Annotated in this window: 95 protein-coding genes, 16 tRNA genes, 12 rRNA genes, 1 other RNA gene and 2 other annotated features (1 of these 126 running past the window's edge); of the genes, 117 read left to right on the forward strand and 7 right to left on the reverse strand. The window is 46.8% G+C overall.

Going from position 1 to position 115,343, the window contains the following annotated elements; all coding sequences use genetic code 11:
- The 12 genes from dnaA to rrf (NYE62_RS00060) all read left to right on the forward strand — a co-directional run bounded on the left by dnaA (position 1) and on the right by rrf (NYE62_RS00060) (position 14,344).
- Entirely contained in the window at positions 1-1,341 is a 1,341-nt protein-coding gene (gene dnaA / locus NYE62_RS00005; RefSeq protein ID WP_007409908.1) for a chromosomal replication initiator protein DnaA, read from the forward strand.
- Between the two features lie 184 nt (positions 1,342-1,525).
- Entirely contained in the window at positions 1,526-2,662 is a 1,137-nt protein-coding gene (gene dnaN / locus NYE62_RS00010; protein ID WP_007409909.1) for a DNA polymerase III subunit beta, read from the forward strand.
- 134 nt (positions 2,663-2,796) lie between these two features.
- Positions 2,797-3,012 (forward strand): ribosome maturation protein RlbA, encoded by a 216-nt coding sequence (gene rlbA, locus NYE62_RS00015; RefSeq protein WP_004392910.1) that lies wholly within the window; start codon positions 2,797-2,799, stop codon positions 3,010-3,012.
- Between the two features lie 15 nt (positions 3,013-3,027).
- Positions 3,028-4,140, forward strand: a complete 1,113-nt coding sequence (gene recF / locus NYE62_RS00020) for a DNA replication/repair protein RecF (protein ID WP_007409910.1) — start codon at positions 3,028-3,030, stop codon at positions 4,138-4,140.
- A 17-nt stretch (positions 4,141-4,157) separates the two neighbouring features.
- The gene (locus tag NYE62_RS00025; protein ID WP_004392908.1) at positions 4,158-4,403 is read left to right on the forward strand and encodes an extracellular matrix/biofilm biosynthesis regulator RemA family protein; all 246 of its coding nucleotides are present in this window, start codon (positions 4,158-4,160) and stop codon (positions 4,401-4,403) included.
- 56 nt (positions 4,404-4,459) lie between these two features.
- Entirely contained in the window at positions 4,460-6,376 is a 1,917-nt protein-coding gene (gyrB, locus tag NYE62_RS00030; RefSeq protein WP_014720600.1) for a DNA topoisomerase (ATP-hydrolyzing) subunit B, read from the forward strand.
- Positions 6,377-6,591: 215 nt separating this feature from the next.
- A complete protein-coding gene (gyrA, locus tag NYE62_RS00035; RefSeq protein ID WP_015239009.1) occupies positions 6,592-9,051 on the forward strand; it encodes a DNA gyrase subunit A in 2,460 nt (819 codons plus the stop codon).
- A gap of 298 nt (positions 9,052-9,349) precedes the next feature.
- Positions 9,350-10,899, forward strand: a 16S ribosomal RNA gene (locus tag NYE62_RS00040).
- A 100-nt stretch (positions 10,900-10,999) separates the two neighbouring features.
- Positions 11,000-11,076 (forward strand) — tRNA-Ile (locus NYE62_RS00045).
- A 14-nt stretch (positions 11,077-11,090) separates the two neighbouring features.
- Positions 11,091-11,166, forward strand: a tRNA-Ala gene (locus NYE62_RS00050).
- Between the two features lie 82 nt (positions 11,167-11,248).
- Positions 11,249-14,178 (forward strand): 23S ribosomal RNA (locus NYE62_RS00055).
- Between the two features lie 50 nt (positions 14,179-14,228).
- Positions 14,229-14,344: ribosomal RNA gene (gene rrf / locus NYE62_RS00060) — 5S ribosomal RNA — on the forward strand.
- Together the 16S, 23S and 5S rRNA genes with 2 tRNA genes alongside form the textbook arrangement of a ribosomal RNA operon.
- Before the next feature lie 43 nt (positions 14,345-14,387).
- On the opposite strand, the gene NYE62_RS00065 is transcribed toward rrf (NYE62_RS00060), so the two are convergent.
- The gene (locus tag NYE62_RS00065; protein WP_342497476.1) at positions 14,388-15,338 is read right to left on the reverse strand and encodes a YaaC family protein; all 951 of its coding nucleotides are present in this window, start codon (positions 15,336-15,338) and stop codon (positions 14,388-14,390) included.
- Positions 15,339-15,458: 120 nt separating this feature from the next.
- Between NYE62_RS00065 and guaB the strand changes: the two genes are divergently transcribed.
- The 5 genes from guaB (at position 15,459) to serS (ending at position 21,700) form a co-directional block, all read left to right on the forward strand.
- Complete coding sequence (guaB, locus tag NYE62_RS00070) at positions 15,459-16,925, forward strand: IMP dehydrogenase (protein ID WP_003150717.1); 1,467 nt, start codon at positions 15,459-15,461, stop codon at positions 16,923-16,925.
- Between the two features lie 152 nt (positions 16,926-17,077).
- Positions 17,078-18,409 (forward strand): D-alanyl-D-alanine carboxypeptidase, encoded by a 1,332-nt coding sequence (gene dacA, locus NYE62_RS00075; RefSeq protein WP_040238653.1) that lies wholly within the window; start codon positions 17,078-17,080, stop codon positions 18,407-18,409.
- Between the two features lie 197 nt (positions 18,410-18,606).
- A complete protein-coding gene (gene pdxS / locus NYE62_RS00080; protein ID WP_003150714.1) occupies positions 18,607-19,491 on the forward strand; it encodes a pyridoxal 5'-phosphate synthase lyase subunit PdxS in 885 nt (294 codons plus the stop codon).
- 21 nt (positions 19,492-19,512) lie between these two features.
- The gene (gene pdxT, locus NYE62_RS00085; RefSeq protein ID WP_007615126.1) at positions 19,513-20,103 is read left to right on the forward strand and encodes a pyridoxal 5'-phosphate synthase glutaminase subunit PdxT; all 591 of its coding nucleotides are present in this window, start codon (positions 19,513-19,515) and stop codon (positions 20,101-20,103) included.
- A gap of 52 nt (positions 20,104-20,155) precedes the next feature.
- Positions 20,156-20,368 (forward strand) — a binding site (T-box leader).
- A gap of 54 nt (positions 20,369-20,422) precedes the next feature.
- Positions 20,423-21,700 (forward strand): serine--tRNA ligase, encoded by a 1,278-nt coding sequence (serS, locus tag NYE62_RS00090; protein WP_007408744.1) that lies wholly within the window; start codon positions 20,423-20,425, stop codon positions 21,698-21,700.
- Between the two features lie 10 nt (positions 21,701-21,710).
- Here serS and NYE62_RS00095 read toward each other — a convergent pair whose 3' ends face one another.
- Positions 21,711-22,856: a glycerate kinase gene (locus tag NYE62_RS00095; RefSeq protein WP_144665079.1), complete on the reverse strand. Its 1,146-nt coding sequence runs from the start codon at positions 22,854-22,856 to the stop codon at positions 21,711-21,713.
- A 215-nt stretch (positions 22,857-23,071) separates the two neighbouring features.
- Here NYE62_RS00095 and NYE62_RS00100 point away from each other — a divergent pair.
- A tRNA-Ser gene (locus NYE62_RS00100) sits at positions 23,072-23,164 on the forward strand.
- A gap of 130 nt (positions 23,165-23,294) precedes the next feature.
- On the opposite strand, the gene dck is transcribed toward NYE62_RS00100, so the two are convergent.
- The 4 genes from dck to NYE62_RS00120 form a co-directional block, all read right to left on the reverse strand.
- Positions 23,295-23,948, reverse strand: coding sequence for a deoxyadenosine/deoxycytidine kinase (dck, locus tag NYE62_RS00105; protein WP_007615132.1), 654 nt, complete (start codon positions 23,946-23,948; stop codon positions 23,295-23,297).
- Positions 23,945-24,568 carry a deoxyguanosine kinase gene (dgk, locus tag NYE62_RS00110; protein WP_040238647.1) on the reverse strand — a complete coding sequence of 208 codons (624 nt, stop codon included), beginning with the start codon at positions 24,566-24,568 and terminating at the stop codon, positions 23,945-23,947. The genes dck and dgk overlap by 4 nt, the downstream gene beginning before the upstream one ends.
- Before the next feature lie 95 nt (positions 24,569-24,663).
- Entirely contained in the window at positions 24,664-25,947 is a 1,284-nt protein-coding gene (locus NYE62_RS00115) for a glycoside hydrolase family 18 protein (RefSeq protein WP_040238645.1), read from the reverse strand.
- A gap of 71 nt (positions 25,948-26,018) precedes the next feature.
- Complete coding sequence (locus NYE62_RS00120) at positions 26,019-26,570, reverse strand: isochorismatase family cysteine hydrolase (RefSeq protein ID WP_076982851.1); 552 nt, start codon at positions 26,568-26,570, stop codon at positions 26,019-26,021.
- 82 nt (positions 26,571-26,652) lie between these two features.
- Between NYE62_RS00120 and tadA the strand changes: the two genes are divergently transcribed.
- The 25 genes from tadA to rsmI all read left to right on the forward strand — a co-directional run bounded on the left by tadA (position 26,653) and on the right by rsmI (position 45,495).
- The gene (gene tadA, locus NYE62_RS00125; protein WP_064115756.1) at positions 26,653-27,135 is read left to right on the forward strand and encodes a tRNA adenosine(34) deaminase TadA; all 483 of its coding nucleotides are present in this window, start codon (positions 26,653-26,655) and stop codon (positions 27,133-27,135) included.
- A gap of 84 nt (positions 27,136-27,219) precedes the next feature.
- Positions 27,220-27,484, forward strand: an RNA gene (gene ffs / locus NYE62_RS00130) — signal recognition particle sRNA large type.
- A gap of 133 nt (positions 27,485-27,617) precedes the next feature.
- A complete protein-coding gene (gene dnaX / locus NYE62_RS00135; RefSeq protein WP_032868302.1) occupies positions 27,618-29,309 on the forward strand; it encodes a DNA polymerase III subunit gamma/tau in 1,692 nt (563 codons plus the stop codon).
- A gap of 24 nt (positions 29,310-29,333) precedes the next feature.
- Positions 29,334-29,657 carry a YbaB/EbfC family nucleoid-associated protein gene (locus NYE62_RS00140; RefSeq protein ID WP_003150700.1) on the forward strand — a complete coding sequence of 108 codons (324 nt, stop codon included), beginning with the start codon at positions 29,334-29,336 and terminating at the stop codon, positions 29,655-29,657.
- 14 nt (positions 29,658-29,671) lie between these two features.
- Positions 29,672-30,268, forward strand: a complete 597-nt coding sequence (recR, locus tag NYE62_RS00145) for a recombination protein RecR (RefSeq protein WP_007615147.1) — start codon at positions 29,672-29,674, stop codon at positions 30,266-30,268.
- Positions 30,269-30,286: 18 nt separating this feature from the next.
- Entirely contained in the window at positions 30,287-30,511 is a 225-nt protein-coding gene (locus NYE62_RS00150; RefSeq protein WP_007408755.1) for a YaaL family protein, read from the forward strand.
- Between the two features lie 60 nt (positions 30,512-30,571).
- Positions 30,572-30,835, forward strand: coding sequence for a pro-sigmaK processing inhibitor BofA family protein (locus NYE62_RS00155; RefSeq protein WP_003150686.1), 264 nt, complete (start codon positions 30,572-30,574; stop codon positions 30,833-30,835).
- A 248-nt stretch (positions 30,836-31,083) separates the two neighbouring features.
- A 16S ribosomal RNA gene (locus NYE62_RS00160) occupies positions 31,084-32,633 on the forward strand.
- A 100-nt stretch (positions 32,634-32,733) separates the two neighbouring features.
- Positions 32,734-32,810: transfer RNA gene (locus NYE62_RS00165), tRNA-Ile, on the forward strand.
- Between the two features lie 14 nt (positions 32,811-32,824).
- Positions 32,825-32,900: transfer RNA gene (locus tag NYE62_RS00170), tRNA-Ala, on the forward strand.
- Between the two features lie 82 nt (positions 32,901-32,982).
- A 23S ribosomal RNA gene (locus tag NYE62_RS00175) occupies positions 32,983-35,912 on the forward strand.
- Positions 35,913-35,962: 50 nt separating this feature from the next.
- A 5S ribosomal RNA gene (gene rrf, locus NYE62_RS00180) occupies positions 35,963-36,078 on the forward strand.
- A gap of 174 nt (positions 36,079-36,252) precedes the next feature.
- Positions 36,253-36,447: a sigma factor G inhibitor Gin gene (locus NYE62_RS00185; RefSeq protein ID WP_007409914.1), complete on the forward strand. Its 195-nt coding sequence runs from the start codon at positions 36,253-36,255 to the stop codon at positions 36,445-36,447.
- A gap of 149 nt (positions 36,448-36,596) precedes the next feature.
- Positions 36,597-37,211 (forward strand): 5-bromo-4-chloroindolyl phosphate hydrolysis family protein, encoded by a 615-nt coding sequence (locus tag NYE62_RS00190; RefSeq protein ID WP_060675324.1) that lies wholly within the window; start codon positions 36,597-36,599, stop codon positions 37,209-37,211.
- A gap of 15 nt (positions 37,212-37,226) precedes the next feature.
- Positions 37,227-38,345, forward strand: a complete 1,119-nt coding sequence (locus NYE62_RS00195) for a toxic anion resistance protein (RefSeq protein ID WP_342497177.1) — start codon at positions 37,227-37,229, stop codon at positions 38,343-38,345.
- A 77-nt stretch (positions 38,346-38,422) separates the two neighbouring features.
- Entirely contained in the window at positions 38,423-39,856 is a 1,434-nt protein-coding gene (locus tag NYE62_RS00200; RefSeq protein ID WP_144665026.1) for an aminotransferase class I/II-fold pyridoxal phosphate-dependent enzyme, read from the forward strand.
- Positions 39,853-40,491, forward strand: a complete 639-nt coding sequence (gene tmk, locus NYE62_RS00205) for a dTMP kinase (RefSeq protein WP_007409918.1) — start codon at positions 39,853-39,855, stop codon at positions 40,489-40,491. Before NYE62_RS00200 ends, tmk begins: the two co-directional genes overlap by 4 nt.
- A 70-nt stretch (positions 40,492-40,561) precedes the next feature.
- The gene (darA, locus tag NYE62_RS00210; RefSeq protein ID WP_004264734.1) at positions 40,562-40,891 is read left to right on the forward strand and encodes a cyclic di-AMP receptor DarA; all 330 of its coding nucleotides are present in this window, start codon (positions 40,562-40,564) and stop codon (positions 40,889-40,891) included.
- 12 nt (positions 40,892-40,903) lie between these two features.
- Entirely contained in the window at positions 40,904-41,344 is a 441-nt protein-coding gene (locus NYE62_RS00215; protein ID WP_004264730.1) for a DUF327 family protein, read from the forward strand.
- Positions 41,345-41,355: 11 nt separating this feature from the next.
- Positions 41,356-42,345, forward strand: a complete 990-nt coding sequence (gene holB / locus NYE62_RS00220; protein WP_033575250.1) for a DNA polymerase III subunit delta' — start codon at positions 41,356-41,358, stop codon at positions 42,343-42,345.
- 2 nt (positions 42,346-42,347) lie between these two features.
- Entirely contained in the window at positions 42,348-43,175 is an 828-nt protein-coding gene (gene ricT / locus NYE62_RS00225; RefSeq protein ID WP_004264723.1) for a competence/sporulation regulator complex protein RicT, read from the forward strand.
- Positions 43,176-43,189: 14 nt separating this feature from the next.
- On the forward strand, positions 43,190-43,549 hold the full coding sequence (gene yabA / locus NYE62_RS00230) for a replication initiation-control protein YabA (RefSeq protein ID WP_004264720.1): 360 nt from the start codon (positions 43,190-43,192) through the stop codon (positions 43,547-43,549).
- A gap of 60 nt (positions 43,550-43,609) precedes the next feature.
- The gene (locus tag NYE62_RS00235) at positions 43,610-44,353 is read left to right on the forward strand and encodes a tRNA1(Val) (adenine(37)-N6)-methyltransferase (RefSeq protein ID WP_004264717.1); all 744 of its coding nucleotides are present in this window, start codon (positions 43,610-43,612) and stop codon (positions 44,351-44,353) included.
- Complete coding sequence (locus NYE62_RS00240; RefSeq protein ID WP_007409921.1) at positions 44,340-44,639, forward strand: GIY-YIG nuclease family protein; 300 nt, start codon at positions 44,340-44,342, stop codon at positions 44,637-44,639. Before NYE62_RS00235 ends, NYE62_RS00240 begins: the two co-directional genes overlap by 14 nt.
- Positions 44,614-45,495, forward strand: a complete 882-nt coding sequence (rsmI, locus tag NYE62_RS00245; RefSeq protein WP_039253039.1) for a 16S rRNA (cytidine(1402)-2'-O)-methyltransferase — start codon at positions 44,614-44,616, stop codon at positions 45,493-45,495. Before NYE62_RS00240 ends, rsmI begins: the two co-directional genes overlap by 26 nt.
- Before the next feature lie 49 nt (positions 45,496-45,544).
- Here rsmI and abrB read toward each other — a convergent pair whose 3' ends face one another.
- Positions 45,545-45,835 (reverse strand): transition state genes transcriptional regulator AbrB, encoded by a 291-nt coding sequence (gene abrB / locus NYE62_RS00250; RefSeq protein ID WP_169510469.1) that lies wholly within the window; start codon positions 45,833-45,835, stop codon positions 45,545-45,547.
- Positions 45,836-46,317: 482 nt separating this feature from the next.
- Here abrB and metG point away from each other — a divergent pair, with 482 nt between their 5' ends.
- From metG to cysS, 74 genes are all read left to right on the forward strand, one after another.
- Positions 46,318-48,309 carry a methionine--tRNA ligase gene (gene metG, locus NYE62_RS00255; RefSeq protein ID WP_011996169.1) on the forward strand — a complete coding sequence of 664 codons (1,992 nt, stop codon included), beginning with the start codon at positions 46,318-46,320 and terminating at the stop codon, positions 48,307-48,309.
- Positions 48,310-48,385: 76 nt separating this feature from the next.
- Positions 48,386-49,153, forward strand: a complete 768-nt coding sequence (locus NYE62_RS00260; RefSeq protein ID WP_029326250.1) for a TatD family hydrolase — start codon at positions 48,386-48,388, stop codon at positions 49,151-49,153.
- 134 nt (positions 49,154-49,287) lie between these two features.
- Complete coding sequence (locus NYE62_RS00265) at positions 49,288-50,613, forward strand: G5 and 3D domain-containing protein (RefSeq protein ID WP_099686894.1); 1,326 nt, start codon at positions 49,288-49,290, stop codon at positions 50,611-50,613.
- 134 nt (positions 50,614-50,747) lie between these two features.
- Positions 50,748-51,311 (forward strand): ribonuclease M5, encoded by a 564-nt coding sequence (gene rnmV / locus NYE62_RS00270; protein ID WP_004264696.1) that lies wholly within the window; start codon positions 50,748-50,750, stop codon positions 51,309-51,311.
- A complete protein-coding gene (gene rsmA, locus NYE62_RS00275; RefSeq protein WP_004264694.1) occupies positions 51,301-52,182 on the forward strand; it encodes a 16S rRNA (adenine(1518)-N(6)/adenine(1519)-N(6))-dimethyltransferase RsmA in 882 nt (293 codons plus the stop codon). The genes rnmV and rsmA overlap by 11 nt, the downstream gene beginning before the upstream one ends.
- Positions 52,183-52,354: 172 nt before the next feature.
- Positions 52,355-53,230: a sporulation peptidase YabG gene (gene yabG, locus NYE62_RS00280; RefSeq protein ID WP_015416657.1), complete on the forward strand. Its 876-nt coding sequence runs from the start codon at positions 52,355-52,357 to the stop codon at positions 53,228-53,230.
- 211 nt (positions 53,231-53,441) lie between these two features.
- The gene (locus NYE62_RS00285) at positions 53,442-53,702 is read left to right on the forward strand and encodes a Veg family protein (RefSeq protein WP_003218330.1); all 261 of its coding nucleotides are present in this window, start codon (positions 53,442-53,444) and stop codon (positions 53,700-53,702) included.
- A gap of 162 nt (positions 53,703-53,864) precedes the next feature.
- Entirely contained in the window at positions 53,865-54,053 is a 189-nt protein-coding gene (locus NYE62_RS00290; RefSeq protein ID WP_011996172.1) for a small, acid-soluble spore protein, alpha/beta type, read from the forward strand.
- Positions 54,054-54,196: 143 nt separating this feature from the next.
- Positions 54,197-55,066 (forward strand): 4-(cytidine 5'-diphospho)-2-C-methyl-D-erythritol kinase, encoded by an 870-nt coding sequence (ispE, locus tag NYE62_RS00295; RefSeq protein ID WP_007409927.1) that lies wholly within the window; start codon positions 54,197-54,199, stop codon positions 55,064-55,066.
- 55 nt (positions 55,067-55,121) lie between these two features.
- Positions 55,122-55,979: a pur operon repressor gene (purR, locus tag NYE62_RS00300; protein WP_004264666.1), complete on the forward strand. Its 858-nt coding sequence runs from the start codon at positions 55,122-55,124 to the stop codon at positions 55,977-55,979.
- Positions 55,976-56,356: a 2-iminobutanoate/2-iminopropanoate deaminase gene (ridA, locus tag NYE62_RS00305; protein ID WP_004264663.1), complete on the forward strand. Its 381-nt coding sequence runs from the start codon at positions 55,976-55,978 to the stop codon at positions 56,354-56,356. Before purR ends, ridA begins: the two co-directional genes overlap by 4 nt.
- A gap of 194 nt (positions 56,357-56,550) precedes the next feature.
- Positions 56,551-56,844, forward strand: a complete 294-nt coding sequence (spoVG, locus tag NYE62_RS00310; RefSeq protein WP_004264660.1) for a septation regulator SpoVG — start codon at positions 56,551-56,553, stop codon at positions 56,842-56,844.
- A 191-nt stretch (positions 56,845-57,035) separates the two neighbouring features.
- A complete protein-coding gene (glmU, locus tag NYE62_RS00315; protein ID WP_004264658.1) occupies positions 57,036-58,406 on the forward strand; it encodes a bifunctional UDP-N-acetylglucosamine diphosphorylase/glucosamine-1-phosphate N-acetyltransferase GlmU in 1,371 nt (456 codons plus the stop codon).
- Positions 58,407-58,427: 21 nt separating this feature from the next.
- The gene (locus tag NYE62_RS00320) at positions 58,428-59,381 is read left to right on the forward strand and encodes a ribose-phosphate diphosphokinase (protein ID WP_007409928.1); all 954 of its coding nucleotides are present in this window, start codon (positions 58,428-58,430) and stop codon (positions 59,379-59,381) included.
- A gap of 84 nt (positions 59,382-59,465) precedes the next feature.
- Positions 59,466-60,074 carry a 50S ribosomal protein L25/general stress protein Ctc gene (locus NYE62_RS00325; RefSeq protein WP_029326252.1) on the forward strand — a complete coding sequence of 203 codons (609 nt, stop codon included), beginning with the start codon at positions 59,466-59,468 and terminating at the stop codon, positions 60,072-60,074.
- Between the two features lie 84 nt (positions 60,075-60,158).
- Complete coding sequence (gene pth, locus NYE62_RS00330; RefSeq protein ID WP_015239025.1) at positions 60,159-60,725, forward strand: aminoacyl-tRNA hydrolase; 567 nt, start codon at positions 60,159-60,161, stop codon at positions 60,723-60,725.
- 61 nt (positions 60,726-60,786) lie between these two features.
- Positions 60,787-61,017, forward strand: a complete 231-nt coding sequence (locus NYE62_RS00335) for an anti-sigma-F factor Fin family protein (protein WP_004264650.1) — start codon at positions 60,787-60,789, stop codon at positions 61,015-61,017.
- A 69-nt stretch (positions 61,018-61,086) separates the two neighbouring features.
- Positions 61,087-64,620: a transcription-repair coupling factor gene (mfd, locus tag NYE62_RS00340; protein WP_025650339.1), complete on the forward strand. Its 3,534-nt coding sequence runs from the start codon at positions 61,087-61,089 to the stop codon at positions 64,618-64,620.
- 136 nt (positions 64,621-64,756) lie between these two features.
- Positions 64,757-65,293 carry a stage V sporulation protein T gene (gene spoVT / locus NYE62_RS00345; RefSeq protein WP_004264646.1) on the forward strand — a complete coding sequence of 179 codons (537 nt, stop codon included), beginning with the start codon at positions 64,757-64,759 and terminating at the stop codon, positions 65,291-65,293.
- Positions 65,294-65,461: 168 nt separating this feature from the next.
- Positions 65,462-67,042, forward strand: a complete 1,581-nt coding sequence (locus tag NYE62_RS00350) for a polysaccharide biosynthesis protein (RefSeq protein ID WP_040238636.1) — start codon at positions 65,462-65,464, stop codon at positions 67,040-67,042.
- Positions 67,032-68,507 carry a nucleoside triphosphate pyrophosphohydrolase gene (mazG, locus tag NYE62_RS00355; RefSeq protein ID WP_033575245.1) on the forward strand — a complete coding sequence of 492 codons (1,476 nt, stop codon included), beginning with the start codon at positions 67,032-67,034 and terminating at the stop codon, positions 68,505-68,507. The genes NYE62_RS00350 and mazG overlap by 11 nt, the downstream gene beginning before the upstream one ends.
- A 1-nt stretch (position 68,508) precedes the next feature.
- Complete coding sequence (locus tag NYE62_RS00360) at positions 68,509-68,769, forward strand: RNA-binding S4 domain-containing protein (RefSeq protein WP_007409934.1); 261 nt, start codon at positions 68,509-68,511, stop codon at positions 68,767-68,769.
- 78 nt (positions 68,770-68,847) lie between these two features.
- Entirely contained in the window at positions 68,848-69,150 is a 303-nt protein-coding gene (yabP, locus tag NYE62_RS00365; RefSeq protein ID WP_004264638.1) for a sporulation protein YabP, read from the forward strand.
- Positions 69,147-69,782, forward strand: coding sequence for a spore cortex biosynthesis protein YabQ (gene yabQ / locus NYE62_RS00370; RefSeq protein WP_144665028.1), 636 nt, complete (start codon positions 69,147-69,149; stop codon positions 69,780-69,782). Before yabP ends, yabQ begins: the two co-directional genes overlap by 4 nt.
- Before the next feature lie 17 nt (positions 69,783-69,799).
- A complete protein-coding gene (gene divIC / locus NYE62_RS00375) occupies positions 69,800-70,177 on the forward strand; it encodes a cell division protein DivIC (RefSeq protein ID WP_004264632.1) in 378 nt (125 codons plus the stop codon).
- An 80-nt stretch (positions 70,178-70,257) separates the two neighbouring features.
- A complete protein-coding gene (locus NYE62_RS00380) occupies positions 70,258-70,644 on the forward strand; it encodes a S1 domain-containing RNA-binding protein (RefSeq protein WP_004264630.1) in 387 nt (128 codons plus the stop codon).
- Between the two features lie 158 nt (positions 70,645-70,802).
- Positions 70,803-70,879, forward strand: a tRNA-Met gene (locus tag NYE62_RS00385).
- Positions 70,880-70,888: 9 nt separating this feature from the next.
- Positions 70,889-70,960: transfer RNA gene (locus NYE62_RS00390), tRNA-Glu, on the forward strand.
- A 209-nt stretch (positions 70,961-71,169) separates the two neighbouring features.
- The gene (gene spoIIE / locus NYE62_RS00395) at positions 71,170-73,659 is read left to right on the forward strand and encodes a stage II sporulation protein E (protein ID WP_007409936.1); all 2,490 of its coding nucleotides are present in this window, start codon (positions 71,170-71,172) and stop codon (positions 73,657-73,659) included.
- Between the two features lie 67 nt (positions 73,660-73,726).
- A complete protein-coding gene (locus NYE62_RS00400; RefSeq protein WP_004264624.1) occupies positions 73,727-74,464 on the forward strand; it encodes a VWA domain-containing protein in 738 nt (245 codons plus the stop codon).
- Positions 74,430-75,431: a serine/threonine-protein kinase gene (locus NYE62_RS00405; protein ID WP_007615197.1), complete on the forward strand. Its 1,002-nt coding sequence runs from the start codon at positions 74,430-74,432 to the stop codon at positions 75,429-75,431. Before NYE62_RS00400 ends, NYE62_RS00405 begins: the two co-directional genes overlap by 35 nt.
- A gap of 104 nt (positions 75,432-75,535) precedes the next feature.
- On the forward strand, positions 75,536-76,954 hold the full coding sequence (tilS, locus tag NYE62_RS00410; RefSeq protein ID WP_251257820.1) for a tRNA lysidine(34) synthetase TilS: 1,419 nt from the start codon (positions 75,536-75,538) through the stop codon (positions 76,952-76,954).
- On the forward strand, positions 76,951-77,490 hold the full coding sequence (gene hpt / locus NYE62_RS00415; RefSeq protein WP_004264611.1) for a hypoxanthine phosphoribosyltransferase: 540 nt from the start codon (positions 76,951-76,953) through the stop codon (positions 77,488-77,490). The genes tilS and hpt overlap by 4 nt, the downstream gene beginning before the upstream one ends.
- 97 nt (positions 77,491-77,587) lie before the next feature.
- Positions 77,588-79,507: an ATP-dependent zinc metalloprotease FtsH gene (gene ftsH / locus NYE62_RS00420; RefSeq protein ID WP_004264608.1), complete on the forward strand. Its 1,920-nt coding sequence runs from the start codon at positions 77,588-77,590 to the stop codon at positions 79,505-79,507.
- A gap of 148 nt (positions 79,508-79,655) precedes the next feature.
- The gene (locus NYE62_RS00425) at positions 79,656-80,432 is read left to right on the forward strand and encodes a type III pantothenate kinase (protein ID WP_007409940.1); all 777 of its coding nucleotides are present in this window, start codon (positions 79,656-79,658) and stop codon (positions 80,430-80,432) included.
- 10 nt (positions 80,433-80,442) lie between these two features.
- On the forward strand, positions 80,443-81,318 hold the full coding sequence (hslO, locus tag NYE62_RS00430) for an Hsp33 family molecular chaperone HslO (RefSeq protein WP_004264606.1): 876 nt from the start codon (positions 80,443-80,445) through the stop codon (positions 81,316-81,318).
- A 45-nt stretch (positions 81,319-81,363) separates the two neighbouring features.
- Positions 81,364-82,254, forward strand: coding sequence for a peptidyl-prolyl cis-trans isomerase (locus NYE62_RS00435; RefSeq protein WP_033575241.1), 891 nt, complete (start codon positions 81,364-81,366; stop codon positions 82,252-82,254).
- A 75-nt stretch (positions 82,255-82,329) separates the two neighbouring features.
- On the forward strand, positions 82,330-83,256 hold the full coding sequence (cysK, locus tag NYE62_RS00440; RefSeq protein ID WP_007615206.1) for a cysteine synthase A: 927 nt from the start codon (positions 82,330-82,332) through the stop codon (positions 83,254-83,256).
- Between the two features lie 168 nt (positions 83,257-83,424).
- Complete coding sequence (gene pabB / locus NYE62_RS00445) at positions 83,425-84,846, forward strand: aminodeoxychorismate synthase, component I (protein WP_144665031.1); 1,422 nt, start codon at positions 83,425-83,427, stop codon at positions 84,844-84,846.
- Between the two features lie 6 nt (positions 84,847-84,852).
- On the forward strand, positions 84,853-85,440 hold the full coding sequence (gene pabA / locus NYE62_RS00450; protein ID WP_007409944.1) for an aminodeoxychorismate/anthranilate synthase component II: 588 nt from the start codon (positions 84,853-84,855) through the stop codon (positions 85,438-85,440).
- The gene (gene pabC / locus NYE62_RS00455) at positions 85,437-86,321 is read left to right on the forward strand and encodes an aminodeoxychorismate lyase (RefSeq protein WP_095352459.1); all 885 of its coding nucleotides are present in this window, start codon (positions 85,437-85,439) and stop codon (positions 86,319-86,321) included. The genes pabA and pabC overlap by 4 nt, the downstream gene beginning before the upstream one ends.
- Positions 86,302-87,159, forward strand: a complete 858-nt coding sequence (gene folP / locus NYE62_RS00460; protein WP_007409946.1) for a dihydropteroate synthase — start codon at positions 86,302-86,304, stop codon at positions 87,157-87,159. Before pabC ends, folP begins: the two co-directional genes overlap by 20 nt.
- Positions 87,152-87,514: a dihydroneopterin aldolase gene (folB, locus tag NYE62_RS00465; RefSeq protein ID WP_342497178.1), complete on the forward strand. Its 363-nt coding sequence runs from the start codon at positions 87,152-87,154 to the stop codon at positions 87,512-87,514. Before folP ends, folB begins: the two co-directional genes overlap by 8 nt.
- On the forward strand, positions 87,511-88,014 hold the full coding sequence (folK, locus tag NYE62_RS00470; protein ID WP_007409947.1) for a 2-amino-4-hydroxy-6-hydroxymethyldihydropteridine diphosphokinase: 504 nt from the start codon (positions 87,511-87,513) through the stop codon (positions 88,012-88,014). Before folB ends, folK begins: the two co-directional genes overlap by 4 nt.
- Positions 87,966-88,175, forward strand: coding sequence for a helix-turn-helix transcriptional regulator (locus tag NYE62_RS00475; RefSeq protein ID WP_003150668.1), 210 nt, complete (start codon positions 87,966-87,968; stop codon positions 88,173-88,175). The genes folK and NYE62_RS00475 overlap by 49 nt, the downstream gene beginning before the upstream one ends.
- A 21-nt stretch (positions 88,176-88,196) precedes the next feature.
- Positions 88,197-89,198: a tRNA dihydrouridine synthase DusB gene (gene dusB, locus NYE62_RS00480; protein ID WP_007409948.1), complete on the forward strand. Its 1,002-nt coding sequence runs from the start codon at positions 88,197-88,199 to the stop codon at positions 89,196-89,198.
- An 89-nt stretch (positions 89,199-89,287) separates the two neighbouring features.
- Positions 89,288-90,787: a lysine--tRNA ligase gene (lysS, locus tag NYE62_RS00485; RefSeq protein WP_039062453.1), complete on the forward strand. Its 1,500-nt coding sequence runs from the start codon at positions 89,288-89,290 to the stop codon at positions 90,785-90,787.
- Positions 90,788-91,115: 328 nt separating this feature from the next.
- Positions 91,116-92,665, forward strand: a 16S ribosomal RNA gene (locus NYE62_RS00490).
- Between the two features lie 175 nt (positions 92,666-92,840).
- Positions 92,841-95,770: ribosomal RNA gene (locus NYE62_RS00495) — 23S ribosomal RNA — on the forward strand.
- A gap of 50 nt (positions 95,771-95,820) precedes the next feature.
- A 5S ribosomal RNA gene (gene rrf, locus NYE62_RS00500) occupies positions 95,821-95,936 on the forward strand.
- Between the two features lie 23 nt (positions 95,937-95,959).
- Positions 95,960-96,035, forward strand: a tRNA-Val gene (locus tag NYE62_RS00505).
- A gap of 5 nt (positions 96,036-96,040) precedes the next feature.
- A tRNA-Thr gene (locus NYE62_RS00510) sits at positions 96,041-96,116 on the forward strand.
- 36 nt (positions 96,117-96,152) lie between these two features.
- Positions 96,153-96,228, forward strand: a tRNA-Lys gene (locus NYE62_RS00515).
- A gap of 6 nt (positions 96,229-96,234) precedes the next feature.
- Positions 96,235-96,316, forward strand: a tRNA-Leu gene (locus NYE62_RS00520).
- A 24-nt stretch (positions 96,317-96,340) separates the two neighbouring features.
- Positions 96,341-96,415: transfer RNA gene (locus NYE62_RS00525), tRNA-Gly, on the forward strand.
- 14 nt (positions 96,416-96,429) lie between these two features.
- Positions 96,430-96,515: transfer RNA gene (locus NYE62_RS00530), tRNA-Leu, on the forward strand.
- A gap of 11 nt (positions 96,516-96,526) precedes the next feature.
- A tRNA-Arg gene (locus NYE62_RS00535) sits at positions 96,527-96,603 on the forward strand.
- Positions 96,604-96,619: 16 nt separating this feature from the next.
- Positions 96,620-96,696 (forward strand) — tRNA-Pro (locus NYE62_RS00540).
- 4 nt (positions 96,697-96,700) lie between these two features.
- Positions 96,701-96,776, forward strand: a tRNA-Ala gene (locus tag NYE62_RS00545).
- A 164-nt stretch (positions 96,777-96,940) separates the two neighbouring features.
- Positions 96,941-98,490 (forward strand): 16S ribosomal RNA (locus NYE62_RS00550).
- 175 nt (positions 98,491-98,665) lie between these two features.
- A 23S ribosomal RNA gene (locus tag NYE62_RS00555) occupies positions 98,666-101,595 on the forward strand.
- A 50-nt stretch (positions 101,596-101,645) separates the two neighbouring features.
- A 5S ribosomal RNA gene (rrf, locus tag NYE62_RS00560) occupies positions 101,646-101,761 on the forward strand.
- A gap of 227 nt (positions 101,762-101,988) precedes the next feature.
- A complete protein-coding gene (gene ctsR / locus NYE62_RS00565) occupies positions 101,989-102,453 on the forward strand; it encodes a transcriptional regulator CtsR (protein ID WP_003156396.1) in 465 nt (154 codons plus the stop codon).
- 13 nt (positions 102,454-102,466) lie between these two features.
- Positions 102,467-103,024, forward strand: coding sequence for a UvrB/UvrC motif-containing protein (locus NYE62_RS00570; RefSeq protein ID WP_007410387.1), 558 nt, complete (start codon positions 102,467-102,469; stop codon positions 103,022-103,024).
- Positions 103,024-104,115 (forward strand): protein arginine kinase, encoded by a 1,092-nt coding sequence (locus NYE62_RS00575; protein WP_003156398.1) that lies wholly within the window; start codon positions 103,024-103,026, stop codon positions 104,113-104,115. Before NYE62_RS00570 ends, NYE62_RS00575 begins: the two co-directional genes overlap by 1 nt.
- Positions 104,112-106,544: an ATP-dependent protease ATP-binding subunit ClpC gene (gene clpC / locus NYE62_RS00580; RefSeq protein ID WP_007410388.1), complete on the forward strand. Its 2,433-nt coding sequence runs from the start codon at positions 104,112-104,114 to the stop codon at positions 106,542-106,544. The genes NYE62_RS00575 and clpC overlap by 4 nt, the downstream gene beginning before the upstream one ends.
- 93 nt (positions 106,545-106,637) lie before the next feature.
- Positions 106,638-108,017 carry a DNA repair protein RadA gene (gene radA, locus NYE62_RS00585; protein WP_095352457.1) on the forward strand — a complete coding sequence of 460 codons (1,380 nt, stop codon included), beginning with the start codon at positions 106,638-106,640 and terminating at the stop codon, positions 108,015-108,017.
- Between the two features lie 3 nt (positions 108,018-108,020).
- On the forward strand, positions 108,021-109,103 hold the full coding sequence (gene disA, locus NYE62_RS00590; protein ID WP_007410390.1) for a DNA integrity scanning diadenylate cyclase DisA: 1,083 nt from the start codon (positions 108,021-108,023) through the stop codon (positions 109,101-109,103).
- Positions 109,104-109,216: 113 nt separating this feature from the next.
- Positions 109,217-110,317, forward strand: a complete 1,101-nt coding sequence (locus NYE62_RS00595) for a PIN/TRAM domain-containing protein (RefSeq protein ID WP_003156403.1) — start codon at positions 109,217-109,219, stop codon at positions 110,315-110,317.
- 12 nt (positions 110,318-110,329) lie between these two features.
- Positions 110,330-111,028, forward strand: a complete 699-nt coding sequence (gene ispD / locus NYE62_RS00600) for a 2-C-methyl-D-erythritol 4-phosphate cytidylyltransferase (RefSeq protein WP_342497179.1) — start codon at positions 110,330-110,332, stop codon at positions 111,026-111,028.
- Positions 111,021-111,497 carry a 2-C-methyl-D-erythritol 2,4-cyclodiphosphate synthase gene (gene ispF / locus NYE62_RS00605; protein ID WP_003156407.1) on the forward strand — a complete coding sequence of 159 codons (477 nt, stop codon included), beginning with the start codon at positions 111,021-111,023 and terminating at the stop codon, positions 111,495-111,497. The genes ispD and ispF overlap by 8 nt, the downstream gene beginning before the upstream one ends.
- A gap of 91 nt (positions 111,498-111,588) precedes the next feature.
- The gene (gene gltX / locus NYE62_RS00610; RefSeq protein WP_064115709.1) at positions 111,589-113,040 is read left to right on the forward strand and encodes a glutamate--tRNA ligase; all 1,452 of its coding nucleotides are present in this window, start codon (positions 111,589-111,591) and stop codon (positions 113,038-113,040) included.
- A gap of 2 nt (positions 113,041-113,042) precedes the next feature.
- Positions 113,043-113,276 (forward strand) — a binding site (T-box leader).
- 74 nt (positions 113,277-113,350) lie between these two features.
- Positions 113,351-114,004 (forward strand): serine O-acetyltransferase, encoded by a 654-nt coding sequence (gene cysE / locus NYE62_RS00615; RefSeq protein ID WP_007410393.1) that lies wholly within the window; start codon positions 113,351-113,353, stop codon positions 114,002-114,004.
- Positions 114,001-115,343: the 5' portion of a cysteine--tRNA ligase gene (gene cysS / locus NYE62_RS00620; protein WP_064107494.1), read on the forward strand. 58 nt of this gene lie beyond the right edge of the window; 1,343 of the gene's 1,401 nt are visible here — the first part of the coding sequence; it begins with the start codon at positions 114,001-114,003; its stop codon lies off the right edge, out of view. The genes cysE and cysS overlap by 4 nt, the downstream gene beginning before the upstream one ends.

Raw genomic sequence — 115,343 nt, forward strand, 5'->3', positions numbered from 1 at the left:
ATGGAGAATATATTGGATCTTTGGAATCAAGCTCTAGCTCAAATTGAGAAAAAGCTAAGCAAACCGAGTTTCGAAACTTGGATGAAGTCGACGAAAGCCCATTCGCTGCAAGGGGATACCTTAACCATCACCGCTCCCAATGAATTTGCCAGAGACTGGCTGGAGTCCAGGTACTTACATCTCATTGCAGATACCATATACGAATTAACCGGGGAAGAATTGAGCGTCAAATTTGTCATTCCTCAAAATCAGGACGAAGAAAACTTTTTACCGAAACCGCAAGTGAAAAAAGCGGCAAAAGAGGAACCGTCTGATTTTCCCCAAAGCATGCTCAACCCGAAATATACATTCGACACATTCGTCATCGGATCGGGAAACCGATTCGCCCATGCAGCATCACTGGCTGTGGCGGAAGCACCCGCTAAAGCGTACAACCCTTTATTTATATACGGGGGAGTCGGCTTAGGAAAAACTCACTTAATGCACGCCATCGGCCATTATGTCATTGATCATAATCCTTCAGCCAAAGTGGTGTACCTGTCTTCTGAAAAATTCACAAATGAATTCATCAACTCAATCCGCGATAATAAAGCCGTTGATTTCCGCAACCGCTATCGGAACGTTGATGTACTTTTGATAGATGATATTCAATTTTTAGCCGGAAAAGAACAAACACAGGAAGAGTTTTTCCATACATTCAACACGCTTCATGAAGAAAGCAAACAAATCGTGATTTCCAGCGACAGACCGCCGAAAGAGATCCCGACCCTTGAAGACCGCCTGCGTTCGCGGTTCGAATGGGGATTGATTACGGATATCACACCGCCGGATCTGGAAACGCGGATTGCCATCCTGAGAAAGAAAGCGAAGGCGGAAGGCCTTGATATTCCGAACGAGGTCATGCTTTACATCGCGAATCAGATTGACAGCAACATCCGCGAACTGGAAGGGGCATTAATCCGGGTTGTCGCCTATTCATCCTTAATCAATAAAGACATTAACGCAGACCTGGCTGCAGAAGCATTGAAAGATATCATTCCGTCTTCTAAGCCGAAGGTCATTACGATAAAAGAGATTCAGCGGATTGTCGGACAGCAGTTCAACATTAAGCTTGAAGATTTCAAAGCGAAAAAGCGCACGAAATCCGTGGCGTTCCCAAGACAAATTGCGATGTATCTTTCAAGAGAAATGACGGATTCTTCTTTGCCTAAAATCGGGGAAGAATTTGGCGGCAGAGACCATACAACCGTCATTCACGCCCATGAAAAGATTTCAAAACTGCTGATTGATGACGAGCAGCTTCAGCAGCAGGTGAAAGAAATAAAAGAACTGCTTAAATAATAGTGCCCTCGGATGAATCGGGGAAAGTGTGAATAACTTTTTCATAGCCATACACAGTCTGTCCACATGTGGATAGGCTGTGTTTCCTGTCTTTTTCACAACTTATCCACAAATCCACAGGCCCTACTATTACTACTGCTATTTTTAAAATATATTAATTATATTATCCGTTAGGAGGATAAACATGAAATTTACGATTCAAAAAGATCGTTTAGTCGAAAGTGTACAAGACGTTCTAAAAGCCGTTTCATCCAGAACCACAATTCCCATTCTCACCGGTATTAAGATCGTCGCCTCAGATGAAGGAGTATCTTTCACAGGAAGTGACTCTGATATTTCAATCGAGTCATTCATTCCGAAAGAAGATGATGATAAAGAAATCGTGACGATCGATCAGCCGGGAAGTATCGTGCTGCAAGCGCGTTTCTTCAGCGAAATCGTTAAAAAACTGCCGATGGCGACTGTTGAAATCGAAGTTCAAAATCAATATTTAACGATTATCCGTTCCGGAAAAGCCGAATTTAATTTAAACGGCCTAGATGCAGATGAATATCCGCATCTACCGCAAATCGAAGAGCATCACGCCATTCAGATTCCGACGGATCTTTTGAAAAACCTCATCCGCCAAACCGTGTTCGCTGTGTCCGCCTCAGAAACACGCCCTATCTTGACAGGTGTAAACTGGAAAGTCGAAAACGGTGAATTATTATGCACTGCCACGGATAGCCACCGGCTCGCTTTAAGAAAGGCGAAGCTTGATATTCCGGAAGACAGCTCTTATAACGTGGTCATTCCCGGGAAAAGCTTAACCGAGCTGAGCAAAATTCTTGATGACAACCAAGAACTGGTTGATATCGTGATTACAGAAACCCAGGTTCTGTTCAAAGCGAAAAACGTATTGTTCTTCTCAAGATTGCTTGACGGAAACTATCCGGACACGACCAGCTTAATTCCGCAGGAAAGCAAAACGGAAATCGTCGTGAACACGAAGGAATTTTTACAGGCGATAGACCGTGCTTCTTTATTGGCGAGAGAAGGCCGCAACAACGTTGTAAAGCTTTCTGCCAAACCGGCGGATTCGCTGGAAATTTCATCAAATTCTCCGGAAATCGGGAAAGTGGTCGAAGCTGTGCTGGCTGACCAGATTGACGGCGAGGAATTAAATATTTCATTCAGTCCAAAATATATGATGGACGCACTGAAAGTACTTGAAGGAGCGGACATCCGTATCAGCTTTACGGGAGCGATGAGACCGTTTCTTATCCGTACGCCGAATGATGAAACCATCGTTCAGCTCATCCTTCCGGTCAGAACGTATTAATCAAACAGAATGTGCTGCCGGCTTAGTTCGGCAGCTTTTCTATTCATCAGCCGCTCCCTCAAGTTTTCCCTTTCCTTATTTCAGGATTTTTTAGTACAATTAGATATTAGTGATATTTGAAAGAGGTCGATAATATGGCAAATCCGATTTCGATTGATACAGAAATGATTACGCTTGGCCAGTTTTTAAAATTAGCCGATGTGATTCAGTCCGGCGGCATGGCGAAGTGGTTTCTGAGCGAGCATGAGGTGACTGTCAACAATGAACCTGACAATCGCCGCGGCAGAAAGCTTTACGTTGGAGACGTGGTCGCGATTGAAGGATTTGGTTCATTTCAAGTCGTCAATTAAAGCGGGTGACAGCGGTTGTATATCCAAAATTTAGAATTAACATCCTACCGTAATTATGAGCGCGCTGAGCTTCAATTCGAAAACAAGGTGAATGTGATCATCGGGGAAAATGCCCAAGGCAAAACCAATCTGATGGAAGCCATCTATGTCCTTTCGATGGCAAAATCACACCGCACCTCAAATGACAAAGAACTTATACGGTGGGACGAAGACTATGCTAAAATAGAAGGAAGAGTGATGAAGCGAAACGGGGACATCCCGATGCAGCTTGTCATCTCCAAAAAAGGTAAAAAGGGCAAGGTCAATCATATAGAGCAGCAAAAACTCAGTCAGTATGTCGGAGCGCTGAACACCATTATGTTTGCCCCTGAGGATTTAAATCTCGTCAAAGGAAGCCCTCAGGTGAGGAGGAGATTTCTCGATATGGAGATCGGGCAGGTTTCTGCCGTTTATCTGTATGATTTATCTCTTTATCAAAAAATCCTTTCACAGCGGAATCATTTTCTGAAACAGCTGCAAAGCCGGAAACAGACTGACCGGACCATGCTTGACGTTCTCACTGATCAGCTGATTGAAGCAGCCGCAAAAGTTGTCGCCAAACGTCTGCAGTTTACGGCGCAGCTTGAAAAATGGGCGCAGCCGATCCATTCCGGCATTTCCCGGGGACTTGAAGAACTGACGCTTAAGTACCACACGGCGCTTGATGTATCAGATCCCAAAGATTTGTCGAAAATAGGTAACAGCTACCAGGAGTCTTTTTCGAAATTAAAAGAAAAAGAAATAGAACGAGGCGTCACATTATTCGGACCGCATCGGGATGATGTCCTTTTTTATGTGAACGGACGCGATGTGCAGACGTACGGTTCGCAGGGACAGCAGCGTACGACGGCTTTGTCTTTGAAGCTGGCCGAAATAGATTTGATTCATGAAGAAATCGGAGAATACCCCATTTTACTTTTGGATGATGTACTAAGCGAGCTGGATGATTACCGACAGTCCCATTTGCTTCATACGATCCAAGGCCGTGTGCAGACATTTGTCACCACGACAAGCGTGGATGGCATTGACCACGATACCTTACATCAAGCAGGAATGTTCCGTGTGGAAAACGGTACGTTAGTGAAGTGAAGAAAAGAGGTGAGCGATTGTATATTCATTTAGGTGACGACTTTGTCGTTTCAACACGCGATATCGTCGGCATTTTTGACTGCAAGGTCAATGTATCGCCGATCGTTGAAGAATTTCTGGACAGACAGAAAGAAAAAGTAGTGCCGTCCGTAAACGGCACGCCAAAGTCTATCGTAGTCACGACTGAGAATATATATTACTCTCCCTTATCTTCTGGCACACTGAAGAAACGTGCGCAATTTATGTTAGAAATAGATTCTTAGCGGATCTTTACAATGAATATATCGTTTAAGAAAAGTGTAGGTGAATGTGCATGGCTATGGAACAGCAGCAAAATAGTTATGATGAGAATCAGATACAGGTATTAGAAGGTTTGGAAGCTGTTCGAAAGAGACCGGGGATGTACATCGGATCAACTAACAGCAAAGGCCTTCACCACTTGGTGTGGGAAATCGTCGACAACAGTATTGACGAAGCCCTGGCCGGTTATTGTACAGATATTAACATCGAGATTGAAAAAGATAACAGCATTACCGTTAAGGACAACGGGCGCGGAATTCCGGTCGGTATCCAGGAGAAGATGGGCCGCCCTGCGGTTGAAGTCATCATGACCGTTCTCCACGCCGGCGGTAAATTTGACGGAAGCGGATATAAAGTATCCGGCGGTCTTCACGGTGTAGGGGCATCTGTCGTAAACGCCTTGTCGACTACTCTTGACGTTACGGTTCATCGTGACGGAAAAATCCACTATCAGGCGTACGAGCGCGGTGTACCTGTGGCCGATCTTGAAGTGATCGGTGATACTGATAAGACCGGAACGATTACGCACTTCGTTCCGGATCCGGAAATCTTCAAAGAAACAACCGTATACGACTATGATCTGCTTTCAAACCGTGTCCGGGAATTGGCCTTCCTGACAAAAGGCGTAAACATCACGATTGAAGACAAACGTGAAGGACAAGAACGGAAAAACGAGTACCACTACGAAGGCGGAATCAAAAGCTATGTTGAGTACTTAAACCGTTCCAAAGAAGTCGTTCATGAAGAGCCGATTTATATCGAAGGCGAGAAAGACGGCATAACGGTTGAAGTTGCATTGCAATACAACGACAGCTATACAAGCAATATTTATTCTTTCACGAATAATATCAACACATACGAAGGCGGCACGCACGAGGCCGGATTTAAAACCGGTCTGACCCGTGTCATAAACGACTATGCAAGAAGAAAAGGGATTTTCAAAGAAAATGATCCGAATTTAAGCGGGGATGATGTGAGAGAAGGGCTGACTGCCATTATTTCAATTAAGCACCCTGATCCGCAATTCGAAGGGCAGACGAAAACGAAGCTCGGCAACTCCGAAGCGAGAACGATCACTGATACGCTGTTTTCTTCTGCGCTGGAAACATTCCTTCTTGAAAATCCGGACTCAGCCCGCAAAATCGTTGAAAAAGGTTTAATGGCCGCAAGAGCGCGGATGGCAGCGAAAAAAGCACGGGAATTGACCCGGCGCAAAAGTGCGCTTGAGATTTCCAATCTGCCGGGCAAACTGGCGGACTGTTCTTCTAAAGATCCGAGCATTTCCGAGCTGTATATCGTAGAGGGTGACTCTGCGGGCGGATCAGCGAAACAGGGACGGGACCGTCATTTCCAAGCTATTCTGCCGCTGCGCGGTAAGATTCTGAACGTTGAGAAAGCCAGACTTGATAAGATCCTCTCAAACAATGAGGTCAGATCAATGATCACGGCTCTCGGAACAGGAATCGGAGAAGATTTTAATCTTGAAAAAGCGCGTTATCATAAAGTGGTCATCATGACGGATGCCGATGTTGACGGCGCCCACATCAGAACGCTTTTATTAACGTTCTTCTACAGATACATGCGGGAAATCATCGAAAACGGCTATGTCTACATTGCCCAGCCGCCGCTTTATAAAGTGCAGCAGGGAAAACGGGTGGAATACGCTTATAACGATAAGCAGCTTGATGAGCTGTTAAAAGAGCTTCCGCAATCACCTAAGCCCGGCCTCCAGCGTTATAAAGGTCTTGGAGAAATGAACGCGACTCAGCTTTGGGAAACGACAATGGACCCTGCGACCAGAACGCTTCTGCAAGTCAATCTTGAAGATGCAATGGACGCTGACGAGACTTTTGAAATGCTGATGGGTGACAAAGTAGAACCGCGGAGAAACTTCATAGAAGCAAACGCCAGATACGTGAAAAATCTTGATATTTAACCAAGGAAGCCTTATTTTCGTTAAGAAATAAGGCTTTTTTCTCAAAGCGGCTTCTAAAGCCTCTGAAAAACCGCAAAACCCGTATATTCTACTAAATTAATGTGTATAAACACAAGTTTATTGATATAATGGAGAATAGTGAAATCGTATTGAAGATCATAATGGACAATCTACTCCCACATTATTTCATGTGATACTTCAGGGAGGTTTTTTTAATGAGTGAACAAAACACACCACAAGTACGTGAAGTCAATATCAGTCAGGAAATGCGGACATCCTTCCTGGACTATGCAATGAGCGTTATCGTATCCCGGGCGCTTCCGGATGTGCGTGACGGTCTGAAGCCGGTTCACAGACGGATTTTGTACGCGATGAATGATTTAGGCATGACCAGTGACAAACCATATAAAAAATCTGCCCGTATCGTCGGTGAAGTTATCGGTAAGTACCACCCGCACGGTGACTCAGCGGTTTACGAATCAATGGTCAGAATGGCGCAGGATTTTAACTACCGCTACATGCTTGTTGACGGACACGGCAACTTCGGTTCGGTTGACGGCGACTCAGCGGCCGCGATGCGTTACACAGAAGCGAGAATGTCAAAAATCGCAATGGAAATCCTCCGGGACATTACGAAAGATACGATTGATTATCAAGATAACTATGACGGCGCAGAAAGAGAACCTGTCGTCATGCCTTCGAGATTTCCGAATCTGCTCGTCAACGGAGCTGCCGGTATCGCGGTCGGAATGGCGACAAATATTCCTCCGCATCAGCTTGGGGAAGTCATTGAAGGCGTGCTTGCCGTAAGTGAGAATCCTGAGATTACAAACCAGGAGCTGATGGAATACATCCCGGGCCCGGATTTTCCGACTGCAGGTCAGATTTTAGGCCGGAGCGGCATCCGCAAGGCATATGAATCCGGACGGGGATCCATTACGATCCGGGCTAAGGCTGAAATCGAAGAGACATCATCGGGAAAAGAAAGAATTATTGTCACGGAACTTCCTTATCAGGTGAACAAAGCGAGATTAATTGAAAAAATCGCAGATCTTGTCCGAGACAAAAAAATCGAAGGAATTACGGATCTGCGTGACGAATCCGACCGTAACGGAATGAGAATCGTCATTGAGATCCGCCGTGACGCCAATGCTCACGTCATTTTGAATAACCTGTACAAACAAACGGCCCTGCAGACGTCTTTCGGAATCAACCTGCTGGCGCTCGTTGACGGACAGCCGAAGGTACTAAGCCTGAAACAATGTCTGGAGCATTATCTTGATCACCAAAAGGTTGTGATCCGGCGCAGAACGGCTTACGAACTCCGCAAAGCGGAAGCGAGAGCTCACATTCTGGAAGGTTTAAGAATTGCTCTCGATCATTTAGATGCCGTTATTTCTCTTATCCGCAATTCCCAGACGGCTGAAATTGCGAGAACAGGTTTGATCGAACAATTCTCACTGACTGAAAAACAAGCGCAAGCCATTCTGGATATGCGCCTTCAGCGATTAACCGGTCTGGAGCGCGAAAAGATTGAAGAGGAATATCAATCACTTGTTGCGCTTATCGCCGAGCTGAAAGATATTTTAGCCAATGAAGCAAGAGTTCTTGAGATCATTCGTGAAGAGCTCAATGAAATCAAAGAGCGTTTCAATGATGAGAGACGCACTGAAATCGTGACGTCCGGTCTTGAAACAATTGAAGATGAAGATCTTATCGAGAGAGAAAATATCGTCATCACACTGACCCATAACGGCTATGTTAAACGTCTCCCGGCGTCCACATACCGCAGCCAAAAACGGGGCGGAAAAGGCGTACAGGGAATGGGAACGAATGAAGATGACTTTGTGGAACACTTAATTTCCACATCAACGCACGATACGATCCTGTTCTTCTCTAATAAAGGGAAGGTATACCGTTCTAAAGGATATGAAATCCCTGAATACGGCCGTACGGCAAAAGGCATTCCGATTATTAACCTTCTAGAGGTTGAAAAAGGCGAATGGATTAATGCCATTATTCCGGTCAGCACGTTTGATGAGGAGCAATACCTCTTCTTTACGACCAAACAAGGGGTGTCGAAACGTACGGCACTGTCCCAGTTTGCGAATATACGGAATAACGGGCTGATCGCCCTAGGTCTCCGGGAAGACGATGAACTGATGGCCGTCCGCCTGACTGACGGCAAGAAACAAATCATCATCGGAACGAAGAACGGTTTGCTGATCCGTTTCCCTGAAGCAGATGTAAGACAAATGGGACGCACAGCTGCGGGTGTTAAAGGCATCACGCTGACAGACGATGATGTCGTGGTAGGCATGGAGATTCTTGAAGAAGACTCCCATGTCCTCATAGTGACAGAAAACGGCTACGGCAAACGCACACCGGCTTCAGAATACAGAGTTCAAAGCCGGGGCGGAAAAGGCCTTAAAACATGTAAAATCACTGACAGCAACGGTCCGTTAGTAACCGTGAAAGCAACAAAAGGCGAAGAGGACTTAATGATTATTACGGCAAGCGGCGTGTTAATCAGAATGGATATTAATGATATTTCCACTACGGGACGCGTAACACAAGGCGTCCGTCTGATCCGCATGTCTGATCAAGAGCATGTAGCCACTGTGGCGCTTGTGGAAAAGAATGAAGAAGAGCCGGAAGAAACGGAAGAAGTATAAACGAAAAAGCGCAGCTGCAACAGGCTGCGCTTTTACTATATAAAGAAGTGAAAAAAAGCTTTGACACATAGCGATGATACTGATATAATTCTTTTTGTTGTCTTTTTAATAGAAAGGCAAGCCTAGTGAAAATATTTTTTAAAAAAGTATTGACCTAGCAAACTGAAAATGTTATGATTAAGAGGTCGCTTCGAGAGAAGCAACAAAGTTCTTTGAAAACTAAACAAGACAAAACGTACCTGTTAATTCAAAGTTTTAAATAAATCGCACAGCGATGTGCGTAGTCAGTCAAACTACTTTATCGGAGAGTTTGATCCTGGCTCAGGACGAACGCTGGCGGCGTGCCTAATACATGCAAGTCGAGCGGACAGATGGGAGCTTGCTCCCTGATGTTAGCGGCGGACGGGTGAGTAACACGTGGGTAACCTGCCTGTAAGACTGGGATAACTCCGGGAAACCGGGGCTAATACCGGATGGTTGTTTGAACCGCATGGTTCAGACATAAAAGGTGGCTTCGGCTACCACTTACAGATGGACCCGCGGCGCATTAGCTAGTTGGTGAGGTAACGGCTCACCAAGGCGACGATGCGTAGCCGACCTGAGAGGGTGATCGGCCACACTGGGACTGAGACACGGCCCAGACTCCTACGGGAGGCAGCAGTAGGGAATCTTCCGCAATGGACGAAAGTCTGACGGAGCAACGCCGCGTGAGTGATGAAGGTTTTCGGATCGTAAAGCTCTGTTGTTAGGGAAGAACAAGTGCCGTTCAAATAGGGCGGCACCTTGACGGTACCTAACCAGAAAGCCACGGCTAACTACGTGCCAGCAGCCGCGGTAATACGTAGGTGGCAAGCGTTGTCCGGAATTATTGGGCGTAAAGGGCTCGCAGGCGGTTTCTTAAGTCTGATGTGAAAGCCCCCGGCTCAACCGGGGAGGGTCATTGGAAACTGGGGAACTTGAGTGCAGAAGAGGAGAGTGGAATTCCACGTGTAGCGGTGAAATGCGTAGAGATGTGGAGGAACACCAGTGGCGAAGGCGACTCTCTGGTCTGTAACTGACGCTGAGGAGCGAAAGCGTGGGGAGCGAACAGGATTAGATACCCTGGTAGTCCACGCCGTAAACGATGAGTGCTAAGTGTTAGGGGGTTTCCGCCCCTTAGTGCTGCAGCTAACGCATTAAGCACTCCGCCTGGGGAGTACGGTCGCAAGACTGAAACTCAAAGGAATTGACGGGGGCCCGCACAAGCGGTGGAGCATGTGGTTTAATTCGAAGCAACGCGAAGAACCTTACCAGGTCTTGACATCCTCTGACAATCCTAGAGATAGGACGTCCCCTTCGGGGGCAGAGTGACAGGTGGTGCATGGTTGTCGTCAGCTCGTGTCGTGAGATGTTGGGTTAAGTCCCGCAACGAGCGCAACCCTTGATCTTAGTTGCCAGCATTCAGTTGGGCACTCTAAGGTGACTGCCGGTGACAAACCGGAGGAAGGTGGGGATGACGTCAAATCATCATGCCCCTTATGACCTGGGCTACACACGTGCTACAATGGACAGAACAAAGGGCAGCGAAACCGCGAGGTTAAGCCAATCCCACAAATCTGTTCTCAGTTCGGATCGCAGTCTGCAACTCGACTGCGTGAAGCTGGAATCGCTAGTAATCGCGGATCAGCATGCCGCGGTGAATACGTTCCCGGGCCTTGTACACACCGCCCGTCACACCACGAGAGTTTGTAACACCCGAAGTCGGTGAGGTAACCTTTATGGAGCCAGCCGCCGAAGGTGGGACAGATGATTGGGGTGAAGTCGTAACAAGGTAGCCGTATCGGAAGGTGCGGCTGGATCACCTCCTTTCTAAGGATTTTAACGGAATATAAGACCTTGGGTCTTATAAACAGAACGTTCCCTGTCTTGTTTAGTTTTGAAGGAACTTTGATTCTTTTATATGGTAGATGGGCCTGTAGCTCAGCTGGTTAGAGCGCACGCCTGATAAGCGTGAGGTCGGTGGTTCGAGTCCACTCAGGCCCACCATCTTTACCCAATAAGGGGCCTTAGCTCAGCTGGGAGAGCGCCTGCTTTGCACGCAGGAGGTCAGCGGTTCGATCCCGCTAGGCTCCACCAACGTGTTCTTTGAAAACTAGATAACAGAAGTAATTCACATTCAATTAGTAATGCAAGATATCACGTAGTGATTCTTTTTAACGGTTAAGTTAGAAAGGGCGCACGGTGGATGCCTTGGCACTAGGAGCCGATGAAGGACGGGACGAACACCGATATGCTTCGGGGAGCTGTAAGCAAGCTTTGATCCGGAGATTTCCGAATGGGGAAACCCACCACTCGTAATGGAGTGGTATCCATATCTGAATACATAGGATATGAGAAGGCAGACCCGGGGAACTGAAACATCTAAGTACCCGGAGGAAGAGAAAGCAAATGCGATTCCCTGAGTAGCGGCGAGCGAAACGGGATCAGCCCAAACCAAGAGGCTTGCCTCTTGGGGTTGTAGGACACTCTGTACGGAGTTACAAAGGAACGAGGTAGATGAAGAGGTCTGGAAAGGCCCGCCATAGGAGGTAACAGCCCTGTAGTCAAAACTTCGTTCTCTCCTGAGTGGATCCTGAGTACGGCGGAACACGTGAAATTCCGTCGGAATCCGGGAGGACCATCTCCCAAGGCTAAATACTCCCTAGTGACCGATAGTGAACCAGTACCGTGAGGGAAAGGTGAAAAGCACCCCGGAAGGGGAGTGAAAGAGATCCTGAAACCGTGTGCCTACAAGTAGTCAGAGCCCGTTAACGGGTGATGGCGTGCCTTTTGTAGAATGAACCGGCGAGTTACGATCCCGTGCAAGGTTAAGCAGAAGATGCGGAGCCGCAGCGAAAGCGAGTCTGAATAGGGCGAATTGAGTACGTGGTCGTAGACCCGAAACCAGGTGATCTACCCATGTCCAGGGTGAAGTTCAGGTAACACTGAATGGAGGCCCGAACCCACGCACGTTGAAAAGTGCGGGGATGAGGTGTGGGTAGGGGTGAAATGCCAATCGAACCTGGAGATAGCTGGTTCTCTCCGAAATAGCTTTAGGGCTAGCCTCAAGGTAAGAGTCTCGGAGGTAGAGCACTGATTGGACTAGGGGCCCCTACCGGGTTACCGAATTCAGTCAAACTCCGAATGCCGATGACTTATCCTTGGGAGTCAGACTGCGAGTGATAAGATCCGTAGTCGAAAGGGAAACAGCCCAGACCGCCAGCTAAGGTCCCAAAGTATACGTTAAGTGGAAAAGGATGTGGAGTTGCTTAGACAACCAGGATGTTGGCTTAGAAGCAGCCACCATTTAAAGAGTGCGTAATAGCTCACTGGTCGAGTGACTCTGCGCCGAAAATGTACCGGGGCTAAACGTATCACCGAAGCTGCGGACTGTTCTTCGAACAGTGGTAGGAGAGCGTTCTAAGGGCTGTGAAGCAAGACCGGAAGGACTTGTGGAGCGCTTAGAAGTGAGAATGCCGGTATGAGTAGCGAAAGAGGGGTGAGAATCCCCTCCACCGAATGCCTAAGGTTTCCTGAGGAAGGCTCGTCCGCTCAGGGTTAGTCGGGACCTAAGCCGAGGCCGAAAGGCGTAGGCGATGGATAACAGGTTGATATTCCTGTACCACCTCCTCACCATTTGAGCAATGGGGGGACGCAGGAGGATAGGGTAAGCGCGGTATTGGATATCCGCGTCCAAGCAGTTAGGCTGGGAAATAGGCAAATCCGTTTCCCGTGAAGGCTGAGCTGTGATGGCGAGCGAATTATAGTAGCGAAGTTCCTGATTCCACACTGCCAAGAAAAGCCTCTAGCGAGGTGAGAGGTGCCCGTACCGCAAACCGACACAGGTAGGCGAGGAGAGAATCCTAAGGTGATCGAGAGAACTCTCGTTAAGGAACTCGGCAAAATGACCCCGTAACTTCGGGAGAAGGGGTGCTCTGTTAGGGTGCAAGCCCGAGAGAGCCGCAGTGAATAGGCCCAGGCGACTGTTTAGCAAAAACACAGGTCTCTGCGAAGCCGTAAGGCGAAGTATAGGGGCTGACGCCTGCCCGGTGCTGGAAGGTTAAGAGGAGCGCTTAGCGTAAGCGAAGGTGCGAATTGAAGCCCCAGTAAACGGCGGCCGTAACTATAACGGTCCTAAGGTAGCGAAATTCCTTGTCGGGTAAGTTCCGACCCGCACGAAAGGCGCAACGATCTGGGCACTGTCTCAACGAGAGACTCGGTGAAATTATAGTACCTGTGAAGATGCAGGTTACCCGCGACAGGACGGAAAGACCCCGTGGAGCTTTACTGCAGCCTGATATTGAATGTTGGTACAGCTTGTACAGGATAGGTAGGAGCCTTGGAAACCGGAGCGCCAGCTTCGGTGGAGGCATCGGTGGGATACTACCCTGGCTGTATTGACCTTCTAACCCGCCGCCCTTATCGGGCGGGGAGACAGTGTCAGGTGGGCAGTTTGACTGGGGCGGTCGCCTCCTAAAAGGTAACGGAGGCGCCCAAAGGTTCCCTCAGAATGGTTGGAAATCATTCGCAGAGTGTAAAGGCACAAGGGAGCTTGACTGCGAGACCTACAAGTCGAGCAGGGACGAAAGTCGGGCTTAGTGATCCGGTGGTTCCGCATGGAAGGGCCATCGCTCAACGGATAAAAGCTACCCCGGGGATAACAGGCTTATCTCCCCCAAGAGTCCACATCGACGGGGAGGTTTGGCACCTCGATGTCGGCTCATCGCATCCTGGGGCTGTAGTCGGTCCCAAGGGTTGGGCTGTTCGCCCATTAAAGCGGTACGCGAGCTGGGTTCAGAACGTCGTGAGACAGTTCGGTCCCTATCCGTCGCGGGCGCAGGAAATTTGAGAGGAGCTGTCCTTAGTACGAGAGGACCGGGATGGACGCACCGCTGGTGTACCAGTTGTTCTGCCAAGGGCATCGCTGGGTAGCTATGTGCGGACGGGATAAGTGCTGAAAGCATCTAAGCATGAAGCCCCCCTCAAGATGAGATTTCCCATTCCGCAAGGAAGTAAGATCCCTGAAAGATGATCAGGTTGATAGGTCTGAGGTGGAAGTGTGGCGACACATGGAGCTGACAGATACTAATCGATCGAGGACTTAACCAATTTGAATGTATGCTTACTGTTATCTAGTTTTGAGAGAACACTCTCAATGGTTTGGTGGCGATAGCGAAGAGGTCACACCCGTTCCCATGCCGAACACGGAAGTTAAGCTCTTCAGCGCCGATGGTAGTCGGGGGTTTCCCCCTGTGAGAGTAGGACGCCGCCAAGCTATATTATGGTAAAGGCAGCTCATCATGAGCTGCCTTTTTTGTTTATAAGTATTGCTTCAGGAAATTAGAAACGTAATACGGAAATTTGCGTTCCGTGACATCTAAGAACCGGCGGATCATCACATAATCATCACTGACATGCTGTGTCAGCAGTTCATACCACCACTCCGTTTCATATCTCGCAATCATCCCGATATTGTAGAGGACCAAATAATGAATAATCATTTCCGGAAGATGCAGGAAGTGATCACGCTGAGAGGGAATGTAATATTGATTTTTCTCCAAGTGAAACAATAAATTTGGCGAAGACCAAAATTCTCTGTCTATCGGGTCAGCCTCAAAAACCAAGTGGTTATGGTCTTTCCTCAGAAAAGACCACTTTAAATGATGGCTGATATATTCAGCAAATCGGGAATCAGACATATTGTAATGAATCACCGCATGCTCAGGCACTGAAATAAGGTCATCTTTGAGCTCTACTCGGGTCAGCCAATTCTTTTTCTCTTGGAAGTAAAAGACAGTATGCAATTCAGGTATGGCTGTCAGCAATTTCTTCATTGTGTACCGTTCTTCCTCAAGACCAGCTATCCCGAATAAGTGCTTCATTACATGAATACATAAGCCATTGCGCTGCACCTTCACTTCATCATCCCTAAAGGAGTAATTTTGCTTTTTGCGTTTCCGGGCAGTCACGCCATGCGCGAGTACTGAGGCGTGGCTTGGATAGCTTGGATCTGTGGTCAGAAGGCAGGCTTTCAGCAATTGTGACATCCCGTAAAACAACAGAATAGGCTTAATTTCTAAAGGGGAAAAAGATGCCTGCTTGTAGAAGGACTCGGCGTGTTTGATAAAGAATATGAAGCGCTCACTGTTCTTAAACGCATATCGTTTTGGTTCTTCCATGCCGCTTTCTGTATAGACTTTGTTTAGAAATTTCTGGGAAGATTCTACGGAATAAAATAATGATAACTCTTTCCACTCATGATCTCTCATATGTATTTTTAAACCCTTTCCTTTATCTAAATATTTCAACTCTTTTTCGCTTCCTTGACATGCTGTTTTCTAGTTGATAATCTACATATAATATTTTGCCGAAAAGAGGGGGATTTACTAATGTGGGAAAGTAAATTTTCAAAAGAAGGCTTAACGTTCGATGATGTACTGCTCGTACCGGCTCAATCAGACGTACTTCCGCGTGATGTGGATTTATCTGTTGAACTGACAAAGACGTTAAAGCTTAACATTCCTGTCATCAGTGCGGGAATGGATACAGTAACAGAATCAGCTATGGCGATTGCGATGGCCAGACAGGGCGGCTTGGGTATTATTCATAAAAACATGTCCATCGAGCAGCAGGCTGAACATGTTGACAAAGTCAAACGTTCTGAACGGGGCGTTATTACAAATCCCTTCTTTTTAACACCTGATCATCAAGTATTCGATGCGGAGCATTTGATGGGGAAATACAGAATTTCCGGTGTTCCGATCGTAGATAATAAAGACGATCAAAAGCTTGTCGGTATCATTACAAACCGTGACCTTCGCTTTATCTCTGATTATTCAATGAAAATCAGTGATGTCATGACAAAAGAAGAGCTGGTTACGGCTCCTGTGGGAACCACATTAGACGAAGCAGAAAAAATCTTACAGAAACATAAAATTGAAAAACTTCCGTTAGTGGATGACCAAAACAAATTAAAAGGTCTTATCACGATCAAAGATATTGAAAAGGTTATCGAATTCCCGAATTCATCTAAAGATGAACACGGACGCCTTATTGTCGGCGCTGCGGTAGGCGTGACAGGCGATACAATGACACGCGTCAGCAAGCTTGTTGAAGCGAATGTCGACGTTATCGTGGTTGATACGGCTCACGGACATTCCAGAGGCGTACTGAACACAGTCGCGAAAATCCGTGAAACATATCCTGAACTGAACATTATCGCAGGAAATGTTGCAACGGCTGAAGCGACAAAAGCCCTGATTGAAGCCGGAGCAAATATTGTCAAAGTGGGAATCGGACCTGGTTCTATCTGTACGACACGCGTCGTTGCAGGTGTAGGCGTACCGCAGATCACTGCCATTTATGATTGTGCCACTGAAGCGAGAAAACACGGCGCGACAATTATCGCAGACGGCGGTATTAAATTCTCCGGAGATATTACGAAAGCGTTGGCTTCAGGCGGACATGCCGTAATGCTCGGAAGCCTGCTTGCCGGTACTTCAGAAAGCCCGGGAGAGACTGAAATCTATCAAGGCAGAAGATTTAAAGTGTATCGCGGTATGGGTTCTGTCGCTGCCATGGAAAAAGGCAGTAAAGACCGATATTTCCAAGAAGAAAATAAGAAATTCGTCCCTGAAGGTATCGAAGGACGGACTCCGTACAAAGGTCCTGTAGAAGAAACAGTGTATCAGCTTGTCGGCGGTCTTCGTTCAGGGATGGGATATTGCGGTTCAAAAGACTTGCGCGCTTTAAGAGAAGAGGCTCAATTCATCCGTATGACAGGTGCCGGACTTCGCGAAAGTCATCCGCATGATGTCCAAATTACGAAAGAATCACCAAACTATACAATCTCATAATTGTTACAAATAAAAAACATTTGACAGGGTCGCTGACTCTGTCTATTTTTTTTATATCGAGTGTGATAAAATTTATACTGTTGTGTTTTGAATTTGAATATGTCCTTAACGGCTTAATTATAGATTTAAAATGAATGACGGAGGTCGTAAGATTGAACATCACGAAATGGAAACAGCTGTTGGTGTCATTAGTGGTACTGGCACTGGCCGCAACTTGCTTTGTTCCAATGTCTAAAGCGGAGGCAGCCGGCAATGACCCGATTGATGTCAACGCATCAGCTGCGATAATGATTGAGGCTTCATCGGGAAAAATTTTATACAGTAAAAATGCAGACAAAAGACTGCCGATTGCCAGCATGACAAAAATGATGACTGAATATCTGCTTCTGGAAGCCATTAAAGAAGGAAAAGTGAAATGGGATCAAACGTATACTCCTGATGATTATGTCTATGAAATTTCTCAAGACAACAGTTTATCAAACGTCCCCCTTCGAAAAGACGGCAAATACACGGTTAAAGAACTGTATCAGGCTATGGCGATTTACTCTGCCAACGGAGCCGCGATTGCAGTTGCCGAAATTCTTGCCGGAACTGAAACGAAATTTGTCGCTGAAATGAATGCGAAAGCCAAAGAATTAGGCATGACAAACTATGATTTTAAAAATGCCACAGGGCTTGTGAATGAAGACCTTCACGGCAAGCAGCCGCAAGGAGAAGGCGTTAAAGAAGAGAGTGAAGTTTCTGCTAAAGACATGGCGCTTCTTGCAGACCGCCTGATCACTGATTATCCGGAAGTTCTCAAAACAACAAGCATCGCTAAAACGAAATTCAGAGCCGGCACTGATGATGAAATGGACATGCCGAACTGGAACTTCATGTTAAAAGGTCTTGTTTCTGAATACCCTGGCGTTGACGGCTTAAAAACGGGTTCTACTGATTCTGCGGGATCTTGTTTTACAAGCACAGCACAGCGGAACGGAATGCGGGTCATCACCGTTGTATTAGACGCAAAAGGCAACCTGCATACCGGACGTTTTGATGAAACGAAAAAAATGCTCGATTACGCATTTAACGGCAATTTCTCAATGAAAGATCTTTACCCTGAAGGCTCTCAAGTAAAAGGGCACAAAACGATTGACGTTGAAAAAGGGAAAGACAAGCAAGTCGATATTGTTACTGACAAGGCGCTTTCTATTCCTGTGAAAAGCGGGGATGAAAAGAACTATAAAGCCGAAGTGACTTTAGATAAAAAAGAAATCACGGCTCCTGTGAAAAAGGGAACGAAAGTCGGAACGCTGACAGTTACATACAAAGGCAGTGACAAAGACTATGGCTTCCTCAAATCCAAAGAGTTCAGCGTGAATCTTGTAACGAAAAATGATGTAGATAAAGCAAACTGGTTTGTTCAGATGATGCGCGGCATCGGCGGATTCTTCTCCGGTATCTGGAACAGCGCCGTTGACACGGTAACAGGCTGGTTTTAAGAAATAAGAAAGAGCTCTGATGAAAGTTAGGGCTCTTTTGCTTAATATACTGAAAAAACCAAATTATTAGTAAAAAAATGATATCTATCTTATTCATCTCGCTGTAAAATAAGAATACCCATATGAAATATTGTATTTCTGGGATACAATAAGAGATAGAAATTATCTAACTATACATTGACTAGGGGGACCAAATAATGGCTCAAACAGGTACTGATCGTGTAAAACGCGGCATGGCGGAAATGCAAAAAGGCGGCGTCATCATGGACGTTGTAAATGCTGAACAAGCGAAGATTGCGGAAGAGGCGGGAGCTGTTGCCGTAATGGCGTTAGAACGCGTTCCGGCTGATATTCGCGCTGCCGGCGGTGTTGCCCGCATGGCTGATCCGACAATCGTTGAAGAAGTAATGAATGCTGTATCCATTCCCGTAATGGCAAAAGCGCGTATCGGACATATCGTTGAAGCGCGTGTCCTTGAAGCAATGGGAGTAGATTACATCGATGAAAGTGAAGTTCTGACTCCGGCTGACGAAGAATTTCATTTAAATAAAAACGAATATACAGTCCCGTTCGTATGCGGCTGCCGTGATCTCGGCGAAGCAACGCGCCGTATCGCCGAAGGAGCTTCCATGCTTCGTACAAAAGGCGAACCGGGAACAGGAAACATTGTGGAAGCTGTCCGCCATATGAGAAAAGTAAACGCGCAAGTGCGCAAAGTTGTTGCGATGAGCGATGATGAGCTGATGACTGAAGCTAAAAACCTCGGCGCTCCTTATGAACTGCTTCTTCAAATCAAGCGTGACGGCAAACTGCCTGTAGTGAACTTTGCTGCCGGCGGAGTAGCGACGCCTGCTGACGCGGCATTGATGATGCAGCTTGGCGCTGACGGCGTATTTGTCGGTTCAGGTATTTTCAAATCAGACAACCCTGCTAAATTCGCCAAAGCAATTGTTGAAGCAACGACTCATTACACAGACTACAAACTGATCGCTGAGCTTTCTAAAGAATTAGGCACAGCGATGAAAGGAATCGAAATCTCAAATCTATTGCCGGAACAGCGTATGCAAGAACGCGGCTGGTAAAACCATAGGAGAGCTGGAAGCATGTTAACAATTGGTGTACTTGGACTTCAAGGAGCAGTAAGAGAACATATTCGTTCAATTGAAGCATGTGGTTCAAAAGGTGTCGTCATTAAGCGTCCTGAACAGCTGAATGACATCGACGGCTTAATCCTGCCGGGCGGGGAAAGCACGACGATGCGGCGTTTAATGGATACGTATCATTTTATGGAGCCGCTTCGCGAGTTTGCCGCCCAAGGCAAGCCGATGTTCGGCACATGCGCCGGTCTGATCATTTTAGCCAAAGAGATAGCGGGAACGGATAACGCTCATTTAGGGCTGTTGAACGTTGTCGTCGAGCGTAATTCCTTTGGCCGTCAGGTTGACAGCTTTGAAGCTGATCTGACGATTAAAGGCCTTGATGAGCCGTTTACGGGTGTATTTATTCGCGCGCCGCATATTTTAGAAGCCGGAGAAGATGTTGAAGTGCTTTGTGAGCATAACGGACGCATCGTGGCTGCAAAGCAGGGGAATTTCCTCGGCTGCTCGTTCCATCCTGAACTGACGGATGATCACCGGGTGACAGAGCTGTTTGTGAAGATGGCGGAAAAGCATAAGCAGGAAACAGCTGTATAAAACAGTTGAAAACCGCTGATACTTATAGTACATTATAAACACAAATAAAGATCGAAAAGCGTTGACAGGAAGCAGTAGGAAGCCTCTCTTTCAAAGAGAGCCGATGGGTGGTGCGAATCGGTGAAAGATGCTGTCCGAATCCGTCCTTGAGCGAAATGCTGAAAACAAGTAGGCATTTACGGGAAAACCGTTATGTGTTAAAGCGGGAAGCAAGTGTGAGCTTGTTTTCAATCAGGGTGGCAACGCGAGAGCTCTCGTCCCTTTTAGGGGATGAGGGCTCTTTTTTATTTTCGATAAAAACAGATAGGAGTTGTTAGGCATGATTGATACGAAGGTGCTGAGAGCCAATTTTCAAGAGGTAAAAGCGAAGCTCATTCCAAAAGGCGAAGACTTATCTGACTTTGACAAGTTTGAAGAGCTGGACGAAAAGAGAAGAGAGCTTATCGGTAAAGTAGAAGAACTGAAGGGAAAACGCAATGAAGTATCTCAGCAGGTCGCCGTTTTGAAACGGGAGAAAAAAGACGCTGATCATATTATTAAAGAGATGCGCGAAGTGGGCGAAGAAATTAAGAAGCTTGATGAAGAGCTTCGTACGGTCGAAACGACGCTCGAAACCATCCTTCTGTCTATTCCGAACATCCCGCACGATTCAGTGCCCGTCGGGGAAACGGAAGATGATAACATTGAAATCCGCAAGTGGGGAGAGGCGCCGGCGTTTTCATATGAGCCGAAACCGCATTGGGATATCGCAGACCATTTAAACATTCTTGATTTCGAACGCGCTTCAAAAGTAACAGGCAGCCGGTTTGTGTTTTATAAAGGATTAGGCGCCCGCCTCGAACGCGCGCTCTACAACTTTATGCTGGATCTTCACGTAGATGAATATGATTACACGGAAGTCATTCCTCCTTATATGGTAAACCGTACGAGCATGACAGGCACGGGACAGCTTCCTAAATTTGAAGAGGATGCTTTTAAAATCAGAGAAGAGGATTATTTCTTAATTCCGACGGCGGAAGTGCCGATTACAAATATGCACCGCGATGAAATCTTATCCGGTGAGAACCTGCCGATCAATTATGCCGCATTCAGCGCTTGCTTCCGTTCAGAAGCGGGATCTGCCGGCCGTGATACACGCGGTTTGATCCGCCAGCATCAGTTCAACAAGGTTGAGCTTGTGAAATTCGTGAAGCCGGAAGATTCTTATGAGGAGCTTGAAAAACTGACGAATCAAGCTGAGCGGGTGCTTCAGCTGCTTGAACTGCCGTATCGTGTCATGAGCATGTGTACCGGTGATCTCGGCTTTACAGCCGCGAAAAAGTACGATATTGAGGTATGGATTCCAAGCCAAGACACATACCGTGAAATTTCTTCTTGCAGTAACTTTGAGGCCTTCCAGGCGAGACGCGCAAACATTCGATTCAGACGCGAAGCGAAAGGCAAGCCGGAGCATGTGCATACATTAAACGGTTCAGGTCTTGCAGTCGGCAGAACAGTAGCTGCCATCTTAGAAAACTATCAGCAGGAAGACGGAAGTGTCATCATTCCGAAAGTGCTTCGTCCTTATATGGGAAATAAAGAAGTCATCAAACCGTAAAAGGTGCGCCCTAGAGGCGCGCCTTTTTTGCTGCCCGGTATAGAGCGGCGGCATTCCGGGCTGTGCTTTCAAGGTTAAAACGGCCGGATGCTAAGGCGTCTTCAAGACTTACAGCGCCGGGCACGATAGAAAATACAGCTGTTATTCCTGCGCTGTAAACATGCTCGAAATTTTTGCCTAAGGAGCCCGCCAATGCGATAACGGGAATTTCTTGAGCGGCTGCGCGTGCGGCGATCCCGGCGGGGGTTTTGCCGAATATCGTTTGTCCGTCTATCTGCCCCTCTCCGGTAATGACAAGGTCAGCGCCCCTTATCTGATCTGAGAAGGACAGTGTATCTAATACAACGTCAATCCCGCTTTGAAGTTCTGCCTGTAAGAAAGCGATCAGTCCGGCGCCGAGTCCCCCTGCGGCGCCCGCGCCTTTTACGGTATCCGCTTCGATATCGTGCTGACGTCTCAATACGTCAGCGAAATGGCGTAAGTTGCGATCCAATACAACTTTAGTCTTCTCGGATGCCCCTTTTTGCGTGCCGAAGACATATGAAGCGCCGTTTTCACCAGTCAGGGGATTTTCGACATCACATGCGGCACGGATACGAATATGTTTCAGATCAGGGGAGAGGCCGCTTATATCAATAGAAGCCAGGGTGTGCAGCGAGCCTCCGCCGTCAGGTATCTCCTGACCTTCCTCATTTAAGAAACGCACACCGAGCGCGCTCGCCATTCCGGTCCCGCCGTCATTGGTTGCGCTCCCGCCAAGCCCGATGATGATCTCACCCGCCCCGCGGGAAGCTGCATCTGCTATCAGTTCACCAGTTCCTCTTGTTGTTGTGTTCAACGGATCTCTGAGATGGCGGGGAACGAGATGGAGTCCCGATGCTTCCGCCATTTCAATGACTGCCGTGCGTCCGTCTCCCAGAAGTCCATATGCGGCGTTTACCGGCGTTCCCAGCGGACCGGTCACAGTTTTTTTGATGATGCTTCCGCCAGTGGCATCCGTCAAAGCCTGAACGGTTCCTTCTCCGCCGTCGGCCGCAGGTATCTTGAAATATTCCGCGTCAGGGAAGACCGCTTTGAATCCTTTTTCTATGCTGTCAGCGACTTCTTTTGATGTCATGCTTTCTTTGAAAGAATCCGGTGCAATGATGATTTTCATTATGTTCTCCACCTTTATGAGCAGGTATCTGTTTGAATCTATTCTTGATTTTTCTGTGTTTTCCTGCCCGTATGGCATACTGAGGTTGAATTGGACGCAAGACTTTTGTATGATAGTAAAGCTGACGGACAAGCCGTTTAAGAAATGAAATAAAAAAAATGAAAAAGCGCTTGACTGAAATTTAGGTCATGTGGTATATTATTAAATGTCGATACGGAGGAATACCCAAGTCTGGCTGAAGGGATCGGTCTTGAAAACCGACAGGGGTGTCAAAGCCCGCGGGGGTTCGAATCCCTCTTCCTCCGCCATATTGATTTTAAACCTAATGAAACTCGAGCATATATTGGAGATTGTTTTGTCCGCTGCATGTGATGCAGCGGATTTTTTATATGCAAAAAAAGCGATTTTCTCTGTTCGGGGAAAATCGCTTTGTTATTTTTATTTATTTCTGTTTTCGTTGATCACGTGACTGATTTTTTCGATCAAAGGTTCCAGTGACTGTTCATCAGCTTCAAGGTCATAATCTTCAATGCGTACTTTCAGCACAGGGCAGGCGTTAAAACCGCTGATCCAGTCTTCGTACCGTGTATACATCTCTTCCCAATAGGATCGGTTTGTCTGCAGCTCCATCTCGCGGCCCCGCTTTTCAATCCGGTTTATAATGTTTTCAAGGTCGCCTTCTAAATAGATCAAAACATCAGGATGCGGGAAGTACGGCGTCATGACCATCGCCTCAAATAGACTTGTGTATGTTGTGTAATCTGTCAGCGACATGGTTCCTTTATCGGCATGCATTTTTGCGAATATGCCTGTATCTTCATAAATCGAACGGTCCTGCACGAATCCGCCGCCTGATTCAAACATGTTTTTCTGCTCTTTGAACCGCTCAGCCAGAAAATAAATTTGCAAATGGAAGCTCCAGCGTTCAAAATCGTGATAAAACTTCTCTAAATAAGGGTTTTCATCCACTTCCTCGAGTGAGGTATGAAACCCGAGCCGTTTTGCTAAAGCTTTGGTCAAAGTCGATTTTCCGACTCCTACCGTTCCAGCTACTGTGATAATGGCGTTGTTTGGAATATGAATGTCTTTCATTTAATAAGCTCCTTTACCTGACGGGCAATTCTTTCATAGTCTGTCTTATTCAAAACAAAGTCTTCGGTATCACCGTCAATGGTCAGTACAGATAGATCCGGATCTTCTTCCTGAAGCTGTCTGATGGCTGTGTCATAATCTGCAATGAGACGTTCCAGATATTGATGCTCGATATTTTTCTCAAACGGGCGCCCGCGTTTTTCAATGCGTTGAAGCAATGTCGGCAGGCTTGCCTTTATGTATACAATGATATTCGGTTTCGGCAGGTCGTGAGTGAGCAGATGATAAATCTGCTTATACTTCTCAAGCTTTTGGCCGTGCAATGTACGCTCTGCGAAAATAACATTTTTATAAATATGATAATCGGACAAAACGGGCTGTCCTTGTTTTAAATAATCTCGATCGGTGTCTTCAAGCTGTTTATACCTGTGACATAGAAAAAACATTTCAAGCTGGAAACTCCACTCCTCGATATTGTCATAAAACTTATCGAGATAAGGGTTGTCTTCCACAATCTCATTAATCATAGGAAAACCGAGCTCTTCAGAAAGCATCGTAGCGAGTGTCGTTTTTCCTGCCCCGATAGGACCTTCTACCGCGATAAAAGGGGCTCTGTTCATTGAAAATCCTCCTTAATTCTGCAAACATCCGTCAGCTGCCGGCCTTTATATTGTATCACACTCTCAGAAAAGCCCATGAAAAAAGACGCTTCCAATTAACGAAACGTCTCTTTCACAATATGAAATTGATCGCCGAGCAAAAGCCAGTTTTGCGGGAAGGAGAGGCCGAGTTTCCAATAGCTGATTCCTCTTAAATGAAGTTCTTTAATTAAATTGAATTTCGCTTGAATGGATCGTGCGTCTTCAAACCATACTTCATGCCGTCTCTGATTTTCATCCGTGTAACGAAAGAATGGAGCCTGGGCGGTTTCGTCATATTGAATGTCGACTTTATGGCGTGCTGCCAGAGCGATTGCCTGCTGAGGACTGACGGCTTTGGCTGTCGTTCCCTGTTTAAAAGGCAGTGTCCAATCATAGCCGTACATATTCTGGCCCATGACGATTTTTGAAGAAGGCATTTCCGTCAGCGCGTACTCAATGACATTTCTTACAGGGCCGATAGGTGATACGGCCTGAGCCGGGCCTCCGCTGTACCCCCACTCATATGTCATAATTACGACAAAATCGACGATTTCTCCATGTGCCCTATAGTCATGTGCTTCGTACCATTTGCCGGCCTGGGTCGCGCTCGTTTTCGGAGCAAGCGCCGTTGAAATTTTCCAGCCTTCCCGATGAAAAATCGTCCTCGCTTCACGTAAAAAACGATTGTAGGCTTCTCTGTCCTGTGGACGTAAATATTCGAAATCAAAGTGAATATCGCGAAAGCCGTACTTTTTAGCCGTGGAGACGATTTCTTGAAAGAGTTTTGTTTTCACTGTATTGTCATTCAAGATGAGCCGCCCGAGTTCATCGCTGAATGCGTCATTTTCAAGGTTGGTGATGATCATCATCAGGGTGGTGTTGTGCCTGTCACTGATGCTTTTTAAATTGGTCAGAGGCGGTTCCTTTAAAGTCCCGTTCCGCTGCACTTGAAAACTGAATGCGCCAAGGTATGTTAAATAAGGAGAGGCCTCCCTTGCCGCCTGCTGCAGATTAGCGCTTACGCTCGTTCCCCGCGGTTCTATATATGCGTTTGATTCGATATCGGGCTTATTCGCCTGCTGCGGAATGTAAAGGCGGGTTCCGGCTCTCAATGTGGTGCCAGGCTGAATTCCGTTAACCCTCGCAAGCTCCGCGGCCGATATATGGAAACGGCCGGCGATTGCCGCAAGAGTATCACCTTGTTTCACTTCGTAATATTGACCCTCAATCGGGATGACAAGGGTTTGTCCGACAACCAATGTATTTGGATTAGGCAGTTTATTTGCTTCCGCAATGACATTTGCGGCAGTCCGGTAGCGCGCCGCAATAGCGGAAAGCGTGTCGCCCCGTTTCACTATATAGATCTGAATGAAAAACGCCTCCTTTCATATCCGCTATCAAATATATGAAAAAAGGAGGCTGATCATGTTTATTTTTCGGCGGTAATTTGTTTTTCCGTGGTTATTTCTGCGAAGAGAACATTCTCCATCATGGTCAAAGCGAAATCATTGTCTTCGTCGTTATTGGAAGCGGTGCAGTCTTTCGGAATGGCAATGCTGTATTCTCTCATATAGGCGTCGTTGGCCGTGAACAGCACACAAATGTTCCCGGCAATCCCCGTGATGACTAATCGGTTCACTTGTAATTCGGTCAGAAGGGTGTGAAGCGCAGTTTCGTAAAAAGCGGAATGCTTCGGTTTAATGAGAAAATAATCATCCGGCTGAGGCGAAATATCTTTTATAATGGGGGCGCTTCTGTCGTTGCTGCATTCCTCCCTGATGGCATCAATATCAGCCTTCCAGAGCCCGTAATGATCATTAATATAAATAATCGGCCAGTTGCTTTGTTTTGCATGCTTCTTTAATGATAAAATACGGGGGACAATTTGTTTGGTTTTTTCAGCAAGACGTTCGCCCATATCAAATTGAAAATTGTTAATCATATCGACAATCAGGAGGGCTGTGTTGTTAGGTTCAGACAATACCGGCAACTCCTTTCTGCTGGGGTATTCCTATTTTAACCTTTATGAGACATGAAAAAACTTAAGAAGAGAGCTCGAACCTATGAATGATGAATATTATATGAGAGAAGCCATAAAAGAAGCGAAGAAAGCCGAAGCGAAAGGTGAAGTGCCGATCGGAGCAGTTCTTGTTCTGCACGATGAGATCGTGGCGCGGGCGCATAATCTGCGGGAGACTGAACAGAGGTCGCTTGCCCACGCCGAAATGCTGGCGATAGACGAAGCGTGCCGTAAGCTGGGGACATGGAGACTTGAGGATGCCGTTCTTTATGTCACTTTGGAGCCGTGTCCGATGTGCGCGGGGGCTGTTGTGCTTTCGAGAGTCGATAAGGTCGTATTCGGCGCATTTGATCCCAAGGGGGGCTGTACAGGAACGCTGATGAACCTCTTGCAGGAAGAGCGGTTCAACCACCAAGCGGAAGTGGTGAGCGGCGTGCTCGGAGAAGAGTGCGGAGAAATGCTCAGCGCTTTTTTCAGAAAGCTGCGCCGGAAAAAGAAAGACATGAGGAAAAAGTTGTCTGAGTAGTACGGTTGCATTTTCTGCCTGAAGCAGATATACTTATGTGTGCATCATGAATGGTGCGCATATAAAAATTTGATATTTATTTTGCCGTGCTAAGCGGGGAGGTAGCGGTGCCCTGTACCCGCAATCCGCTCTAGCGGGGCCGAATCCCTTCTCGAGGTTCGTTTACTGTAAGGTCTGCCTTAAGTAAGTGGCGTTGACGTCTGGGTCCTGCGCAATGGGAATTCATGAACCATGTCAGGTCCGGAAGGAAGCAGCATTAAGTGAAACCTCTCATGTGCCGCAGGGTTGCCTGGGCTGAGCTAACTGCTTAAGTAACGCTTAGGGTAGCGAATCGACAGAAGGTGCACGGTAAATCAATCATCAAATTTCAGACTCACCTGTTTATGGCAGGTGAGTTTTTTCGTATATGAAAAACGGGTTTTGGCGTTAAAAGCACGTTCATGTATAATAAACATGATGAATAACAGAGGAGGGCGCATCCTGTGGGTTACCAAGCTTTATATCGAGTATTTAGGCCTCAGCAGTTTGAAGATGTGGTCGGACAGGAACACATTACGAAAACGCTGCAAAATGCCCTTTTGCAAAAGAAATTTTCTCATGCATATCTGTTTTCTGGACCTCGGGGAACGGGAAAAACCAGTGCAGCTAAAATATTTGCGAAAGCAGTCAACTGTGAGCACGCCCCCGTAGAAGAACCGTGCAATGAATGTGCGGCGTGCAAGGGGATCACAAACGGCTCTATATCAGATGTGATTGAAATAGATGCGGCGTCGAATAACGGCGTAGACGAAATCCGCGACATCCGTGACAAAGTAAAATTCGCCCCGTCGGCCGTCACCTACAAAGTATATATTATAGATGAGGTGCATATGCTCTCTATCGGCGCATTTAATGCGCTTCTGAAAACGCTGGAAGAACCGCCGGCACATTGCATTTTCATATTAGCTACGACTGAGCCTCATAAGATTCCTTTAACCATTATCTCCAGATGTCAGCGTTTTGACTTCAAACGGATTACATCCAAAGCAATTGTCGGACGAATGAAGACAATCGTCGATGCAGAGCAGCTGAAGGTGGAAGAAGGAGCCCTTGATATCATAGCGAGTGCTGCGGACGGAGGAATGAGGGACGCGCTGAGCCTGCTCGATCAAGCCGTATCATTCAGCGGCGAGGAGCTGTCGGTGGATGACGCATTGCTCATTACCGGAGCCGTTTCTCAGCACTATATTGGAAAACTGGCATCTGCTCTTCACCGCAAACAGGTTTCCGAGGCATTGGAAACACTGAATGAATTGCTCCAGCAGGGGAAAGATGCGGCCAAACTGATTGAAGATATGATTTTCTATTTCAGGGATATGCTCTTGTACCAGGCCGCTCCCGGTTTAGAAGGAGTCCTGGAGAAGGTGAAGGTCGATGAAACGTTTCGGAGCCTGAGCGGTGACATACCGGCCCCCGCTTTATATGAGATGATTGATATCCTGAATAAAAGCCATCAGGAAATGAAGTGGACGAACCACCCAAGAATCTTTTTTGAAGTGGCTGTCGTGAAAATATGCCAGACGGCACAGCAATCCGCCGGAGACATCCCTGAGGTCGGCATGCTGATGAATAAGATTCAGCAGCTTGAGCAGGAAGTAGAAAGGCTGAAAACCTCCGGTGTGAAGGTTCAGATGGAAAGCGCTCCGAAAGAAGCTCCGCGTCCTCAAAAAGGCGGAAAAAGCCATTACAAAGCTCCGGTCGGAAGAATTCATGAGATATTGAAGGAAGCCACAAGACCTGAACTTGAACAGCTTAAAAGCAGCTGGGGCAAGCTGCTGGCACACCTGAAACAGCAGAATAAGGTGTCTCATGCGGCTCTGTTGAATGACAGTGAACCGGTGGCTGCTGCTCAAAAGGCATTTGTACTTAAATTTAAATACGAAATCCATTGTAAAATGGTTGCAGAAGACAATAACGGAGTCCGTACGAATCTTGAACAGATTCTCGAATCAATGCTCGGGAAAAGAATGGATTTGATTGGCGTTCCGGAAGCACAATGGGGTAAAATAAGAGAAGAATTTTTAAATGATCACCAGCAGGAAAGTGAAGGATCAAACGAACCGGCTGAAGAAGATCCGCTGATTGCAGAGGCGAAAAAACTTGTCGGAGCGGATTTAATCGAAATAAAAGACTAATAAGATGAAAGAGAGTGATTGAATATGCGTGGCGGAATGGGAAACATGCAAAAAATGATGAAACAAATGCAAAAAATGCAAAAGGATATGGCGAAGGCTCAGGAGGAGCTTGCTGAAAAAGTGCTTGAAGGCACAGCGGGCGGCGGAATGGTGACTGTAAAAGTCAACGGCCAAAAAGAAGTTGTAGACGTTGCCATTAAAGAAGAAGTCGTTGATCCGGAAGATATCGAAATGCTTCAGGACCTGGTTCTTGCTGCGACAAACGACGCCCTCAAAAAAGTGGATGACATGACGAATGAGACAATGGGACAATTTACAAAAGGAATGAACATACCGGGTTTATTCTAGGGGGATAAATAAACATGCAGTATCCTGAACCAATATCAAAGCTGATTGACAGCTTTATGAAATTGCCAGGGATCGGACCGAAAACAGCGGTTCGTCTGGCTTTTTTTGTTCTAGGTATGAAAGAAGACGTGGTATTAGATTTCGCGAAAGCATTAGTAAATGCGAAGCGCAACCTGACATATTGTTCGATTTGCGGACATATTACAGATCAGGACCCTTGTTATATATGTGAGGACACAAGAAGGGATAAGTCTGTTATTTGTGTCGTGCAAGACCCTAAGGATGTGATCGCAATGGAGAAAATGAAGGAATATAACGGCCAGTATCATGTTCTTCACGGCGCGATTTCACCAATGGACGGCATCGGCCCGGAGGATATTAAGATTCCGGAGCTGCTGAAACGTCTTCAGGATGATCAAGTGACAGAAGTTATTCTCGCAACCAACCCTAATATTGAAGGGGAAGCAACAGCGATGTATATATCAAGGCTGTTAAAGCCCTCAGGCATCAAGCTCTCCCGTATTGCCCACGGTCTGCCCGTCGGCGGTGATTTGGAATATGCTGATGAGGTCACTCTTTCAAAAGCTCTTGAAGGAAGACGTGAATTGTAAGGGAGGAAAAGGCAAGGCATGGGTTTTCTTCGCAGAAATACATTAAGAAAAGAGTTTGATGAGAAGCTGATAGAACAGCTCTTTAAACAAAAAGAAGAATGGAACAGACAGAAGAGTCTGGTCGAGAAAAGTCTCGAGCCCTCCGCTGAGGTGTTGTTTGAGCTGAAAGTCGCTGAATCTAAATACTTTTTCTATTTGAAAGAAGCGAAGCAGCGGAATTTGAAAATGAGCAGATGGAAGTAAGAGGTCTATTCTCCGGGATCTTCTCATAAGCTTGTACTAAACAAGCGAGGGGGAAGATTCATGGAGCCTTTTTTCATTATCGGTTTGATTGTCGGTCTGGTTGCTTTGCTTTTTTTATGGGGAGTATCTTCAAAACCGCTAAGATGGATTGGTGTGACCGCCATTAAATTTATTGCCGGCGCGATTCTGCTGGTGGGTGTGAACCTGTTCGGGGGCAGTCTCGGTATTCATATCCCTGTTAACCTGATTACAACGGGCATCAGCGGGATTCTGGGGATTCCCGGCATCGCGGCTTTGATAGTCATTAAACGCTTCATCATTTAATTTGTCGATTATTGTTGACATGTTGGATCAAGGGTGGTATTCTAATATACGTCGCTGATGACGAAACGAATTCTTAAAAAAGAAATTTCAAAAAGTTATTGACGACATTGAAGTTGATATGTTACAATAATTAAGTCGCTTCAAGAGTGATGGACAAAGTTCTTTGAAAACTAAACAAGACAAAACGTACCTGTTAATTCAAAGTTTTAAATAAATCGCACAGCGATGTGCGTAGTCAGTCAAACACTTTATCGGAGAGTTTGATCCTGGCTCAGGACGAACGCTGGCGGCGTGCCTAATACATGCAAGTCGAGCGGACAGATGGGAGCTTGCTCCCTGATGTTAGCGGCGGACGGGTGAGTAACACGTGGGTAACCTGCCTGTAAGACTGGGATAACTCCGGGAAACCGGGGCTAATACCGGATGGTTGTTTGAACCGCATGGTTCAGACATAAAAGGTGGCTTCGGCTACCACTTACAGATGGACCCGCGGCGCATTAGCTAGTTGGTGAGGTAACGGCTCACCAAGGCGACGATGCGTAGCCGACCTGAGAGGGTGATCGGCCACACTGGGACTGAGACACGGCCCAGACTCCTACGGGAGGCAGCAGTAGGGAATCTTCCGCAATGGACGAAAGTCTGACGGAGCAACGCCGCGTGAGTGATGAAGGTTTTCGGATCGTAAAGCTCTGTTGTTAGGGAAGAACAAGTGCCGTTCAAATAGGGCGGCACCTTGACGGTACCTAACCAGAAAGCCACGGCTAACTACGTGCCAGCAGCCGCGGTAATACGTAGGTGGCAAGCGTTGTCCGGAATTATTGGGCGTAAAGGGCTCGCAGGCGGTTTCTTAAGTCTGATGTGAAAGCCCCCGGCTCAACCGGGGAGGGTCATTGGAAACTGGGGAACTTGAGTGCAGAAGAGGAGAGTGGAATTCCACGTGTAGCGGTGAAATGCGTAGAGATGTGGAGGAACACCAGTGGCGAAGGCGACTCTCTGGTCTGTAACTGACGCTGAGGAGCGAAAGCGTGGGGAGCGAACAGGATTAGATACCCTGGTAGTCCACGCCGTAAACGATGAGTGCTAAGTGTTAGGGGGTTTCCGCCCCTTAGTGCTGCAGCTAACGCATTAAGCACTCCGCCTGGGGAGTACGGTCGCAAGACTGAAACTCAAAGGAATTGACGGGGGCCCGCACAAGCGGTGGAGCATGTGGTTTAATTCGAAGCAACGCGAAGAACCTTACCAGGTCTTGACATCCTCTGACAATCCTAGAGATAGGACGTCCCCTTCGGGGGCAGAGTGACAGGTGGTGCATGGTTGTCGTCAGCTCGTGTCGTGAGATGTTGGGTTAAGTCCCGCAACGAGCGCAACCCTTGATCTTAGTTGCCAGCATTCAGTTGGGCACTCTAAGGTGACTGCCGGTGACAAACCGGAGGAAGGTGGGGATGACGTCAAATCATCATGCCCCTTATGACCTGGGCTACACACGTGCTACAATGGGCAGAACAAAGGGCAGCGAAACCGCGAGGTTAAGCCAATCCCACAAATCTGTTCTCAGTTCGGATCGCAGTCTGCAACTCGACTGCGTGAAGCTGGAATCGCTAGTAATCGCGGATCAGCATGCCGCGGTGAATACGTTCCCGGGCCTTGTACACACCGCCCGTCACACCACGAGAGTTTGTAACACCCGAAGTCGGTGAGGTAACCTTTATGGAGCCAGCCGCCGAAGGTGGGACAGATGATTGGGGTGAAGTCGTAACAAGGTAGCCGTATCGGAAGGTGCGGCTGGATCACCTCCTTTCTAAGGATTTTAACGGAATATAAGACCTTGGGTCTTATAAACAGAACGTTCCCTGTCTTGTTTAGTTTTGAAGGAACTTTGATTCTTTCATATGGTAGATGGGCCTGTAGCTCAGCTGGTTAGAGCGCACGCCTGATAAGCGTGAGGTCGGTGGTTCGAGTCCACTCAGGCCCACCATCTTTACCCAATACGGGGCCTTAGCTCAGCTGGGAGAGCGCCTGCTTTGCACGCAGGAGGTCAGCGGTTCGATCCCGCTAGGCTCCACCAAGGTGTTCTTTGAAAACTAGATAACAGAAGTAATTCACATTCAATTAGTAATGCAAGATATCACGTAGTGATTCTTTTTAACGGTTAAGTTAGAAAGGGCGCACGGTGGATGCCTTGGCACTAGGAGCCGATGAAGGACGGGACGAACACCGATATGCTTCGGGGAGCTGTAAGCAAGCTTTGATCCGGAGATTTCCGAATGGGGAAACCCACCACTCGTAATGGAGTGGTATCCATATCTGAATACATAGGATATGAGAAGGCAGACCCGGGGAACTGAAACATCTAAGTACCCGGAGGAAGAGAAAGCAAATGCGATTCCCTGAGTAGCGGCGAGCGAAACGGGACCAGCCCAAACCAAGAGGCTTGCCTCTTGGGGTTGTAGGACACTCTGTACGGAGTTACAAAGGAACGAGGTAGATGAAGAGGTCTGGAAAGGCCCGCCATAGGAGGTAACAGCCCTGTAGTCAAAACTTCGTTCTCTCCTGAGTGGATCCTGAGTACGGCGGAACACGTGAAATTCCGTCGGAATCCGGGAGGACCATCTCCCAAGGCTAAATACTCCCTAGTGACCGATAGTGAACCAGTACCGTGAGGGAAAGGTGAAAAGCACCCCGGAAGGGGAGTGAAAGAGATCCTGAAACCGTGTGCCTACAAGTAGTCAGAGCCCGTTAACGGGTGATGGCGTGCCTTTTGTAGAATGAACCGGCGAGTTACGATCCCGTGCAAGGTTAAGCAGAAGATGCGGAGCCGCAGCGAAAGCGAGTCTGAATAGGGCGAATTGAGTACGTGGTCGTAGACCCGAAACCAGGTGATCTACCCATGTCCAGGGTGAAGTTCAGGTAACACTGAATGGAGGCCCGAACCCACGCACGTTGAAAAGTGCGGGGATGAGGTGTGGGTAGGGGTGAAATGCCAATCGAACCTGGAGATAGCTGGTTCTCTCCGAAATAGCTTTAGGGCTAGCCTCAAGGTAAGAGTCTCGGAGGTAGAGCACTGATTGGACTAGGGGCCCCTACCGGGTTACCGAATTCAGTCAAACTCCGAATGCCGATGACTTATCCTTGGGAGTCAGACTGCGAGTGATAAGATCCGTAGTCGAAAGGGAAACAGCCCAGACCGCCAGCTAAGGTCCCAAAGTATACGTTAAGTGGAAAAGGATGTGGAGTTGCTTAGACAACCAGGATGTTGGCTTAGAAGCAGCCACCATTTAAAGAGTGCGTAATAGCTCACTGGTCGAGTGACTCTGCGCCGAAAATGTACCGGGGCTAAACGTATCACCGAAGCTGCGGACTGTTCTTCGAACAGTGGTAGGAGAGCGTTCTAAGGGCTGTGAAGCAAGACCGGAAGGACTTGTGGAGCGCTTAGAAGTGAGAATGCCGGTATGAGTAGCGAAAGAGGGGTGAGAATCCCCTCCACCGAATGCCTAAGGTTTCCTGAGGAAGGCTCGTCCGCTCAGGGTTAGTCGGGACCTAAGCCGAGGCCGAAAGGCGTAGGCGATGGATAACAGGTTGATATTCCTGTACCACCTCCTCACCATTTGAGCAATGGGGGGACGCAGGAGGATAGGGTAAGCGCGGTATTGGATATCCGCGTCCAAGCAGTTAGGCTGGGAAATAGGCAAATCCGTTTCCCGTGAAGGCTGAGCTGTGATGGCGAGCGAATTATAGTAGCGAAGTTCCTGATTCCACACTGCCAAGAAAAGCCTCTAGCGAGGTGAGAGGTGCCCGTACCGCAAACCGACACAGGTAGGCGAGGAGAGAATCCTAAGGTGATCGAGAGAACTCTCGTTAAGGAACTCGGCAAAATGACCCCGTAACTTCGGGAGAAGGGGTGCTCTGTTAGGGTGCAAGCCCGAGAGAGCCGCAGTGAATAGGCCCAGGCGACTGTTTAGCAAAAACACAGGTCTCTGCGAAGCCGTAAGGCGAAGTATAGGGGCTGACGCCTGCCCGGTGCTGGAAGGTTAAGAGGAGCGCTTAGCGTAAGCGAAGGTGCGAATTGAAGCCCCAGTAAACGGCGGCCGTAACTATAACGGTCCTAAGGTAGCGAAATTCCTTGTCGGGTAAGTTCCGACCCGCACGAAAGGCGCAACGATCTGGGCACTGTCTCAACGAGAGACTCGGTGAAATTATAGTACCTGTGAAGATGCAGGTTACCCGCGACAGGACGGAAAGACCCCGTGGAGCTTTACTGCAGCCTGATATTGAATGTTGGTACAGCTTGTACAGGATAGGTAGGAGCCTTGGAAACCGGAGCGCCAGCTTCGGTGGAGGCATCGGTGGGATACTACCCTGGCTGTATTGACCTTCTAACCCGCCGCCCTTATCGGGCGGGGAGACAGTGTCAGGTGGGCAGTTTGACTGGGGCGGTCGCCTCCTAAAAGGTAACGGAGGCGCCCAAAGGTTCCCTCAGAATGGTTGGAAATCATTCGCAGAGTGTAAAGGCACAAGGGAGCTTGACTGCGAGACCTACAAGTCGAGCAGGGACGAAAGTCGGGCTTAGTGATCCGGTGGTTCCGCATGGAAGGGCCATCGCTCAACGGATAAAAGCTACCCCGGGGATAACAGGCTTATCTCCCCCAAGAGTCCACATCGACGGGGAGGTTTGGCACCTCGATGTCGGCTCATCGCATCCTGGGGCTGTAGTCGGTCCCAAGGGTTGGGCTGTTCGCCCATTAAAGCGGTACGCGAGCTGGGTTCAGAACGTCGTGAGACAGTTCGGTCCCTATCCGTCGCGGGCGCAGGAAATTTGAGAGGAGCTGTCCTTAGTACGAGAGGACCGGGATGGACGCACCGCTGGTGTACCAGTTGTTCTGCCAAGGGCATCGCTGGGTAGCTATGTGCGGACGGGATAAGTGCTGAAAGCATCTAAGCATGAAGCCCCCCTCAAGATGAGATTTCCCATTCCGCAAGGAAGTAAGATCCCTGAAAGATGATCAGGTTGATAGGTCTGAGGTGGAAGTGTGGCGACACATGGAGCTGACAGATACTAATCGATCGAGGACTTAACCAATTTGAATGTATGCTTACTGTTATCTAGTTTTGAGAGAACACTCTCAATGGTTTGGTGGCGATAGCGAAGAGGTCACACCCGTTCCCATGCCGAACACGGAAGTTAAGCTCTTCAGCGCCGATGGTAGTCGGGGGTTTCCCCCTGTGAGAGTAGGACGCCGCCAAGCTATCATTACGGTAAAGGCAGCTCATTATGAGCTGCCTTTTTTGTTTTTGAATAAAAACAAAACAAACACCGAAATACGGAAACGCCCATATACTAATTGCAAACTTCAAAAAGGTCCAAATTGTGTATACAATCAACAGCTTAAGGGAAGGCTATTCATACGGAGGTGGGCAAAATGAATGAAACGTCCAGCCATGAAGAAACATGTATTGTGTGTGAAACCAAAAAAAGCAGGGGAATCCATATTTATACGAAATTTATATGTTTAGAGTGTGAGAAGAAAGTAGTTTCCACTCCGACCTCTGATCCAAATTATGAATTTTTCGTTCGTAAACTGAAAAGCCTTCATACACCGACGTTATATTCTTAACCCTGAAAAGGGTCTTTTTTTTTGCCTGAAATCAGAGGAGTTTTTACACTTTTTATAAAAGAACTGATACGATAAGAAGAGGAACTTGTTTAGACATGGAATGTAATAGATAATACTGATAAAAGTGAATAAATAGGAGTCGATCAAGTATGAAACCGTTTATTCAATATATGAAATGGACGCTTTGCGGCGGCACAGTTTTTGTATTAGCGGGGATAACCTTCTTTACGATAGGGCATCAGCCTTTTCTGTATTCGCTTTTATACGGGGCAGCCGGCGGAGCCGCTGTCAGTGCGGCCGGCCTGTGGAATGCGAAGCGTCTCTTTTTAAAAAAACACCGGCTGACAAGAAAAGAATATGCTTATATTAAGGAAAATCTTGAGGAAGCAAAGGGTAAAATCATCCGATTACGCAGGGCGCTTTTTCGCTCTAAAAGTATACAAATGCTGAAGCAGAATGCAGAGATACTGCGGATAACCCGGCGAATATATCTGCTCACAAAGCAAGAGCCGAAGCGTTTTTATCAGGCAGAGCGTTTCTATTATCAAACGCTTGATTCTGTTGTAGAACTGACGGAAAAGTATGCTCTGCTCTCCTCACAGCCGCGAAAAAATAAAGATTTATCAATGTCCTTGAGTGATACGAGGGTGACTCTAGCAGAGCTTTCCAGAAGGCTGGAAGAGGATCTTCATGAACTGATGAAGGAGGACATCGACGACCTGCACTTTGAATTAGATGTGGCAAAGCATTCACTGAGAAAATAAGAAAGGAAGAAGGAAATGGCCAAAGACCGCTCCGACGACAGCATGGGCGCCCAAAATGACCAGACCCCTCTAAAGCTTGCAGATACGCTGCCGGAAGAAAAAAGAGAAGCGGCACTTCGGCTCGCTGAAAAACTGGACCCTGAGAACATGCAAAGCATTGTACTGTTTGGTTCACAGGCGCAGGCGAATCTTCTGGAATTTTCCCACACGATGATAGAGCACGTTCAAAGAAAAGATGCAGGAGAGATGGGACAGATACTGGCTGATTTGATGCTGAAGCTTGACCAGGTCAACCCTGATGATCTGCAGATGAAGAACAAAGGGTTTTTCGCCAGGCTGTTTAAAAGGGTGTCCGGTTCTGTACAGGAAGTGCTTTCGAAATATCAAAAGACAAGTGTGCAGATTGACCGTATCAGCAGAAGGCTGGAACATTCTAAAAATGTGCTGTTGAGTGACAATAAATTGTTAGATCAGCTGTACGCCCAAAATAAACAATACTTTTCTGATTTAACTATGTATATAGCAGCGGGGGAATTAAAATTAGATGAGCTGAAAACAAAGCTGATACCCGAAGCGGCAAGAAAAGCCGAATTACAAGAACACAATCAAATGGCCGCGCAGGAAGTGAATGATCTTCGCCAGTTTGCCGACCGTCTGGATAAGAGGGTGCATGATCTGCTGCTGAGCAGGCAGATTACGCTTCAGAGTGCGCCGCAAATCCGCCTGATTCAAAACACAAATCAGGCACTGGCAGAGAAAATTCAGTCCTCCATTGTTACGGCTATTCCTTTATGGAAGAATCAAGTCGCCATCGCGCTGACGCTTATGAGGCAGCGGAGTGCGGCAGATGTGCAGCAGAAGGCGGCGGATACGACAAATCAATTGCTGCTGAAAAACGCTGAACTTCTGAAAACAAGTACAGTCGAGACCGCGAAAGCCAATGAGCGCGGACTTGTTGAGGCAGAAACCCTCAAAAAAGTGCAGGAAAGCTTAGTCAGCACACTTGAAGAAATCATGTCTATTCAAGAAGAAGGCAGGATGAAACGCAGGCGTGCCGAGGAGGAGCTTGTTATCATGGAAGGCGATTTAAAAAAGAAGCTGCTTGATATGAGATCCGGCCGGGATAACGGCTAGATGCCAAAAAGTCTTAGCTTTAAGTTGGCTCGCAGGCACGATATAATAAGAAAGACAGGCAAAGGATTTGTTTAAAAATGGACACACCTTTATATACAGCGCTGATGAAGCATGCGCACCGAAATACGTATTCTTTTCATGTTCCGGGACATCACAATGGAGATGTCTTTTTTGATGAAGCCAAATCTGTATATCAATCTCTTTTATCTATTGATATGACTGAGATCACGGGTCTTGATGACTTGCATCACCCGACGGGGGTCATTAAGGAAGCGCAGGATTTGGTGAGCAGATTTTACGGCTCTCAGGAAAGTTTCTTTCTCGTCAATGGAACGACCGCCGGCAATCTGGCGATGATTTTAGCTGTGTGTGAACCGGGTGAACCCATTCTGATCCAGCGTAATTGTCACAAGTCTGTTTTCCATGCGGCGGCATTGGCCGGAGCCAAGCCGGTTTATTTGGCGCCGGAAATCGATGAAAACATGCATGTGCCGGCACATGTATCCCTTTCAGTCATCGAAAAAGCGCTGGCGTCATATCCGAACGCGAAAGGACTTGTTCTGACCAATCCGACTTACTACGGGCATGCTGCCGATTTGACTGCGGCAGTTAACAAAGCCCATTCATACGGCGTTCCTGTACTGGTGGATGAGGCACATGGGGCTCACTTTGTGTTAGGCCGGCCTTTCCCGCCTTCATCATTGGCTATGGGGGCAGACGCCGTTGTTCAATCGGCTCACAAAACGCTTCCGGCTATGACGATGGGGTCTTACTTTCATTTGAACAGCACCAGAATTGACAGAGATCGATTAACTTATTATGTAAGCAGTTTGCAAAGCAGCAGCCCGTCATACCCGATTATGGCATCTTTAGATACGGCGCGCGCTTATGTGCAGGATATTGCTGAAAAAGGGACACTTCCCGTTCATATGGAGCGCATTGAGAAAATCAAACGAAGGTTCGCATCAATTTCTTCTATTGAAATAATCGAGCCTTCCGGATATGGGCTGCGGGCGGACCCGTTAAAATTAATTCTTCGGTCAAAGCTCGGACATTCCGGCTATTCATTACAACGGATTTTGGAGAGTGAAGGCATTGTTGCCGAGCTGGCTGACGAGTACCAAGTATTGCTCGTACTGCCGATAGGCGGCCGGCGGATGATAGAACAGGCAACCGTAAGAAACATACAGCAGAAACTGGAGAATACACCGCCCGATAAATTGCCGGATGCCGTGAATTGGACATTTCCGTCCATTTCGACACTTGAATACCCGCAAAATGAGATGCGGAAGTTTACAAAAGAGCCTGCAGATATAAATAAGGCGGCCGGGCGCTTGCATGCGGGCAACATTATTCCTTATCCGCCGGGAATTCCGCTGATCATGGACGGAGAACGGATAACAGAAGAGATCGTACAAAAGCTTTCCCGTTTAATCGGCATGGACGCGCATATTCAAGGCTTGTTAAACGGGGAACAATTACTTGTCTATATAGAAGAGGAGAAATCATGAGCGGTTTATTTATAACATTTGAAGGTCCTGAAGGTGCAGGGAAAACGACTGTGCTTCAGGAAATGAAAGAGATTTTGTCGGCAGAGGGGCTCCCGGTGACAGCGACAAGAGAACCGGGGGGCATCGACATTGCGGAACAAATCAGAGAAGTGATCTTAAATAAAAACAATACACTGATGGATGCAAAAACGGAGGCGCTGCTTTACGCTGCGGCGAGAAGACAGCATTTAGTCGAAAAGGTGCAGCCTGCATTGAAAGAAGGCCGCATTGTGCTGTGCGATCGTTTCATCGACAGCTCGCTGGCTTATCAAGGCTATGCGAGAGGGCTCGGCATTGATGAAGTTCTTTCTATCAACCAGTTTGCAATCGGCGATACGATGCCTGATGTCACCATCTATTTTTCTATTGAGCCGGAAGAAGGGTTGAAACGGATTACGTCGAATGATTCAAGAGAGAAGAATCGTCTCGATCTTGAGGCCCTGCACTTTCATACGAAAGTACGGGAAGGATACCAAAAGGTCATGCAGCGTTTTCCGGAAAGATTCCATACAATCGACGCATCGAAAAAGAAGGAACTCGTCATTCAGGACGCACTTCAAGTGATAAATGAAGCATTGAAAAAAATTCAGTTGTGACCTGTTTCTCATAAGTTGCTATAATGAATGTAACGATAATGTTCTTTCCAACCTAAAGGGGGCCTAGAGAATGAAACTAATAGTGGCAGTGGTGCAGGATCAGGACAGCAACAGGCTTTTGAAAGTATTAACCGACCACAACTTCAGGGTGACGAAGCTTGCGACAACAGGCGGATTCCTTAAATCAGGCAATACGACGTTTATGATCGGGGTGGAAGATATCCGTGTTGATAAAGCGCTCAGCCTCATTAAAGAGAATGGCTGTAAACGTGATCAGATGATTGCCCCGGTATCCCCGATGGGCGGGAATGCGGATTCCTACGTTCCATATCCCGTCGAAGTGGAAGTCGGCGGAGCGACGGTCTTTGTCCTCCCGGTCGATGAATTTCATCAATTTTAAGGATTTGACGACGTGAAAATAAATTCTGACTTACGTACATTTATTGAGAAAAAGCAGCAGCCTGCTTATAAAGCGGCAGAGCTTTCCGGAACATTTAAAAGTTCAATGGACAGCCAAAGCAGTAAGCTGAAATTTGATCAGCTGAGCAGGTTCTTAACGGATATAGAAACGTTCGGGAAAAGGCTGACGAAGTCGAGAAACTTCAAAGACTTAGCGAAATTCAAAGGATTGGTAAAACGTTTTGTAAAAGAGGCCGTAGACAGCGGATTATCGCATGAGACGGAGAAAAGCTTTGACCTGTACGGAAGCAGCCGGACTCTGGGGCTTGTGAAAGAAATAGATGAAAAACTGCTTCAGCTGACAGAAGAAATGTTAGATCAGGAAAAACCGGCAATTGATTTGCTGGATCGAATCGGAGAAATAAAAGGTTTATTGATTAACCTTTACACATAGAGAGTGATACAATGGCAATATCATGGAAGGAAATGACCGGGCAGCAGCCCAGAGTGATGCGGCTTTTGCATAACAGCATTGAAAAGAAAAGGCTTTCTCACGCATATCTGTTTGAAGGCAAAAAAGGAACGGGCAAATTGGATGCCGCACTGCTTCTCGCAAAAAGCTTTTTTTGCCTTGAAGGCGGGACTGAGCCTTGCGGGGAGTGCCGGAACTGTAAGCGTATTGAATCCGGAAACCATCCCGACCTCCATGTGGTTCAGCCCGACGGATTATCCATTAAAAAGGCTCAGATCCAATCTCTTCAGGAAGAGTTTTCTAAAACAGGACTGGAATCGCATAAAAAGCTGTACATTATATCCCATGCGGATCAAATGACGACAAATGCGGCAAACAGTCTGCTGAAATTTTTAGAGGAGCCGAGTCAAGATACCATCGCAATTCTTATTACTGAGCAGCTTCACCGAATACTGGATACCATCGTTTCGAGATGTCAGGTTCTTCCGTTCCAGCCGCTTCAGCCGAAAGCCATAGAGGAAAGACTGATTGAACAGGAAGTGAGCCTTCACATGGCCCGGCTCTTAGCAAATATGACAAATAATATTGCGGAAGCAGTCGAATTAAGTCGAAATGATGAGTTTGCAGAGTCCAGAGCGAAAGTGATAAAATTGTATGAAGTCTTACATCAGCGGAAAGGACATGCCTTTTTCTTCATTCAGGATCAGTGGGTGCCCTTTTTCAAAGAAAAAACCCATCAAGAAATGGGTCTTGATATGCTCTTATTGATATACCGTGATGTATTATCCATCCAAATTGGAAATGAAGATAAACTGATTTATCAAGACTTATTCCAATCAATAAAACAGCATGCGCTGCAATTTACACAACAAAGCGTTACGAACCAAATTCTCGCTGTTTTAGAAGCAAAAAAACGGCTTCATTCCAATGTGAATGTGCAGGGATTAATGGAGCACTTGGTGTTAACGTTGCAGGAGGGATAAGCTTGTACAACGTAATAGGCGTCCGCTTTAAAAAAGCGGGGAAAATTTATTATTTTGATCCGAACGGATTTGATATAGAACAAGACAGCTGCGTCATTGTTGAAACCGTAAGAGGTGTCGAATACGGGCAGGTTGTCATCGCAAATAAACAAGTGGACGAGCATGATGTTGTGCTTCCGCTTCGAAAGGTCATACGCGTTGCTGATGAACGCGATCTTCTCATTGTAGAAGAAAACAAACAGGAGGCCCTGTCCGCTTTTGAAGTGTGTCAGAAAAAAGTGGCTGACCACGGCTTAGATATGAAGCTGGTTGATGTTGAGTTTACATTTGACCGCAATAAAGTCATTTTTTACTTTACAGCAGACGGACGGGTTGATTTCAGGGAATTGGTCAAAGACTTGGCTTCTATCTTTAAAACGAGAATCGAATTGCGCCAAATCGGGGTGAGGGACGAGGCGAAAATGCTCGGCGGTATCGGACCATGCGGGAGAATGCTTTGCTGCTCCACGTTCCTCGGTGATTTTGAACCGGTGTCCATCAAAATGGCGAAGGATCAAAATTTATCGTTGAACCCAACGAAGATTTCCGGTCTGTGCGGCCGTTTGATGTGCTGTTTGAAGTACGAAAATGATGAGTATGAGACGGCAAAAGAACAGCTGCCGGATTTAGGCGAAATGATTACGACGGCAAACGGCCCCGCAAAGGTTGTCGGTCTTAATATTCTGGAACGGGTGCTTCAGGTGGAACTGAAGAATCGTGAAAAAGTGATAGAATATACTTGGGAAGAGCTCTTGGAAGAGGGCGTCGTATCCGCACAAACCACAGATTAACGAGGTGTGGAACCTTGGATAAAAAAGAGTTATTTGATACTGTCATAAACCTGGAGGAACAAATCGGTTCGCTGTACCGTCAGCTGGGTGACTTAAAGCAGCATATCGGCGAAATGATTGAAGAGAATCACCATCTTCAGCTTGAAAATAAGCATTTGCGTAAGCGGCTTGATGATACGACAGAGCAAATTGAGAAATTCAAAGCCGATCAGAAAGAAACAAAAACACAGAAGGCAGAGCAGAGTGATATAGGAGAAGGGTACGACAATCTGGCCCGGCTGTATCAAGAAGGCTTTCATATTTGCAACGTCCATTATGGGAGCGTCCGCAAGGGAGATTGCCTTTTTTGTCTGTCCTTCTTAAATAAAAAATAAGGAAAAGGCTTCCGCTGATGTCGGAAGCCTTTTTCAAAGAGTGCCGAAAGGAATAAGATTATGGTTTCATTACGTGATGATGAAAGATTGGATTACTTATTAGCAGAGGATATGAAAATAGTACAGAGTCCGACGGTTTTCGCTTTTTCATTAGATGCCGTGCTGCTGTCTAAGTTTGCATACGTTCCGATTCAAAAGGGGAACATCGTTGATTTATGCACGGGGAACGGCATTGTGCCGCTTTTGCTCAGCACAAGGTCAAAAGCCGATATCACCGGGGTTGAAATTCAGGAACGCTTGTATGATATGGCGCTCCGAAGCGTGGAATACAACGGGCTGGGCGGTCAGATCAGTCTCATTCATGATGATCTGAAAAATATGCCGGAAAGACTCGGACATAATAAATATGATGTTGTCACCTGCAATCCGCCTTATTTTAAAACACCGAAAGAGGCGGAGCAGAACCTGAACGAGCATCTCAGAATCGCAAGGCACGAAATTCTTTGCACGCTTGAAGATGTGATTTCCGTCAGCAGCAAACTGCTGAAGCAAGGCGGAAAAGCGGCTCTCGTTCATCGGCCGGGGAGGCTTTTGGAAATCTTTGAATTAATGAAAGCGTACCGAATAGAACCGAAACGGGTTCAGTTTATTTATCCGAAACAAGGTAAAGAAGCGAATACCATTTTGGTTGAAGGAATTAAAGGCGGCCGCCCTGATCTCAAAATTCTTCCCCCGCTGTTCGTATACAATGAACAAAATGAATATACGAAAGAGATCCGCACGATTTTATATGGAGACAAATAGTCATTTCTTTTATGTGCTGCTGTGCAATGACAACAGTCTGTATGCCGGTTATACAAATGATCTGCAAAAACGGCTGAAAACCCACAATGAGGGAAAGGGTGCGAAGTACACAAGGGCGCGGCGGCCGGTTTCGTTATGCCATGCGGAATCATTTGAAACAAAACGGGAAGCGATGCAGGCGGAATACCGTTTTAAACAGCTGACCCGAAAGAAAAAAGAGCAATATATAGAAGAAAAACGACGCAGCAAGGAGGCTGTATATGTTAAGACGCCAGATGAGTTTTAACGGAAAATCTGAAATGGGAACTCTGTACCTTGTTCCTACACCGATCGGCAATTTGGAGGACATGACCTTTCGTGCAGTAGAGACGCTGAAATCGGCCGATGTCATAGCTGCCGAAGATACGAGACAGACGAAAAAGCTGTGCCATGTTTATGATATAGAAACATCTCTCATCAGCTATCATGAACATAATAAAGAAAGCAGCGGCCATAAAATCATTGAATGGCTGAAAAACGGAAAGAATGTGGCATTGGTCAGTGATGCCGGCATGCCGACAATTTCCGACCCGGGGGCTGAGATTGTGAGAGATTTCACCCAAATCGGCGGATATGTCGTTCCGCTTCCGGGTGCTAATGCGGCATTAACCGCGCTGACCGCATCAGGCATCACCCCGCAGCCGTTTTTCTTCTACGGATTTTTAAACAGACAGAAAAAAGAAAAGAAGAAAGAACTCGAAATCCTGAAAAAACGGCAGGAAACGATGATATTTTACGAAGCGCCGCACAGATTAAAAGAAACATTAACAGCAATGCATGATGTTTTGGGTAATCGAACCATCGCCGTCACGAGAGAATTAACGAAAAAGTACGAGGAATTCATCAGAGGAACCATCGCCGAGGTGATGGAATGGGCAAATGAAGATCAAATCCGCGGTGAGTTCTGTCTCGTTGTCGAAGGAAATCAAACCGCTGAACCGGATGAAGAGGAAAAGCCTTGGTGGACGGAGCTTTCTGAGAAAGAACATGTGGAGCATTACATAAATGAAGGATCTTCTTCCAAACAGGCCATAAAACAAACAGCGGTAGATCGGGACGTGCCGAAACGCGAGATTTATGACGCTTATCACATTCAATCATAAAAAAAACCGTTCTTGTATCGTAACAAGAACGGTTTTTGTATGAAATAGCTTATTTTTGGTTTTGAAGCTGGTTTTGAATTTCAGAGATGATTTGCTCAGCGCCCTCTTTGCTGAGTACCAATTTGCCGCCGGCAAGTTTAAGGTTATCGTCAGAAACTTCACCAGTTACTTGGCAAGTCATGTTTGGTTTATATTTTTTAAGGATGATTTTTTCATCATCAACATAAATTTCAAGAGCGTCTTTTTCTGCGATGCCCAGTGTACGGCGAAGTTCGATTGGGATAACTACGCGTCCAAGTTCATCAACTTTACGTACGATACCAGTAGATTTCATTAACAGTCTCCTCCCGAGAGATAATTATTTGTAGTTTATATTTTTCTTCGTCATTATTCGACAAAATTCCTTACATTCCTAGCATAACAAGGTTTCCAATAATCGTCAATCTTTTTGTTTGCTATTGTTTGTAAGAATTAGTTCTTATAGTAAGTAAAGCCTTGGAAATCCTGAAATAACAGGCTTTTTGACTGCTTTTTCGAACCTATTATCCTACTGAAAATCCTTTTAAATCAAGACTTTCGAACCAAGATGTTTTATATTAGTAGATTATAAACGACAAAATTCGACATGTTAAGACTTTTTTTAATTTCAATAAAAATTTTTAATTTTATTTACTCTTTTACGCGCAGTACGTATATATCCTTGATCTTAAAGGCTAAGATGGTATCATAGATAGAGGACAAATATCAATATTGTATATCAAATAAAACCGCTCTCGTCCTTTGGGCGTGAGCTTTTCGACATTCTGAATGGGAGGTTGCAACATGCCGCAAGACAATAATACTTTTTATATTACAACCCCGATATATTATCCGAGCGGAAAATTACATATCGGCCATGCTTATACTACCGTGGCCGGCGATGCGATGGCGCGTTACAAAAGATTAAAAGGATTTGACGTACGCTACTTAACCGGAACGGATGAGCACGGACAGAAAATCCAGCAGAAAGCGGAGGAAGAGAATATCACGCCTCAAGCTTATGTGGATCGTGCAGTTGCTGAAATCCAAAAACTATGGAAGCAGCTCGACATTTCTCACGATGATTTCATCCGGACGACGGAAAGCCGGCACAAAGAAATTATCGAGAAAGTGTTTCAAAAACTTCTTGATAATGGTGACATTTACCTGGATGAGTATGAGGGCTGGTACAGCATCCCTGATGAAACATTCTATACGGAAACACAGCTGGTGGATGTGGAAAGAAATGAGAAGGGTGAGGTTGTCGGCGGAAAAAGCCCGGACAGCGGCCATCCGGTCGAATTAATCAAAGAGGAGTCATACTTCTTCCGCATGAGCAAATACGCAGACCGCCTGCTGAAGTTTTATGAGGAAAATCCTTCTTTCATCCAGCCTGAATCACGCAAAAATGAAATGATTAACAACTTCATTAAACCGGGGCTTGAAGACTTGGCCGTTTCCAGAACGACGTTCGACTGGGGCGTAAAAGTGCCGGGAAATCCGAAGCATGTCGTGTATGTATGGATTGACGCACTGTTCAACTATATTACAGCGCTCGGTTATGATACGGAAAATGATGAGCTTTACAAAAAGTACTGGCCGGCTGACGTCCACCTTGTCGGTAAAGAAATTGTCCGTTTTCATACCATTTACTGGCCGATTATGCTGATGGCGCTTGATCTCCCGCTGCCTAAGCAAGTATTCGCGCATGGCTGGTTATTGATGAAAGACGGAAAAATGTCGAAATCAAAAGGAAATGTCGTTGATCCGGTAACGTTAATTGAACGCTACGGATTGGATGAACTTCGCTATTACCTGCTTCGCGAAGTACCGTTCGGTTCAGACGGTGTCTTTACGCCGGAAGGTTTCGTAGAACGGATTAATTATGACTTGGCGAACGACTTAGGAAACCTTCTGAATCGTACAGTTGCAATGATCCAAAAATATTTTGACGGTGAGATTGGTTCATATGAAGGAAATGTGACCGATTTTGATTCAGAGCTTTCTTCTGTAGCCGGTGAAACGGTTAAAGCTTATGAAAAGGCAATGGAAAACATGGAGTTTTCAGTCGCTTTATCAACGCTATGGCAATTAATCAGCCGTACGAACAAATATATTGATGAAACTGCTCCGTGGGTGCTTGCTAAAGATCAGGAAAAAGAAAAAGAATTACGTTCCGTCATGTATCATTTAGCTGAATCTTTACGTATCTCAGCCGTATTGCTCCAGCCTTTCTTGACACAAACGCCTGAAAAAATGTTTGCCCAGCTAGGAGTTGAGGATCAGTCCCTTAAAGCATGGGACAGCATTCAGACATTCGGTCAATTGAAGAACGCGAAAGTGAAAAAAGGGGAACCGCTTTTCCCTCGTCTTGAAGCTGAAGAGGAAGTAGCTTACATCAAGCAAAAAATGCAAGGAACTGCTCCTGCTAAAGAAGAAAAGGCGGAAGAGCCGCAAGAAGCAGAGCGTCTTCCTGAAATTACGTTTGATCAATTTATGGATACAGAACTTCGCGTCGCAGAAGTCTTGTCCGCAGAGCCGGTGAAAAAAGCAGATCGGCTGCTGAAATTGCAAATTGATCTGGGCTTTGAACAGCGCCAAGTTGTATCAGGTATCGCGAAGCATTACACACCTGATCAGCTTGTGGGAATGAAGATCATTTGTGTAACGAATTTAAAACCGGTAAAACTGAGAGGCGAGCTTTCTCAAGGAATGATACTGGCAGGAGAATCAGACGGCGTTCTCAAAGTTGTAGCTGTCGACCAGTCATTACCGAAAGGCACTCGAATTAAATAAATAGATGCAAAAGGTGTTTCACGTGTAACATTCCGTCGAACACCTTTTGTTTTTCAACAAGAAAGGAGTTTTTATGATGCTTTTTGATACACATGCGCACTTAAATGCCGAGCAATTTGACACAGACTTAGAGGAAGTCATTGCGCGTGCAAAGGCTGAAGAAGTTGAACGAATCGTCGTTGTCGGCTTCGACAAACCCACTATCACGCGTGCGATGGAGCTGATTGAGGAATATGACTTTATATACGCTGCGATCGGCTGGCATCCGGTAGACGCAATTGACATGACAGAGGAAGATTTATCATGGATTAAGGAACTGTCCTCTCACGAAAAAGTCGTGGCAATCGGAGAGATGGGCCTTGATTATCACTGGGATAAATCCCCAAAAGACGTTCAGAAAGAAGTATTCCGGAAACAAATCGCTCTCGCCAAAGAAGTGAACCTTCCAATTATCATTCATAATCGTGATGCAACGGAAGATGTTGTCACGATTTTGAAAGAAGAGGGGGCGGAAGAAGTCGGCGGTATTATGCACTGCTTTACGGGGAGCGCGGAGGTTGCGCGGCAGTGTATGGATATGAATTTTTATATTTCATTCGGCGGACCGGTTACCTTCAAAAATGCAAAGAAACCAAAAGAAGTAGCAAAGGAAATTCCGAATGACCGTTTGCTGATTGAAACGGACTGTCCTTTCCTGACACCGCATCCTTTCCGCGGTAAACGAAATGAGCCAAGCTACGTAAAATATGTTGCTGAACAGCTCGCTGAATTAAAAGGGCTGACATATGAAGAAATTGCCTCAATTACAACCGAAAACGCAAAAAGACTTTTCCGCATGAACTGACAGAATGCGCTGTCGTAACGTGTAAAGGCTTGTCCGATTCAGTGGATATGTAAAACGGTTCTACAAGCTTCCTTCTCCTCATAAGATAGGTTGTCGATATGTCTCTCTTCCTTTTTTTGCTTTGTTTTTGCATAATGAGGGATACGCTGAAGGTTTTTCATCTTCGAGATGGGAGGGTTGACAGCATTTTAGATACTCTATATAATCTCTCCGAGGAGAAGGAGGCGTTTTTCATCACACAAAAAATGAAAAAACTGTTTTCCGTAAAGCTTGGTAAAAGCAAGGTTATTCTTATTGCAGCTATTATTCTGCTGGGCGGAACCGGGACTGCATACGGGGCACATGAGCTCTCAAAACAATCAGTTTCTGTTTCCATCAACGGCAAGAAAAAGCAAATACGCACTCATGCAAAAACGGTTGGGGAACTTCTGGAAGATTTACATATAGAGACGAGAAATGAAGACCGGATTACCCCGTCTAAGCAGACAGCATTGGCAGACAACATGAATGTCGTGTATGAAGCTGCAAAGCAGATCCGTGTGACAAGAGGCGGAGAAGAAAAGACTTTATGGTCAACGGCAAAAACAGTCGGCGCATTTCTGAATGAACAGCATACACCTGTGAATCAGCACGATAAAATAGATCCAGCAGCAGATACGAAAGTGACAAACGGCATGAAAGTCACGGTCGACCCGGCTTTTCGGGTCACTGTAAATGATGCGGGAAAGAAAAAGAAAATATGGACGACTTCGACTACGGTCGCTGACTTTTTAACGCAGCATAAGATGGACATGAAAGACGAAGATAAAGTAAAACCGGCATTACACGAAAAGCTCACAAAAAATCAGGCCGGCATACAAATCACTCGTATCGAAAAAGTCACCGATGTAGTTGAGGAAAAAATAGCGTATCAAGTGAAAGAAAAAGAAGATGCGTCTCTCGACAGCGGGAAAGAAAAGATCGTTCAAAAAGGAAAAGAAGGCAAACTTAAAAAGCATTTTCATGTTGTCAAAGAAAATGGAAAAGAAGTTTCAAGAAAGCTTGTTAAAGAAGAAACATCTGAAAAAAGCAAAGATCAAATCATTGCGGTCGGCACAAAGCGGCACAGTCCCAAGATTGAGCAGCTCAGTGCACCTGTGAAGGCATCTTCTGGCGAAACCGGATCTTCCGGTAAAGTGATTACCGTGTCTTCCACGGCTTATACCGCAAGCTGCAGCGGCTGTTCCGGCCATACGGCTACAGGCGTTAACCTGACAAGCAATCCGAATGCTAAAGTCATTGCGGTAGACCCAAGCGTCATTCCGCTCGGCACAAGAGTCCACGTAGACGGATACGGGGATGCCGTGGCCGCTGATACAGGCTCAGCCATTAAAGGAAGACGGATTGATGTCTTTTTCCCTGAAAAATCTTCAGCTTACCGCTGGGGAAAGAAACAGGTCAAAATAAAAATCTTAAATTAATTCCGATTCACTCAGAGGGTTTTGCGCCCTCTGTTTTTTTCGTTATAATAGGTAAAGTGTATTTTCAGTATATTAGACGTGACATGTAAGCAAAGGTTTCGTTTTGGATATAAAAAGTTTTTTTGGAGGAAGTAATGAAAATTAAAGAAATTATTGTAGTCGAGGGACGCGATGACACTGCGCGCATAAAACTTGCCGTTGATGCGGATACGATCGAGACAAACGGTTCCGCAATCGGAGACGAAGTCATCAGACAGATTCGGCTGGCGCAGGAAACGAGAGGGGTCATCGTACTGACGGACCCGGATTTTCCGGGGGAAAAGATCCGGAAAACCATTTCTGAAGCAGTACCCGGCTGTAAACACGCATTTCTGCCCAAACATCTTGCCAAACCGAAAAACAAGCGCGGCATTGGCGTTGAGCACGCATCCATTGAAAGCATCAGAGCATGTCTGGAAAATGTGCATGAAGAGATGGAGGCAAAGCCGAGTGAGATTTCAGCTGAAGATGTCATACAGGCCGGTCTGATCGGCGGACCGGCTGCCAAAAGACGCCGCGAACGATTGGGCGACCTGCTGAAGATCGGCTATACAAACGGCAAGCAGCTTCAAAAACGGCTGCAAATGTTTCAAATCAAAAGAAGTGATTTTATTGATGCGCTCGATGCTATGAGGCAGGAGGAACAGGATGAACAATAAAGATATCGCGACACCTATCAGAACGAAGGAAATTCTGAAAAAGTACGGTTTCTCTTTTAAAAAGAGTCTGGGGCAGAATTTCTTAATTGATACAAATATATTGGACAGAATTGTGGACCATGCGGAAATTACGGATCGGACCGGAGTCATTGAAATCGGGCCCGGAATCGGCGCGCTGACAGAGCAGCTTGCCAAACGGGCAAAAAAGGTCGTCGCGTTTGAAATTGATCAGCGCCTGCTGCCCATTCTCAATGATACGCTGTCTCCGTATGACAATGTAACGATCATTCATCAAGATGTGCTGAAAGCAGACGTCAAATCTGTCATTGAAGAGCAGTTTCAGGATTGTGATGAAATTATGGTGACGGCGAATCTCCCATATTATGTGACGACGCCGATCATCATGAAGCTTTTGGAAGAACATCTTCCGTTAAAAGGAATTGTCGTGATGCTGCAAAAAGAGGTCGCTGAGCGGATGGCCGCTGATCCTTCCTCTAAGGAGTACGGATCGCTTTCCATTGCGGTTCAGTTCTATACGGAGGCCAAAACCGTCATGACCGTCCCGAAAACGGTGTTTGTGCCTCAGCCTAATGTCGATTCTGCCGTCATCCGTCTCTTGCTTCGTGACGGCCCGGCGGTTGACGTCGATAATGAACCGTTTTTCTTCCAGCTGATTAAAGCAAGCTTCGCACAGCGCCGGAAAACCTTGCTTAACAACCTTGTGAACAATCTTCCGGGCGGAAAAGAGAAAAAAGCTCAAATTGAAGAAGTTCTTCAAGAAACGAATATTGACGGAAAGCGGCGCGGTGAATCCCTGTCCATAGAAGAATTCGCGCTCCTGTCCAACGGATTGCATAAAGCCCTTTTCTAAGAGGGCTTTTTGTTTTGCGTCACCACTTGGACTGCCGCTACATAGGCTAGAGGAGAACCTTATTCATTCAACTGCAAGAAAAGCTTGAAACATCAAGCGCCGCAGCGGAAAGAGGTGTATTTGCCAAGACTTCTTTCATGATGAGGCTTAGTCTATTTGTGGAGTGGGTAACGTGCAATTTCAAATAGGAGATATGGTAGCCAGGAAATCCTATCAAATGGATGTTTTATTTCGCATTATCGGTATAGAACAAACAAACAACGGAAATTCAATTGCCATCCTGCATGGTGACGAAGTCAGATTGATTGCGGATGCTGATTTTTCTGATTTGGAGCCTGTCAGAAAAGACGAACAGGCCATGAGAAAGAAAAGAGATGAAAGCAGGATGAATGAATCTCTCGAGCTGCTCCGCCAGGATTATAAGCTGCTTCGGGAAAAACAGGAATATTATGCGACAAATCAATATCAGCATCAGGAGCACTACTTTCATATGCCCGGAAAGGTATTGCATCTGGACGGCGATGAGGCCTATTTGAAAAAGTGCCTGAACTTTTATGAAAAAATCGGTGTGCCGGTATACGGAATTCATTGCCATGAGAAAAAAATGCCGGCATCAATTGACGAGCTGCTTGATAAATACAGGCCGGATATTTTAGTCATCACCGGCCATGATGCATATTCCAAGCATAAGGGAGGCGTGAACGATTTAAGCGCCTACAGGCATTCCAAACACTTTGTCGAAACCGTTCAAAGAGCGAGGCGTAAAGTCCCTCATTTGGATCAGCTGGTCATATTCGCGGGGGCGTGCCAATCTCATTTCGAGTCTTTAATCAGAGCGGGCGCGAATTTCGCAAGTTCGCCGTCACGCGTCAATATCCACGCGCTTGACCCGGTATATATTGTCGCGAAAATCAGCTTCACTCCGTTTATGGAGCGGATCAATGTATGGGATGTTCTGAGAAATACGCTGACGAGAGAGAAAGGGCTGGGAGGAATTGAAACGAAGGGTGTGCTGCGTGTCGGTATGCCGTATAAATCAAATGGATGAGTGATAAAACCCGCATATATTTCGCTATGCGGGTTAATTATTTTACATATTGATACATAAATTTCCGGAACTTGTGAAAAATAACGCAGAAATCAATAGAATTTTGTCAAAATAATTTTGTTGACAATGACTTATTAACGTTGATATAATTTAAATTTTATTTGACAAAATTGGGCTCTTGTTGTACAATAAATGTAGTGAGGTGGATGCAATGGCGAAGACGTTGTCCGATATAAAAAGATCGCTTGATGGGAATTTAGGTAAACGGCTTACGTTAAAAGCAAACGGCGGCCGCCGAAAAACGATTGAGCGTTCGGGCATTTTAGCTGAGACGTACCCTTCTGTTTTTGTGATACAACTAGATCAAGACGAGAATTCGTTTGAAAGAGTTTCATACAGTTATGCTGATATTCTGACTGAGACTGTTGAATTGACATTCAATGACGATGCGGCAAGCTCAGTAGCATTTTAATGGGCAGTGAACCTTTTGTTTACTGCTTTTTGTTTTGCCTTCTAAAGCTCTTCTAATTATTCCCTCGAAAGTTTCAGCCGATTAAACGGAAGCTATAAGTGTCACATGTTTTATCGTGGCGTGCACGAATGGTGATCAATTCTATAAAAGGGGTTGTTTCGTTTGGGCAGACGTCGTGGAGTTATGTCAGATGAGTTCAAATATGAGCTGGCGAAGGACCTTGGTTTTTACGATACGGTGAAAAACGAGGGCTGGGGAGGCATTCGGGCGCGTGACGCCGGGAATATGGTAAAACGCGCGATTGAGATTGCCGAACAGCAGATGGCGGCTCAGAACCAAAATAACCGATAATGCAGTGGCCCGGGGGACAATCCGTTCCCCGGTTTTTTCTATCGGCATTCAAAACCGGCGTCAATTTCGGATAAGTACCTCCGGGTCTCCAAATGTGATACAATGTTCATACTTATGTTTAGATGGAGAAGTAGGTGAAAGCTATGCGTATTTTAGAAAAAGCGCCGGCCAAAATCAATCTGTCCCTCGATGTGACGAGTAAACGCCCGGATGGTTATCACGAAGTGGAGATGATCATGACGACAATTGATTTGGCAGATCGGATTGAACTGACAGAACTGCCCGAAAACGTTATCAGAGTGGCGTCGCATAATCGCTTTGTTCCGGATGATCAAAGGAATCTGGCTTATCAGGCAGCCAAACTGCTTAAAGAACGGTTTCAAGTCAAAAAAGGCGTTTCCATTATGATTACAAAAGTGATTCCTGTAGCGGCAGGGCTTGCCGGCGGAAGCAGCGATGCGGCAGCCACGCTCAGAGGGCTGAACAGGCTTTGGGATTTAAAGCTTTCTGTCGAAGAGCTCGCGGAGCTTGGAGCTGAAATCGGTTCAGACGTGTCCTTCTGTGTATACGGGGGCACTGCTCTGGCAACCGGACGCGGTGAGAAGATCAGGCACATCAGTGCTCCGCCTCATTGCTGGGTCGTGCTCGCCAAACCGACGATCGGGGTATCGACTGCCGAAGTGTACCGCCGGCTGAACTTACAGCAGGTTCGGCATCCTGATGTGCAGGCGATGATTGACGCGATTGAAGAAAAAAGCTTCCAAAAGGTATGCGGACAATTAGGAAACGTATTGGAGTCGGTTACGCTCAGCCTCCATCCCGAGGTGGCGATGATTAAAAATCAAATGAAACGCTTCGGCGCTGATGCGGTGTTAATGAGCGGAAGCGGACCGACTGTATTCGGTTTGGTTCAATACGAATCGAAGGTGCAGCGGATTTATAACGGGTTAAGAGGTTTCTGTGATCAAGTGTACGCGGTGCGGATGATCGGCGAACAGAATGCTCTTGATTAAATCCGTATGTTAAGTTATATTATTTTTAAATTATTCGGATTTTGGGGGTAAGTTCATGAAGTTTCGTCGCAGCGGCAGATTGGTGGACTTAACAAATTATTTGTTAACCCATCCGCATGAATTAATACCGTTAACGTTTTTCTCAGAACGGTATCAATCAGCAAAGTCATCAATCAGTGAAGATTTAACGATTATTAAACAGACCTTTGAACAGCAAGGCATTGGGACGCTGCTTACAGTGCCGGGAGCTGCCGGAGGCGTCAAATACATTCCGAAAGTGAAACAGGCTGAAGCAGAAGCGTTTATACAGGAGCTGGGACAGTCTTTAGTAAATCCTGAGCGTATCCTTCCGGGCGGTTATGTATATTTAACGGATATCTTAGGAAAACCATCTGTCCTCTCTCATGTAGGCAGGCTTTTTGCTTCCGTTTTTGCGGAGCGGGAGATTGATGTGGTGATGACCGTTGCGACAAAAGGAATCCCTCTTGCTTACGCAGCGGCCAGTTATCTGAACGTTCCGGTTGTCATCGTGCGAAAAGACAATAAGGTGACGGAAGGCTCCACGGTGAGCATCAATTATGTATCAGGGTCGTCTAACCGCATTCAAACGATGTCGCTTGCGAAAAGAAGTTTGGCTACGGGTTCGAACGTTTTGATTATTGACGATTTTATGAAAGCCGGCGGCACCATTAACGGCATGATCAGCCTGCTTGATGAGTTTAATGCAAACGTTGCGGGAATAGGCGTCTTGGTTGAAGCCGAGGGAGTGAACGAACGGCTTGTCGATGAATACATGTCACTGCTCACGCTTTCAACCATCAATATGAAAGACAAAACGATTGAGATTCAAAACGGCAATTTTCTGCGATTTTTTAAAGAACAGCATTTAAAGAATGGGGAGACAGAAAAATGACAAAAGCAATCCATACAAAACACGCGCCGGCAGCGATCGGGCCATATTCACAGGGAATCATCGTAAACAACATGTTTTACAGCTCAGGCCAGATTCCTCTTACTGCTGAAGGAGAAATGGTAAACGGTGATATCACAGAGCAAACGCATCAGGTGTTCAGCAATTTAAAAGCTGTGCTGAAAGAAGCGGGCGCTTCTCTCGAGACGGTTGTCAAAGCAACGGTGTTTATTGCTGATATGGAGCAGTTTGCGGAAGTGAATGAGGTGTACGGACAATACTTTGATGTACATAAGCCGGCAAGGTCTTGTGTGGAAGTGGCGAGACTGCCGAAAGACGCTCTCGTGGAAATTGAAGTCATTGCGCTGGTGAAATCTTAAATCTCAGAAAAGTGGTTCCGTCTCCGGGATCACTTTTTTTATGCAGTATATGATCCCCAAATATGGTTTATCACCTAATTGTGTATGTATATCCTATATTTTCAAAAAAACTTTTTGAAACGTGCAGGAATTTAAAAAGAATCGTGGAATTGTTAGACTAATGCTTTTATATAGGGAAAAGGTGGTGAACTACTGTGGAAGTTACTGACGTAAGATTACGCCGCGTGAATACCGATGGTCGCATGAGAGCGATTGCATCCATCACGCTGGATCACGAATTTGTCGTACATGATATTCGTGTGATTGATGGAAACAATGGTCTTTTCGTTGCGATGCCGAGTAAACGCACCCCTGATGGAGAATTCCGCGATATTGCTCATCCTATTAATTCCAGCACGCGGGGCAAGATCCAGGATGCTGTTTTAAATGAGTATCATCGTTTGGGTGATTCTGAAGCATTAGAATATGAAGAAGCCGGGGCTTCTTAAACATAACAAAATGTAAGGACTGCTGATAAAGGCTGACACAAGGCCTTTTCCGGCAGTCCTTTTTTAAATCTGATTTTTCAGTAATAAAGCGATTACATAGAAAATTCTTGCACTTTTTGATGTCTTCTTGAAATCAACAGCTATTTAGGATATATTTTTCTATGGATAAAAGGGATATTGGAGGCCATTAAATGGATAAGCGGTTTGCAGTGATTTTAGCTGCCGGAAAAGGAACGAGAATGAAATCGAAGCTTTACAAGGTCCTTCATCCGGTATGCGGAAAGCCTATGGTAGAGCACGTCGCAGACGAAGCTCTGAAATTATCTTTAGCGAAGCTTGTCACCATCGTAGGACACGGCGCCGAAGATGTGAAGAAGCAGCTCGGACAGAAAAGCGATTACGCTCTCCAAGCAGAACAGCTCGGTACGGCTCATGCGGTCAAACAGGCAAAACCATTTCTTCACGGAGAAAAGGGTGTCACGATCGTTATTTGCGGCGATACACCGCTTCTGACGGCGGAGACGATGGAAGCCATGCTGAATGAACATACAGACAAAGGTGCAAAAGCCACGGTGTTAACGGCCGTTGCCGACGATCCCGCCGGATACGGAAGAATCATCCGCAGTGAAGACGGCGCCGTTCAAAAAATCGTGGAGCACAAGGATGCTTCGGAGCAAGAACGTCTTGTGAAAGAAATTAACACGGGAACGTACTGTTTTGATAACGAGGCTCTTTTTCGTGTCATCGAACAGGTTTCGAATGAAAATGCCCAAGGCGAGTATTATCTGCCGGATGTGATCGAAATCCTCAAAGACGAAGGCGAAACTGTTGCCGCTTACCAGACTGGTAACTTCCAAGAGACGCTCGGAGTGAATGATAGAGTCGCTCTTTCTCAGGCTGAAATGTATATGAAAGAGCGTATTAACAAACGGCATATGCAGAACGGAGTCACTTTAATCGATCCGATGAATACGTACATCTCACCTGACGCACGTATCGGACAAGATACAGTTATTTATCCCGGAACTGTGTTAAAGGGACAAGCTGAAATCGGCGATGAATGCGTCATCGGCCCCCACACTGAGATAGAGGACAGCTCAATCGGCAGCCGCACTGTGATTAAACAATCCGTTGTCAATCGCAGCAAAGTTGGGAATGATGTAAATATCGGTCCTTTTGCTCACATCAGACCCGATTCCGCAATCGGCAATGAAGTGAAGATCGGAAACTTTGTTGAAATCAAGAAAACACAATTCGGCGACCGAAGCAAAGCATCTCATCTAAGCTATATCGGTGATGCCGAAGTGGGCACGGATGTGAATCTGGGCTGCGGCTCCATCACGGTCAATTATGATGGGAAGAAAAAGTATTTAACCAAAATTGAAGACGGCGCCTTTATTGGCTGCAACTCCAATCTGGTCGCTCCTGTTACAGTGGGAGAAGGCGCGTACGTCGCTGCGGGTTCAACCGTAACTGAAGATGTGCCGGGCGAAGCGCTTGCCATTGCCAGAGCAAGACAAGTAAATAAAGAAGATTATGTGAAAAACATTCATAAAAAATAATCCTAAAATCGGAGGTTTACCATGTCTAACGAATACGGAGATAAGAATTTAAAGATTTTTTCTTTGAATTCAAATCCAGAACTTGCAAAAGAAATCGCGGATAATGTAGGGGTTCAATTAGGAAAGTGCTCTGTTACAAGATTCAGTGACGGAGAGGTCCAGATCAACATAGAAGAAAGTATTCGCGGCTGTGATTGCTATATCATTCAGTCTACAAGTGCGCCGGTCAACGAGCACATCATGGAATTGCTGATTATGGTTGACGCTTTAAAGCGCGCTTCCGCGAAAACAATCAACATTGTCATTCCGTACTACGGTTATGCGCGCCAGGACAGAAAAGCAAGATCACGTGAACCGATTACGGCAAAACTTTTTGCAAACCTGCTTGAAACAGCGGGTGCGACACGCGTGATCGCGCTTGATTTACACGCGCCGCAAATTCAAGGTTTCTTTGATATTCCGATTGACCACTTAATGGGTGTTCCGATTTTAGGCCATTACTTTGAAGGTAAAGACTTGAAAGATATCGTTATTGTTTCTCCTGACCACGGCGGTGTGACGCGCGCCCGCAAACTTGCGGACCGTCTGAAAGCGCCGATCGCGATTATCGACAAACGCCGTCCTAGACCGAATGAGGTAGAAGTGATGAACATCGTCGGTAACGTGGAAGGTAAAACAGCGATTCTGATCGATGATATTATTGATACGGCCGGCACAATCACACTTGCCGCTAACGCGCTGGTTGAAAACGGAGCTGCAGAAGTGTATGCATGCTGTACGCACCCTGTACTGTCAGGCCCTGCCGTTGAGCGGATCAATAACTCTAAAATCAAGGAGCTTGTCGTAACGAACAGCATTAAGCTTCCTGATGAGAAAAAAATCGAACGCTTTAAGCAGCTTTCTGTCGGACCGCTTCTGGCTGAAGCGATTATCCGCGTTCACGAGAAACAATCTGTCAGCTATTTATTCAGCTAAACCGAAACTTTAAGGTTTAAATCCCAGTTATTGTGGGTATTGTTCTAATAGGACGATAAAACGATAATTAGGATGGTGCTGAATATGGCAACTTTAAAAGCAAATGAAAGAACCGATTTTAAACGTTCGACGCTTCGGAAAATCCGTCATTCAGGACATGTTCCAGGGATTATATACGGTAAAGAAACAACGAATACGCCTGTCTCTTTAGACAGTGTCGAATTGCTTAAAACATTGCGGGACGAAGGAAAAAACACGATTATCACAATTGATGTCAACGGAAATCAGCAATCGGTTATGGTGACTGATCTTCAGACAGACCCGCTCAAAAACGAATTGACGCACGCCGATTTTCAAGTCGTGAATATGAGTGAGGAGCTGGAGGCCGAGGTGCCGATTCAGCTGACGGGAGAGGCTAAGGGAGTCAAAGACGGAGGCGTCATCCAGCAGCCGCTGCATGAGCTTTCGATCAAGGCTAAGCCGAAGGACATCCCTCAGACAATCAATGTTGATATTTCCGGGCTTGAAATGAATGATGTGCTGACCATCGCAGATCTGACTGCTGACGGCAATTATACATTTACAAACGACCCGGAAGAAGTCGTGGCTTCCATCCTTCCTCCTAAGCAGGAAGCATTCGAAGAAGATGCAGAACCGTCTCCTGGGGAAGAGCCCGAAGGAGAAAATCAATAAGCGCTTTAAGACGTAACCCGCCCGAGGTTACGTCTTTTGTGCTAGAATGAGAAGAATTACAGCGATGTTGAGGGAGGATTTACGATGCTTGTGATTGCCGGTCTCGGTAACCCCGGGAAAACCTATGAGAACACGAGACATAATGTCGGCTTTATGGCCATTGACGAGCTTTCTAAAGAATGGAATATTGAATTGAATAAAACGAAATTCAACGGACTTTACGGAATCGGTTTTGTTTCCGGAAAAAAAGTTCTACTTGTTAAACCGCTTACATATATGAATTTATCAGGGGAATGTTTGCGGCCGCTACTGGATTATTATGATGCCGATCATGAAGATCTGAAAGTCATATACGATGACCTTGATCTTCCGACGGGAAAAATCAGGCTCCGGACGAAGGGGAGCGCAGGCGGACATAACGGAATTAAATCGCTTATACAGCACCTCGGAACCCCTGAATTTGACCGGGTCAGAATCGGAATCGGCCGCCCCGTCAACGGAATGAAAGTCGTTGACTATGTACTGGGAGCTTTTACGAAGGAAGAAGCGCCGCATATCAATGATGCCGTCTCAAAAACCGTAAAAGCCTGCGAAGCTTCCTTAACGAAACCATTTTTAGAAGTCATGAACGAATTTAATGCAAATGTATAAGATAAATAATGGGAGACCATACTAGGGAAAAATGATTTTTTCACATCAGGAGGTCCAACGTATGGCTTTGCATTATTTCTGCCGCCACTGCGGCTTTAAGGTAGGGAGCCTGGAATATTCGACGGTGCCGACACAGTCACTTGGATTTCAGCACTTAACAAATGAGGAAAGAAACGATATGATTTCATATAAAGACAATGGAGATGTCCATGTTCTTACAATTTGTGAAGACTGCCAAGAGGCGCTGGAGCGCAATCCGCACTACCATGAACACAACACATTTATTCAATAAGAAGCTTTGGTGTAGATTCTAGACCAAAGCGTTTTTCTGTTCTTGCAGAAAATAGAGAGGAGGGCCCATATGGACAACATTCAAACCTTTATTAAAGAAAGCGATGATTTTAAATCCATTGTCAACGGTTTACATGAGGGGCTGAAGGAACAGCTGCTTGCGGGTCTGTCAGGTTCCGCGCGTTCTGTTTTTACCTCCGCCCTTGCACAGGAAACGAAAAGGCCGATTTTCTTTATCACCCATAATTTATATCAGGCCCAAAAAGTGACGGAAGATCTGACGGCGCTACTCGGGGATCAATCTGTTTTTTTATACCCCGTGAATGAATTGATTTCTTCAGAAATTGCGGTAGCGAGCCCTGAACTGCGCGCTCAGCGGCTTGATGTCATTAATAGATTAACAAACGGAGAAGCGCCGGTCGTTGTGGCGCCCGTGGCGGCAGTGAGAAGAATGCTTCCGCCGAAGGAGCTGTGGAAAAGCAGCCAGCTCGTCATTTCACTCGGAGACGAAATAGAACCGGATCAGCTGTCCGCGCGCCTTGTAGAGGTGGGGTATGAGCGTTCCGACATGGTTTCTGCACCCGGTGAATTCAGTATTCGCGGCGGAATTATCGACATTTATCCGCTGACGTCGGAGCATCCGGTGCGAATTGAACTGTTTGATACGGAGGTCGATTCCATCAGAAGCTTCAATTCTGATGACCAGAGATCAATTGAGACGCTCAAACATGTGGCGATCGGACCGGCGAAGGAATTGATCATCAGGGCGGAAGAAAAAGCCCGGGCGATGGAAAGGCTCGATAAAGGGCTTGCCGACAGTCTGAAAAAGCTGAAGCAGGACAAACAAAAGGAAATGCTTCATATCAATATCTCACATGATAAAGAACGGTTATCAACGGGACAGACTGATCAGGAACTTGTGAAGTATCTCTCGTACTTTTACGAAAAACCTGCTAGTTTGCTAGATTATACACCGGCAGACACGTTGTTACTGTTAGACGAGGTCAGCCGCATTCATGAAATGGAGGATCAGCTGCAAAAAGAAGAGGCCGAATTTACGACAAGTCTGCTCGAGGAAGGGAAAATTCTGCATGACATTCATTTATCCTTCAGCTTTCAGGAGCTTATGAGCGAAAAGCGGCGCCCGGCTATTTATTATTCATTATTTTTGCGTCATGTCCAGCATACAAGCCCTCAGAATATCGTGAATGTGACAAGCCGGCAGATGCAGAGTTTTCACGGGCAGATGAATGTGCTCGCAGGTGAAATGGAGCGCTTTAAGAAATCAAACTTCACCGTCGTCTTTTTAGGCGCAAATAAGGACAGAACCGACAGATTGGCATCCGTGCTGGCTGATTACGAAATTGAAGCCGCAAAAACGGACAGCTCCAAAGCGCTTGTGCAAGGACAGGTCTATGTCATGGAAGGCGAGCTGCAATCCGGTTTTGAACTGCCGCTGATGAAGCTGGCCGTCATTACGGAGGAAGAGCTGTTCAAAAACCGAATCAAGAAAAAGCCGAGAAAGCAGAAGCTGACAAATGCCGAACGGATCAAAAGCTATTCCGAGCTTCAGGTCGGTGACTATGTCGTCCACGTCAACCACGGGATCGGTAAGTATTTGGGGATCGAAACACTAGAAATCAAAGGCATTCATAAAGATTACCTCAACATTCATTATCAGGGCAGCGATAAGCTGTACGTCCCTGTAGAACAAATCGACCAGGTGCAGAAGTACGTCGGCTCTGAAGGAAAAGAACCGAAGCTTTATAAACTGGGCGGCAGTGAATGGAAACGGGTGAAGAAAAAAGTTGAAAACTCCGTTCAGGATATTGCCGATGATCTGATTAAGCTTTATGCGGAACGGGAAGCAAGCAAGGGCTATGCGTTCTCGCCGGATCATGAAATGCAGCGGCAGTTCGAATCTGCTTTCCCTTATCAGGAAACAGAGGACCAGCTCCGTTCCATTCAGGAGATTAAAAAGGATATGGAAAGAGAGCGCCCGATGGACCGTTTGCTTTGCGGTGATGTGGGTTACGGGAAGACGGAGGTAGCCATCCGAGCGGCCTTTAAAGCGATCGCAGACGGAAAGCAGGTCGCGCTTCTTGTGCCGACGACAATACTCGCGCAGCAGCATTATGAAACCATTATGGAGCGTTTCCAGGACTATCCGATTAACATCGGTCTTCTCAGCCGATTCAGAACGAGAAAAGAATCCAATGAAACGATTAAAGGCCTGAAAAACGGAACGGTAGACATCGTAATCGGAACCCACAGGCTCTTATCTAAAGACGTCGTCTATAAAGATCTCGGCTTGCTCATCATTGATGAAGAGCAGCGCTTTGGCGTAACGCATAAGGAAAAAATCAAACAGATCAAAGCCAATGTCGATGTGCTGACTCTTACAGCGACGCCGATACCGCGCACGCTTCATATGTCCATGCTCGGTGTGCGGGACTTATCTGTTATTGAAACGCCGCCGGAAAACCGTTTCCCTGTTCAGACATATGTCGTGGAATACAACGGCGCGCTTGTGCGGGAAGCCATCGAAAGAGAACTGGCGCGCGGAGGACAGGTATATTTCTTGTACAACCGCGTGGATGACATCGAGCGGAAGGCTGATGAAATTTCCATGCTTGTTCCCGATGCGAAAGTGGCATATGCCCACGGAAAAATGACCGAAAATGAATTGGAAAGCGTCATGCTCAATTTTCTGGAAGGGGAATCAGACGTCCTTGTCAGCACGACTATTATTGAGACAGGCGTAGATATACCAAATGTCAATACCTTGATTGTGTTCGACGGAGACAAAATGGGGCTGTCTCAGCTGTATCAGCTGAGAGGACGGGTCGGCCGTTCCAACCGCGTCGCTTATGCGTATTTTACGTACCGCAGAGACAAAGTGCTCACTGAGGTGGCGGAAAAACGGCTGCAGGCGATTAAAGAATTTACCGAGCTGGGATCAGGCTTTAAAATCGCCATGCGTGACTTGACGATCAGGGGAGCGGGGAACCTTCTCGGCGCCCAGCAGCACGGCTTTATCGACTCAGTCGGTTTTGACCTGTACTCGCAAATGCTCAAGGAAGCGATTGAAGAGCGGAAAGGCGATATTCCGAAAAGCGAACAGTTTGAGACAGAAATCGATATCGAGCTTGACGCGTATATTCCTGAAAACTATATACAAGACGGCAAGCAAAAAATCGACATGTACAAACGGTTCAGGTCAATCGCCACAATTGAGGAGAAAAATGAGCTTCAAGATGAAATCATCGACAGGTTCGGCAGCTACCCTAAAGAAGTTGAATGGCTGTTTACGGTTGCTGAGATGAAGGTATACGGAAAATATGAACGCGTCGAACTCATCAAGCAGGATAAAGACGCGATCAGATTTACCATTTCTGAAGAGGCCAGCGCACAGATTGACGGCCAGAAATTGTTCGAACTCGGCAATAAATACGGCCGGCAGATCGGACTGGGAATGGAAGGGAAAAAGCTGAAAATCTCAGTACAGACGAAAGGCCGCAAAACGGAAGAGTGGCTGGAGACCGTGCTCGGTATGCTGAAAGGCCTTCAGGATGTGAAGAAAGAAACAATCGCGTCTTCATAAAAATTGTTACTCTCTGGTGTATATTACATTTGATGTGACGGATACTAATTTCAAGCGAGTGGCGGAAGCTACATAAAGTAAAGAGCTTTAGTACTTTCCCTTAAATATCATCACATGAAAGAGAGGCACCAGAGAGATGAAAGCTACAGGTATCGTACGTCGTATTGATGATCTAGGACGGGTCGTCATTCCTAAAGAAATTCGGAGAACACTGCGAATCAGGGAAGGAGACCCGCTTGAAATATTCGTTGACCGCGACGGAGAAGTTATATTGAAAAAATATTCTCCTATCAGTGAGCTTGGCGATTTTGCGAAGGAATATGCAGATGCTTTGTATGACAGTCTCGGCCATTCCGTCTTGATTTGCGACCGTGACGCGTATATTGCCGTTTCAGGCAGTTCGAAAAAAGAATTTCTGAACAAAGCCATCAGCGATTTGCTCGAAAAAACGATGGATCAGCGCAGCTCAGTGGTAGAAAACGACGTGAAGTCCGCGCAGCTTGTTAATGACATTGATGAAGATATGAGCTCCTATACAATAGCTCCGATCGTGGCAAATGGCGATCCTATTGGTGCCGTGGTCATCTTTTCCAAGGAACAGGCACTTGGAGAAGTAGAACATAAAGCGGTAGAAACGGCAGCCAGTTTTTTGGCGAGACAAATGGAGCAGTAGGTCTTATTACCATTATTGAAATAAGAAAACGGAGAAAGAGCAGCTCTTATACAAGTGCTGTTCTTTTTTATATTCATATGTGCTCTCTATCGGTTCGGCCGTTAGGATTGTGATATAATAAGCTCGTTTTATAGACGTAATTTTCTAGCGGCTGGAAGGAGCTTTTGGATGAACGATTCAGTTGGCGCCAAGCGGCAATCGGCATGGAAAGGTGCTTTTGTGCTCGTCGTTGCGGGCATCGTGACGAAGATATTAAGCGCCGTGTACAGGGTTCCTTTTCAGAATATTGTCGGTGACGTCGGATTTTACATTTATCAGCAGGTGTATCCGTTTTTAGGGATCGCGGTCATGCTGTCAACATCCGGTTTTCCGGTAATCATCTCAAAATTAATGAACGATTATAGCGATCATAAACAAAAAATAATGAAAATTTCCGCCCTTTATGTCACGGCGGCCGGACTTGTTCTGTTTGCGCTCATGTATGCCGGCGCGGCGCCGTTGGCCGGTTTTATGGGTGACGACCGCCTTGTGATGCTGATAAGGGTCGCGGCGTTCGCTTTCATACTGTTTCCGTTTACGGCGGTTTTCCGGGGGTATTTCCAAGGCGTGCATGATATGATGCCGTCAGCCTTATCCCAGATTACGGAACAGCTTCTTCGCGTGGCGGTGCTTCTCGGTTTATCCTTCTGGCTTTTGAAAAGCGGCCGTTCATTATACGCGGCTGGTGCGGGGGCGGCCTCGGGATCAATTGCCGGGAGCTTGGCGGCCCTTTGTGTATTGGCTGTTTTCTGGTATAAGCGGGAAGAAACCAAGAAAGACGGCGGACATATCGAAACGGCCGTCATTGTAAAAAAGCTGCTGCTTTATTCAGTCACCATCTGTATCAGCAGTGTACTCATGCTTTTGATTCAGCTTGTAGACGCCTTAAACTTATATTCACTGCTTTCAGACGGGACGGAGAGCCATGCCGCGAAACAGCTGAAAGGCATATATGACCGCGGACAGCCGCTCCTTCAGCTGGGAACCGTGTTTGCCGTCAGTATCGCCGCGTCATTGGTTCCTTCAATTTCAAAAGCGGTGCATGAGAATAAGCCGTTTATCATAAAAGAGAAAGCGACATCAGCCGTCAAGCTCTGCCTTGCGGTAGGGATCGGTGCATCAGCCGGGCTTTTTTGCATTCTAGAGCCGGTGAATATCATGCTTTTCCAAAACAGTGAGGGGACGCAGACCTTACAAATATTCAGCTTATCTATCTTTTTTGCCTCGATTGCGCTTACGGCAGCCGCGATTCTGCAAGGAGCGGGACATACCGTTTTCCCCGCCGTATCCGTTTTGGCGGGAGGGGCGCTGAAATGGGTGCTGAATGTTTGGCTGGTCCCCGGCTGGGGTATTACAGGAGCGGCACTGGCGACCGTCTTGGCATTTGCCGCAGTTGCGTGCCTGAATCTCCGGAGAATTTGGTCGAAGGGCTGGCTGACGAATATCGGAGGCGTGATTGCCCGTCTGTGCTGGTGCAGTCTGCTGATGGTCTTCTTTCTCCTCGTATATATGAAGCTTTGGCAGCTATTTGTTCCTGTCAGCAGGGCCGGAGCTGTATGTGAGAGTCTGTCTGCGTCGGTCATCGGAGGGCTATTGTTTATTTATTGTATGATAAGAATGAAGATTTTCACGGACGAAGAGCTGAGCGGCCTTCCTTTCGGCAGTGCTTTAAGCAAATTGAAAAAGAGGAGAGAAAAACATGGCAGGTAACATTACGGTCGTCGGCCTCGGCGCCGGAGACATGGATCAGTTGACAGTGGGCGTACATAAGCTGCTGACTCAGGCGAAGCATTTATATATAAGAACGAAAGACCACCCTTTGATTCCGGAATTAGAGCAAGAGACGGAAGCGGTCATCCGGTATTTTGATGATATTTATGAAAAACATGATCAGTTTGAAGCGGTCTATGAAGAGATCGCGGACATTCTGTTTGAAAAAGCGAAGCAAGAGGATGTCGTCTACGCTGTGCCCGGGCATCCGTTTGTCGCTGAGAAAACCGTTCAGCTGTTATTTGAACGCCGGGAAGAACAACAGGCAGCTGTTCATACTGCCGGAGGGCAAAGCTTTCTGGATGCCACTTTTAATGCATTGCGAATTGATCCGATTGAAGGGTTTCAATTTACGGATGCGCAAACAATGACGCCGGATGAGCTCGAACTCCGCCATCACCTGATCATTTGCCAGGTTTATGACCAAATGACGGCCTCTGAGGTGAAGCTGACGCTTATGGAGAAATTGCCTGACGACTATGAAGTGGTCATCGTCACGGCAGCCGGAAGCAAGGGAGAAAAGATGACCAAGGTGCCTTTGTTTGAGCTTGACCGCAATGTAGAAATAAATAACTTAACAAGCGTGTATGTTCCGCCGATTAAAAAAGAAGAACTCCTTTACCAGGAATTTTCTGCATTCCGAAGTATTATTCGCGAGCTTCGCGGGCCGAACGGCTGTCCGTGGGATCAAAAGCAGACACACCAGTCATTAAAGAAGTATATGATTGAGGAATGCTACGAACTGCTTGAGGCCATTGACGAAGAGGACACGGATCACATGATAGAAGAACTCGGGGACGTCATGCTTCAGGTTATGCTGCACGCCCAGATCGGAGAAGACGAGGGGTATTTCTCAATTGATGATGTCATCAGAGACATCAGTGCGAAGATGGTCAGACGGCACCCGCACGTGTTTAAGGATGTTAAGGTTCAGGATGAACATGATGTCGTCGCCAACTGGGAAGAAATCAAAAAGGCGGAAAAGCAAACAACATCCACTTCATTGCTGGATGCCGTGCCGAAAACACTGCCTTCTCTTGCAAAAGCGGCCAAGCTTCAGAAAAAAGCCGCAAAAACCGGCTTCGACTGGGATGACGTTCAGGATATATGGGATAAAGTAAATGAAGAGCTGAAGGAATTTTCTGCAGAGGCTTCCGCCGAATCAGCAGATGAAATCAGCTTAAAAGCTGAATTCGGCGATGTTTTATTTGCATTGGTCAATATCGGCCGATACTATAAAATTGAGCCTGAGGAAGCGCTCGCCATGACAAATGACAAATTCCGCAGACGCTTTGCTTATATTGAGAAAGAAGCGGCGGCAAAGGGACTTGAATTGACCGCAATGTCACTTGAGGAAATGGACAAATTGTGGGATGAAGCAAAAGAAATGGAGAGGAGATTCTGATATGAGACTTGATAAGTTTTTAAAAGTATCCAGATTGATTAAACGCCGCACATTGGCGAAAGAGGTCGCCGATCAAGGGAGAATCACCGTTAACGGGAATCAGGCGAAAGCCAGCTCAGACGTAAAAGCCGGTGATGAACTGACGGTCCGCTTCGGCCAGAAACTTGTCACCGTGAAGGTAAACGAATTGAAAGAAACAACGAAAAAAGAAGAAGCCGCGGGCATGTATACAATCGTCAAGGAAGAAAAACTCGGCGAATAGGCTTGTTCTAAACAAGGCTCCCGCCTCATACAATGCAGTAATAATGCTAAAAGTATCGAGGATATGGGGGCTGAATAGATGAATTCATATTATGAGCAAAAAGGTTCTTCTTCTGTTCCGGAACAGCATGATGTAACGATGAAAGGGAGAAAGCATTTAGACATTTCGGGCGTCAAGCATGTGGAAAGTTTTGACAACGAAGAGTTTTTGCTGGAAACGGTTATGGGAATGCTTTCCGTCAGAGGCGAGAACCTGCAGATGAAAAATCTTGATGTGGAAAAAGGGATTGTATCTATAAAAGGCAGGGTGTTTGACCTTGTATATTTAGACGAGCAGCAAGGGGATAAAGCTAAAGGGTTTTTTAGCAAGTTGTTTAAATGACGCTGACCACCCAATTTTATACGATGCTGGCAATGACCGGTATGGGCGCCTGGCTCGGAGCGTCGCTTGATACATACAGGCTGTTTGTCAGCCGCGCCAAAACGGCCAGATGGCTGTTATTCATTCATGACATTCTCTTTTGGATTGTACAAGGTCTGCTGTTTTTCTATGTGCTGCTCAACGTGAATGAAGGAGAACTCAGGGTATACATTTTCTTGGCTGTCTTACTGGGGATTGCGACGTACCAAAGCCTGTTTAAACGAATGTATATAAAAATACTGAAATTTGCCATTCATCTTGCGGTGTCTCTTTACCAATTCGCAAAAAAGCTCATTCAACACGTGCTGTTCCGTCCGGTGCTTCTGCTCTTTAAGCTGCTCATCGGGCTGATCACGGTTGTTTCTTTATACTCCTATCAGGTGAGTGCCTTTTTTGCGAAGTGTCTTTTTAAGATCGTAACGTTTTTGCTGTATCCGCTGTTTTTCCTGTTGAAACAATTATTGAAACTTCTTCCTGAAAAGTGGCGTCTTACTTTCAAACGATATTTTCAAAAAAGTGCAGGATTTTTACAAAAGAGCAAGAAACTAATCATAACAATCAGATCGACCATGATACGTATTTTGAAAAGGTGAAAGGAGGACCGTCTGGTTTGAATCTATCTAGAGAACGTACAATAACTGAAATCCAAAACGACTATAAAGAGCAGGTTGAACGGCAATCCCAGCTTATGAAAAGAAGGCGGAAAGGGCTTTTCAGACGGTTGATCGTATTCGGCGCCCTTGTGTTGTTGACGGCTATTGTCTTAGCGGGTTCTCTGTGGTCACAGACCTCTTCCCTTAGCGCAAACGAAGAAAAGAAAGCTCAGCTGGAAAAACAAGTGAAAGAATTGAACGCGAAACAGGCTGATTTAAAAGATGAAATTTCCAAATTAAAGGATGAGGATTACGTCACAGAGCTTGCCAGAAGAGACTTGTTTATGTCAGGAAATGGTGAGATACTCTTCAATGTAGAAAAGAAGAGCAAGTAGCCTTGTTGACACTTAAATTTTTATTTAGGTATAATTAAACAAACGATCTTTTTATAAGCCTAAGGAGGAGCACTTTTTTTATGTCGATTGAAGTTGGCAGCAAGTTGCAAGGGAAAATAACAGGTATTACAAATTTCGGAGCATTTGTTGAATTGCCTGGAGGCTCAACCGGTCTCGTTCATATCAGTGAGGTAGCCGATAATTATGTTAAAGACATTAACGAGCATTTAAAAGTCGGCGATCAAGTTGAAGTGAAAGTCATCAACGTTGAAAAAGACGGGAAAATTGGTTTATCAATTAAAAAAGCTAAAGACCGTCCGCAAGCCAGACCTAGAAATGATTTCCGTCCGAAAGAATCTTTTGAACAGAAAATGAACAAGTTTCTTAAAGATAGCGAAGACCGCTTATCATCTTTAAAACGAAACACGGAATCAAAACGTGGAGGGCGCGGAGCAAGAAGAGGATAACTTGCTGCTTTCTATAAATACATGGAGCATCCGTCTATCCCAGCGGGTGCTTTTTTTGTATGCGCCATTATAGTCAGAAAATTAAAACTTCAAAGTTTCTGTTGACGGAATGAAGAAACCTTTGTATTATATAACTTGTGCTTATAAGCACCTTATATGGCGGTGTAGCTCAGCTGGCTAGAGCGTACGGTTCATACCCGTGAGGTCGGGGGTTCGATCCCCTCCGCCGCTACCATATATATCTGGCCCGTTGGTCAAGCGGTTAAGACACCGCCCTTTCACGGCGGTAACACGGGTTCGAATCCCGTACGGGTCATCAAGCGAATCGGCTTCTGTTGCAGAAGCCGGTTTTTTCATATTTAGACAACTTTTTGAGAAATGTCGGAGGAAATACGAAAGGAAAGGGGAACAAGGGAGAAAGCGTCGAAGAGTTCTTTGGAATTGTTACCTTCTTTTGACAAAATCCTATCTGGGCTTTCATTTATAATGACAAGCAACGAATAAAACAGGTGGGGGATGAGAGCAATGGAAAAAGCGGAAAGAAGAGTGAACGGGCCGATGGCGGGACAAGCTCTGGAAAAACTGCAATCGTTTTTTGAAAAGGCGGCAAAGCTTACAGTCCATCAAGCGCATTCACTTTTTTTCTATAAGGGTTTCATTTATGTCGTGATCGGTTTTTTACTTGGACGGGCTTTCATATTATCTGAGGTTCTTCCGTTTGCGCTGCCGTTTTTCGGAGCGATGCTTTTGATCAGAAGAGATAAAGCCTTCTATGCTTGTCTGTCTTTACTTGCGGGCGCTTTAACCATTTCGCCGAAACACTCTTTATTGATTCTCACAGCTTTGGCCGTCTTCACTCTATTTTCAAAAATCGGTACATATATCGTGCAGGACCGGGTGAAGATGCTGCCGATCGTGGTGTTTTTCTCTATGGCTGCGGCGAGAATCGGATTTGTTTATTTTGAGAGCGGCGCTTTTACCACCTATGATTATGTGATGGCTGTTGTCGAGGCGGGCCTGGCCTTTATTTTGACGCTGATCTTTTTGCAAAGCCTGCCGATCTTCACGATCAAAAAAGTGAAGCAATCGTTAAAAATAGAAGAAATCATCTGTTTTATGATCTTGATCGCATCCGTTTTAACCGGGCTTGCCGGTGTTTCATTTCAGGGAATGCAGGCTGAACATATCCTGGCCCGCTATGTCGTGCTGAGTTTTTCCTTTGTCGGCGGGGCAAGCATCGGCTGTACGGTCGGTGTGGTGACCGGACTGATCCTCGGGCTTGCGAATATCGGGAACCTCTATCAAATGAGTCTGCTTGCGTTTTCCGGGCTTCTTGGCGGGCTGCTGAAAGAAGGAAAGAAAGCCGGAGCCGCAGTCGGGTTAGTGATCGGCTCACTGCTGATTTCATTATATGGAGAAGGGTCTGCCGGATTAATGACCACTCTTTATGAATCTTTGATTGCCGTTGTTTTGTTTTTGATTACGCCCCAATCGATTACGAAAAAGGTGGCGCGATACATACCGGGCACTGCTGAGCATAGTCAGGAACAGCAGCAGTACGCGAGGAAAATCAGAGATGTCACCGCCCAGAAAGTAGACCAGTTCTCCAATGTGTTTCATGCCTTGTCGGAGAGCTTCGCCACCTTTCATCAGACGTCTTCTGATGAGCAGGCGGAAGAAGGGGAAGTGGATCTCTTTTTAAGCAAAATCACGGAGCATTCGTGCCAATCCTGCTATAAGAAAAGCAAATGCTGGGTTCAAAACTTTGATAAAACATATGACTTAATGAAACAAGTTATGCATGAAACAGAAGAAAAACAGTATGCTTCAAACCGCAGATTAAAAAAGGAGTTTCAACAGCACTGTTCCAAATCCAGACAGGTGGAAGAGCTGATTGAGGACGAACTTGCCCACCATCACGCCCATCTGACACTGAAGAGAAAAGTTCAGGACAGCAGAAGGCTTGTTGCCGAGCAGCTGTTGGGGGTTTCTGAGGTCATGGCGGACTTTTCTCGGGAAATAAAACGGGAGAGGGAGCAGCATTTTATTCAGGAAGAACAAATGATAGAGGCGCTTCAGCATTTCGGAATCGAGATTCAGCATGTCGAGATATACAGCTTGGAGCAGGGCAATATTGATATCGAAATGACAATCCCGTTCAGCGGAGGACACGGCGAGAGTGAGAAAATTATCGCCCCGATGCTGTCTGACATTCTTGAGGAGCAGATACTTGTCAAAAGCGAACAGCACTCGACTCATCCGAATGGCTACAGCCATGTCGCGTTCGGTTCGACCAAGTCGTACCGGGTATCGACAGGCGCGGCTCATGCGGCAAAAGGCGGCGGCCTTGTCTCCGGCGACAGCTACAGCATGATGGAACTGGGGGCGAGAAAGTATGCGGCCGCGATCAGTGACGGCATGGGCAATGGGGCGAGGGCCCATTATGAGAGCAACGAAACGATTAAGCTGCTCGAAAAAATTCTCGAATCAGGTATTGATGAAAAAATAGCGATCAAAACGATCAACAGTATTCTGTCTTTACGGACGACAGACGAAATTTACTCAACTCTCGATCTTTCTATCATTGATCTTCAGGATGCAAGCTGCAAATTCTTGAAGGTCGGTTCAACGCCGAGTTTTATCAAGCGGGGAGATCAAGTCATGAAAGTGCAGGCCAGTAATCTGCCGATCGGCATCATCAATGAATTTGATGTGGAGGTTGTAAGCGAACAGTTAAAAGCGGGAGATCTGCTCGTCATGATGAGTGACGGTATTTTTGAAGGACCGAAGCACGTTGAAAACCACGACCTGTGGATGAAACGGAAAATGAAAGGGCTGAAAACCGAAGATCCGCAGGAAATCGCTGATATATTAATGGAAGAGGTCATCAGAACGCGTTCCGGCCAAATCGAAGACGATATGACGGTGGTTGTTGTCCGGATTGACCACAACACGCCGAAATGGGCTTCCATACCTGTGCCGGCGGTTTTCCAAAATAAAAAGGAGATTTCTTAATCATTTCGTATAAATCACTTTCCTTCTGGCGAAGATGGGACTAATCGTATCACCGGGAGGAATGTATGTGAATAAGGGACATTTAAATCAAGTTCTGCTGATTACAGATGGCTGCTCCAATCATGGTGAAGACCCGATCGCAATGGCGGCTTTCGCCAAGGAGCAGGGGATTACGGTGAATGTTATAGGAATTATGGAAGAAAACGCGATTGACCAAGAGGCAATGAAGGAAGTTGAAGGCATCGCCATGGCCGGAGGCGGCGTCCATCAAGTTGTGTATGCGTCACAATTGTCTCAGACGGTTCAAATGGTGACGAAAAAAGCAATGACCCAGACGCTGCAAGGTGTCGTCAATCAAGAGCTTAAACAAATCTTAGGGAAAAACGTTGAAATGGAAGAGCTTTCTCCTGAAAAACGCGGAGAAGTGATGGAAGTGGTTGATGAACTCGGCGAAACGGTTCATCTGCAAGTGCTTGTACTGGTTGATACGAGTGCCAGTATGGCACCGAAACTGCCGACTGTGAAAGAAGCGCTGATCGATCTTTCCATCAGTTTAAATTCCCGGGCCGGGCAAAATGAATTTGCAATGTGTATATTTCCCGGGAAAAGCCAGGAAGTTGAGCTTGTGCTGAATTGGACGCCGAAGCTTGAATCCCTTTCTGCACTCTTTGCGAAGCTGTCGACCGGCGGTATCACCCCTACGGGCCCCGCTATCCGGGAAGCGACGCAGCAGTTTGAGAGAATCCGCTCAAGAAGGAGCATGTTGGCAGATGATGAACGACGCTTTAACGAGTTTGGCATGTAGTCTGGCACCGGGGACGGCAATTCAGGGCAAATGGAACGGCAAATCCTACAGATTGCTCAAACAGCTTGGAAAAGGGGCTAACGGTATTGTATATCTGGCAGAAGCATCAGGCGGACAGGTCGCTTTGAAAATAAGCAGCGACAGCATGTCTGTTACCTCTGAAGTGAATGTCTTAAAATCCTTTTCAAAGGCCCGGTCGCAAACGATGGGGCCTTCTTTTTTTGATGCGGACGACGCGTTTATTCCGCAGCTGAATAAAAATGTCTCTTTTTACGTGATGGAGTACATAGAAGGGCCGCTTCTTCCGCAATATATCAGCAGTAAGGGAGCGGAGTGGATTCCGGTGCTGATGGTGCAGCTTCTTTCCAGCCTGTCAGTCCTTCATCAGCAAGGGTGGGTTTTTGGCGACCTCAAACCGGACAATCTCATTGTAACCGGACCACCGGCTGCCATTCGCTGCATTGATGTAGGGGGAACGACAAAACAGGGCCGCGCGATTAAAGAGTATACGGAGTTTTACGACAGGGGTTATTGGGGGTATGGAACAAGAAAAGCAGAACCATCCTATGACCTGTTTGCTGTCGCAATGATCATGATCCACTGTGTCCAGAAGAAAGAGTGCAAAAAGTCAGGACAGCCGAAAGAACAGCTTCGTTCTATCATTGAAGGCCACCCGTTTCTGAATAAGTATAAGAAGGTTCTGTTTTCTGCTTTAAACGGGCAATATCCGTCTGCGGAAGCCATGAAGCATGACATCCTGACGGCGGGGCAGAGTGCCGGGAGCAAAAGGAAAGCCGCCGCCAAGCCTAAGCCGCCGCAATCAAAACCGCGGCAGGGCACTGTATCTCAAACGCGGTATAAACCTAAACAAAAACCCGCAAAGCACAATGGTTTGTTTGAAACAACACTTATTTTAATCAGCGTTCTCGCCCTTTATTTCGCTTACATCGTCTTTTTTCTCATCTAAAGCCGGCCGGACGCCTGCGCTCATGCTTCTTCTTTGCTTGGAGGGAATGAAAGTGATAGGATATGTATATCTTTAAAAAACCTGCTCATTGTGAGGGGGACATTGTGAAAAGCGTGGAAGATTTTTTCAAAACATATCATCTTCAGGCGGAGGGAGAAACGATTATTGCCGGGGTCTCCGGAGGCCCTGATTCAATGGCGCTTCTCAGTATGCTGAATAAGCACTTCGGGCATTCCTCCGTTATCATAGCGGCGCATGTCGACCATCAGTTCAGGGGTCCTGAATCTGAAGAAGATATGAAGTTTGTGCAGTCATATTGCGAAGCGGAACATATCCTCTGCGAAACGGTACAGATTGATGTTTCTGCATACGCAAAGAAGAATAAGCTGAACAAGCAGGCTGCCGCGCGTGATTGCAGATATCAGTTTTTCGAAGATCTGATGACAAAACACCAAGCGAAGTTTTTGGCGCTGGCTCATCACGGCGATGACCAGGTTGAGACAATGCTCATGAGGCTTGCGAAAGGTACGCTCGGGGCAGGGCTTGCGGGAATGCAGCCCGTCCGCGAATTTGCATCCGGCTGGCTGATCAGGCCTTTCCTCTATGCGGCAAAGGATGAAATCCTTGAATACTGCCGTCAAGAAGGGCTCAGCTACAGAATGGATGAGAGCAATGCAAAAGACGATTATACAAGAAACAGATTCAGAAAGACCGTGCTTCCTTTTTTAAAACATGAATCACCTGACGTTCATAAAATGTTTCAAAAGGTGAGTGAAGCACTGACAGAAGACGAACAATACCTGCAGTCATTAACGAAAGAACGAATGAATAAGGTTATTACAAGCAAGTCTGACACATCGGTTGAAGTCAATTCCTCTCAATTGCTTGCCCTTCCGATACCTTTACAAAGAAGAGGAGTTCAACTAATATTAAACTATCTTTATGAAAACGTTCCATCGTCGTTTTCCGCCCGCCACATACAGCAGTTTCTCGAATGGGCGGAAAATGGAAGCGCCTCGGGAGTACTTGATTTTCCGAAAGGGCTGAAGGTGGTCAAATCATATCAGACATGTTTGTTTACATTTGAACAATGGCAATGTGAAAAAGTTCCCTTTAAGCTGCAGCTGCAAGGAGCGGAAGGCGAGACTGCTGTTCTCCCCAACGGCTTTATGATAGAGGTGGCCGATCAGGCTGACCCTCATATCAAAAATGGGAATGCTGTTTTTATGACAAGCAGAAACAAGGTGCAATTTCCTTTAACAATCCGGACGAGAAAAATCGGCGACCGGATCAAACTTAAAGGGATGAATGGCTCGAAAAAGGTGAAAGATATATTTATTGATCATAAACTGCCTCTGCGGGATCGGGACGAATGGCCGATTGTAACGGATGCGAGCGGTGAAATTATCTGGCTGCCTGGCTTGAAAAAATCCATCTTTGACGATCTTGTGATTTCAAACAGTGACCGCATTGTATTACAATATAGACAGCATGAAAAGTGTAGGGGGCAAGCATTAACATGAAACAGGATATCGAAAAAGTGCTGATCTCAGAAGATGAGATCCAGCAGAAAGTAAAACAGCTTGGAGAACAATTAACAAGCGAGTACAGCGACACGTTTCCGTTGGCAATCGGTGTGTTAAAGGGAGCGCTTCCTTTTATGGCTGATCTTATAAAGCATATTGATACATATTTGGAAATGGACTTCATGGATGTATCAAGCTACGGAAATTCCACGGTTTCTTCCGGAGAAGTCAAAATCATCAAAGATTTGGATACATCTGTAGAAGGCCGGGACATCTTAATCATTGAAGATATTATCGACAGTGGGTTAACCTTGAGCTATCTCGTAGAACTCTTCCGATATCGTAAAGCGAAATCAATTAAGATTGTTACCCTGTTGGATAAACCAAGCGGAAGAAAAGCGGACATTAAAGCAGACTTCGTAGGCTTTGAAGTTCCTGACGCGTTTGTTGTGGGTTACGGACTTGATTATGCCGAACGCTATCGCAATCTGCCTTACATCGGAGTATTAAAACCGGCAATTTATGAAAGCTGATCGGCTGCCTGCTTCCGAGATGGTTATCGGTTGTATTGGAATGATTTTCTATGGTACTATTGAACATAGTTGTGCTTACTGTGGGAGGAGGTAAGGAATGAATCGGGTCTTCCGTAATACCATTTTTTATTTACTTATTTTATTAGTAGTAATCGGGGTTGTGAGTTACTTCCAGACTTCAAACCCGAAAACAGAAAATATGTCGTACAGTACGTTTATCAAGAACCTTGATGAGGGGAAGGTTGATAGCGTATCGGTTCAGCCTGTCAGAGGTGTTTATGAGGTAAAAGGACAGCTGAAAAAATACGACAAAGACCAGTACTTTTTAACACATGTTCCTGAAGGAAAAGGAGCAGACCAGATATTTGATGCAATTAAAAAGACGGACGTAAAAGTTGATCCCGCACAGGAAACAAGCGGGTGGGTGACGTTCTTAACGACGATCATTCCGTTTGTCATCATCTTTATTCTGTTTTTCTTCCTGCTCAATCAGGCTCAGGGCGGCGGCAGCCGTGTCATGAACTTCGGAAAGAGCAAAGCGAAGCTGTATACGGAAGAAAAGAAACGCGTGAAGTTTAAAGATGTAGCCGGCGCGGATGAGGAGAAGCAGGAGCTTGTTGAGGTTGTTGAGTTTCTGAAAGATCCTCGCAAATTCGCCGAGCTTGGCGCCAGAATCCCTAAAGGCGTGCTGTTGGTCGGACCTCCGGGAACCGGTAAGACGCTGCTTGCGAGAGCCTCAGCCGGTGAAGCGGGCGTTCCTTTCTTCAGCATCAGCGGATCTGACTTCGTTGAAATGTTTGTCGGTGTCGGTGCTTCCCGTGTGCGTGATTTATTCGAAAATGCGAAAAAGAATGCGCCTTGTCTGATCTTCATTGATGAGATCGACGCGGTGGGACGTCAGCGCGGCGCAGGTCTTGGCGGCGGGCATGATGAACGCGAACAGACGCTGAACCAGCTGCTTGTTGAGATGGACGGTTTCAGTGCGAATGAAGGAATCATTATTATCGCTGCGACAAACCGCGCGGACATTCTTGACCCTGCATTGCTCCGTCCGGGACGTTTTGACCGTCAGATTACGGTAGACCGTCCGGATGTCATCGGCCGTGAAGCCGTATTACAGGTGCATGCGAGAAACAAACCGCTTGATGAAACGGTGAACTTAAAAGCAATCGCTTCAAGAACACCCGGTTTCTCAGGCGCCGATTTAGAAAACCTTCTTAACGAAGCGGCACTCGTTGCTGCCCGTCAAAACAAGAAGAAAATTGATATGCGCGACATTGATGAAGCAACGGACCGTGTCATTGCGGGTCCTGCGAAGAAGAGCCGCGTCATCTCGAAAAAAGAACGCAATATCGTGGCGTACCACGAGGGCGGTCACACCGTTATCGGACTTGTGCTGGATGAAGCCGATATGGTTCATAAAGTAACGATCGTTCCGAGGGGGCAGGCTGGCGGATACGCGGTCATGCTTCCGAGAGAAGACCGTTACTTCCAGACAAAACCTGAACTTCTCGATAAAATTGTCGGTCTTCTGGGCGGACGCGTTGCCGAGGAAATTATCTTCGGCGAAGTCAGCACGGGCGCTCACAATGACTTCCAGCGGGCAACGAACATTGCCAGAAGAATGGTGACAGAGTTCGGTATGTCTGAAAAACTCGGACCGCTTCAGTTCGGTCAATCTCAAGGCGGTCAAGTATTCCTGGGCCGGGATTTCAACAACGAGCAAAACTACAGTGATCAAATCGCTTACGAAATCGATCAGGAAATTCAGCGCATCATTAAAGAATGTTATGAGCGTGCGAAAACCATCCTGACTGAAAATCGTGATAAGCTTGAATTGATTGCTCAGACATTGCTTGATGTGGAAACATTAGATGCGGAACAAATCAAGCATCTCGTGGATCACGGAAAACTCCCTGAGCGCAATTTCTCAGATGACCATCTTCAAAAAGACGATGTGAAAGTAAACATCCTGTCTAAAACAGAAGACGAAAAGAAAGACGAGCCGAAAGAATAGTTCGCTTTCTGATATGAAAACCGCCGGCGTATACCGGCGGTTTTTTTACTGGTTCCGTTTTGTTTACAAAAGAGCCGCAGATCGTGTATGGTATTGTAGAATGTTGAAAATGTTATGATTAGAAACTATTCAAAAGTGGTGATAGAGGTTGTTACTGGTTATAGATGTGGGGAACACCAACACCGTGATTGGTGTATATCATGATGGGGAATTAGAATATCATTGGCGCATAGAAACGAGCAGGCACAAAACAGAAGACGAATTCGGCATGCTGCTCCGCTCCTTATTTGAACATTCCGGACTCATGTTTGAACAGATTGAAGGGATTATCATCTCATCCGTGGTGCCGCCGATTATGTTCTCTTTAGAAAGAATGTGCACAAAATACTTTCACATCGAGCCGCAAGTTGTCGGCCCGGGAATGAAAACAGGTTTAAATATAAAGTATGACAATCCGAAAGAAGTGGGAGCTGACAGGATCGTCAATGCCGTTGCGGCGATCCAGCAGTATGGCGGCCCCTTAATTGTTGTTGATTTCGGAACGGCGACGACGTATTGCTACATTGATGAAAACAAACAATACATGGGCGGCGCGATTGCTCCCGGCATTACAATTTCAACGGAAGCGCTGTACTCACGTGCGGCGAAGCTTCCAAGAATTGAAATTGCCCGTCCGGACAATATCATCGGCAAAAACACGGTAAGCGCCATGCAGTCCGGCATCCTTTTCGGCTATGTCGGACAAGTTGAAGGCATTGTAAAGCGGATGAAATGGCAGGCAACACAGGAACCGAAAGTCATTGCGACAGGCGGGCTTGCGTCATTAATCGCAAACGAATCAGATTGTATTGATATTGTTGACCCGTTTCTCACTCTGAAAGGGCTGGAAATCATTTATGAGCGAAATCGCGTGGGTCACGTATAGGAGGTAAACGATGGATTATTTAATTAAAGCAATTGCATATGACGGTAAAGTGCGGGCTTATGCAGCCAGAACGACAGATATGGTTAATGAAGCGCAAAGAAGGCATGACACGTGGCCGACGGCATCAGCCGCAATCGGCCGGACGATGACAGCTTCTCTGATGCTAGGAGCGATGCTTAAGGGTGAAGATAAGCTGACAGTCAAAATAGAAGGCGGCGGCCCGATCGGAGCCATTGTCGCAGATGCGAACGCAAAGGGTGAGGTAAGAGCATACGTATCAAACCCGCACGTTCATTTTGATCTCAATGAACAAGGGAAACTGGATGTCAGACGGGCGGTCGGAACTGACGGAACACTCAGTGTCGTAAAAGATTTGGGCTTACGTGATTATTTTACGGGACAAGTAGAGATTGTCTCGGGTGAACTCGGTGACGACTTCACATATTATCTTGTTTCTTCTGAACAAGTCCCTTCATCTGTCGGCGTAGGTGTTCTGGTAAATCCTGATAACACCATTCTCGCTGCGGGCGGGTTCATCATTCAGCTTCTTCCGGGGACTGATGAAGAAACCATTTCAACAATTGAAAAGCAATTATCTCAAATCGAACCGATTTCAAAATTGATTCAAAAAGGCCTGACACCGGAAGAAATCTTAGAAGAAGTTCTGGGTCAAAAACCGGACGTTCTCGAAACAATGCCGGTCAAATTTCACTGTTCTTGTTCAAAAGATCGATTCGAAACGGCCATTTTAGGACTAGGCAAAAAAGAAATACAAGATATGATAGAAGAAGACGGAAAAGCCGAAGCGGTTTGCCATTTTTGTAATGAGAAATATTTATTTACAAAAGAAGAACTGGAAGAGCTTCGTGACGAAACAACCCGCTAGCTCTTTAGCGGGTTGTTCTATTTTATAAAAGGGATGGGGTAGATTTTGAAATCGAGAACACTTTTGACGATTATTGTAGCGGCGCTGTTAGTATGCAGTGTGACAGTGGCGTATAAGTTAACAAAATCCCAAGCCGCGGGGTCATCTGAAGAATCCATCGCGACAATCGGTGATAAACATATCACACGGCAAGACTGGATGAAAAAGATGGAAGACCAGTACGGAAAATCAACTCTGGAAGACATGATTAATGCAGAAGTAGTGGAAGAGCTTGCGAAAAAGAATAAACTTACAGTTTCAAACAGCGAATTGGAGCGGGAATTTCTTTTAATCAAAGCGGTAGATAATTCATTTTATGAAGACAGCCATATTACCGAAAAAGAATGGAGAGACCAGATCCGCTACAACATTCTTCTTGAAGAACTGCTGACGAAGGACATCGATATATCGGATAAGGAAATGCAATCATTTTATAATAAAAATAAAGAATTGTACCATTTCGATGATTCCTACAGAATCCGGCACATTGTCGTCAAAAACAAAGATGAGGCGGACAGGGTGCTTGCTGATTTGAAAGGCGGTTCCAGCTTTGAAGCCGTCGCCGCTGAACGTTCCACGGACAGATATACGTCTCAGTATGGCGGAGACCTCGGCTTTGTGACAGAAAACCAGGAAAATATCCCGCAGGCATATATCACAGAAGCTAAAAGTCTTAAAGAAGATGAATGGTCCGCTGAACCGATTAAAGTTTCTTCAGGATACGCCGTCATTCAGCTGAAAGAAAAGCTTAAATCGAGAACTTTCTCATACAATGAAGTGAAGAGCCAAATCAGACGCCAGATCGCGATGGATCAATTAGGTGACAAGGCGACAGTCAAAACGCTGTGGAAAGAGGCGGGGGTCTCTTGGTTCTACGGGGAAAAAAGAACTAAATGATTGACAAAAAATTTTGAAATTGATAACTTATATTTATAATACCAATAAATTTAGTCGGAAATTGAGGTGTCCAACATGGTGCGTATTGCAAATTCTATTACTGAACTAATCGGAAATACTCCTATTGTGAAATTGAATCGCCTGACGGATGAAAACAGTGCAGATGTATATCTGAAGCTTGAATACATGAATCCGGGCAGCAGCGTAAAAGACCGGATCGGAGTGGCGATGATTGAAGCGGCTGAAAAAGAAGGAAAATTAAAAGCCGGCGACACAATCATTGAACCGACAAGCGGAAATACAGGAATCGGTCTTGCGATGGTGGCAGCGGCTAAAGGTCTCAGAGCCATTCTCGTTATGCCTGATACGATGAGTATGGAGCGACGCAATCTGCTGCGCGCATACGGAGCGGAGCTTGTGCTGACTCCCGGCGCAGAAGGAATGAAGGGCGCCATTAAAAAGGCGGAAGAACTTGCGGAGGAACACGGATACTTTGTGCCTCAGCAATTCAACAATGCGGCAAACCCGGAAATTCACCGCCAAACGACGGGGAAAGAAATCGTAGAACAGTTTGGTGACGACCAGCTTGATGCGTTCGTGGCCGGAATCGGTACCGGCGGAACCATCACGGGAGCGGGCGAAGTGCTGAAAGAAGCATATCCATCCATCAAAATCTATGCGGTAGAGCCGGCGGATTCTCCGGTTCTTTCCGGCGGAAAACCGGGCCCGCATAAAATTCAGGGTATCGGAGCGGGATTTGTCCCTGAAACATTGAATACGGACATCTATGATCAGATCATTCCCGTCAAAAACGAGGATGCATTTGAATATGCCCGTAAAACGGCAAAAGAAGAAGGGATTCTTGGCGGCATTTCTTCCGGAGCGGCCATTTACGCGGCACTGGAAATCGCGAAAAAATTGGGGAAAGGCAAGAAAGTGCTTGCGATCATCCCTAGTAACGGAGAACGTTACTTAAGCACACCGCTTTATCAGTTTGAATAGAGACATACACACGGCTCCCGGCTGTATCCGGGAGTTTTTTTTGTGCCTGAAGCATCGGAAATCCAAAAAACGTTTCGAATTTTATGGTTGGAAGTGAAATTCACTTTTTTCACCAGTGTGATTGCTTTAAAATAAAACTACAGTAAAACGAAGCAGAGGATTGATATGATGGCACAACGCAGACCGGCAGGAAGAAAAATACCTTTTACGAAACAAGCATTTTTACAGCGATATGAAAACCTTTCGAAATCGAGAAAACGGCATGTTCTGCTCGAAAGCGCGAGAGGGGGAAGATTCAGTATAGCCGGTCTAGATCCGATTGCGTCCGTCAGAGGGAAAGACGGAATTACAACGATCAAGCATGAGGGGGAAACACTGTTTAAAGAAGGTGACCCGCTGCGGGCCTTTCATGAATGGTTTGGAACGCTCGGAACGGAAACAAACGTTGAGTTTCCGGACTTTCAAGGCGGTGCGATTGGTTTTATCAGTTACGACTACGCCCGATATATTGAGAATTTTAAGATGCTGTCGTTAGATGATCTGGAAACACCTGATATTTACTTTCTTGTTTTTGATGATGTGGCCGTTTATGACCATGAGGAAGAGGCGTTATGGCTCATTACCCATACTGAAGCGGAAGAAGCGGATCTTGCGGAAGAAAAGCTGTCCGGCTTAGAGGACATGTGGTGTTCCCTCCAAACGGCGGACAAGCCTTTTTCACCGCTGAATCGGAATGGGGACGGATCGTACGCCGCTCCGTTCACTGAGGAAGGATTTGCACAGGCTGTTGAACAAATTAAACAATATATCGCGAGCGGCGATGTGTTCCAGGTTAATTTGTCCATCAGGCAGTCTCAGTCCTTATCCGTTCATCCGTATGAGGTGTATAAACACTTGAGAAACGTCAATCCGTCTCCTTACATGGCCTATCTCGAGACACCGGGGTTTCAAGTGATATGCGGGTCGCCGGAGCTATTGGTGACAAAGAAGGGGAAGAAGCTTGAAACGAGACCGATCGCGGGTACGCGTTCAAGAGGAAAAGACGATGCTGAAGACAAGGCTTTGGCTGATGAATTAATTCACAATGAAAAAGAACGTGCGGAACACGTCATGCTTGTTGATCTTGAGCGCAATGACCTCGGGCGCGTATCGCGCTACGGCTCCGTGCGGGTTAACGAATTTATGGCGATCGAAAAGTATTCCCACGTCATGCATATCGTGTCGAACGTACAGGGAGAGCTGCAGGACGGATATGACGCGACAGACATTATTCATGCGGTATTCCCGGGGGGCACCATCACGGGAGCGCCCAAAGTGAGAACGATGGAAATTATAGAAGAGCTTGAGCCGACAAGACGGGGGCTTTATACTGGATCTATAGGCTGGTTCGGATTTAACGGAGATTTGCAGTTTAACATTGTGATCCGGACGATCTATGCAGCCGGCGGACATGCTTTTATGCAGTCCGGAGCAGGGGTGGTCATTGATTCGGTTCCGAAGCATGAATACAAGGAATCGTTCAAAAAAGCTTTTGCGATGAAAAAGGCGTTAGAGCTGAGCGAAGATGAGACAAAAAATCAGACGAGGTGAGCAGAGATGATTTTAATGATTGACAATTATGATTCATTTACGTACAACTTGGTTCAATATTTGGGTGAGCTCGGGGAGGAACTGATCGTCAGACGGAATGACGAGATTACGATTGAGCAGATTGAAGAGCTGGGTCCCGACTTCTTAATGATTTCACCCGGGCCGTGCAGTCCTGATGAAGCGGGGATCAGCCTCGAAGCCATCAAGCATTTTGCCGGCAGTATTCCTATTTTCGGCGTATGTCTCGGGCATCAGTCGATTGCGCAAGTATTCGGCGGCGATGTCGTCAGAGCAGAGCGGCTCATGCACGGCAAAACGTCAGAAGTTATGCATGACGGACAGACGATTTTTAAAGGCCTGCAAAATCCGCTGGTCGCCACCCGGTACCATTCACTTATTGTCAAAGCGGACACGCTGCCGGATTGTTTTACGGTATCCGCTCAAACCAAAGAAGGAGAAATTATGGCAATCCGCCATAATGAGCTGCCTGTTGAAGGTGTTCAGTTCCATCCGGAATCCATCATGACCTCCTTCGGCAAAGAGATGCTCAGAAACTTTATAGAGACACACCGCAAAAAGGAAGTGACGGTGTGATTATATATTTGAATGGTCAATATATAGAGGAGAAAGAAGCGGCGCTTTCTCCTTTTGACCATGGTTATCTGTACGGGATCGGCGCGTTCGAGACGTTCAGGCTTTACAGCGGCCGGCCGTTTCTGCCGGATGCGCATGTCGCCAGGCTCAACAGGGCGCTTCGGGATCTGCAGATTGCATATGAGGTGAACAAACAGGAGCTGCTTGATATGCTTCGGAGACTGTTGCTCCTCAATGAGATCAAGGACGGCAGCGCGCGTGTCCGGCTTAACATCTCGGCAGGCGTCAGCGATAAAGGGTTTGCCGCGCAGACTTATGAAAAGCCGACCGTCCTTTGTTTCGTCAACCGGCTCAATCCGGAAACTCTGCCTGTTCAAAAAGAAGGCAGGCTTCTCTCTGTCCGGAGAAATACGCCTGAAGGATCTTTCCGGTTAAAATCCCATCACTATTTAAACAACATGTATGCTAAACGGGAGATCGGGAATGATCCCAATCTTGAAGGCATTTTCCTGACCGGAGAAGGAGATGTCGCGGAAGGCATTGTCTCCAACGTGTTTTGGCGAAAAGGAGACAAGGTCTTTACACCATCCTTGGATACAGGCATTCTCGACGGCGTAACGAGACAGTTTGTTATTGATGAATTGAAACGGCAGGGGACAGAAGTCACCGAAGGCCGATTCCGTTTTCAATCAATGCTTGAAGCGGATGAAGCATGGTTGACAAACTCCGTGCTTGAAATCATCCCGTTTTCTAAAATAGAGGAAGTGCCGCTGCCCGGAGTGAGCGGAAAAACGGTGCAATTGCTCCGTAATCAGTATCAGCAGGAAATAAACAAAATGAATGTACAGGAGGAGGAACAAAATGGCGCAGCAAACAATTGAACAGCCTAAACTGATTCATACAAAAAAAGGCGCTCTGTCCTATAAAGAGAAGACACTCGTTATGGGGATATTAAATGTAACGCCAGACTCCTTCTCTGACGGCGGTAAATACGACAGTACGGAAAGGGCGCTTCTGCATGCGGCGAAGATGGCTGAAGAAGGGGCGCATATCATAGATATCGGCGGCGAATCGACAAGACCCGGCGCATCACTCGTGTCGGCTGATGAGGAAATGTCACGAGTCATCCCCGTCATAGAGCGGATCACAAGCGAGCTGGACATTCCGCTTTCAATCGATACGTACAAAGCGTCCGTGGCAGACGAAGCGGTCAAAGCGGGAGCCTCTATCCTTAATGACATCTGGGGGGCGAAAGGTGATCCTGACATGGCGTCAGTAGCCGCCGCACACGGGGTTCCGATTATCTTAATGCATAATCGCATGGAAAGAAACTACAACGATCTTATTCCTGATATGCTTGCAGACTTGATGGAAAGCGTAAAAATTGCCGCAGAAGCCGGCGTCACAGATGAAAACATGATTCTGGATCCGGGGATCGGCTTTGCGAAAAACTATGAGGACAATCTGGCTGTCATGAACAAGCTGGAGGTGTTCAGCGGGTTAGGTTATCCGCTGCTCCTGGCGACATCGAGAAAAAGGTTCATCGGCCGTGTGCTTGACCTTCCCCCTGAAGAACGTGCCGAGGGAACGGGAGCGACAGTATGCCTTGGCGTCCAAAAAGGCTGCGACATTGTGAGGGTGCACGATGTCAAAGAGATCGCAAGAATGACGAAGATGATGGATGCTATGTTGAACAAAGGAGGCGTACATTATGGATAAAGTATATGTGGAAGGTATGGAGTTTTACGGATATCACGGCGTGTTCGAAGAAGAAAACAAACTCGGCCAGCGCTTCAAAGTAGACCTGACTGCCGAACTGGATTTGAGCAAAGCGGGAAAAACGGATGACCTCTCTTATACCATTAACTATGCGGAATTGTACAGTGTCTGCCGCGACATCGTTGAGGGCGAGCCCGTTAATTTGGTCGAGACCCTTGCGGAACGGATCGCAGACACCATCCTTGAGAAATTTGAGCCGGTGCAGCAATGTACGGTAAAGGTTGTTAAGCCTGACCCGCCGATTCCCGGCCATTATAAATCAGTAGCCATAGAAATGACGAGAAAGAAATCATGAACAATACGGCATATATCGGCCTCGGTTCCAATATGGGCGACCGTGAACATTATTTGCGTCAGGCAGTGGCCATGCTCAGCCGGCATCATGGCGTGACGGTGTCAAAGGTGTCCTCCATATATGAAACAGATCCCGTCGGCTATGAGGATCAAGATCAGTTTCTCAATATGGCGGTTGAAGTGAAAACGTCGTTATCTCCTTTTGAACTTCTTGATGTAACGCAGAGCATTGAAGCTGAATTAGGCAGAACGAGAGAGATTCGCTGGGGACCGCGGACGGCAGACCTTGACATTTTGCTGTATAATCGTGAAAATATTGAAACAGAGCGGCTGATTGTTCCGCATCCGAGAATGTATGAGCGCTTATTTGTCCTTGCGCCGTTAAAAGAAATATGCCCGCAGGCGGATCATATCACGATAAGCGCTGAAACAAACCAAGAAGGTGTAAGAGTATGGAAGCAGAAATCTGGGGTAGGCGAATTCGTGCATTCAGAAAGCTGAAAGGTTATACTCAAGAAGGATTTGCAAAAGCATTAGGTATATCAGTTTCTATTGTCGGTGAAATTGAACGCGGAAACCGATTGCCGTCAGATGCCATCATTCAAGATGCGGCAGATGTTTTAAATATAAGTGCGGACGAATTGGCCCCGCCTGAAAAATAGACAAATGAAAGGAGGGGAAAAATGTTTAAAATCGGTGATATTCAATTGAAAAACCGGGTTGTGCTTGCCCCTATGGCCGGTGTCTGCAACTCAGCGTTCAGATTGACTGTAAAGGAATTCGGAGCCGGATTGGTATGCGCTGAAATGGTCAGTGACAAAGCGATTCTTTACAACAACGCAAGAACAATGGGGATGCTTTACATTGATGAACGTGAAAAACCGCTCAGCCTTCAGATTTTTGGAGGGAAAAAGGAAACCCTTGTGGAAGCGGCGAAGTTTGTAGATCAAAACACGACTGCTGATATTATTGATATTAACATGGGATGTCCCGTACCCAAGATTACAAAATGTGACGCGGGCGCCAAATGGCTTCTCGACCCTGATAAGATTTATGAAATGGTATCCGCAGTAGTAGATGCTGTTGATAAGCCGGTTACAGTGAAGATGAGAATGGGTTGGGATGAAGAGCACATTTATGCGGTGAAAAATGCCCAAGCCGTTGAACGTGCCGGCGGAAAAGCCGTTGCCCTGCACGGCCGCACAAGAGTGCAAATGTATGAAGGCACTGCGAACTGGGATATCATTAAAGAAGTGAAGCAATCCGTCTCCATTCCCGTCATCGGAAACGGTGATGTCAAAACGCCTCAGGACGCGAAACGCATGCTTGAGGAAACAGGAGTTGACGGCGTCATGATCGGCCGGGCCGCACTCGGCAACCCGTGGATGATTTACCGTACGGTGCACTACCTTGAAACCGGCGAGTTAAAAGACGAACCGAAAGTCCGTGAAAAAATGTCGGTATGCAAACTGCACTTAGACCGCCTGATTAAGTTAAAAGGCGAAAATGTGGCAGTCAGAGAAATGAGAAAACACGCTGCCTGGTATCTGAAAGGTGTCAGAGGCAATGCGAATGTACGCAACGAAATTAACCAATGTGAGACGCGTGAAGAAGTTGTGCAGCTTTTAGATGCATTTACCGCCGAAGCAGAGGCAAAAGAGCTTCAAGATGCAAAAGTAGGTTAATATACACCCTCTATTGCTGCTCACTGCCAGCTTACCGCTGGCAGTTTTTCTGCTTTTTCGTGAAATCAAAATGTAACGGAGTGATACCAATGAGTCAAGAAGAGCAAAATCATGAGGAATTGAACGACCAGCTGCAAGTCAGACGAGATAAAATGAACCAGCTGAGAGAAAACGGCATTGACCCTTTCGGTGAACGTTTCGAGAGAACGCATCAATCTCAACAGATCATTGACGCCTACCAGGAGCTTTCTAAAGAAGAACTGGAAGAAAAAGCGGTCGAAGTGACCATTGCAGGCCGTATGATGACAAAGCGCGGAAAAGGGAAAGCCGGCTTTGCGCATCTGCAGGACTTAGAAGGTCAAATTCAAATTTACGTAAGAAAAGACAGTGTCGGCGAAGAACAATATGAAATCTTTAAATCTTCAGACCTCGGAGACGTTATCGGCATCACGGGGAAAGTTTTCAAAACAAACGTAGGCGAGCTTTCTGTCAAAGCGACATCTTTTGAACTGCTGACAAAAGCACTGCGTCCTCTTCCTGATAAATATCATGGGTTAAAAGACGTTGAACAGCGTTACCGCCAGCGCTATCTCGATCTCATCGTAAACCCTGACAGCAAACAAACGTTTATCACACGCAGCAAAATCATCCAAGCGATGAGAAGATACTTAGATGACCATGGATACTTAGAAGTTGAAACACCTACGATGCACAGCATACCGGGAGGAGCGTCTGCACGCCCGTTCATCACGCACCATAACGCACTCGACATGCCTCTTTATATGCGTATTGCGATTGAACTGCACCTGAAACGCCTGATTGTCGGCGGATTGGAAAAAGTCTACGAAATCGGCCGCGTGTTCCGTAACGAAGGTGTTTCTACACGCCACAACCCTGAATTCACGATGATCGAGCTGTATGAAGCGTACGCCGATTATAAAGATATTATGAGTCTTACGGAAAACCTCGTAGCACATATTGCGCAGGAAGTGCTTGGAAGCACCACAATCCAGTACGGCGAAGAGCAGATTGATTTGAAACCTGAGTGGAAACGACTCCACATGGTAGATGCGGTCAAAGAAGCGACAGGTGTAGATTTCTGGAATGAGATGACTGTTGAAGAAGCGCGCGGTCATGCAAAAGAGCATGGTGTCGAGATCACAAACTCAATGACGGTGGGTCATATCATCAATGAATTCTTCGAACAAAAAATTGAAGAAACACTCATTCAGCCTACATTTATTTACGGCCACCCTGTAGAGATTTCTCCTCTTGCTAAGAAAAATCCGGAGGACCCTCGCTTTACAGACCGTTTTGAACTGTTTATCGTCGGCCGTGAGCACGCTAATGCGTTTACGGAGCTGAATGACCCTATTGACCAGAGGGAACGCTTTGAAGCGCAGTTAAAAGAAAGAGAAGAAGGAAACGATGAAGCGCATATGATGGATGAAGACTTCGTTGAAGCTCTTGAATACGGCATGCCGCCGACCGGGGGATTGGGTATCGGTATCGACCGCCTTGTCATGCTGTTAACAAATGCTCCGTCTATCAGAGACGTTTTATTATTCCCTCAAATGAGACAACGCTAATAAAAGGGAAAGCGCCGTTTCTGCTTATCGCAGTACGGCGCTTTTTTAGAAACAAGCCGCTCGTAAAACTTTTTTGATTTTCTTTTTAAAAACTATTGCACTATTATTTGTGAGGTGGTATATTATTATTCGTTGCCGCTAAACAAGGCGCTGACGAAAAAAGAAATTTAAAAAAGTTGTTGACTTCAAGAGATTGATAAGATATAATAATAAAGTCGCTTGAACGAAAGACAAAATGATCTTTGAAAACTAAACAAGACAAAACGTACCTGTTAATTCAAAGTTTTAAATAAATCGCACAGCGATGTGCGTAGTCAGTCAAACTACTTTATCGGAGAGTTTGATCCTGGCTCAGGACGAACGCTGGCGGCGTGCCTAATACATGCAAGTCGAGCGGACAGATGGGAGCTTGCTCCCTGATGTTAGCGGCGGACGGGTGAGTAACACGTGGGTAACCTGCCTGTAAGACTGGGATAACTCCGGGAAACCGGGGCTAATACCGGATGGTTGTTTGAACCGCATGGTTCAGACATAAAAGGTGGCTTCGGCTACCACTTACAGATGGACCCGCGGCGCATTAGCTAGTTGGTGAGGTAACGGCTCACCAAGGCGACGATGCGTAGCCGACCTGAGAGGGTGATCGGCCACACTGGGACTGAGACACGGCCCAGACTCCTACGGGAGGCAGCAGTAGGGAATCTTCCGCAATGGACGAAAGTCTGACGGAGCAACGCCGCGTGAGTGATGAAGGTTTTCGGATCGTAAAGCTCTGTTGTTAGGGAAGAACAAGTGCCGTTCAAATAGGGCGGCACCTTGACGGTACCTAACCAGAAAGCCACGGCTAACTACGTGCCAGCAGCCGCGGTAATACGTAGGTGGCAAGCGTTGTCCGGAATTATTGGGCGTAAAGGGCTCGCAGGCGGTTTCTTAAGTCTGATGTGAAAGCCCCCGGCTCAACCGGGGAGGGTCATTGGAAACTGGGGAACTTGAGTGCAGAAGAGGAGAGTGGAATTCCACGTGTAGCGGTGAAATGCGTAGAGATGTGGAGGAACACCAGTGGCGAAGGCGACTCTCTGGTCTGTAACTGACGCTGAGGAGCGAAAGCGTGGGGAGCGAACAGGATTAGATACCCTGGTAGTCCACGCCGTAAACGATGAGTGCTAAGTGTTAGGGGGTTTCCGCCCCTTAGTGCTGCAGCTAACGCATTAAGCACTCCGCCTGGGGAGTACGGTCGCAAGACTGAAACTCAAAGGAATTGACGGGGGCCCGCACAAGCGGTGGAGCATGTGGTTTAATTCGAAGCAACGCGAAGAACCTTACCAGGTCTTGACATCCTCTGACAATCCTAGAGATAGGACGTCCCCTTCGGGGGCAGAGTGACAGGTGGTGCATGGTTGTCGTCAGCTCGTGTCGTGAGATGTTGGGTTAAGTCCCGCAACGAGCGCAACCCTTGATCTTAGTTGCCAGCATTCAGTTGGGCACTCTAAGGTGACTGCCGGTGACAAACCGGAGGAAGGTGGGGATGACGTCAAATCATCATGCCCCTTATGACCTGGGCTACACACGTGCTACAATGGACAGAACAAAGGGCAGCGAAACCGCGAGGTTAAGCCAATCCCACAAATCTGTTCTCAGTTCGGATCGCAGTCTGCAACTCGACTGCGTGAAGCTGGAATCGCTAGTAATCGCGGATCAGCATGCCGCGGTGAATACGTTCCCGGGCCTTGTACACACCGCCCGTCACACCACGAGAGTTTGTAACACCCGAAGTCGGTGAGGTAACCTTTATGGAGCCAGCCGCCGAAGGTGGGACAGATGATTGGGGTGAAGTCGTAACAAGGTAGCCGTATCGGAAGGTGCGGCTGGATCACCTCCTTTCTAAGGATTTTAACGGAATATAAGACCTTGGGTCTTATAAACAGAACGTTCCCTGTCTTGTTTAGTTTTGAAGGATCATTCGATTCTTCGAGATGTTGTTCTTTGAAAACTAGATAACAGAAGTAATTCACATTCAATTAGTAATGCAAGATATCACGTAGTGATTCTTTTTAACGGTTAAGTTAGAAAGGGCGCACGGTGGATGCCTTGGCACTAGGAGCCGATGAAGGACGGGACGAACACCGATATGCTTCGGGGAGCTGTAAGCAAGCTTTGATCCGGAGATTTCCGAATGGGGAAACCCACCACTCGTAATGGAGTGGTATCCATATCTGAATACATAGGATATGAGAAGGCAGACCCGGGGAACTGAAACATCTAAGTACCCGGAGGAAGAGAAAGCAAATGCGATTCCCTGAGTAGCGGCGAGCGAAACGGGATCAGCCCAAACCAAGAGGCTTGCCTCTTGGGGTTGTAGGACACTCTGTACGGAGTTACAAAGGAACGAGGTAGATGAAGAGGTCTGGAAAGGCCCGCCATAGGAGGTAACAGCCCTGTAGTCAAAACTTCGTTCTCTCCTGAGTGGATCCTGAGTACGGCGGAACACGTGAAATTCCGTCGGAATCCGGGAGGACCATCTCCCAAGGCTAAATACTCCCTAGTGACCGATAGTGAACCAGTACCGTGAGGGAAAGGTGAAAAGCACCCCGGAAGGGGAGTGAAAGAGATCCTGAAACCGTGTGCCTACAAGTAGTCAGAGCCCGTTAACGGGTGATGGCGTGCCTTTTGTAGAATGAACCGGCGAGTTACGATCCCGTGCAAGGTTAAGCAGAAGATGCGGAGCCGCAGCGAAAGCGAGTCTGAATAGGGCGAATTGAGTACGTGGTCGTAGACCCGAAACCAGGTGATCTACCCATGTCCAGGGTGAAGTTCAGGTAACACTGAATGGAGGCCCGAACCCACGCACGTTGAAAAGTGCGGGGATGAGGTGTGGGTAGGGGTGAAATGCCAATCGAACCTGGAGATAGCTGGTTCTCTCCGAAATAGCTTTAGGGCTAGCCTCAAGGTAAGAGTCTCGGAGGTAGAGCACTGATTGGACTAGGGGCCCCTACCGGGTTACCGAATTCAGTCAAACTCCGAATGCCGATGACTTATCCTTGGGAGTCAGACTGCGAGTGATAAGATCCGTAGTCGAAAGGGAAACAGCCCAGACCGCCAGCTAAGGTCCCAAAGTATACGTTAAGTGGAAAAGGATGTGGAGTTGCTTAGACAACCAGGATGTTGGCTTAGAAGCAGCCACCATTTAAAGAGTGCGTAATAGCTCACTGGTCGAGTGACTCTGCGCCGAAAATGTACCGGGGCTAAACGTATCACCGAAGCTGCGGACTGTTCTTCGAACAGTGGTAGGAGAGCGTTCTAAGGGCTGTGAAGCAAGACCGGAAGGACTTGTGGAGCGCTTAGAAGTGAGAATGCCGGTATGAGTAGCGAAAGAGGGGTGAGAATCCCCTCCACCGAATGCCTAAGGTTTCCTGAGGAAGGCTCGTCCGCTCAGGGTTAGTCGGGACCTAAGCCGAGGCCGAAAGGCGTAGGCGATGGATAACAGGTTGATATTCCTGTACCACCTCCTCACCATTTGAGCAATGGGGGGACGCAGGAGGATAGGGTAAGCGCGGTATTGGATATCCGCGTCCAAGCAGTTAGGCTGGGAAATAGGCAAATCCGTTTCCCGTGAAGGCTGAGCTGTGATGGCGAGCGAATTATAGTAGCGAAGTTCCTGATTCCACACTGCCAAGAAAAGCCTCTAGCGAGGTGAGAGGTGCCCGTACCGCAAACCGACACAGGTAGGCGAGGAGAGAATCCTAAGGTGATCGAGAGAACTCTCGTTAAGGAACTCGGCAAAATGACCCCGTAACTTCGGGAGAAGGGGTGCTCTGTTAGGGTGCAAGCCCGAGAGAGCCGCAGTGAATAGGCCCAGGCGACTGTTTAGCAAAAACACAGGTCTCTGCGAAGCCGTAAGGCGAAGTATAGGGGCTGACGCCTGCCCGGTGCTGGAAGGTTAAGAGGAGCGCTTAGCGTAAGCGAAGGTGCGAATTGAAGCCCCAGTAAACGGCGGCCGTAACTATAACGGTCCTAAGGTAGCGAAATTCCTTGTCGGGTAAGTTCCGACCCGCACGAAAGGCGCAACGATCTGGGCACTGTCTCAACGAGAGACTCGGTGAAATTATAGTACCTGTGAAGATGCAGGTTACCCGCGACAGGACGGAAAGACCCCGTGGAGCTTTACTGCAGCCTGATATTGAATGTTGGTACAGCTTGTACAGGATAGGTAGGAGCCTTGGAAACCGGAGCGCCAGCTTCGGTGGAGGCATCGGTGGGATACTACCCTGGCTGTATTGACCTTCTAACCCGCCGCCCTTATCGGGCGGGGAGACAGTGTCAGGTGGGCAGTTTGACTGGGGCGGTCGCCTCCTAAAAGGTAACGGAGGCGCCCAAAGGTTCCCTCAGAATGGTTGGAAATCATTCGCAGAGTGTAAAGGCACAAGGGAGCTTGACTGCGAGACCTACAAGTCGAGCAGGGACGAAAGTCGGGCTTAGTGATCCGGTGGTTCCGCATGGAAGGGCCATCGCTCAACGGATAAAAGCTACCCCGGGGATAACAGGCTTATCTCCCCCAAGAGTCCACATCGACGGGGAGGTTTGGCACCTCGATGTCGGCTCATCGCATCCTGGGGCTGTAGTCGGTCCCAAGGGTTGGGCTGTTCGCCCATTAAAGCGGTACGCGAGCTGGGTTCAGAACGTCGTGAGACAGTTCGGTCCCTATCCGTCGCGGGCGCAGGAAATTTGAGAGGAGCTGTCCTTAGTACGAGAGGACCGGGATGGACGCACCGCTGGTGTACCAGTTGTTCTGCCAAGGGCATCGCTGGGTAGCTATGTGCGGACGGGATAAGTGCTGAAAGCATCTAAGCATGAAGCCCCCCTCAAGATGAGATTTCCCATTCCGCAAGGAAGTAAGATCCCTGAAAGATGATCAGGTTGATAGGTCTGAGGTGGAAGTGTGGCGACACATGGAGCTGACAGATACTAATCGATCGAGGACTTAACCAATTTGAATGTATGCTTACTGTTATCTAGTTTTGAGAGAACACTCTCAATGGTTTGGTGGCGATAGCGAAGAGGTCACACCCGTTCCCATGCCGAACACGGAAGTTAAGCTCTTCAGCGCCGATGGTAGTCGGGGGTTTCCCCCTGTGAGAGTAGGACGCCGCCAAGCTATTACACGTAAGTGTAATATATGGAGGATTAGCTCAGCTGGGAGAGCATCTGCCTTACAAGCAGAGGGTCGGCGGTTCGAGCCCGTCATCCTCCACCATATTTGCCGGCCTAGCTCAATTGGTAGAGCAACTGACTTGTAATCAGTAGGTTGGGGGTTCAAGTCCTCTGGCCGGCACCATTTTTGGACAAGATAATAACATAAGTCTTTTAAAAAGAGCCATTAGCTCAGTTGGTAGAGCATCTGACTTTTAATCAGAGGGTCGAAGGTTCGAGTCCTTCATGGCTCACCATGTTACGCGGGTGTGGCGGAATTGGCAGACGCGCTAGACTTAGGATCTAGTGTCTTATGACGTGGGGGTTCAAGTCCCTTCACCCGCATTATACAGGATAGTTATCCTGTATGCGGAAGTAGTTCAGTGGTAGAACACCACCTTGCCAAGGTGGGGGTCGCGGGTTCGAATCCCGTCTTCCGCTCCAACTATACCATCCACGCCGGGGTGGTGGAATTGGCAGACACACAGGACTTAAAATCCTGCGGTAGGTGACTACCGTGCCGGTTCAAGTCCGGCCCTCGGCATTCATTGTTATGCGCCCGTAGCTCAATTGGATAGAGCGTTTGACTACGGATCAAAAGGTTAGGGGTTCGACTCCTCTCGGGCGCGCCATAATATTTTTAAAAATCGGGAAGTAGCTCAGCTTGGTAGAGCACATGGTTTGGGACCATGGGGTCGCAGGTTCGAATCCTGTCTTCCCGACCACTTCGGGGCCTTAGCTCAGCTGGGAGAGCGCCTGCTTTGCACGCAGGAGGTCAGCGGTTCGATCCCGCTAGGCTCCACCATTTATAAAAAATATGTTGACTTTAAAAGAAACTTATTATATACTTAAAAAGTTGCTTGAGAAAGTGAACAAAATGATCTTTGAAAACTAAACAAGACAAAACGTACCTGTTAATTCAAAGTTTTAAATAAATCGCACAGCGATGTGCGTAGTCAGTCAAACACTTTATCGGAGAGTTTGATCCTGGCTCAGGACGAACGCTGGCGGCGTGCCTAATACATGCAAGTCGAGCGGACAGATGGGAGCTTGCTCCCTGATGTTAGCGGCGGACGGGTGAGTAACACGTGGGTAACCTGCCTGTAAGACTGGGATAACTCCGGGAAACCGGGGCTAATACCGGATGGTTGTTTGAACCGCATGGTTCAGACATAAAAGGTGGCTTCGGCTACCACTTACAGATGGACCCGCGGCGCATTAGCTAGTTGGTGAGGTAACGGCTCACCAAGGCGACGATGCGTAGCCGACCTGAGAGGGTGATCGGCCACACTGGGACTGAGACACGGCCCAGACTCCTACGGGAGGCAGCAGTAGGGAATCTTCCGCAATGGACGAAAGTCTGACGGAGCAACGCCGCGTGAGTGATGAAGGTTTTCGGATCGTAAAGCTCTGTTGTTAGGGAAGAACAAGTGCCGTTCAAATAGGGCGGCACCTTGACGGTACCTAACCAGAAAGCCACGGCTAACTACGTGCCAGCAGCCGCGGTAATACGTAGGTGGCAAGCGTTGTCCGGAATTATTGGGCGTAAAGGGCTCGCAGGCGGTTTCTTAAGTCTGATGTGAAAGCCCCCGGCTCAACCGGGGAGGGTCATTGGAAACTGGGGAACTTGAGTGCAGAAGAGGAGAGTGGAATTCCACGTGTAGCGGTGAAATGCGTAGAGATGTGGAGGAACACCAGTGGCGAAGGCGACTCTCTGGTCTGTAACTGACGCTGAGGAGCGAAAGCGTGGGGAGCGAACAGGATTAGATACCCTGGTAGTCCACGCCGTAAACGATGAGTGCTAAGTGTTAGGGGGTTTCCGCCCCTTAGTGCTGCAGCTAACGCATTAAGCACTCCGCCTGGGGAGTACGGTCGCAAGACTGAAACTCAAAGGAATTGACGGGGGCCCGCACAAGCGGTGGAGCATGTGGTTTAATTCGAAGCAACGCGAAGAACCTTACCAGGTCTTGACATCCTCTGACAATCCTAGAGATAGGACGTCCCCTTCGGGGGCAGAGTGACAGGTGGTGCATGGTTGTCGTCAGCTCGTGTCGTGAGATGTTGGGTTAAGTCCCGCAACGAGCGCAACCCTTGATCTTAGTTGCCAGCATTCAGTTGGGCACTCTAAGGTGACTGCCGGTGACAAACCGGAGGAAGGTGGGGATGACGTCAAATCATCATGCCCCTTATGACCTGGGCTACACACGTGCTACAATGGACAGAACAAAGGGCAGCGAAACCGCGAGGTTAAGCCAATCCCACAAATCTGTTCTCAGTTCGGATCGCAGTCTGCAACTCGACTGCGTGAAGCTGGAATCGCTAGTAATCGCGGATCAGCATGCCGCGGTGAATACGTTCCCGGGCCTTGTACACACCGCCCGTCACACCACGAGAGTTTGTAACACCCGAAGTCGGTGAGGTAACCTTTATGGAGCCAGCCGCCGAAGGTGGGACAGATGATTGGGGTGAAGTCGTAACAAGGTAGCCGTATCGGAAGGTGCGGCTGGATCACCTCCTTTCTAAGGATTTTAACGGAATATAAGACCTTGGGTCTTATAAACAGAACGTTCCCTGTCTTGTTTAGTTTTGAAGGATCATTCGATTCTTCGAGATGTTGTTCTTTGAAAACTAGATAACAGAAGTAATTCACATTCAATTAGTAATGCAAGATATCACGTAGTGATTCTTTTTAACGGTTAAGTTAGAAAGGGCGCACGGTGGATGCCTTGGCACTAGGAGCCGATGAAGGACGGGACGAACACCGATATGCTTCGGGGAGCTGTAAGCAAGCTTTGATCCGGAGATTTCCGAATGGGGAAACCCACCACTCGTAATGGAGTGGTATCCATATCTGAATACATAGGATATGAGAAGGCAGACCCGGGGAACTGAAACATCTAAGTACCCGGAGGAAGAGAAAGCAAATGCGATTCCCTGAGTAGCGGCGAGCGAAACGGGACCAGCCCAAACCAAGAGGCTTGCCTCTTGGGGTTGTAGGACACTCTGTACGGAGTTACAAAGGAACGAGGTAGATGAAGAGGTCTGGAAAGGCCCGCCATAGGAGGTAACAGCCCTGTAGTCAAAACTTCGTTCTCTCCTGAGTGGATCCTGAGTACGGCGGAACACGTGAAATTCCGTCGGAATCCGGGAGGACCATCTCCCAAGGCTAAATACTCCCTAGTGACCGATAGTGAACCAGTACCGTGAGGGAAAGGTGAAAAGCACCCCGGAAGGGGAGTGAAAGAGATCCTGAAACCGTGTGCCTACAAGTAGTCAGAGCCCGTTAACGGGTGATGGCGTGCCTTTTGTAGAATGAACCGGCGAGTTACGATCCCGTGCAAGGTTAAGCAGAAGATGCGGAGCCGCAGCGAAAGCGAGTCTGAATAGGGCGAATTGAGTACGTGGTCGTAGACCCGAAACCAGGTGATCTACCCATGTCCAGGGTGAAGTTCAGGTAACACTGAATGGAGGCCCGAACCCACGCACGTTGAAAAGTGCGGGGATGAGGTGTGGGTAGGGGTGAAATGCCAATCGAACCTGGAGATAGCTGGTTCTCTCCGAAATAGCTTTAGGGCTAGCCTCAAGGTAAGAGTCTCGGAGGTAGAGCACTGATTGGACTAGGGGCCCCTACCGGGTTACCGAATTCAGTCAAACTCCGAATGCCGATGACTTATCCTTGGGAGTCAGACTGCGAGTGATAAGATCCGTAGTCGAAAGGGAAACAGCCCAGACCGCCAGCTAAGGTCCCAAAGTATACGTTAAGTGGAAAAGGATGTGGAGTTGCTTAGACAACCAGGATGTTGGCTTAGAAGCAGCCACCATTTAAAGAGTGCGTAATAGCTCACTGGTCGAGTGACTCTGCGCCGAAAATGTACCGGGGCTAAACGTATCACCGAAGCTGCGGACTGTTCTTCGAACAGTGGTAGGAGAGCGTTCTAAGGGCTGTGAAGCAAGACCGGAAGGACTTGTGGAGCGCTTAGAAGTGAGAATGCCGGTATGAGTAGCGAAAGAGGGGTGAGAATCCCCTCCACCGAATGCCTAAGGTTTCCTGAGGAAGGCTCGTCCGCTCAGGGTTAGTCGGGACCTAAGCCGAGGCCGAAAGGCGTAGGCGATGGATAACAGGTTGATATTCCTGTACCACCTCCTCACCATTTGAGCAATGGGGGGACGCAGGAGGATAGGGTAAGCGCGGTATTGGATATCCGCGTCCAAGCAGTTAGGCTGGGAAATAGGCAAATCCGTTTCCCGTGAAGGCTGAGCTGTGATGGCGAGCGAATTATAGTAGCGAAGTTCCTGATTCCACACTGCCAAGAAAAGCCTCTAGCGAGGTGAGAGGTGCCCGTACCGCAAACCGACACAGGTAGGCGAGGAGAGAATCCTAAGGTGATCGAGAGAACTCTCGTTAAGGAACTCGGCAAAATGACCCCGTAACTTCGGGAGAAGGGGTGCTCTGTTAGGGTGCAAGCCCGAGAGAGCCGCAGTGAATAGGCCCAGGCGACTGTTTAGCAAAAACACAGGTCTCTGCGAAGCCGTAAGGCGAAGTATAGGGGCTGACGCCTGCCCGGTGCTGGAAGGTTAAGAGGAGCGCTTAGCGTAAGCGAAGGTGCGAATTGAAGCCCCAGTAAACGGCGGCCGTAACTATAACGGTCCTAAGGTAGCGAAATTCCTTGTCGGGTAAGTTCCGACCCGCACGAAAGGCGCAACGATCTGGGCACTGTCTCAACGAGAGACTCGGTGAAATTATAGTACCTGTGAAGATGCAGGTTACCCGCGACAGGACGGAAAGACCCCGTGGAGCTTTACTGCAGCCTGATATTGAATGTTGGTACAGCTTGTACAGGATAGGTAGGAGCCTTGGAAACCGGAGCGCCAGCTTCGGTGGAGGCATCGGTGGGATACTACCCTGGCTGTATTGACCTTCTAACCCGCCGCCCTTATCGGGCGGGGAGACAGTGTCAGGTGGGCAGTTTGACTGGGGCGGTCGCCTCCTAAAAGGTAACGGAGGCGCCCAAAGGTTCCCTCAGAATGGTTGGAAATCATTCGCAGAGTGTAAAGGCACAAGGGAGCTTGACTGCGAGACCTACAAGTCGAGCAGGGACGAAAGTCGGGCTTAGTGATCCGGTGGTTCCGCATGGAAGGGCCATCGCTCAACGGATAAAAGCTACCCCGGGGATAACAGGCTTATCTCCCCCAAGAGTCCACATCGACGGGGAGGTTTGGCACCTCGATGTCGGCTCATCGCATCCTGGGGCTGTAGTCGGTCCCAAGGGTTGGGCTGTTCGCCCATTAAAGCGGTACGCGAGCTGGGTTCAGAACGTCGTGAGACAGTTCGGTCCCTATCCGTCGCGGGCGCAGGAAATTTGAGAGGAGCTGTCCTTAGTACGAGAGGACCGGGATGGACGCACCGCTGGTGTACCAGTTGTTCTGCCAAGGGCATCGCTGGGTAGCTATGTGCGGACGGGATAAGTGCTGAAAGCATCTAAGCATGAAGCCCCCCTCAAGATGAGATTTCCCATTCCGCAAGGAAGTAAGATCCCTGAAAGATGATCAGGTTGATAGGTCTGAGGTGGAAGTGTGGCGACACATGGAGCTGACAGATACTAATCGATCGAGGACTTAACCAATTTGAATGTATGCTTACTGTTATCTAGTTTTGAGAGAACACTCTCAATGGTTTGGTGGCGATAGCGAAGAGGTCACACCCGTTCCCATGCCGAACACGGAAGTTAAGCTCTTCAGCGCCGATGGTAGTCGGGGGTTTCCCCCTGTGAGAGTAGGACGCCGCCAAGCTATCATTACGGTAAAGGCAGCTCATCATGAGCTGCCTTTTTTGTGTTTTTCTGCATACGTTATATAATATGAGAAACGTAACGATATGCCTTTTTGCAAAAGCAGGTTTTATGCTTGTGCAAAGTGGAAATAATAGAGATAGAGCGATACAGTTGAAAAATTTTGCGAAACACCTTATAGTAAGATTAAAGTCAAATATAGTCAAAGTCAATAAAGGAGGGGGTTGAGTGGGACATAATATTTCTGACATCATTGAACAGTACTTGAAACAAGTATTAGATCAAAATGGCAAAGAAATTTTAGAGATCAAACGCAGTGAAATCGCTGATAAATTTCAATGTGTTCCTTCCCAAATAAATTATGTCATCAACACCAGATTTACAAGTGAAAGAGGATATATTGTTGAAAGTAAACGGGGAGGCGGCGGTTATATTCGTATTATCAAAATTAAAATGAATAACGAAGTCGTCCTCATCAATAATATTATTTCGCAGATTCATACCCACTTGTCCCAGGCAGCCTCTGATGACATTATTCTCAGACTGTTAGAGGACGGAGTTATTTCGGAAAGAGAAGCTAAAATGATGGTGAGTGTAATGGATCGTTCAGTTCTATATATTGATTTGCCCGAACGGGATGAACTAAGAGCCAGAATGATGAAAGCAATGCTCACATCTTTAAAACTAAAGTAAGCGGGTGAAAAGATTGATTTGTCAAGAATGCAATGAGAGACCGGCCACTTTTCACTTTACGAAAGTTGTTAATGGAGAAAAACAAGAAGTTCATATTTGTGAACAATGTGCAAAAGAAAATAGTGATTCATACAGTATAAGTGGAAACCAAGGGTTCTCGATCCATAATTTATTATCAGGACTGCTGAATATGGAGTCTTCATTTCAAAACACCGGTTCTCAAATGTTCGGCTATTCAGAGCAAGGGACAGCTTGTAAGAAATGCGGTATGACGTTTCAGCAGCTGAGAAAAACAGGGCGTTTCGGCTGTGCGGAATGTTACGATACGTTCTACAGCCAAATTACGCCGATCTTGCGAAAAGTTCACAGCGGGAATACGGTGCATGCCGGGAAAATTCCAAAACGAATAGGCGGAAACCTGCATGTAAGACGGCAAATGGAAATGTTAAAAAAAGAACTTGAATCTTTAATACACCACGAAGAGTTTGAAAGAGCAGCGGAGGTCAGGGATCAGATCCGATCGTTAGAGCAGAAGTTAAAAAGTAAAGACAGTGAGGGGGAACAAGGGTAATGTCGCTCAAGCATTTTATTCAGGACGCACTAAGCAATTGGATGAAGCAAAAGGGACCTGAAAGTGACATTGTACTCAGCAGCCGTATACGGTTGGCCCGAAACTTTGAAAATATAAAGTTTCCCGCCCGGTATACGAATGAAGAAGCCTCATCCATCATTCAGCAATTCGAAGATCACTTTTCAGGAAAAGAACTGCCTGATATCGGTCAATTTCATTTAATCAGAATGAGTGAAGCTCAGCCTTTGGAAAAACGGGTGCTGATGGAGAAACATCTGATCAGCCCGAATTTAACGGAATCCCCTTTTGGCGGCTGTCTGCTTTCTGAAAATGAAGAAGTCAGCATTATGTTAAATGAAGAAGATCATATCAGAATTCAATGCCTCTTCCCCGGCTTCCAGCTTCTCAATGCCATAAAAGCGGCAAACCAGGTTGATGACTGGATTGAGGAGAAAGTGGATTACGCCTTTGGAGAGAAGAGAGGGTACTTAACAAGCTGTCCTACAAATGTAGGGACGGGACTAAGGGCTTCAGTCATGATGCATTTGCCGGGCCTTGTATTAACTAGGCAAATGAATCGAATTATACCGGCAATTAACCAATTAGGTTTAGTTGTTAGAGGAATTTACGGTGAAGGCAGCGAAGCATTAGGAAATATCTTTCAAATTTCAAATCAAATCACACTCGGAAAATCAGAACAGGACATTGTAGATGATTTAAACAGTGTGGCTGCCCAGCTGATTGAGCAGGAACGTTCAGCCCGAGAAGCGCTTTACCAAACCTCGAAAATTGAATTGGAGGACCGGGTATTCAGGTCTTACGGTGTTTTATCCAACTGCCGTATGATTGAATCAAAGGAAACGGCGAAATGCCTTTCTGACGTTCGGCTGGGGATAGACCTGGGGATCATTAAAGGGCTATCAAGCAATATACTTAATGAACTGATGATTTTGACACAGCCGGGTTTTCTCCAGCAATATTCGGGCGGTGCATTACGGCCGAACGAAAGAGACGCGAGAAGAGCGGCTCTTATCAGGGAAAGGCTGCATTTAGAAATGAGTGCAAATAGACAGGAGGATGATTCGATATGATGTTTGGAAGGTTTACAGAGCGAGCTCAAAAGGTATTGGCACTGGCACAGGAAGAAGCACTGCGCTTAGGCCATAACAATATTGGAACTGAACATATCTTATTAGGTCTGGTTCGTGAAGGAGAAGGGATTGCGGCTAAAGCACTCCAAGCACTCGGACTCGGTTCGGATAAAATTCAGAAAGAAGTGGAGAGCTTAATCGGACGGGGACAGGAAATGTCTCAAACGATTCATTATACGCCAAGAGCAAAAAAAGTCATTGAGCTCAGCATGGATGAAGCCAGAAAGCTAGGACATTCTTATGTGGGAACAGAACACATACTTCTCGGACTGATTCGTGAAGGAGAAGGCGTAGCGGCGAGAGTTCTGAATAATCTCGGTGTCAGCTTGAATAAGGCGAGACAGCAAGTGCTGCAGCTTCTGGGAAGCAATGAGACGGGATCTTCTGCATCCGGTACGAACAGCAATGCAAACACGCCGACGCTGGACAGTCTGGCGCGTGATTTAACTGCGATTGCGAAGGAAGACAGTCTTGATCCGGTTATCGGCCGAAGCAAAGAAATTCAGCGTGTTATTGAGGTATTAAGCCGCAGAACGAAGAATAACCCCGTTCTTATCGGAGAACCGGGTGTAGGTAAAACTGCGATTGCTGAAGGCCTCGCACAGCAGATCATCAATAATGAAGTGCCGGAAATTTTACGTGATAAACGCGTAATGACATTAGACATGGGTACGGTTGTAGCCGGTACGAAATACCGCGGAGAATTTGAAGACCGCTTGAAAAAAGTAATGGATGAAATACGTCAGGCCGGCAATATTATTTTATTCATTGACGAACTGCATACACTGATTGGAGCGGGGGGAGCAGAAGGTGCGATTGACGCATCGAATATCTTAAAACCTTCACTGGCCCGCGGAGAGCTCCAATGCATCGGTGCGACAACGCTTGATGAATACCGTAAATATATCGAAAAAGACGCCGCTCTCGAGCGCCGTTTCCAGCCGATTCAGGTGGATCAGCCCTCAGCCGATGAAAGCATTCAAATTTTAAAAGGACTCCGTGACCGCTATGAAGCGCATCACCGCGTATCCATTACCGATGAAGCGATTGAAGCGGCGGTAAAATTGTCCGACCGTTATATTTCTGACCGCTTCCTTCCGGATAAAGCGATCGATTTAATTGATGAAGCCGGTTCAAAAGTGCGTCTCCGTTCGTTCACAACGCCTCCGAACTTAAAAGAGCTTGAGCAGAAACTCGATGAAGTTCGCAAGGAAAAAGACGCTGCCGTTCAGAGCCAGGAGTTTGAAAAAGCGGCTTCCCTTCGTGATACGGAGCAGCGCCTGAGAGAACAGGTGGAAGACACGAAAAAAACCTGGAAAGAAAAACAAGGACAGGAGAACTCCGAAGTTTCTGTAGAGGATATCGCGATGGTTGTATCCAGCTGGACCGGGGTGCCTGTATCTAAAATTGCCCAAACGGAAACAGATAAGCTTCTCAATATGGAAAGCATTCTGCACTCCCGCGTCATCGGCCAGGATGAAGCTGTTGTAGCCGTTGCAAAGGCTGTCAGACGTGCAAGAGCCGGTCTGAAGGACCCGAAACGCCCGATTGGTTCATTCATCTTCCTAGGCCCTACAGGCGTTGGGAAGACAGAGCTGGCACGAGCGCTGGCGGAATCCATTTTCGGTGATGAGGAAGCGATGATCAGAGTGGATATGTCCGAATACATGGAGAAACACTCGACTTCACGTCTTGTCGGTTCTCCTCCGGGATATGTCGGCTATGATGAAGGCGGCCAGCTGACAGAAAAAGTGAGAAGAAAACCTTACTCTGTCGTACTGCTTGATGAAATTGAAAAAGCGCACCCTGATGTGTTTAACATACTCCTGCAAGTGCTTGAAGACGGACGCTTGACTGATTCAAAAGGACGCACTGTGGATTTCCGCAACACGATCCTGATTATGACGTCAAACGTCGGAGCGAGCGAGCTGAAACGCAACAAATATGTGGGCTTCAATGTGCAGGATGAATCACAAAACCATAAAGACATGAAAGACAAAGTCATGGGAGAGCTGAAGCGTGCCTTCAGACCTGAGTTTATCAACCGGATTGACGAAATTATCGTCTTCCACTCCCTTGAGAAAAAACATCTTACAGACATCGTGTCGCTTATGTCTGATCAGTTAACAAAACGTCTGAAAGAACAAGATCTCTCTATCGAGCTGACGGATGCTGCAAAAGCAAAAGTGGCAGAAGAGGGCGTCGATTTGGAATACGGCGCACGTCCGTTAAGAAGAGCGATTCAAAAGCATGTGGAGGACCGGTTATCAGAAGAACTCCTCAGAGGCAATATTGATAAAGGCCAGCACATTGTTCTTGATGTTGAGGACGGCGAATTTGTCGTAAAAACAACTGCTAAAACGAACTAATATAGTGACAAACATGAGGCATACGTAAGCGAGTGTATGCCTCACTTTGTTATATAGAGAAATATTCGATAAGGAAGAGGTCTTACAACATATATGGCTAAATCAAAAACAAAATTCATCTGCCACTCATGCGGTTATGAATCCGCAAAATGGATGGGAAAGTGCCCGGGCTGCGGGGCTTGGAATACAATGGTGGAAGAAACCATAAAAAAAGCGCCGGCGAATCGGCGGGCGGCTTTCTCCCACTCCGTTCAAACCGTCCAGAAACCATCACCCATTACATCAATTGAAACATCGGAAGAACCCCGCGTCCAAACAAAGCTCGAAGAATTCAACAGAGTGCTTGGCGGCGGCGTTGTGAAAGGCTCGTTAGTATTAATCGGCGGCGATCCCGGGATCGGAAAATCAACGCTCCTTCTCCAAGTATCCGCACAATTAGCAGATACGGCCGGCAGCGTGCTTTACATTTCAGGGGAAGAATCCGTGAAGCAAACGAAGCTGCGCGCCGACAGACTTGGAATCCACAGCCAAATGTTACATGTTTTATCTGAAACCGATATGGAGTATATTTCGTCTGCTATACAAGAGATGAAACCCGCATTTGTTGTCGTAGACTCCATTCAGACCGTTTACCAAAGTGATATCACCTCGGCTCCCGGCAGTGTATCACAAGTAAGAGAGTGTACGGCCGAATTGATGAAAATCGCGAAAACAAACGGCATACCTATTTTTATCGTCGGGCACGTCACAAAAGAAGGATCGATCGCGGGGCCGAGATTGCTTGAGCACATGGTCGATACCGTTCTATACTTTGAAGGAGAGCGGCACCATACATTCCGTATTTTGCGGGCCGTAAAAAACCGTTTCGGCTCCACAAATGAAATGGGCATCTTTGAAATGCGGGAAGAGGGGCTTACGGAAGTGCTGAACCCTTCTGAAATTTTCTTGGAAGAGCGTTCTGCCGGGGCATCGGGTTCGAGTATCGTTGCGTCAATGGAAGGAACGAGACCGATTCTGGTTGAAATCCAGGCGCTCATTTCACCGACCAGTTTTGGAAACCCGCGCCGCATGGCTACAGGCATAGACCACAACAGGGTATCGTTAATTATGGCTGTGCTTGAGAAGCGGGTGGGTCTTTTGCTTCAAAATCAAGATGCGTATTTAAAGGTCGCCGGCGGGGTCAAACTGGATGAACCGGCGATTGATTTGGCAGTAGCCGTCAGCATTGCCTCAAGCTTCAGAGATACACCGCCGAATCCCGCAGATTGCTTTATCGGTGAAGTGGGTCTGACAGGAGAAGTCCGCAGGGTGTCAAGAATCGAACAGCGCGTAAAGGAAGCGGCGAAACTCGGCTTCAAGCGCATGATCATACCTGAGGCGAATGCAGACGGGTGGACAATACCAAAAGGGATTGAGGTTGTCGGAGTAGCAAATGTTGCAGAAGCGCTTCGTACTTCATTAGGAGGATCATAATAGATGGAAAAAGAGAAAAAAGGGGCGAAACAAGAGCTTGACCTGTCTGCAATTCTGCAGTTCGTTGCACCGGGCACCCCGCTCAGAGCCGGGATAGAGAATGTACTTCGGGCAAATACAGGCGGCCTGATTGTTGTCGGATACAATGATAAGGTAAAGCAAGTCGTGGATGGCGGTTTTCATATTAATACATCATTTGCGCCCGCTCACTTATACGAGCTGGCCAAAATGGACGGTGCCATTATTTTAAGTGATTCCGGCCAGAAAATTCTTTATGCGAATACGCAGCTTATGCCGGAGGCGACCATTTCTTCTTCAGAAACGGGAATGAGACACCGTACGGCGGAACGGGTGGCGAAGCAGACCGGCTGTCTCGTCATCGCCATTTCTGAGCGCAGAAATGTCATTACGTTATATCAGGACAGCATGAAGTACACACTAAAGGACATAGGATTTATTTTAACAAAGGCAAATCAGGCCATTCAAACGCTTGAGAAGTATAAAACCATTTTAGACAAAACGATTACGGCTTTAAACGCATTAGAGTTTGAGGAGCTTGTGACATTCAGTGACGTGCTGTCCGTCATGCATCGATATGAAATGGTGCTCCGAATAAAAAATGAAATCAATATGTATATTAAAGAACTCGGAACGGAAGGCCACTTAATCCGTCTGCAGGTGATTGAACTGATTACGGACATGGAAGAAGAGGCAGCACTTTTCATCAAAGACTATGTCAAAGAAAAAATCAAAGATCCGTTCGTGCTGTTAAAAGAGCTTCAGGATATGTCCAGCTATGATCTGCTTGATGATTCCATTCTGTTTAAGCTGCTTGGATATCCGGCTTCTACCAATCTTGATGATTATGTGCTCCCGAGAGGATACAGGCTGCTGAACAAAATTCCGCGTCTGCCGATGCCGATTGTTGAAAATGTGGTTGAGGCGTTCGGATTTTTGCCAAGCATAACGGAAGCCACTGTAGAAGAGCTTGATGATGTTGAGGGTATCGGCGAAGTGCGCGCCAAAAAAATCAAAAAAGGCTTAAAACGCCTTCAGGAAAAACACTATATAGATAGACAGCTTTAAGAATCGCTTAAACCTGTCGGAATCCGGGTATATTATTGTTAGTTTTTGTTTATTCTGAATTTGTAGGCTCTGACAGTCTGCTGAAAAAATGTTACTTAAAAGGAGGTGGAGGTATGTTAAAACGAATAGTTCAGGCGTTCTTCATTATTGTGGGCGGCGTTGTCGGTATCTTTTTAATACCTGAATTGTTTGTGCTGTCAAATATACAGGACATACCTTTAATAACAAACGCATATACGTCTGCTGCAATTGGTGCTATTATCTTTTTTCTCATCAGTATATGGACGACAGAATATGTGATTAATTGGGTAAAATGGATTGAAGATTCTTTGCTGAGAGCTCCGGTGCCGGATCTGTTATTCGGGAGTCTCGGATTGGTTTTTGGACTTATCATCGCATATCTCATTGTAAACGTGATTCCGCTGGACAATATTCCGTACCGTATATTCAGCACCATCATTCCGGTCTTTCTGGCTTTCTTTCTCGGTTATCTGGGCTTCCAAGTCGGATTTAAGAAAAAGGATGAACTGATCAGTCTTTTCTCCATTTCTGCAAGAATGCAGAAGAAAAAGGGAAGTGCTGATGAGGAGCAGGAGGAACAGGATAAAAGGCTGAAAATCTTGGATACAAGTGTTATTATTGATGGGAGAATTGCAGATATTTGTCAGACGGGCTTTTTAGAAGGCGTCATTGTCATTCCTCAATTTGTGCTGGAGGAATTACAGCATATCGCTGATTCTTCAGATGTTTTAAAACGTAACAGAGGACGCCGCGGACTGGATATCTTGAATCGCATTCAAAAGGAACTGGATATTACGGTTGAAATTTATGAAGGCGACTTCGAGGACATTCAGGAGGTTGACAGCAAGCTTGTCAAACTTGCGAAGCTGACATCCGGCGTCGTTGTGACGAATGATTTTAATTTAAATAAAGTATGCGAGCTTCAGAAGGTTGCGGTACTGAATATTAATGACCTTGCAAACGCGGTGAAGCCGGTTGTGCTTCCGGGCGAAGAGATGAATGTGCAGGTGATTAAGGACGGGAAAGAGCATAATCAAGGTGTGGCTTACTTGGATGACGGGACGATGATTGTTGTGGAAGAAGGCCGCAATTATATAGGGAAACATATTGATGTGCTCGTAACCAGCGTACTGCAGACAGCGGCGGGACGAATGATTTTTGCCAAGCCCAAGCTGCTTGAGAAAGCTCTTTAAGAGGGAGTTCATATGGAATATGTTGTCGTTATTCCGGCTGCCGGACAAGGAAAACGGATGAAGGCCGGGAAAAATAAGCTGTTCATCAGCTTAAAAGGTGCGCCTGTTATTATACACACACTGCGGGTTTTTGAAAGCCACGCACCCTGTCAGAAAATAATCCTGGTGATAAACGAGAGTGAACGGGAAGATTTTCGCCAGCTGCTGGCCCAATTTCCGATTCAGACGGAAATTGAGCTTGTTACCGGAGGTGCGGAGCGTCAGCACAGTGTATACGAAGGACTGAAAGTGATTGATAAGGAAGCGGTCGTCCTTGTTCATGACGGAGCGCGACCGTTTGTCACACATCAGCATATCGATAAGCTCGTTGAAACAGCAGAGGAGGCGGGAGCGGCTGTCCTGGCTGTTCCTGTGAAAGACACGATAAAACGGGCGGAAGGCTCCCGGGTTGCGGAGACCTTTGATCGTTCAAGCTTGTGGGCCGTTCAAACGCCGCAGGCTTTTCGTCTTTCTTTATTGAAAAAGGCGCATATGGAAGCGGAAAACAAAGGCTTCTTAGGGACGGATGACGCCAGCCTCGTCGAGCGTCTTGATGGATATCAGGTGAGTATCGTTGAAGGCAGCTATACCAATATTAAGCTGACAACGCCGGATGACCTGATATTTGCGAAAGCAATCATGAAAGCGGAAAGTGGGAATCATAATGTTTAGAATCGGACAAGGATTTGATGTGCATCAATTAACGGAAGGCCGTCCTCTCATCATCGGCGGAATTGAAATTCCTTATGAAAAGGGGCTGCTCGGACATTCAGATGCGGATGTATTGCTGCATACAGTCGCAGACGCGTGTCTCGGAGCGGCAGGTGAAGGAGATATCGGCAAGCATTTCCCGGATACTGATCCGGAATTCAAGGATGCGGATTCTTTTAAGCTGCTTCAGCATGTCTGGAACATTGTAAAAGAAAAAGGATACGTACTCGGAAATATAGACTGCACGATTATTGCGCAAAAGCCGAAAATGGCGCCGCATATTGATGCTATGAGAAAACGGATAGCGGAAGGCCTTGAGGCGGACGTCTCTCAAGTAAACGTAAAAGCGACGACGACAGAAAAGCTCGGGTTTACCGGAAGAGCCGAAGGAATTGCCGCTCAGGCGACCGTTCTGATCCAAAAAGCCTGATCATTGTTTTGATGCCCGGTCTATTTGGTGGTAGAATAGATACATATATTCGGCTAGAGGCTACAGACGAGATGAAAGGAAGTATTTGAACATGGGAAATGAAGTACGCGTTCGTTATGCACCGAGTCCGACCGGACATTTGCATATCGGTAACGCCAGAACGGCGCTTTTTAACTATTTATTTGCCCGCAGCCAAGGCGGAAAGTTTATTATCCGGATTGAGGATACGGACAAAAAGCGAAATATTGAAGGCGGAGAGCAAAGCCAGCTCAACTATTTGAAATGGCTCGGCATGGACTGGGATGAAAGTGTGGATATCGGCGGAGAATACGGCCCGTACCGCCAGTCTGAGCGTAACGACATTTACAAAAAGTACTATGAAGAGCTTCTTGAAAAAGGGCTTGCTTATAAATGTTTCTGTACGGAAGAAGAACTTGAGAAAGAACGTGAAGAGCAAATCGCCCGCGGGGAAATGCCGCGCTATTCCGGCAAACACAGAAACCTGACTCAGGAAGAGCAGGAGCAGTTTTTAGCCGAAGGCAGACAGCCGAGCATCCGTTTTCGCGTGCCGGAAGGGAAAATCATCGCATTTAACGATATCGTAAAAGGTGAGATTTCTTTTGAATCAGACGGCATCGGCGACTTTGTCATCGTCAAAAAAGACGGAACACCGACGTATAACTTTGCCGTCGCGATTGACGATTACTTAATGAAAATGACGCACGTGCTCCGCGGTGAGGATCACATTTCAAATACACCGAAACAGATCATGATTTTCCAGGCATTCGGCTGGGATGTTCCTGTCTTCGGACATATGACGCTTATCGTAAACGAAAGCCGCAAAAAATTAAGTAAACGTGATGAATCAATTATCCAGTTTATTGAGCAGTATGATGAGCTGGGTTACCTGCCTGAAGCGCTGTTTAACTTTATCGGACTTCTCGGCTGGTCTCCCGTCGGTGAAGAAGAGCTTTTCACAAGAGAACAATTCATTGAAATTTTTGATGTGAATCGTTTGTCTAAGTCACCGGCTCTGTTTGATATGCATAAACTGAAATGGGTCAACAACCAATACGTCAAAGCGCTGGATCTTGATCAAGTGGTTGAGCTGACCCTGCCGCACCTGCAAAAAGCAGGAAAAGTCGGCACTGAGCTTTCTGCCGAGGAGCAGGAATGGGTTCGTAAATTAATTTCTCTTTACCATGAGCAATTGAGCTACGGCGCTGAAATTGTCGAGCTGACTGATTTGTTCTTTAAAGATGAGATCGAGTATAATCAAGAGGCAAAAGCCGTTCTGGAAGAGGAACAGGTGCCTGAAGTGCTCAGCGTATTTGCTGCGAAGCTTGAAGAGCTTGAAGAATTTACGCCTGAGCTGATCAAAGCCTCAATCAAAGCTGTTCAGAAAGAAACAGGCCATAAAGGCAAAAAGCTGTTCATGCCGATTCGCGTAGCGGTTACCGGTCAGACACACGGTCCTGAGCTTCCGCAGGCCATTGAGCTGATCGGCAGTGAAACAGCCGTCAGACGCCTGAAAAGCATTTAAATATACGATTGTTGACAGGGAAGAGTATAAAACAATGACCATTACAGAAAGAATCTTCATCGGCTGAGAGAGATTCATGCGTCATGTTTTAGAAGTGCGCCCTTAAGACCTTTGAAGAACATTTCTGCGGAAATCAGTATTTAAAGGCGGCCGCCGCCGTTACCGGCTTTTAAGTTGGGAAAACAGTGACTTGTTTTTCAAACAGAGTGGAACCGCGCGGTAAAAGCGTCTCTGTCATGTTTACATGCAGAGGCGCTTTTTTTATAGGCGGAAAAACAGACTGGAGCGGGGAGAGAATGGGGGGAAGCATGTGTTTTTTAAAATGCTAAAAGAAGACATAGATACAGTGTTCGATCAAGATCCGGCAGCAAGAAGCTATTTCGAAGTTGTTTTAACTTATTCTGGTTTACATGCTATATGGGCGCATCGGATTGCACATGCTTTATATAAACGGAGATTTTTCTTCCTGGCGCGCCTGATATCACAGATTGCCCGTTTCTTTACCGGAATTGAAATCCATCCCGGCGCGACCATCGGGAGAAGGTTTTTCATTGACCACGGTATGGGGGTCGTCATAGGGGAAACATGTGAAATCGGCAATAACGTGACGGTATTCCAAGGTGTCACTCTCGGGGGAACGGGAAAAGAAAAGGGGAAGCGGCATCCGACCATAAAAGATGATGCTTTAATTGCAACCGGAGCGAAGGTGCTCGGCTCTATTACGGTCGGGCAGGGTTCTAAAGTAGGGGCCGGCTCCGTTGTGCTTCGTGATGTTCCCGACTTTTCAACCGTTGTCGGCATACCGGGGAAAGTCGTCATTCAGAACGGAAGAAAAATCAAACGCGATCTCAATCACCAAGACTTGCCCGATCCGGTTGCTGACAGGTTAAGAGCATTGGAGCAGCAGATTTTTGAACTGCAGGCTGAACTGGAAGATAAAAAAGAAAGGATCAACCAAAAATGACCATTACACTTTATAATACATTGACACGGAAAAAGGAAACATTCGTTCCTCTCGAGGAAGGCAAAGTAAAAATGTACGTGTGCGGACCGACTGTATACAACTATATTCATATCGGAAACGCCCGTCCGGCGATTGTGTATGATACCGTACGCAACTATTTAGAGTATAAAGGATACGATGTCCAATACGTATCGAATTTCACCGATGTTGACGACAAACTGATTAAGGCGGCCAACGAGCTCGGCGAGGACGTCCCGACCATTTCTGAACGGTTCATTAAAGCGTATTTTGAAGATGTGGGCGCCCTCGGATGCCGGAAAGCGGATCTTCACCCCCGAGTCATGGAAAACATGGACGCCATTATTGAATTTGTCAGCGAGCTGATTAAAAAAGGCTACGCTTATGAATCAGAAGGCGACGTCTATTTCAAAACAAGGGCCTTCGAAGGGTACGGCAAGCTATCTCAGCAATCAATTGATGAACTCAGATCAGGCGCGCGTATCCGTGTCGGCGAGAAGAAAGAGGATGCGCTGGACTTTGCTCTTTGGAAAGCTGCTAAGGACGGAGAAATTTCATGGGATAGCCCTTGGGGAAAAGGCCGCCCGGGCTGGCATATTGAATGCTCCGCAATGGTGAAAAAGTATTTGGGTGACGAGATCGATATTCATGCCGGCGGTCAGGACCTGACATTCCCGCACCATGAAAACGAAATCGCCCAATCTGAAGCATTAACAGGCAAGACATTCGCAAAATACTGGCTTCACAACGGATATATCAATATCGATAATGAGAAAATGTCAAAATCGCTCGGCAACTTTGTTTTGGTGCACGATATCATTAAGCAACATGACCCGCAGCTTTTGAGATTTTTCATGCTGTCCGTTCATTACCGCCACCCGATCAACTATTCGGAAGAGCTGCTTGAGAAAACAAAAAACGCGTTTAACCGCCTGAAGACGGCCTACAGTAATTTAAACCATCGTTTGATTAGCAGCACGAATCTGACTGACAATGATGAGGAATGGCTCGCTAAAATCGAAGAGCACCGCACTGCGTTTGAAGAAGCAATGGATGATGATTTTAATACGGCGAATGCAATTTCCGTTTGGTTTGATCTGGCGAAGCTCGCTAATTACTACATGCAGGAAGACAATACGGCGGATCACGTCATTAAAGCCTTTATCAGCATGTTTGACAGAATCGGATCTGTTCTCGGACTTACGCTCGGCGAAGAAGAGCTTGTCGACGAAGAGATTGAAGAGTTGATTGAGAAGAGAAATGAAGCCCGCCGCAATCGCGATTTTGCTTTGTCAGACCAGATTCGCGATCAGCTGAAAAG

This window comes from Bacillus sp. FSL K6-2861, from assembly GCF_038630725.1.
In the GTDB taxonomy this organism is placed as follows: domain Bacteria; phylum Bacillota; class Bacilli; order Bacillales; family Bacillaceae; genus Bacillus; species Bacillus velezensis.

Excerpts from the sequence above, each read along its gene's own strand:
- dnaA (WP_007409908.1), top strand. The coding sequence starts at position 1 with ATGGAGAATATATTGGATCTTTGGAATCAAGCTCTAGCTCAAATTGAG.
- dnaN (WP_007409909.1), top strand. The coding sequence starts at position 1,526 with ATGAAATTTACGATTCAAAAAGATCGTTTAGTCGAAAGTGTACAAGAC.
- rlbA (WP_004392910.1), top strand. The coding sequence starts at position 2,797 with ATGGCAAATCCGATTTCGATTGATACAGAAATGATTACGCTTGGCCAG.
- gyrB (WP_014720600.1), top strand. The coding sequence starts at position 4,460 with ATGGAACAGCAGCAAAATAGTTATGATGAGAATCAGATACAGGTATTA.
- gyrA (WP_015239009.1), top strand. The coding sequence starts at position 6,592 with ATGAGTGAACAAAACACACCACAAGTACGTGAAGTCAATATCAGTCAG.
- NYE62_RS00065 (WP_342497476.1), bottom strand. The coding sequence starts at position 15,338 with ATGAGAGATCATGAGTGGAAAGAGTTATCATTATTTTATTCCGTAGAA.
- guaB (WP_003150717.1), top strand. The coding sequence starts at position 15,459 with ATGTGGGAAAGTAAATTTTCAAAAGAAGGCTTAACGTTCGATGATGTA.
- pdxS (WP_003150714.1), top strand. The coding sequence starts at position 18,607 with ATGGCTCAAACAGGTACTGATCGTGTAAAACGCGGCATGGCGGAAATG.
- pdxT (WP_007615126.1), top strand. The coding sequence starts at position 19,513 with ATGTTAACAATTGGTGTACTTGGACTTCAAGGAGCAGTAAGAGAACAT.
- serS (WP_007408744.1), top strand. The coding sequence starts at position 20,423 with ATGATTGATACGAAGGTGCTGAGAGCCAATTTTCAAGAGGTAAAAGCG.
- NYE62_RS00095 (WP_144665079.1), bottom strand. The coding sequence starts at position 22,856 with ATGAAAATCATCATTGCACCGGATTCTTTCAAAGAAAGCATGACATCA.
- dck (WP_007615132.1), bottom strand. The coding sequence starts at position 23,948 with ATGAAAGACATTCATATTCCAAACAACGCCATTATCACAGTAGCTGGA.
- dgk (WP_040238647.1), bottom strand. The coding sequence starts at position 24,568 with ATGAACAGAGCCCCTTTTATCGCGGTAGAAGGTCCTATCGGGGCAGGA.
- tadA (WP_064115756.1), top strand. The coding sequence starts at position 26,653 with ATGAATGATGAATATTATATGAGAGAAGCCATAAAAGAAGCGAAGAAA.
- NYE62_RS00140 (WP_003150700.1), top strand. The coding sequence starts at position 29,334 with ATGCGTGGCGGAATGGGAAACATGCAAAAAATGATGAAACAAATGCAA.
- recR (WP_007615147.1), top strand. The coding sequence starts at position 29,672 with ATGCAGTATCCTGAACCAATATCAAAGCTGATTGACAGCTTTATGAAA.
- NYE62_RS00150 (WP_007408755.1), top strand. The coding sequence starts at position 30,287 with ATGGGTTTTCTTCGCAGAAATACATTAAGAAAAGAGTTTGATGAGAAG.
- NYE62_RS00155 (WP_003150686.1), top strand. The coding sequence starts at position 30,572 with ATGGAGCCTTTTTTCATTATCGGTTTGATTGTCGGTCTGGTTGCTTTG.
- NYE62_RS00185 (WP_007409914.1), top strand. The coding sequence starts at position 36,253 with ATGAATGAAACGTCCAGCCATGAAGAAACATGTATTGTGTGTGAAACC.
- NYE62_RS00190 (WP_060675324.1), top strand. The coding sequence starts at position 36,597 with ATGAAACCGTTTATTCAATATATGAAATGGACGCTTTGCGGCGGCACA.
- NYE62_RS00195 (WP_342497177.1), top strand. The coding sequence starts at position 37,227 with ATGGCCAAAGACCGCTCCGACGACAGCATGGGCGCCCAAAATGACCAG.
- NYE62_RS00200 (WP_144665026.1), top strand. The coding sequence starts at position 38,423 with ATGGACACACCTTTATATACAGCGCTGATGAAGCATGCGCACCGAAAT.
- tmk (WP_007409918.1), top strand. The coding sequence starts at position 39,853 with ATGAGCGGTTTATTTATAACATTTGAAGGTCCTGAAGGTGCAGGGAAA.
- darA (WP_004264734.1), top strand. The coding sequence starts at position 40,562 with ATGAAACTAATAGTGGCAGTGGTGCAGGATCAGGACAGCAACAGGCTT.
- holB (WP_033575250.1), top strand. The coding sequence starts at position 41,356 with ATGGCAATATCATGGAAGGAAATGACCGGGCAGCAGCCCAGAGTGATG.
- NYE62_RS00235 (WP_004264717.1), top strand. The coding sequence starts at position 43,610 with ATGGTTTCATTACGTGATGATGAAAGATTGGATTACTTATTAGCAGAG.
- NYE62_RS00240 (WP_007409921.1), top strand. The coding sequence starts at position 44,340 with ATGGAGACAAATAGTCATTTCTTTTATGTGCTGCTGTGCAATGACAAC.
- rsmI (WP_039253039.1), top strand. The coding sequence starts at position 44,614 with ATGTTAAGACGCCAGATGAGTTTTAACGGAAAATCTGAAATGGGAACT.
- metG (WP_011996169.1), top strand. The coding sequence starts at position 46,318 with ATGCCGCAAGACAATAATACTTTTTATATTACAACCCCGATATATTAT.
- NYE62_RS00260 (WP_029326250.1), top strand. The coding sequence starts at position 48,386 with ATGCTTTTTGATACACATGCGCACTTAAATGCCGAGCAATTTGACACA.
- NYE62_RS00265 (WP_099686894.1), top strand. The coding sequence starts at position 49,288 with ATGAGGGATACGCTGAAGGTTTTTCATCTTCGAGATGGGAGGGTTGAC.
- rnmV (WP_004264696.1), top strand. The coding sequence starts at position 50,748 with ATGAAAATTAAAGAAATTATTGTAGTCGAGGGACGCGATGACACTGCG.
- rsmA (WP_004264694.1), top strand. The coding sequence starts at position 51,301 with ATGAACAATAAAGATATCGCGACACCTATCAGAACGAAGGAAATTCTG.
- NYE62_RS00285 (WP_003218330.1), top strand. The coding sequence starts at position 53,442 with ATGGCGAAGACGTTGTCCGATATAAAAAGATCGCTTGATGGGAATTTA.
- ispE (WP_007409927.1), top strand. The coding sequence starts at position 54,197 with ATGCGTATTTTAGAAAAAGCGCCGGCCAAAATCAATCTGTCCCTCGAT.
- purR (WP_004264666.1), top strand. The coding sequence starts at position 55,122 with ATGAAGTTTCGTCGCAGCGGCAGATTGGTGGACTTAACAAATTATTTG.
- ridA (WP_004264663.1), top strand. The coding sequence starts at position 55,976 with ATGACAAAAGCAATCCATACAAAACACGCGCCGGCAGCGATCGGGCCA.
- glmU (WP_004264658.1), top strand. The coding sequence starts at position 57,036 with ATGGATAAGCGGTTTGCAGTGATTTTAGCTGCCGGAAAAGGAACGAGA.
- NYE62_RS00320 (WP_007409928.1), top strand. The coding sequence starts at position 58,428 with ATGTCTAACGAATACGGAGATAAGAATTTAAAGATTTTTTCTTTGAAT.
- NYE62_RS00325 (WP_029326252.1), top strand. The coding sequence starts at position 59,466 with ATGGCAACTTTAAAAGCAAATGAAAGAACCGATTTTAAACGTTCGACG.
- pth (WP_015239025.1), top strand. The coding sequence starts at position 60,159 with ATGCTTGTGATTGCCGGTCTCGGTAACCCCGGGAAAACCTATGAGAAC.
- NYE62_RS00335 (WP_004264650.1), top strand. The coding sequence starts at position 60,787 with ATGGCTTTGCATTATTTCTGCCGCCACTGCGGCTTTAAGGTAGGGAGC.
- mfd (WP_025650339.1), top strand. The coding sequence starts at position 61,087 with ATGGACAACATTCAAACCTTTATTAAAGAAAGCGATGATTTTAAATCC.
- spoVT (WP_004264646.1), top strand. The coding sequence starts at position 64,757 with ATGAAAGCTACAGGTATCGTACGTCGTATTGATGATCTAGGACGGGTC.
- NYE62_RS00350 (WP_040238636.1), top strand. The coding sequence starts at position 65,462 with ATGAACGATTCAGTTGGCGCCAAGCGGCAATCGGCATGGAAAGGTGCT.
- mazG (WP_033575245.1), top strand. The coding sequence starts at position 67,032 with ATGGCAGGTAACATTACGGTCGTCGGCCTCGGCGCCGGAGACATGGAT.
- NYE62_RS00360 (WP_007409934.1), top strand. The coding sequence starts at position 68,509 with ATGAGACTTGATAAGTTTTTAAAAGTATCCAGATTGATTAAACGCCGC.
- yabP (WP_004264638.1), top strand. The coding sequence starts at position 68,848 with ATGAATTCATATTATGAGCAAAAAGGTTCTTCTTCTGTTCCGGAACAG.
- yabQ (WP_144665028.1), top strand. The coding sequence starts at position 69,147 with ATGACGCTGACCACCCAATTTTATACGATGCTGGCAATGACCGGTATG.
- NYE62_RS00380 (WP_004264630.1), top strand. The coding sequence starts at position 70,258 with ATGTCGATTGAAGTTGGCAGCAAGTTGCAAGGGAAAATAACAGGTATT.
- spoIIE (WP_007409936.1), top strand. The coding sequence starts at position 71,170 with ATGGAAAAAGCGGAAAGAAGAGTGAACGGGCCGATGGCGGGACAAGCT.
- NYE62_RS00405 (WP_007615197.1), top strand. The coding sequence starts at position 74,430 with ATGATGAACGACGCTTTAACGAGTTTGGCATGTAGTCTGGCACCGGGG.
- hpt (WP_004264611.1), top strand. The coding sequence starts at position 76,951 with ATGAAACAGGATATCGAAAAAGTGCTGATCTCAGAAGATGAGATCCAG.
- ftsH (WP_004264608.1), top strand. The coding sequence starts at position 77,588 with ATGAATCGGGTCTTCCGTAATACCATTTTTTATTTACTTATTTTATTA.
- hslO (WP_004264606.1), top strand. The coding sequence starts at position 80,443 with ATGGATTATTTAATTAAAGCAATTGCATATGACGGTAAAGTGCGGGCT.
- cysK (WP_007615206.1), top strand. The coding sequence starts at position 82,330 with ATGGTGCGTATTGCAAATTCTATTACTGAACTAATCGGAAATACTCCT.
- pabB (WP_144665031.1), top strand. The coding sequence starts at position 83,425 with ATGGCACAACGCAGACCGGCAGGAAGAAAAATACCTTTTACGAAACAA.
- pabA (WP_007409944.1), top strand. The coding sequence starts at position 84,853 with ATGATTTTAATGATTGACAATTATGATTCATTTACGTACAACTTGGTT.
- folP (WP_007409946.1), top strand. The coding sequence starts at position 86,302 with ATGGCGCAGCAAACAATTGAACAGCCTAAACTGATTCATACAAAAAAA.
- folB (WP_342497178.1), top strand. The coding sequence starts at position 87,152 with ATGGATAAAGTATATGTGGAAGGTATGGAGTTTTACGGATATCACGGC.
- folK (WP_007409947.1), top strand. The coding sequence starts at position 87,511 with ATGAACAATACGGCATATATCGGCCTCGGTTCCAATATGGGCGACCGT.
- NYE62_RS00475 (WP_003150668.1), top strand. The coding sequence starts at position 87,966 with ATGGAAGCAGAAATCTGGGGTAGGCGAATTCGTGCATTCAGAAAGCTG.
- dusB (WP_007409948.1), top strand. The coding sequence starts at position 88,197 with ATGTTTAAAATCGGTGATATTCAATTGAAAAACCGGGTTGTGCTTGCC.
- lysS (WP_039062453.1), top strand. The coding sequence starts at position 89,288 with ATGAGTCAAGAAGAGCAAAATCATGAGGAATTGAACGACCAGCTGCAA.
- NYE62_RS00575 (WP_003156398.1), top strand. The coding sequence starts at position 103,024 with ATGTCGCTCAAGCATTTTATTCAGGACGCACTAAGCAATTGGATGAAG.
- clpC (WP_007410388.1), top strand. The coding sequence starts at position 104,112 with ATGATGTTTGGAAGGTTTACAGAGCGAGCTCAAAAGGTATTGGCACTG.
- radA (WP_095352457.1), top strand. The coding sequence starts at position 106,638 with ATGGCTAAATCAAAAACAAAATTCATCTGCCACTCATGCGGTTATGAA.
- disA (WP_007410390.1), top strand. The coding sequence starts at position 108,021 with ATGGAAAAAGAGAAAAAAGGGGCGAAACAAGAGCTTGACCTGTCTGCA.
- NYE62_RS00595 (WP_003156403.1), top strand. The coding sequence starts at position 109,217 with ATGTTAAAACGAATAGTTCAGGCGTTCTTCATTATTGTGGGCGGCGTT.
- ispD (WP_342497179.1), top strand. The coding sequence starts at position 110,330 with ATGGAATATGTTGTCGTTATTCCGGCTGCCGGACAAGGAAAACGGATG.
- ispF (WP_003156407.1), top strand. The coding sequence starts at position 111,021 with ATGTTTAGAATCGGACAAGGATTTGATGTGCATCAATTAACGGAAGGC.
- gltX (WP_064115709.1), top strand. The coding sequence starts at position 111,589 with ATGGGAAATGAAGTACGCGTTCGTTATGCACCGAGTCCGACCGGACAT.